We start from the raw sequence: 111,137 nt of genomic DNA on the forward strand, positions 1-111,137 counted from the left end.
CACGCGTACATGGACAGGCCGGAGCAGTCGAAGCCGTAGATGCTCGCGCCCTGCCCGGTACCGAGGCTCGGCCCGCTCGCCGTGCCCCCGCCCCAGGAGTACGGCGTGCCGAGCCACCGGAGCGCCGCCCGCGCGACGATGACACCGCGCGTCCTGGACATGGCCAGGCCGGCGGCCGGACGGCCTGAACCCTCGTAGGCCGATCGGGTCTCCGCGGCCTCCAACGCCTGCGCCCGCGCGCGCTTGAGCCGGGCCGCATGCGTCTCCGCTTCGGCCAGGCGAGACTCCAGCTTCCGCTTCACCGCGGCTATGCGTTGGACGGATGCCTGCTGCACATCCACCGCGTCCTGCGCGTGCCGTTTGGCGTCCTCCGCGCGTCCGGTCGCGTCCCCCTGCTCCTTGAACGCGTCCTCCGCCTGCTTACGGAAGACGCCCGCCACGGTCTCGGACGCCTCCACCCGGCGGAGCGCGCCCGCACGCTGCTCGGCGAGCACCTCCACCATTCCCGCCCGGTCCATGAACCCCTGGGGGCCGCCGTGACCGGAGACGGCGGACGACATCTGGTCGTAGCCCGTGTTGTGCTGGTAGGCCTGCGCCGCGAACGTCGCCAGCGCGGCCTGGTTCTCCGCCACCCGCCGCCTTGCCTGGACGAGTCGCGCCTGGGCGTCGCGGTAGGTCCGGTGGGCTTGCTCCAGTCTGACCCGCTCGCCGTTGTAGCGCTCGATGGCGCTTTCGGCCGCGACCGCGAGCCTGTCGAGTTCGCCGTCCGCCTGGGCGAGCATCGCCTTGGTCCGGCCGACCTCCGCCGCACGGTCCTCGACCGCGTGCTCGCTCCGCTCCACGTCCCGCGCGCTGGGGGCGGGCTTGGCGGAAGCGGACGGCATCAGCCACGCCGCGCCGATCGTCACCCCGGTGGAGAGGGCGGCGAAGCGCAGCATCGCACCCCAGGTGGAGGTACGGGTCCGGCCGCGGAGCCCCGCCGTGCTCGATGCCATGAACACGTCCTGCCCGCGGCCGGTTTTGCTTAGCGCAAATGATCACCTACGAAGAGTGGTGCAGTTGGGCAACGATCGGAACTTCCCTGCCCCGGACATGGTCGAACCGCCCAGGCACGACTGGACCGGTCGGGCGCGTACGAATCAGTCAGGATCGGTCGCGACACGGGCAGATCGGCCGTCTCACTTCGCGGACCGGCTCGTGGCGGGGCCAAGGCCGGGAGGGATCGGCGGCGCGGGCAGGTTGCCCGGCGACTGCGGCGGAGCCGAATTGCTCTTGGACGCCGGCGGGCCCGACGCGGGGGCCGGATCCGGCTTCTGCTGCTTCGGCGGGGAAGGCGGCGGCTTGGGCGCCGCAGGTGTGGCCGGGCCACTCGCCCCTCCCGTCGCCGATGGCGTGGTGGGGACCGCTGGGCCCGTACTCGTGGGAGTGGGCGCCGACGGAGGGCGTGGTCCCGGGGCGGGACTGCCGGGCCGCCAGGTGACATGAACGGGAATGCCGCCGGGCTGGAACGCGACGCCACCTTCGCCTTGCGAAGCCGCGGCCCGGCGTACATGCACGTTCACGGTCGCCGCCTGCCCCGGCTCAAGGCGTCCGGAAGCCGGGTCGGCCCGCACGCCGCCCCAGCTCCTGGCATGCCACGTGACCGGGCTGCCCACCGCGCGCAGCACGATCGCTCCGTCCGAACCTCCCGCCAGATCGAGGAAGTGCGGGGCGACCTCCAGCCGCCTGGCCTCACCGGAGGACGCCGTGTTCCGCCCCCAGCTCTCGGCACTGACCTCGTACACCGCGCCCGAGGACGTCGGGGACAGGGCGATCGGCGGCGCGGACGACTCGCGCGAGCCGAGCGGGAAGGTGGCCGACACGGGCACGGCGTCGATGGATCCGTCCCGGCCCGTCCCCGGCCGTGCGGTGGCGCCCTCGGCACGTGCCGCCACCCGGCCCGACCCAGCACTCGGGCGGGGGCTTGCGACGGTATCGGCCCGTTCGGGGCTCCCGCCCAGCAGGCCGAGGAACCCGTTCATTGAGGCGAGCACACCCCCGAGGAGAACCGCCGCCGCTCCCACCACGACGGTCGCTCGACGGTGGCGCGCACCCGGCCCGACCCCCTGTGACGCGATACGCGCCGGACGGAGGCGATGCGGCCAAGCGAGACCGCGCCCAGGGGAGGACGCGTCAGGCGCATGCACCGGCTCCCTCGGCTGGACCGGAAACCCGCTCGGCGTGAACTCGGTCGCGCGGGTGGCGACGAAGAGCCTGTAACCGACGAGTTCCTCGTCCCGGAAGCAGTCCAGTACCCGCTGCCGCAGGTCTGCCGGAGGCTCCACGTCCGGAAGCAGGCCGAACACCTTGGCCGCCGACACGGTACGCGTACGGAAAGCCCCGCAGACCTCGCATTCCCTAGCGTGCTGGAGAAGCCGCTCCCCCCGCTCCGTCGAAGGCTCGCCCCGGCGCACGCGCAGGAGCAGCGCTCGTTCGGCGCACCCGTAGGGGCCCTGATGAGCGAGGAGCTCGGCCGTCAGCGCCTCTCCGAGCTCCTCGTGCGCGCGATCCAGCGCGGCCTGGGCCTCCTTGGGCGGCATGTCGAAGATCGCCGCGAGGTCGGGAACCGACAACTGGTGCCGAACGCGAAGCTCCAGGACCTCACGGGCGCGCGGCGGCAGCGCCAGCACGGCCTGCCACGCCATGATCCGCCGATCGGCGTCGTCCTGGTCGGGCTGGGCGACGGGGAGGTCGGGCGGGCGGGCGCCGGCGGGCGGCGGGCGGCGGGAGCACTCCTGCCGGGCGATGGCGTACAGCCACGCCCCGAACCGATCCGGGTCGCGCAACCTGCCGATATGAGCCTCGACCACCACGAAGGCGTCGCGCAGCACGGTCTGGGCCGCGTCACTGTCATGCAACTGGAACCAGCAGTAGGCGTAGAGCCGATCGGCATACGCGTCATAGAGCTCTGCCATGGCATCCGGATCGTGCGCGCCCAACGCCTCGACCAGAAGAGGGTCGTCCATGGCAGCAAGGTAAGTGCTCTGAGATCCCCCAGCCGTCAATTCGAGGGATCTGAAGCCGGTGTCGCGCGCCATCCTCCCGCATTAGCTGACACTTTACTGAATTGCGACAAGTTAAATTTTCCCGGTAAATCAACTGTCATATCGGCTTCCATGCGGAGGGGATGCCGGGGCGACGCACTCGACGCGACAAACCCACCATTTCGAATCTTCGTGACTTCCCGCCCCTTCGGGTGATCTCGGACGAATCAAAGTTGACACTGTCATCGTGACAGTGTCACCATGGGGCCATGGACGGAACCTGGACGATCGGCGAGCTGGCGGAACGCGCCGTGGCGGCCCTCGCCGCCGGCGAATCCGCGCAGGTCAGCGGCCGGGTCCGCGACATGCCGAACGAGCGGCTGATCCGGTGGTACACGACGATCGGCCTCGTCGACCCGCCGCTGGCGCGGCGCGGGCGCACCGCGCTCTACGGCCGGCGCCATCTGCTCCAGCTCACGGCCGTGAAGCGACGGCAGGCCGCGGGGCGCTCGATCGCCGAGATTCAACTGGAGCTGGCCGCCGCCACCGACGCGAAACTCGAACAGATCGCCGCCCTTCCCGCCCCCGGCTCTCCGGCACCACCGGCCGCCACATCCGGCCCGCAGCCGACGGACGCGCCGAGCACCGATGCCGTCGCCCCGCCGCGAAAGAGCGCGGCATCAACCGGGCAGCGAAACCGAACCACCGGCCGCGTTTCCGGCTCCCCAAAAGGTGCACCCCATCCGACACCGTCGCCAGCGGACACCACAGAAAGCCGGAACGCCCAGCCGCCGGACTCCGCCACTTCCCCTCCCGCCGCCACGCCCACACCGGCCCGCCCAGGCACCACCACCGAGGCACCTGAGACGGCAGCCCCACCGCACCAGCAGGAACCAACGACCAGCGCCCCCGACTCCGCCTGGACGAGCGCGGCCGTCAACCTCCCCTCAAGCGCCGAGGAGCCGCCGGGCACCGCAGCCGGTGACGTGGCCGGCTCCGCGGGCCGTCCACGGTTCTGGAGCACCCGCCCCGACGTGACCTACGACCGGGACGTGTCCGTCGACTACGACACGCCTCCACCCGCGCTCGTCCAGGGCGTCCGCCTGGCACCCGGTCTCACGCTGCTGCTGGAGGTCTCCATGTTGGGCGGCGACGACCTCGCCGCGATCCAAACCGCCGCGGAACCGCTACTGGAGGAGTTGCGGCGACGCGGCCTCGTCCCCTCCCCGACCCTGCCCACCGCCCCTCCCCGGAGGTCACAGTGACCGTGCGCATCATGCCGCTACCCGAGACCGCGACACCTCCGGAACCCGACGGCGGGCTCGGGGCTCTGACCACCGACAGGGGCAACCTGCCGCTCGACTCCGTCGACGTCCACGCCTCGATCACCGGCCTGTCCGCCGGGATCGAGCTCGCCCAGGGCTTCCGGAACCCGTTCGACGTTCCGCTGGAGGCGACCTACATCTTCCCGCTGCCCGACCGCGCCGCCGTCACCTCGCTGCGGATGGAGGCGGACGACCGCGTCATCGAGGGGACACTGAAGGAGCGGGGGCAGGCCCGGCAGGACTACGACGCCGCCATCGCCGCCGGCCGGCGGGCCACGATCGCCGAGGAGGACCGTCCGGACGTCTTCACCATGCGGGTCGGGAACATCCTGCCCGGTGAACGCGTGACGGTCCGGCTCACGCTCGACCAGCCGCTGCCCTACGAGGCCGGCGACGCGGGCTCCGGCGCCACGTTCAGGTTCCCGCTGGTCGTGGCTCCCCGCTACATCCCGGGCGCACCGCTGGACGACGAACGCGCGGGCTCGGGCGTGGCGGACGACACCGACGCCGTGCCCGACGCCTCGCGGATCAGCCCGCCGGTCCTCCTGCCCGGCTTCCCCAATCCGGTACGGCTGTCGATCTCCGCCGACATCGACCCGTCCGGCCTGCCGCTCACCGGGGTCCGCTCCGCCCTGCACGTCGTGACCGAGAAGGAGGAGGCCGGGCGCACGACCCTGCGCGTCCAGCCGGGCGAGCGCCTCAACCGCGACTTCATCCTGCGCTTCGACTACGCCGCGCGAGAAGCCGCGTCCCTCACGCTGGTCCCGGACGCCTCCGGTGAGGAGGGCACGTTCACGCTGACCGTCCTCCCGTCCGGTGAGGCCCGACCGAGGCCGCGTGACGTGGTCCTCATCCTCGACCGTTCCGGCAGCATGCAGGGCTGGAAGATGGTCTCCGCCCGCCGCGCCGCCGCCCGCATGGTGGACACGCTCCGCGCCGAGGACCGCTTCGCCGTGCTGTCGTTCGACACCGTCGTCGAGCGGCCGCGCGACCTCGACACCGGCCTCGCCGACGGCACCGACCGCAACCGGTTCCGCGCCGTCGAGCACCTGGCGGCGCTGACCGCCCGCGGCGGGACGGAGATGCTCGCCCCGCTCGACGAGGGCTGCGCCCTGCTCGCCGACTCCGCCCGAGACCGGGTCCTCGTCCTCATCACCGACGGGCAGATCGGCAACGAAGACCAGATCCTCGCCCATCTGGAACCCCGGCTCCGGGGCGTCCACGTCCACACCGTCGGCATCGACCGGGCCGTCAACGCGGGCTTCCTGAACCGCCTCGCCGCCATCGGCCAGGGCACCTGCGAACTCGTCGAGTCCGAAGACCGCCTCGACGAGGCGATGGACCACATCCACCACCGCATCGGCACACCACTCGCGACCGGTCTCTCGCTCCGCGCCGACGGGCTGGAGATCGTGCCCGACTCGGTCTCCCCCAGCCGCTTCAGCGCACTCTTCCCCGGCGTCCCCCTGGTGATCGCGGGCCGCTTCCGCGGAGAACCCGCTGGAGCGCTGTCCGTCCACGGCACCGGCGGCGACGGCGAGCCCTGGGAGCGGCACGCCGCCGCCACGATCACCGAGAGCACGAGCGCGTCGTCCATCTGGGCCCGCGCGCATCTACGCGACCTCGAAGACCGCTACACGATCAGCGGCTCCGACGACCTCGAACACCGCATCGTGGCGACCTCCCTCAGATTCGGTGTCCTGTGCCGCTTCACCGCCTTCGTGGCCGTCGACAGCCGGGTCGTCGCCGAAGGCGGCACGCCCCACCAGGCGATCCAGCCCGTCGAGGCCCCCGATGGTTGGGCGACCCCGATGGCGGCCCCGATGGTCGCCCCGGCCGCCTTCACGGCCCAGATGGACGCGGCCGCTCCACCTTCCATGGCCTACGGCGCGCCGCCACCCGCACCGGGGGCCATGCCGCCACCTCCCGCACCGGGAGCCGTAGCCGGCCGAGGATCAGCCCGTCCACCGGAAGCCGCCTACCGGATGGCCCGTCCCCCCGCGCCCGGTCCCGCACCCGCACCCCGCAGGGCCCGCCGTCCGCTCAGCCAGGAGATCGCCACCGAACTCGAACGCCTCCGCCACGTCCCCGATGACCACGACCAGCGACTCGATCACCTGACCCGCGAGCTACCACCCATCCTCGACTCGCTCATCCGGCACATGACGTCCCACAACCTCGACACCACGTCCCTGAGGGCGCTCCGCGACGAACTCCGCCACCTGAACACGTCCTCCGCCCCAGCCCAGGTCAACGAGGTCTGGACACGCGCCCTCCAGACCTTCACCGACCTCGCCAAGGAGCCGCCCCGCCGGCCCTTCTGGAAACGCAACAACTGACCCCAGCCCACCCCACCACTCACGGGAGCACCCAAGGCCCGACCCCGTTACCGATCAACCCCCCTCGGCCGTCAACCACCATCCACGACAAGCACACCCACTCGGCGAGGGGCCGCAGGCGGGCACACCAGACGCGCGAACCCCCACCATCACCGCACCGGCGCGGAGGGTCGTGAGGTGCGGACACAGCGCCTACGCAAAGCCTCGCCCTCACCCCAGCCCCACAGCGAGGTGGGGACGGGCCTAGCTAACCCACAAGGTCTAGACCTCACCCGAGCCGCGCGGCGAGGCCGTGGAGAGCGGATTCAGCAATTGGGCCACGTTCGCTCGCCTCCCATCCACACGGCGAGCGTCGAGCGTCGAGCACTGCGGATGCGTAAGGTCTCGCCCTCACTCCAGCCCGCGCGGTGAGAGGTGGAGAGCAGGCACAGCAGATAGGCCGGGCCGCGCGGTGAGGTGCGGAGAGCGGGCTCAGCGGTTGGCCAGGCCTCGCTCGCCACCTACCCGCACGGCGAGCGTCGGGCGTCGGGCACTGCGGATGCGCAGGGCGAGACCCTGGTCTCGCCCTCACTCCAGCCGCGCAGGGGCGTGTGGAAAGCAGGCACAGCAGATAGGCCAAGGCTCGCCCACCCCCCGCCCGGCGGGGTGTTGGGGGCGGAGCACAGCAGATGGGCAAGATCTCGTCTGGGCGGGATCCGCGCTAAATCGAGGCTGCGGTGAAGGGACGAGGGGCGCAGCGCGAAGACACCCGCAGAGGGCAGCGCGAAGGCACTCGCAGGGGGCAGGGGGAAGGCACCCGCAGAGGGCAGCGCGAAGGCACCCGCAGGAGGCAGGGGGAAGGCACCCGCAGAGGGCAGGGGGAAGGCACCCGCAGAGGGCAGCGCGAAGGCACTCGCAGGGGGCAGGGGGAAGGCACCCGCAGGGGGGTGCAGCGCGAAGGGGCGCCCTCCTGGATGGAGGGCGCCCCCGCGATCACCCGGTCCCCAGGGGCGGAGGGCGCCCCCGCGGGTGCCTTCCGAAGCCAAGGGCCTTCGGCTGATCGATCAGACGTGCTTGGGGCTGTGACGACGACGGAGAAGGGGGATCAGGTTGAGGACCAGACCCACGACCGCGACGCCGCTGACGAGGTTGACCCCGGGGTGGAACTCGCCGAAGTCCCCGCCGCCACCCTGCGCGCCACCGGCGACCAGGGCGGTGACGACGGCGAGCACCAGGGCCGCGCCGACCTGGCCGGAGGTCTGCACCAGGCCGGAGGCGAGTCCCTGCTCGGAGTCGTCGATGCCATCGGTGGCCTGCGCCATGATCGAGCTGAACCCGAACGCGAAGCCGCCGCCCAGCAGCAGCATCGTCGGCAGGACGGTGAACGCGTAGTGCGGCGTGTCACCGGCGGTCGCCAGGAACCACACGTAGCCGAGGCTCATCGACAGCATCGAGGCGAAGATCAGCGGCGGCGTCCCGTAGCGGTCGATGAGGCGGCCGACGAACGGGGAGCCGAAGGCCACCAGGAGTCCGGCGGGCAGCAGCGCCATCGCCATCTTCAGCGGCGACCAGTGCAGCACGTCCTGCAGGTACAGGGTCATCATGAACTGGAAGCTCAGGTACGACCCGAAGAGCGCGACGATGCTCAGGTTGGCGCGGACGATCGAGCCGATCCGCAGGATGCCGAGGCGGATCAGGGGGTGCTTCACCTTGTTCTCGGTGATGACGAACCCGGCCAGCAGGATCGCCGCGACCGCGACCGAGCCGAGGGTCACCGGGTCGAGCCAGCCCCGGTCCGGTGCCGACACGACGGTGTAGACGGCCAGCAGCATGCCGCCGGTCAACGTGACGGCGCCGACGAGATCGTGCCCGCCGTCGGCGGACGGCTTGTCCCGCGGGATCAGGGCGATGCCCGCGACCAGCGCGATCACAGCGAGCGGAACGGGGGTCAAGAACGTCCAGCGCCAGCCGAAGCTGGTGAGCAAGCCGCCCAGGATCAGCCCGGACGAGTAACCGCTGGCGCCGAAGACCGAGAAGACCGACAACGCCCTGTTGCGCGCGGGCCCCTCATGGAAAGTGGTGGTCAGGATGGACAGGGCGGTCGGCGCGGTGAACGCGGCGGCCAGGCCCTTCACGAAACGGGTGACGATGAGCAGCGTGCCGTCGTTCACCAGCCCGCCGACCAGGGACGCGACGGCGAACACCGCCAGTGCGGCCAGGAAGACCTGGCGACGTCCCAGCAGGTCGGCGGTCCGTCCGCCCAGCAGCAGGAGGCCGCCGTAGCCGAGGACATAGCCGTTCACGATCCACTGCAGCGAGGTGGTCGACAGGCCGAGTTCGGACCCGATCGACGGCAGCGCGACGCCCACCATGGAGACGTCGAGTCCGTCGAGGAAGAGCACAGCGCAGAGGACGGCGAGGACTCCCCACAGCCGGGGGGTCCAGGTCTGTTCGGCCGGGGCGCCGGTCGCCGGCCCATGGACGGCGGAGGCAGGTGAGGTGTCGGTGATAGTCACGTCGAAGGACAGTACATGCACATGCATCAAATGTCCACGCACTAAATTCTGCGGAATTTAATGCCGATGCATCTGATGCGTGCGCATGCTAGGATGCGCGGCATGGAGTCGAACGCTGCTCTGGTCGGGCGGTGGCGATCGCTGTCGACCTGCTACAACACCGTCGCGTGTGACCTCGATCGCACGTTGCACGAGGCCCATGGCCTGACCATGAGCGAGTTCGAGACACTCGACCGGCTCGTCGAGTCCGACTGTGAGAAGCACCGCATGCAGGAGATCGCGGCCGAGATGTACCTCAGCCAGAGCGCGCTCTCCCGGACGGTCGCCCGCCTGGAGAAGCAGGGTCTCGTCCAGCGCGGCCTCTGCGAATCGGACCGGCGCGGCGTCTTCGTCGTGGTCACCGAGGCAGGCCGGCAGTGCCATGCCAAGGCGAGGAAGACCCACCTGGAGGTCCTCGCCAAGCACTTGGCCGCCGTCCCAGAACTGGTCGGCTGACCCCTCTACCTCAACGCGGCCCCACGCCGGAGCCACGTCCGGGCTCACACGCCCGGTCGCGGCAACGCCCGCGACACTCGCGCGACCTCCGGAACACGCGTCCCGGCACTGGCCGACAACGTCGGCACCCCACCGCCCAGGGCATCGTCACCGCTTACCGCCCTGGACCGCCGATGACGGGGCCGTCGGGCCAGAGGGAGACCAGGTCGGCGGGGGTCAGGGGCGTCGAGTAGGCCGCGCGGAGTACCTCGCTCTGGGTGGCGGTGTCCGCGTCCGCGAGGTGGACGAACCAGTCGATTCCGGCCGGATAAGACCACAGGTAGGTGCGCAGCTGGGGGTCGCGGCGGTCCGTCAACGCGTCGGCGATCACCGCGTCCCTCCACCACGGGACGCGGCGCCGGGCATGATCGGCGAGATCCCTGATCGGTACACCGTCGTCCAGGCCGAGGTGCAGTTCGGCCCGGACGAGCTGGATGTAGTGATCGAGCCGGATCCGGGCGATGAGAGCCTGGTCGTCCGGGGAGATGAAGAGCGGCAGCGTTTGGGCCAGCCCTTCGAGGAGCACCTGCTGCAAGGCGTGGACGGACATCAGCGGCACCCACGGCACCGAGCCCTTCACCGTCTCGGTCCAGCTGGAACTCTGCAGGCCGTGCCCGAGGACTTCGTGGAAGGCGAACCGCCGCGCGCCGACCTCGGTGAAGACCGCGTTCCGCAGGTTCAGCCGTAGCCGAACGCTGTTTCCCGCGCCATCGAGCCAGTACGCCCAGTACGCGTCCACGTCGGCGGTCTCGATGTGAAGCTCGAACGGCGCGGTGCTGCCGGTCGCCTTCCGGACGGCCGGCTCGAACCGGTCGCTGGCCTGCCGGATCTCCTCGGGCGCCGCGTCGAGGTCGAGCGGCCCCTCCGCCTCGTTCAACTCGGTGTCGGTCACCGCGCCCCAGCCGACGCCAAGGCCCGCCAAGGCCGTGCGCGCCCGCTCACCTATCGCGGTGACGTACTCCGCCGACCAACCCGCGGCCCCACACCCCTGCGTGACCTGCACGTACTCGGCAAGCGGCCGGTGCTCGCCGAGCAGGGCACCGAGATAGGCGATGTCCGCGTCGAGACGTCCGGCCAGGCAATCGACGCCCTCGGCGCGCTCCCGCAGCTCGATCAACCGCCGGTAGACGTCGAGTCGGCTGCGCGCGGGCTCGATCTCCTCCTCCATGGGACGGCAGTCAAAGTCGATCACCGGCGCGCATCCGCGGCCCACCTCGTATGCGTGCCAGGCCCGCAGGGCGGACTCCGCCTCGTCCCGCACCGTCTCCACGTCCAGAAGTTCCACGACCACCCCAAGATCAGCTTTGCCCCGACCCTAACTCCCTACATGACCTTCGTCACATGGCTACTTCAGCCAAAGTCCGGGCTCCTTCCGCACGGTTGTCACCCGGCCATGACCTGGCCGCATAGCCCCAGTCCTATGGAGTCCGCAGGGTCCTGCGATAACCGGATGCGAGGACGGGACTCCCGGCGTGCGGCACGTCGACCCGTTGCCCAGGTTCCCTCTGACGGACCCGCCGGAACGGAGCCGTTCACCTCAGGGCTCATTCCATCCACGCGACGGGCGCCGCAGTTGCGCCGCCTCGGGACAGACCACGGAAGCGGTCCCTCAGCCCGCCGAAAGGCCGCGATTCCGTTTGTCAGAGGGCACCGATAGCGTCCCAGGTGACGCCACGCCGCGAGCGGGCAACACAGCTGAGGCGAGTCGGACCGTTCTCCGGTTCACCGATGAGTTCGGGCGGCCCGGAAGGTCCATCAGGGATAGAGCACATCGACGACTCGCAGGGAGACCACCATGAAGAAGATCATCGCGGGCCTGTTCATCTCACTCGACGGCGTCGTGGAGGCGCCCGACAAGTGGCACTTCCCTTACTTCAACGATCAGATGGGTGTGGCGGTCACCAACAGCATGGTCGGGGCGGACACCATGCTGATCGGACGCAAGACCTACGACAGCTTCGCGGGCGCCTGGCCCGGCCGTGAGGCTGCGGGCGGAGAGGACGCCGAGTTCGCCAAGACGCTCGGCGACGTCCGGAAGATCGTGGTGTCCAACCAGCAGCTGGAGTTCACCTGGCGCAACTCCGAGCAGCTCAAGGGCGACCTCGTCCAGGCGGTCACCGCTCTGAAGAACGAGCCCGGGGACGGCTTCATCTCCATCCCCGGCTCGATCTCGATCATCCGCCGCCTGCTGGACGCCCAGCTGATCGACGAGCTGCGCCTGCTGGTGCACCCGATCGCCATCCGCAAGGGCATGCGGTTGTTCGACGAGGGCGACACCTCGATCCCGTTGAAGCTGATCTCCTCGGAAGCCTTCGACACGGGCGTGCTCAACCTCATCTACGCCCCCGCCGAACCTGCCAAGCAGGCCACCTACGACGACGCCAAGTCGCACCTGCCCAACGCCGAATAGCCATCGCGAGAAGCCGCAGCGCTTGTACCTCCACAGGACGCGTGCAACGCGCTGCGCTCCCGCGCACTCATCAGCCCGCCCCCTCCAGAACGAGGCGGACGTGCGCCCCAGCGCCCAACAGCCAAGGCACAATCGTTTGTCGGCCCGGTTCATGGACGTCGGAGCAACGCACTCCATGAACGCGAGGAGCGACGCCCGTCCGGCCGCAAACCACGGGACCGTTGGCGCAGGGCACCGTGACACCCCGGTGCGGCCCGCCCAGCGCGACGGGTGCTCGATACGGGCGAACGGCTGGTCGGCAACGAATCCGGTGAAAGGCTAGTAGGCGAGACCCACCGGTGATTCGCGCCGCTCGCCGTCCCGCCAGCCATTCCGACAGCCCGCCGGGCGGCGCGTCGGCGGGATCGAACTGCAGGAAGTCCGTGCCCCGCGCCCCGCCCGCGCTCCGCCCGCGCCGCGTTCGGCGCCGCCACGCCGCCCGGGCCAGGCCCCGGCATCACCTGTTCGGCAGCATGGCCAGAAACTTCAGCTCCGCCGCACCTCCGGAGATCAGATCCAGGCATTCACCTGGGCCTCCTTGACCGGTACGAGGACGCGCCGTCCGCCCGGTCATGCCGGATGACTTCCGTACAGAACCATCCGGAGACGATCAAGACGAACGCCCCCGGACCCCCGCAAGGGCGTCCGGCAGGCAAAAAGCTGAGGCCGCGCCGCACACCTGCATACGGACCTGCGGCGTCGCGGCCCGCCGCACTCGGCCAGCTCGTCCGTAGGTGCCCTACAGGACCACCATCCCCAGCAGAAGTGCGCCATCATGCCGGCCGGTGCCCAGGACACCATGATCCCAATGACGGAGAGTAGTGAGCAAGGCATGGATGGTGACTCATGCCTTACTGCACGCCCGATTCTGGATAGTTTTGACCATAATCCAGCGGTTCATCCATTCTTGGCCAGAATCGATCGATGGTGGCTCCCGGGTCGGCCCACGGCCGGTCCCCACCACAGATCATGGAGGCGAGAATGCGAACGACCCGCAGGAACCGAAGACGGTCGGCGACGGCCGCGGCCGTCGTGCTGCTGACCGGCGTACTCGGCGCGCCGGCCCACGCCGCCGGGGGCATCGTGATCAACGCGGACGCGGCCGGCACGGTCGACGGCCAGTACATCGTGGCGCTGAACGGCGCGACCTCTCTCGCGCCGACCGCCGCAGCACAAGTGTCCGCGCAGGCCAGGGACCTGGTGCGCCGTCACGGCGGCTCGGTCCAGAGCGTCTTCAGCGCCGTGCTGCGCGGCTTCGCCGCCGACATGACCGCCGAGCAGGCACGGCACCTGGCCGCGGATCCGGCCGTCCGGTACGTGCAGAAATCGGTGATGGTGCATACGGCCGGGCCCGGTACGCAGCCCAATCCTCCGTCCTGGGGGCTGGACCGCGTCGACGGCAGACAGGACCGCACCTACGCCTACCCGGGCACGGGTACCGGCGTTACCGTCTACGTCCTGGACACCGGTGTCCGCATCAGCCACCGGACGTTCGAGGGCAGGGCGTCCTACGGCTATGACTTCGTCGACAAGGACACCACCGCGCAGGACTGCCACGGCCACGGCACGCACGTCGCGGGCACCGTCGGCGGCGAGCAGCACGGCGTCGCGAAGGACGTCAGGATCGTCGCCGTCCGCGTCCTGGACTGCGACGGCTACTCCCCCGACCGCTACGCCATCCAGGGACTGGAGTGGGTCGCGAAGAACGCCCACAAACCGGCCATCGGCAACATGAGCATCGGCTCGGACCCTCCGGCCCCGGAACCGCAGGCGTTCCGCGAGGCGACGCGCGGCGCCATCCGCGCGGGCATCCAGTTCGCGATCGCCGCGGGCAACGACTCGCGGAACGGCTGCGACGCCCCAGGCGACGTGGCCGAGGCCGTCACCCTCGGCTCCACGGACGAGGGCGACCGGCGGTCCTACTTCTCCAACTACGGCCGCTGCATCGACCTGTTCGCACCGGGCGGCGACATCGTCTCGGCGGACAACGAGTCCGACACCGGCGAGGTGGTCCTGGGCGGAACGTCCATGGCCACACCGCACGCGGCCGGAGCACTCGCCCTCTACCTGGAGGGCCACCCCAACGCGACGCCTCAGGAGTCGCGGAACGCCGTGGTCAGGGCCGCCCAGCCCGGCGTCGTCTCCGACGCGGGCGGCGGCTCCCCGAACCTGCTACTGAACGTTACCGCCCTCGCCAGGCTGGCAGCGCGCCGTTAGCAGACGCAAGAACGCCGTTAGCGGGCGGTAGGACGGCGCTCCTCGCCGTCCTCGACTCCACGAACCCGCCAGGCCATGTCCCGCCCTCCAGCGGTCACGCTCCCAGCATGAGGAGGACGACGGACGTGGCGCAGGCGTAGCCCGCACCGGTACGAGGCCCATCGCGAACGCCCGCGATGGGCCTCTCGTCTGGGCACCACCAGGCGGCCGCTCAGTCACGCCTGATCACGGCGAGCCAAGCACGAACCTGGGTCACGCCCTGAATCAGGTTGAGGTCGAAGGTGTCGGCGGTGAGGGATTCGAAAGTCCATCCGTCCGTGAACGCGGCGCGCAGCTCGTCCTCGCGGAACCGGCGCGGACCCCAGTCGCCTGGCTCCTGGTCACTGAAACACATCAGGTAGCAGATACCACCAGGACGCAGCGTGGACGCGAGAGCCGTGACATACCTGGCCCTGTCCGCATCGTCGAAAACGTGGAAGACACCGCTGTCGATCACGGTGTCGGCGGTGAGAGCCCGGCGCGGCAGGTCGAGCGCGTCGGCGACCTCGAACCGCACGCTCACGCCCCGCTCGGCCGCCTTCGCGCGGGCGCACGCGATCGCGGTCGGCGAGAGATCCATGCCGGTGACCTCGGCGCCACGTCCGGCCGCGAGCAGCGCGTGCTCCCCTGTGCCGCAACCAAGGTCGAGGACGCGGCCCGCCAACCTCCCCTCGTCCGCGAGCCGCACGATGGCCGGCTGCGGCCGACCGATGTCCCACGGCGGCGGTGTGTCCCCGGTGTAGCTGGCATCCCAGGATGCCTTCATGTCACGTGCTGAGACGATGCGGGCCTCATCGCCCTCGGCGATCACCACGACCAGCAGATGGCGCCCCGCGAGAGTGAGGCCGTAGAGGATGGTCGTGCCGTCCCGTCCGGGCGCCGACCAGTAAGGACGGTCAAGAACCGCCTCCCGCACCTCCTCCGGACTGACACCGTCCACAGCAAAACGATCTTCCAATAGATCACTGTCCCGAACCACCTTGAACTGATCATGCAACATCGACGTTCTCCTCCGGCTAGCGCCTCCGAACACACAACATCACTATCAAATTCTATAGCCAGCACCTAAGCTTGCCAGCACAAGCAGAGGTGAATCTTAGGCTGGATACATGATTCTAAAGTAGATGGAGTGACGAGTCGCTGACCGGGAAGGTCGGCCGGGCGGCACTACCGCCCGGATGCCCAGGTCGTCCGCCAGGGATCAGAAACTCGCGCCGAGCGGATACCGGATCGTCACCTGCGAGCAACGCCTACGCCAAGGCTTCGACCCACCAGGCGACCAGGACGCCGTGCCGAGCGAAGTAGATCGCGCGTAACGCACTCAGTAGGTGTCAGAGGGTGGCGATCCACACACAGGCGAGCGACCGCCATGTCCGGTGGCGCACGTCAGTGCGCGCCGAGGGAACGTCGACGGCACGCCAGACCGTAGCCGTGGCCATCGCCGGTCCCCTCGCCTGTGTCATGGCCGGCGGCGTCCTGTGGGTGTCAGCACTGGACCGGGCCCTGTGCACGCGTTGCTTCTGCTGCCCCTTTTCGGTGATGGCCGCAGCCTTATTCGCGGCCTGCGCGCGTCATGGACCAACCGGCCGACCCGAGCTAGATCGAGCCGTCCGCCAAGGGCAGCGACAAGGATGGCGCTCCGAAACAAATTATTCGAATTCTGACAGCCGACCCTCCTCGCGTGAATGCATTCCCCGGCTACTCGTGCTCATGCGGAACCGGGTGCACCTTCCGGGAAGGGGTCCGATTTGGCTTGGTCCGCCTCGTCTTCGGACAGGTAGCGGACCTCGGCCAGGCGGTAGGTGAGGCCGGTGACGATCGGGTCGAAGTACTCCCAGTATTCGCAGATCTTGCCGTGGGCGTCGAACTTGAAGATGCAGACGTAGGTGTTCTGGTACTTGCGGTCGCCGCCCTTCATGACGTTGTCGGAGTCGAAGCGCGCGATGAGGGTGTCGGAGTCGCGGTCGGCCCAGATTTCGTGGATGGGGAAGCGCAGGCTGTCGAACAGGTCCGGCACCGTCTTCCAGTTGTCCTAGATGGCCTGCCTGCCGTGCAGGTGCCGCGGGAACATCTCGGTGCCGAACGGGTAGTAGTGTTCGGCGTCTTCGGCCCATAGCTCGATCCAGGAGTCGATGTCCTTTTCCTCCAGCAGGCGTAGGAAGGTCCGCACCGTCGTCTTGTGCCGGTCGGGACCACCCGGCTCGTCCGCGGTGTCCACGCTCATGGGAAACCTCTTTCGATCAGGAGTGTGCTGTGAGAATGGAGAACGAGGGGCGGCCCGGTCGGGGGTCCGGTGGTGGATAGGCCGGGAAGAAGGCGTCATGGAGGCCGTCGTCGTCAGGTAGTTGGTAGCGGCGGTAAATGTATCCACCCGGCGCGGTGGTGAAGCGGGCGTCGGCGGGCAGAAGGTGCGCCGCCAGAGTGTGGCGCCATGCGGCTCCCGTCCGCTGAGAACCGGCCGCACCGTGCCAGACGTTGCCGTCGTGGAAGACGATCGTGCCTGCCGGGACTTCGAGTTGGACCACGGCGGGATCCGCGACCCCCGCCGCGGCGGCGGACGCCCGCATCCGTGCGCGATGGTCGCCCGGATCGTGGAAGTCGGCTGGTAGCGGGGCGGTCGGCCAGAGGTGGGAGCCGGGAACGTACTCGATCGTCGCCGCGTCGGCGTGGGTGTCGTCGAACGTCATCCAGCAGGTGCTCATCGTCGCCGGTGCCAGGAAGTCGATAAAGGAGTTGTCCTGGTGCAGGCTCGACGGCCGCGCCAACGGCGGTTTGATCCAGATCGTGTCCTGGCCCAGGCGCGTCCTCGGCCATCCGTTGAGGTAGGCGATCCAATCGCCGACCCACGGCGCCTGGACGATCGATGCGATGAGCTGGTCGGACTTCCAGGCGTTGGACATGTGCCGTGTCGCGTCGGGACGGCTCAGCCCTTCACGCCAGTACCACTCGTCCGGATAGCTCCCCGTCGGGAAACGACCTGTGAAGAGCCCTGCGAGACGGTCGCGTGCCCATCGGCACTCGTCAGGCGTGAGAGCGGCCTCCATGACGACGAATCCGTCGCGGTGAAAGCATTCGCGCGCGCTATCGGGCCTGTCCCACGGGATGATCAGATGCATGCGGCGAAAGCTACAGCACCTTCGTCAAGATCTATGATGGCCCGAAACTCTCTCGGAAACTAAGGGTCGTCTATGGAACTGTCACGAGCCGACCTAGAGATTCTGGTCGCTCTCCAGGAGAACTCTCGGCTGACGAACCGCGAGTTGGCCAAGCGGCTCGGTGCCGCCGAGTCGACGACGCACGAACGCCTCCGGCGCCTGGTCCGCGGCGGCGTGATCAAGCGGTTCACCGCGGAGATCGACCTGGCCGCGCTGGGCCGGCCGATGCAAGCCATGATCGCCGTCCGGCTGCGTCCCCAGAGCGAGGACGTCGTCGAGCGCTTCCTGAGGACCGTGATGGATGATCCCTGCGTGGTCGACGCAATCGTCGTATCCGGTGAGATCGATGTTCTGTTGCGCGTCGCCGTACAGTCGGCCGAACACCTCCGCACCTTCGCCTGGCGCAAGGTCACCTCGGCGAAATCGGTGCAGTCGATCACAACACATCTGGTGTACGAGTACCGGCGCCGTCCGATCACAGCCCCGCCCTGACCGAATGCCCCGCCCACCTGGAGCGTCGTGAGGCCCCGCTGTGCAGCACGGGCAACCACACCGCCATGCGGCGAGGCGATCTACTGGCACCAGATCCACCGGAGCGGACTCCATGGACGACGTTTCCTCGACACCGCCGAGAGTGAATAGCCAGGCAGTTGGTCAGGCACTCACGTCAGAGGCCCCTTCCGAAGATCGGAAGGGGCCTCTGAAGTGGAGCCGCCTATCGGAATCGAACCGATGACCTATTCATTACGAGTGAATCGCTCTGCCGACTGAGCTAAGGCGGCCTACCGTGCGGGGCACGGCGGGTAGCAGTCTACCGGGTGCCGGGGGGTGGGTGTGCACTGGTTAATCAGCGGCAGATCGTCCCGGGCTTCGGCGGATCGGCGTTGAGCAGGTAGTCGTCGGTTGCCCTGGTGATGCAGGGGTTTCCCTGGAGGTAGGCCGTGTGGCCGTCGCCGTCGAGGGTGAGGAGGACGCCGCTGGAGAGCTGGGACGCGAGGTTCTGGGCCCACTTGTACGGGGTGGCGGGGTCGCGGAGGGTGCCGATCACGAGGATGGGCTTGGCGCCCTTGGCGGTGACGGGCGTGGGTCGCGTTTTGGTCTGGACGGGCCAGTAGACGCAGGGGAGGCCGCCCCAGACGACGAAGGGGCCGAAGTGGGGGGCGACCCTCTTGGCCTCGGCCGCGGCTTGGCCGTAGGCCTTCGCGGAGGCGGGGTTGGGCTTGTCCACGCAGTTCACGGCCATGTTGGCGTCGGTCTGGTTGCTGTAGGAGCCGTCCGGGTGGCGTTCGACCATCTGGTCGGCCAGCGTCAGGAGGAGCGTGCCGTCCGACTTCTGGAACGCCTGGGCGAGGCCCTGGCGTAGGACGGGCCAGTTCTCCTTCAGGTAGAGGGCCGAGGCGATGCCCATGACCGCCAGGGCTTCCGTGACCTGGCGCGTGTCGCGGGTGTTGCTCAGGGGCTTCTTGTCGGTCTGTGCAAGGAAGGACGCGAGTTTGGTCATGGCTGCGTCCGTGGACGTGCCCAGCGGGCAGTTCGGCTTCTTGACGCAGTCGTTCGCGAAGGCTCGGAAGGCCGTCTCGAAGCCCTTGGCCTGCTCGACGAGCAGGCCGGTGGACGAGGTGGTGGGGTCGACGGCGCCGTCCAGGGCGAGGGCACGGACGTTGCCCGGGAACTGCTGCGCGTAGAAGGCGCCCAGGTAGGTGCCGTAGGAGGCGCCGTAGTAGGTGAGCTTCTTGTCGCCGACGGCGGCGCGCAGGACGTCGATGTCGCGGGCCGCGTTGACGGTGCCCACGTAGGGGAGCTCCGAGGCTGCCTTGGCCCCGCAGTTCTGGGCGAACTCCTTGCTGTCGGCGGCGAACGCGGCGGTCTCCTTCTGGTCGTCCGGAGACGAGTCCGCGGCGAAGAACGCGTCGAGCTGGGGGCCGGTGTTGCAGTGGACGGGGTCGCTCTGGCCGACGCCCCGAGGGTCGAAACCGACGATGTCGAAGCGTTTACGCAGGTCGGAGCCGAAGGCTTCGGCGGCCTGGCGGACGAATCCGACGCCGGATCCGCCGGGGCCGCCCGGGTTGATGAACAGGGAACCGATCCGCTCGGACTTGTCCCGGGCGGGAAGCCTGATCAGCGCGATGCCGATTTTCTGACCGGACGGCTTGGAGTAGTCCAGGGGGACTTTGGCGGTCGTGCACTGGAACCCGCCGCCGCAGCCCTTCCAGGAGAGCTGCTGACCGTAGAACGATCCAAGACCGGTGGGAGCGCTCACGCCCACCTCCGAGGTGGCCTGCTTCTCGCCGGAGTTGCATCCGGCCGCCGCCAACGCCAGCACCGTGGCCGCGCCGATGAGCCTTGCTCCCCGCACCCTGATCCCCGTCTCGTCGTCACGGTCCGTACGTTGACGCATACGGTACGTCTTCCCGCCGGTGCGGGGCTACTTCTGCCCGTATTCGTTTTCGATGCCGTCCAGCAGCCACTTGAGGCCGCGTTCGAAGTCGGACTGGCCGTAGAGGCCGGACTCGAAGAGCGGCTTGAGGTGGGGCAGCTCGCCCCTTTCCACGAGGGAGCGGATGTAGGTCTGCTCAAGCATGCTGGTGTAGGCGCGCTGCAGCCCGTTCTCGCCGAGGTCGCGTACGTGCTGCTCGCGGACGGTGAAGCCCAGCATGTAGTAGTCGACGGCGGTGATGATCGCCAGCCTGGCCTCCGGGTCGTCGGTGAGGCGGGCGGCGGCGGCGAGGGACTGCTCGGCGTGTCGGAGCCCGTTCGGGCCCACGCGGCTGGCCCGGCCGGCCAGTCCGAAGACCCACGGGTGCCGCAGGCCGGCGTCGCGCTCCCGGCGGGCGATCTCGATCATGGCCTCGCGCCAGTCGTCCGGCGGCTCGCCCTCGACCAGGACCTCCTTGGCGATCTCGTCGTACATGAGGTCGAGGAGGTCTTCCTTGGCGTCGATGTGGCTGTAGAGGCTCATCGCGCGGACGCCCAGCTCGGCGGCGACACGGCGGATCGAGACCGCCTCCAGGCCCTCCGCGTCCGCGAGCTTGATCGCGGCCTCGACGATCGCCTCCCGGGTCAGCTTCGGGCGGCGACCGCTCTTCGGGCTCGTCCACAGATCGCGGGGCTGCTCGCGCTGACTCCTGGGGTTACCTGCCACGACGTTGATCGTACGCGATACGGCGTATCGATACGCTGTACGGATTCGGGGATACGGTGTAGCGTGTGGCCGATACGGCGTACGGAAGGCGGTTCGATGATCACCACAGCGGGTACCCGGCCCGGCGACACGGAGCGGATCGACCCCCATCTCCGCACGCTCGCGATCGTCGTCGTGCTCGGCGCGATCATGACCGTCCTCGACAGCACGATCGTCAACGTCGCGATCAGCGCGCTCGGCAAGGACTTCGACACCTCGTTGTCGACCATCCAGTGGGTGGTGACGGGCTACACGCTGGCGCTGTCGATGGCGATCCCGCTGACCGCGTGGTCGGTGCGAAGATTCGGCTCCAAGACGATGTGGCTGCTCTCGCTCGGTCTGTTCATCAGCGGCTCGCTGCTGTGCGGGGTGGCGTGGTCTGTGCCGTCGTTGATCGCCTTCCGCGTCCTGCAGGGGCTCGGCGGCGGGATGCTGATGCCGATCGGGCAGACCATGCTCGCCCGTGAGGCCGGCCCCGAACGGATGGGACGGGTGATGAGCATCGTCTCGGTGCCCGCGATGCTGGCGCCGGCGCTCGGCCCGCTGCTCGGCGGGGTGATCGTCGACCATCTGAGCTGGCGGTGGATGTTCTTCGTCAACGTCCCGTTCTGCGTGGTCGCGCTGCTGGCGGCATGGCGGATGCTTCCGCGCGACACCGAGCGGAGCCCGGACGCCTCGCTGGACGTCCTCGGCATGCTGCTGCTGTCCCCCGGCCTGGCCGCCCTGGTCTACGGGCTGTCCGAGGCGGGCAATGGCACCAGCCTCACGGGCGGACGCTTCGTCGGCAGCGTGGTCGGCGGCGCCGTCCTGATCGCCGCGTTCCTCGTCCACGCCGTGCGCAAGGGCGACGGCGCGCTCATCGACGTCCGGCGGCTGACCACTCGCGCGTTCACCAGCGCGACCGGCGGCTTCTTCCTCTACAGCCTGGCCGTCTTCGGGCTGATGATCCTGATCCCGCTGTTCGCGCGGATCGTGCAGGGTGAGTCCGCGCTCGACTCCGGCTGGCTCCTGGCGCCGCTGGGCGTCGGCGCGATGATCACGATGCTGGTGTCCGGACGGCTCGCCGACCGGTTCGGCGGCCGCTGGCCGGCCGCCGCGGGCCTGGTCGTCGTCCTGTGCGGCGCACTCATGCTCACCTCACTCGACCCCTCGACGGGACGAGCGGTGATCATGAGCGCGATGTTCGTCGTCGGCGTCGGGCACGGCCTGATCGGCCCGTCCCTGATGGCGATGAGCTACCAGGGACTTCCGCGCGAGGCGGTACCCGCCGCGACGACCGGCGCGAACGTCGTGATCCGCGTGGGCAGCTCCTTCGGCACCGCCGTGTCGGCGGTCATCCTGCAGATCGGCATCCGAGACAAGATCCCGGGCGCGAGCGGCAACCTCGGCGAGGCGGCCGGACAACCGGCGGCACTGTTGTCGGACGCCTTCACCGGCACCTTCTGGTGGCTCGGGGCGATCCTGCTGATCGCCCTTGTGCCGACCCTGACCATTCCGCGCAAGGTGAGGAGTTCACAGTCATGAGGATCCAGGGGGCGACGGGTATCCGGGCGGGGCCGCTCCGGTACGGGTGTCTACCGGCGCCCGCCGAACTCCCACTTGTGGACCTCGATGTCGGCGTACAGATCCGGGGCCAGGACGGCGCGTGCCGTGTCCGGGTCGGGTGCCCTCAGGAGAACCGCGGTGCCGAGCCAGGTGGCGCCGTCGTCGGACAGCAGCGGCCCGTAGGCGACCAGTTCGTCCTCGCCGGGCGGGACGGTGGGGGCGACGTCCTTCTCCGGGCCGAGGCCGAGCACGAGGAAGCGATCGCCGCCGGTCCGGCCGCCGGGAAAGTCCCACATGGTGCGTCCCAGCATGTTGCGCCACCGCCGCAACAGCACGTCCCGGTAGACGCCGGCCTGATAGCCGGGCTCGTCGAAGGCGAACGCGCGAGCGGCAGCGGGATCGGGCAGCTCAACGATATGCACGCTCCCGGTGGGCGTCTCATCATCGTCGGCGTAGGTGGGGCCACGAGCGATCAGTTCCCGCTCGTACCCGTCCATGTAGGCCCAGTGCTCTTCGCCCAACTTCCTGCGCAACGCCAAGGAGTCGGCGCGGTCACGGTGGTAGCAGAAGAACTCCATGCACCACAGTCTTCACCGCGCCCCGCGGCGAGATGGAGCGGGGGGAGGCCATGCACTCGCCGCGCGATCTTGGGCCGGTGTGGGAACGAGAGCCGGAGCCAGGCTCGAAGAACTGAGCCACTGCGGCCGGAGCGCTGAGGAGTAAGGCCGCAAGCGGCCGGAGGGGGGTCAGGAGCCGAAGACCGAGAGGGGAGGGCCGAGGCCGATGCGGCCAGAGACCGAAAGCGGAGCGGCCCCCGGCCCCCACCGCGAACCGACGACCAAGTCCTGAGCCCCCATGACCACCCCGACCGCCAACACTGCGGCACCGACGACACCGCCTCAGCGGGGCAGCGGTCAACCCCGCCGGCCTCCGTCCTGCACGCTTCGAGGCGCAGGGCGAGTGAGTAGACGGCGCTCCTGGGGGTCACTAGAAGCAAGGTCAGCGAACAGAGGCAGGGCGAGGAGGCCGGAGCGCGGGAGGCCGGAGCGCGGGAGGCCGAAGGACCGGAGGCCGGGGGGCGAGTGGTCGCACGGCGGGGCGTCACAAGGCGACACATCCAAGGCGGGAGGGCGAAGGACCGGAGGCCGGGGGGCCAGTGGCCGCAGGGCGGAAGACCGGAGGCCGGAGCCGGAGGCCGGAGCCGGAGGCCGGAGCCGGAGGCCGGAGCCGGAGGCCGGAGGGCGGGAGGTCACACGGCGGGGCGTCACAAGGCGACACGTCCCAAGGCGGGAGGACCCAGGATTGTCGACCGGAGGACCGAAGGCGGCGGAGCGCGGGGCCGACGGCCGCAGGACCGGATGGCGGAGGGGGTAGGCGTTCGCAGGAGCGCGGAGGCCGGCGGCGCAGGGCTGGAAGGTTGGAGGGTGGCAGGGGCGGGAGCTGGGGGCCGTGGATCCGGGGGGGTGGGGGCCGTGGATCCGGGGGGTGGGGGTCGTGGTTGGGGGTGTGGGTGGCGGGGGACGTGGGGGCGGGTGGCGGGGGATGTGGGGGCGGGTGAAATAGGGCTGTGGGGCGGGCTGTTGGCTCGGTCATGAGTGCACCACACAGCAGTGCTTCGCAGCGGACGGCTGTCCGGATCGAGCAGAGTGGTAAGCGCGTCAGGGCTTACCTTGGCGGCCACCTGGTCGTTGACAGCACTTCGCCGTCTCTCGTCTGGGAGAACCCCTACTACCCCAGTTACTACCTGCCGGTGACGGACGTGCGGGCAGAGCTTGTCGAGGATGGGCCGGGCCAGCATTCGCCGAGCCGTGGGGACGCCACCCTCTTCACCGTGAAGGTGGACGGTAGGCAGGCGCCCGGTGCCGCCCAGCGCTACACCGAATCGCCGATCGAGGAACTGCGCGACCTCGTCCGGCTGGACTGGGACGCCATGGACGCCTGGTTCGAGGAGGACGAGGAGGTCTTCGTCCACCCGCGCAGCCCTTATACGCGTGTCGACATCCTGCCCAGCTCCCGGCACGTTCGTGTCGAGGTGGACGGGGTGACGGTGGCGGAGTCGTCCAGCCCGCGTCTGCTTTTCGAGACGGGACTGCCGGTGCGCTACTACCTGCCGAAGACGCATGTCCGGATGGATCTGCTGGAGCACACGGACACCATTACCCGCTGTCCCTACAAGGGCGATGCCGAGTATTGGTCGGTGCGTGCGAACGACAAGGTCCACGAGGACATCGCCTGGTCGTATCCGTCGCCGCTGGACGAGAGCCGCAAGGTACTCGGTCTTGTCTGCTTCTACAGCGAGAAGGTCGACATTTACGTGGACGGCGTCCAGCAGGAGCGTCCCAAGACCAAGTTCAGCTGATCAGAGGCGCATGTGACGGTGCTGTTCCGCCTCCGCTTCGGCTTCGGTTGAGCGGAGGCCGAGCATGGCTCGGGCTCCCGGGGTGATTGCGGTGCTGTCGTCATGCTTGTGGGGCGCCAGGATCTGGCGGTGAAGCCTTTTGGCTGTTCTCTCCGTTTCCATTCATCTGGAGTTGGCGCCGATAGGGGGCTGAGAAGGTTGGCGAGGGGTCGGTCTTCCCGTGCTGGGGTTGTGTGGGTGCGCGGCGCATTTTTGGCGCGACTGGTGGGCTAGCCCAGGGCTTGGGCTACGGGGAGGTAGAGGCGGCCGAGGTCGTTTGAGATGGGGGCGCCGTACTCCATCACCGTGGTGGTGAACGCTGCCCGCAGTCCTCGTTTCTCGGCCCAGGTGATGATTTCCGGGTGCCTGGTGTCGATGTCCAGCCGCGACAGCTCGTTGACGGCCAGGTCGTCCAGCAGGGTTGTGGCGGTCTTCTCGTCCTGCGCGATTACGGGGCCCATCATGGTTTGCGGGCCGTTGCGCCAGCGGCCTCCGAATCCCACCAAGGCGCCACCGGCGTTTCGGATGACGCGGAAGTCCTCACAGAAGGACGGCATTTGACGCATGAGGGCCGCGCGTTTCGCGCCGAAGACCTCGTTATCGAGGGCAACTACATCTGAGATGTCGTCAGGTTCGGCTGGTGCGGAGCACTTGTTCGCAGGACCCAGCAGGTCGGGCATGACTCCCGTGTAGGTCACGCAGTGTCCGACTGAGCGGAACCCGAGGCGTTCGTACACCGGACGGCCGTACTCGGTCGCGGTGAGGCACAGGCTCGCGGTTCCCGCGTGTTCCATCGCGTACCGCATGAGGTTCCCGGCGATGCCCCGCCGCTCGTGGCGCGGTGCCGTGAGCACCATGCTGATGGCCGCGACATCGGGCCCGTAGGGGGTCGATACGACCGTGCCGAGCAGGCCGTCCCCGTCCGGGTCGTCGAGGCCGTACACGTTCCCGACCTCGAAGAGCAGGCGCCACTTGCGGTCTTCGGCGCCCCAGTCACGGCTGACGGCGAGCCGCTGGCAGGCGGGCAGGTCGTCCAGGTCGAGCCGCCGTACCGCCCCGTCCATCGGGTCCCCCTCCGTTTGCTACACGGACCCTAGGGCGCCTCAGTCCGGGATTCCAACGGGTTAACGAGGGGCACGGATCGTTCGCTCGGGGGACGAGGATCACCCGGCAGGGGGAAGGACGATCAGGCGCGGCTCACGAGACTCGGTCCCATGGTGATCATGTCTCGCAGGGCGGTGCTGGCGGCCGGGGTTGTTTCAGTGCTGGGGGCGACCTCGTTCGTGCAGCCCGGGACCGCGTCCGCGACGGAACCTGCGCGGAAGGTCCGGCTGTCCCTCCCGGCTCCCACCGGCAAGGCCGAGGTCGGGACGACGGACCTTCATCTCGTCGACCGTTCGCGCCGTGACCCGTGGGTGTCGTCCAAGCCGTACCGGGAGTTGATGGTGACCGTCCGGTACCCGGCGCGGGCCACCCTCGACTATCCCGTGGTACCACAGATGCCCGCCAAGGCCGCCGAGCATTTCGACACCGTGGTGTCCGAAGGGGACGATCCGCTCGTCCCGGCCGGAAGAGTCGACTGGGCTGCCACCAGCACCCATTCGTATGCGGGGGCACCCGTCGATCGGTGGGGTGGACGTCATCCGGTGGTTCTCTACTCGCCGGGCCACCGGACGCCGCGCGCGCTCGGCACGCTGCTGGCCGAGGATCTGGCGTCGCGCGGATATGTCGTGGTCTCCATGGACCACACCTACGACCCGAGTGAGGTCGAATTCCCCGGCGGCCGCGTGGAGCCCCATGCCCAGCCGCACGAGACCCCGGAGAACATCGGCGCCCTACTCGCCAAGGAGGTGGCGACCCGCAGCGACGACGCCCGGTTCGTTTTGGACGAGATCACGCGGCTGAACCGCGGCCACAATCCCGACGCGGGGCAACGGCCGCTGCCGCGCGGGCTTCGAGGCGCGATGGATCTGTCCCGCATTGGCATGTTCGGGCATTCCCTTGGCGGTGCCGCGTCGGCCCAGACCATGCATGACGATCGACGTGTGGGAGCTGGGATGAACATGGACGGCGGGATGCTGTTCAATGGAACGCCGATCGGTTCGGTTTTCAAGAACGGGCTGTCCCGGCCATTCCTGCTCATGAACTCGGACCCGTTCGATCACACAGCTCCGGAGCTTCAGCCCTTCTGGAACAACCTGCGCGGCTGGCGTCGAAACACACAGCTCAAGGGCTCGGCGCATAATTCCTATACCGACCTCGTCGCGCAGGTGCCGCAGTTGTTCAAGGCCGGGTTGATATCCAGGGAAGGCGTCATCCAGACGATCGGCACGGACGATCCGTCCCGCGCCGCCCGCGCGCTGGACGCCGAGCGCGCCGTGGCCGGGTCCTTCTTCGACCTCCAGCTCCGCCACCGCGATGACCACCTGCTGGACGGCCCGACGCCTCGCTTCCCCGACCTGAGGTTCGTCCCGTGACCAAGGCAGGGCCCGCCACGCCCCGTACCGTCCCGCTTCCTCCCAGTATGTCGAGGGAGACCCAGGCCGAAACGGCCGCGACCTAGTTTCAAGATCCTCTTCCGTGCGGGCCCCGCCGCAGGTCAGGATGATCCTTGCCGGACCTCACCACCCACGGGAGCCTCACCATGACCCACGACTCGCAGGACGACTCGATCAAGCGGAACCTGGACACGTCCATCCCGCATTCCGCGCGGGTCTGGAACTACTGGCTCGGCGGTAAGGACAACTATCCTCCCGACCGAGCGGCGGGCGACCACTTCATCGCGACGTTTCCGAGCATCGTCGAGATCGCGCGCCAGTCCCGGCTGCTGCTCGGACGGGTCGTCCGGCACCTCGCGGGGGACGAGGGGATCCGGCAGTTCCTCGACATCGGCACCGGCCTCCCGACCGTGGACAACACGCACGAACTCGCGCAGCGCGTCGCGCCGGACGCCCGGATCGTCTACGTCGACAACGACCCCCTCGTCCTCACGCACGCCCGCGCCCTGCTCACCAGCACCCCCGAGGGACGCACCGCCTACATCGACGCGGACCTGCGCAGCCCCGACCAGATCGTCCAGAAGGCCGCCGACACCCTCGACTTCGACGAGCCCATCGCGCTGATGCTGATGGGGATCCTCGGCCACATCCCGGACGAGGCGCAGCCGCACACGATCGTCCGGAACCTGGTGGACGCGCTGCCGTCCGGCAGTTTCCTGTCCATCTGGGACGGCGTGAACGTGGTCACCGGCGACGCCTTGGAAGCCGCCCAAGAGGATTACAACGAGGGCGACGCCGACCCCTACTACCTGCGCAGCCCCGAAGAGATCACGCAGTTCTTCGACGGCATGGAACTGCTCGACCCCGGCGTCGTGACGATCTCCCACTGGCGTCCCGCCCCGGACGCCGAAGAGCGCGGAAACCTGAGGGAGGTCGACGCCCTCTGCGGAGTCGCCCGCAAACCCTGAACCGCGACGCCCCTACCGAGCCGCCGCCCCGCCAACGATCTTCGCTGGCGGGTAGGTGTGGGGCGCTTCGTGTTATCCGGGTGAAGGGTCCCTGATCAGGGGCGACCCCGGGTCAGGTTGGGTCGTTGTAGTGGGCTTCGTGTTGTTGGCGGGGGGAGCAGACGGAGGCGGACGGGCAGGAGCAGCGGCGGGAGCCGACCTTCACCGTCACGCGGTCGCCGGGCACGTTGTAGCCGATGACCTGGCCTTCTCCCTCGGGCGTGCTCACCCGGGAGCCCAGGCGGGGTGCGCTCTCCTTGAATTCCATGTAGAGCGGGTGCTCGTATTTCAGGCAGCACATCAGACGTCCGCAGGCGCCCGCGATGCGCAGGGGGTTGACCGGAAGGTCCTGTTCCTTGGCCATGCGGACGGACACGGGCTCGAAATCCTTGAGGAACGTCGCGCAGCACAGGTCGCGGCCGCAGGGCCCGATCCCGCCCTGGAGACGGGCCTCGTCGCGGGGGCCGACCTGGCGGAGTTCGACGCGGGCCTTGATGCCGCGGGCCAGGTCGCGGACGAGGGCGCGGAAGTCGACGCGGTGCGGCGCGGTGAAGTAGATCTTGAAGATGTTCTCGGCGTCGAGGTAGTCGACGCCGATGACCTTCATCGGGAGGTCGTGTTTGCGGATCAGGCGTTTGGCGATCGAGCGGCCCTCGGCGCGGCGGCGGCGGTTGGCCTCGTCGCGGGCGAGGTGCTCGTCGGCGGCGGGTCCGGCGCATTCGGGGAGGCCGCCGATGTCGTCGGAGACCCATTGCGGCGCCCAGACGCACTCGGCGACCTCGGGGCCCGCGTCGGTGGGGACGAGGACCTTGTCACCCACCTTCGGCGTGTGCGGGCCTGGGTCGAGGTAGTACAGGCGGCCGTACCGGGTGAAGCTGACTGCCATCACCATGCCCACGGTTTCGCTCCGTTCGCCCGATTCCGTGAGACACACTCTATGACGTCTTGTCCGGTTGGCTCCGCTACGCGCCGTTGATTACCAGGCGGCGTCGGTGAGATCGCGCGCGTCCATCAGCGAGCGGTCGGCGAAGAGGCGGCCGTCGGTGAAGGAGATCAGCAGGTGGCGGCCGGTGTGGTCGGTGTCGAGGACGGACACGCGGCCCTTGGACGGCTGCCGCGCGATCGTCTTCGTCGGCCTGCGGGCGCCGGGCGTGAACGCCTGGAGGGTGATCTGTCCGCGGTCGGCGAGCGCGGCGATGACCTGCCGTCCGTCGCGGGTCAGGACGGCGTGGGACGCGCCCCTCGGCAGGTTCAGGACGGGCTTGCTGGCCTTGAGGTCGCCGGACGGGCCGCTGGTGTCGAGCGCGCGGACCTGGTGCCGCGCCTCGGTCACCTTCCCGTCGACGCGGCGCAGCGGGCTCCAGACGAAGGCGAGAGTGTCACCGGCCCATGAGAGGCTGCCCACGTGGGCGGGGAGCCGGGTCGTCCACGATTTGCGGGCGCCGGTGCGGGCGGAGACGACGTCCACCCGGCTCCGCGTGCCCCGGTAGGTGACGTAGGCGATGCGGTCGCCGTCCGGGCTCACGGCCTGGTCGGAGTAGGCGGTGGAGACGCCCGCGAGCGTCGCCTTGGGGAGCGGCTGGAGGGCGGACGGGCGGCCGTCCTCGTCCAGCTTGAGGCGCTGGAACACGACCTCGCGGGAGGGCGAGTAGGACGAGACGGTGAACGTTCCGGCGCGTCCCGACGAGACGCGCTGGTAGCGGCTGCCGGGCGGCGCGGCGACGGGCAGGCCGGCGGTGCCGCCGCGCAGGTCGCGGACGACGAGGGCGGTCCCGGTGTCGCGGACGCCGACCACGAAGCGGGACGAGGAGGTCTGCTCGCTCTTGGACGCGGGCTCGGCCTCGTGCTTCTTGCTCGACGCACGCTGGCGGTTGTGGACGACGTCCACGCCGCCGCCGATGACCAACGCCATCCCGGCGGCGACACCGACCGGGAGGAGCCCCTTCCACGCGGAGCCGATCCGCGATCTTCCGTCCATGGGGTTGCCCCGCACCAGCCTCTCCGCGCCCGTCCAGTCGTCCAACCTGACGTTTCTATCTCATCTACCTCTCGGCAGACAGCCGTCAACGGCTCGTTATCAGTTCGATGCCTCGCGACGGGCGACGTCGAAGCGCGGCGCAGGTCAGGTGGTGAGGGCCGCCGGTGCCGCCCGGAAACCCGGTCGAAGGCGCGCCCCGAAGAGGCCCGACGGAGAGAGCCGGGACCGTCCCCCGTGAGCACGGACGGGCTCAGGGCGCCATCCGCCGAGCAAGTCCGGGCGCTGGTGGAGCGGACGCGCCAGGCGGGGCAACCGTCAGCAAGGAGGGCGAGCCTGCCGCGACGGGCAGCCACCTGACGAGCGGACGCCTAGCAGATCCGGTGTATCGCGGACGTATCGAAAATCTCATACGCCGCTGCCACACTCTCCCGGCTTCACTGGACGGGAGGGGCCTGTGGCGCAGCGAGGATCGTGCTCTTACCTGCGGAGGCGGCGTGATCAAGGGGTGGCAGGGCTGGTTCGGCACGTTCACCGGCATGGTCCTCCTCACGATGCTCACCCTGCCCCTGGTCACGCTGGCGATAGGGGCCCTGGCGCGCCACCGCACGGCCACGGGGGTCCCGAGGCCGTGGGCGTTTCGCTCGTCGCTCGCCGAGATCGGCCTCGTCTACGGGACCGTTCCGCCCGTCTGGATGATCATGCTGCCGGGCGGCCATGCCGGGGAGGTCCCCGGACGGGTGAGCCTGGTGCCGCTGCGGGACCTGTTCTCGATGCCGACCGGCCAGATCATCGGCAACCTGCTGGTGTTCGCGGCGCTGGGCTCCCTCGCCCCGATCCGGTTCGCGGCGCTGGCCTCGGTGCCCCGGATCCTGGCGCTCGGCGCGGCCTGCTCGGCCCTGCTGGAGACCGGGCAGTACGTCCTGCGACTGGACCGGGTGTCGTCCGTGGACGACGTCCTGCTCAACGCCGGCGGCGCCGGACTGGCCGCGCCGGCGTCGCGCCGCTGGTGGCGCGATACGTCCGACACGCCGCCTGATCGTCTTCGACCCGCGCCGGGACGGGCCGCGGGGTGACCGCGCCCCGGACGGCCGGGGGCGGGTCAGGCCGGTTTCAGGGCGGCGCGGATCTCCTCCAGGAGCTTCGGCATCGCCGCCTCCACCATCTCCAGCGCCAGGTCGAAGTCGGCGCGGCCCCCGTAGTAGGGGTCGGGGACGTCGAGGTCGGGGCCCGCGTCCGGGTCGAACTCGCGGAGCAGCCGGACCCGGCCGCGGGCCTCCTCGTCCGGCGCCATCGACCGCAGCGCCCGCAGGTGGCCCCCGTCCAGCGCGATGATCAGGTCGTAGCCGTCGAACCAGCCCGGCTCGAACCGGCGGGCGATGTGCGCCGACCGGTAGCCCGCCCGGTGGAGCGCCGCGACCGTCCGCTCGTCGGCGCCGTCGCCCGCGTGCCAGCCGCCCGTGCCCGAGCTGTCCACCTCGACGTCCAGGCCCTCGTCCTCGATGTGGTGGCGCAGCACCCATTCCGCCATCGGGGAGCGGCAGATGTTGCCCGTGCATACGAAGGTGACCCGGTACGGCATACCGCAATCATGCCCGAGGCTTGTCCTCGACGATGACGGTGTCGACCCCGGGCAGGCCGATGACCGCCTGCTGCACGAGCTTGACGCCGTCGTTCGAGACCTGCACCCGGAAGGCTTCGGGGATGTCACCGGGCTTCACGGTCTCCCAGTGCTTCTTGTCGGAGAACGCCTTCTTGACCCGTTCGTACGCCTGGAGCTTCGACTCGTACGCGACCTGACGCACCTGCCTGATGTTCGCCAGCCTTTCCTTGATGTTCGCCTTCTGCGCATCGGTCGCCTCCGCATGCCCGCAGGACGCGTTGCTGGAGGTCTTCGTGCAGAGGTACACCGCCACGTGCTTGTCCTCGGGAGGCGAGGACGCGGCACCGCCCCCGTTCCCGGTCAGGGTTTTGCCGCCCACCACCAGGCCGCCCACCACCAGGCCGCCTATCAGCACCAGCACCACCGCGCACGCGGAGGCCAGCACCGCCGGACGCGCGAGACCCGAACGGCGGGACACGGGTGAACGCATCGGCGGGACGTCCTCGGAACCCATCGTGTCGCCCACGGTCTTCAGCGCCTCCCTCAGCCGATCCTCGGTGCTCTTCACTTCTCCCCCTCCAGAATGCGGCCCAGCGAGGCGAGCGCCCGGGACGTCGTGGACTTGACCGTGCCGCGACTCACGCGCATGGCGTCGGCGATCTCCTCCTCGCTGAGGTCGCAGAAGTAGCGCAGCACCAGCGCCTCGCGCTGCCGGGCGGGGAGGCGGTGCAGGGCCTCGACGACCTCGCGCCGGTCCTCACCGACCATCGCCTCCGATTCGGCCGACCAGACCGGCGGCTGGTGGACGGCCCGGAACGGCCTCCTGCGGCGTCTCAGCGCCGTCCTGGAGCCGTTGAGGACGGCCGAGCGCACGTAGGTCAGCGCGTTCTCCCGGTCGCGCAGGCGCGGCCACCGGCGGTAGAGCCCGGCGAACGCGTCCTGGACGACGTCCTCGGCCGTCCCCCGGTCGCCGATCATGACCAGGGCGAGGCGCATCAGCCCGAGCGCGTGCCCCCGGTACAGCTCGGTGACCGCCCCGGACGCGTCCATGGGCGCCTCGCGCGGCGGAGGCTCGTCGAACACGGTCTCGGTTTCCATGTCCCAGAGACGCCGTCCGGCCTCATTGGTTGCCTCCGCCACGGGAAATTCCTCACACCGCCGATGCGAGGGGCTCGGCGGAGGTCAGTGCTGGACGGCGCGCAACGCGTCCACGATCCCCTCACCGTAGAACCCGTTGCGGCGCGCGCGCCCCTCGCAGGTCTGCGTCGAGGTGTTCTTCACCCATTTGCCGTCCGTCAGCTTGTACCAGACGTACTCGACGGTGTTCGGGCTCGGGCAGGGCGTGGCGGTCGCGGTGCCGCGCAGGACGCGCTCGACGACCCACGGGTCCAGCGCGAGGCGGCTGCGGCCGTCCGGCCTGCCGTACCTGCTGATGATCAGCGCGGCGACCCCGCCGGCGTGCGGCGCGGCCATCGAGGTGCCCTGCATCGACTGGTAGTAGGCGCAGGTGCCGTTCTTGCAGCTGCGGACCACGCTCGGCACCTTCGGAGTGCCGTCCGGGTCGAGCTGGCCGCGCAGTTTCGCGATGTGCTCGGGGTAGGCGGCCCAGATGCCGCGCCGGTCGTCGGGCCTGCCGTCGGGGGCGTCCGCCTTGTCGCCGCCGGGCGCGGCCACGGCGACATGGCCGTCGCCGAAGCTGCTGTAGTAGGACTTGCGGGTGCTGGGCCCGGTCGCCGAGACCGGGATCACGTGCTCGCCCTCGGTCGGCATCGACAGGCAGTTCGCCGAGACCGTCCGCTTGTGGGGCTTCTCTCCCGGGACGGACGGGAAGTTCGGGCTCGCGTTGTCCGCGTGCGGCTTGGTGTAGTCGACGAGCTGGTTTCCCGCGGCGGCGACCAGCGTGACGCCGTGCTCGTGCGCGAAGTCGAGTGCGCGCTGCGTGGCCGCGATGATCGTGCGCTGTTCGAGCCGGTCGGCGGACGAGTCGGCGGGGTTGTCGGCGCAGCTCCAGATCCACGGATCCACGAAGTAGGACATGTTCACGACGTTGACGCCGATCTTGGCCGCGTAGGTCAGGCCGTCCACCGTCGGCTGGAGGTAGAACTGCCCGGAGTCCTGGCCGACGCGGATGTTGACCAGCGAGACGTTCGGCGCGACGCCCGAGATGCCGAGGCCGTTGCGCGGCGCGGCGATCGTGGACGCGACGTGCGTGCCGTGCTCGTTGTCGTCCCAGTCCACCGGATCGACGCACGACGTGAACTCGCAGGGCCCGTCGAGCTCCCTCCCGTCGACGTCCTTCGGGATGTCGTGGGTGAAGTTCCGGCTGAGCGCCTTGTTGAAGTTCGCCTTGATGTCGGGGTGGTCCCCGTCGATACCGGTGTCCAGGACGCCGACCAGCACGCGCCTGTCGCCCGGTTCGGTCTCGTAGGAGCCCTCGTCGGTCGCGTGGATCTGCTTCATGTCCCACTGGAGGTGGGCCAGGGGCTCGGTGTCCTTGCCGGGCCTGCCCGGCACGAGGGCGCCGGTGCCGGTGGCCGTCTCGACCTCGGTGGACGAACGCCCCTTGGGCGCCTCGCCTATCACGCGGTTGTGCGCGACGCCCTCCAGCGCGCGGTGCTCCATGGCGTCGGTGGTGAAGTCCGGGTTCCTGGAGACGACCGTGGCGACACCCACGTCGGTGTTCTCGTGCACGATCCTGCCCCCCGCCGCCTTGACGGCGGCGTGGGCCCTCCCTGGGGAGACGTCCTCGTTGTAGAGGACGACGTACTCCGACGCCGCGCCCTCGTCCCGGGACCGGGACCGGTCGGGAGCGGCGGACGCCGGGAACGCGAGGGCCATCGTCGTGGCGATGGCGCATGTGGCCGAGATGGCCGAGATGGCCGAGATGAGGGCGTGCCGCACAGCAGACCTCCTGGCGTGGGGGGAGCTTGCCCAGGTTCGCCGGGCTCGGCCCGTTCGCCGGACTCGGCCAGCCGACCGTACGTCCGACCGTGTTGAGAGAGGCGTACGGGAATGTAACGAAAGAGGACAACTCTTGTAAGTCGTCCGGCTGCACCGTTCCCACCGCGGGCCATGGTTCAGGACGTGCGCAGGGCGAGGGTGAGCGCCTCGACCGCGAGCAGCGGGTTGACGTTGGCCTCCAGCCGCTCCCGGCAGTCCATGATCGCGTCCAGCCGGCGGAGCGTGTCCTCGGGACGGCCGCCGCCCGCCGCGCTCCGCAGCTCCGGCCCGAGCTCGGTGTTGACCAGCTCGCTGCCCGCGCCGAGCTGCAACGTCAGCACGTCCCGGTAGTAGGAGGCGAGGTCGAGCAGTGCCCGGTCGAGCGCGTCGCGCTTCACCCGCGTCGCCCGCGACTTCTGCCGGTCGTCGAGCTCCTTCAGGGCACCGGCGGTGCCGCGCGGCATGCGCCCCTTCGCGCTCTCCCCGAGCGCCTGCCGCAGCGCGGAGGTCTCGGTCTCGTTCAGCTCCTCGGTCTGCGCCTTCGCCTCCGCCTCGGCGGCCTTGACCAGCGCCTCCGCCGCCGTCACCGCGGGCCCGACCCCGGTCAGCCGGCGCGGCACCGCCAGCACCTCGGCGCGCCGCGCCCGCGCCTGAGGGTCGGTCGCGAGCCGCCGCGCGCGGCTGATGTGCCCCTGCGCCGCGCGCGCGACGACGTCGGCGGTCTCCCGGTCGACCCCGTCCCGCTGGACGAGGAGGTCCGCAACCGCCTGGACCGGCGGGGTCCGCAGCGTCACCAGCCGGCAGCGCGACCGGATGGTCACCAGCAGGTCGTCGGGCGCCGGGGTGCACAGCAGCCACACCGTGCGCGGCGGCGGCTCCTCGATCGCCTTCAGCAGCGCGTTGGCGGCGGCCTCGGTGGCCCGGTCGGCGTCCTCGAACAGCACGATCTGCCAGCGCCCGCCGCTCGGCGACGACGAGGCCCGCAGCACCAGCTCGCGGGTCTCCCGCACCCCGTAGGACAGCCCCGCCGGACGGACGACCTCCAGGTCGGCGTGCGTCCCCTGGAGCACCTGGTGGCAGGACGCGCAGTGCCCGCACCCGCGCGGAGCCTCCAGGCATTGCAGCGCCGCCGCGAACGCGCGCGCCGCCGCGGAACGTCCGGCGCCCGGAGGCCCGGTGAACAGCCACGCGTGCGCCATGCCGCCCGCCTCACCGGCGGCGGATGACAGTTGCGCGACGACCGGCTCCTGGCCCACCAGGTCATCCCACACGCTCATGGGCAAAGGCTAGTCGGTGATGATGGGGAACGTGCTCGTGACATCCTCGGTACCGGCCGGTATCGGGTCGGGCAGGATCTCGCGGATGCGGTACTGGATCTCCCGGCTCAACTCGCCCTGCGGACGGCTCGCGTCCAGCACCAGGTAGCGCTCGGGCTCGGCCTCGGCGAGCGCGTGGAAACCGGCGCGGACCCGCTCGTGGAACTCGTCCGGCTCGGACTCGATGCGGTCGGCGGGCGCGGACAGCCGTCCGAGGCCCGTCCGCGGCGGCACCTCCAGCAGGACGGTCAGGTCGGGGATGAGCCCGCCGGTCGCCCAGTCGTTCACGCGCGCGATGTCCTCCACCGGCTGCTCGCGGCCGTACCCCTGGTAGGCGAGGGACGAGTCGACGTAGCGGTCGCTGACCACGATCGAGCCCCGCTCCATCGCGGGCCTGATCACGTTGGCGACGTGGTCGGCGCGGTCGGCCGCGTACAGCAGGCTCTCGGCGCGCGAGGACAGCCCGGTCGTCTCCCGGTCGAGCAGCATCGCGCGCAGCCGCATGCCGATCTTGGTGGCGCCTGGCTCCTGCGTGGCGACCACGTCGTAGCCGTGGTCGCGCAGCCAGATCGCGGCGAGCCTGGCCTGCGTGGTCTTGCCCGCGCCCTCGCCGCCCTCGAACGCGATGAACACCCCGCGCTCGCGGCGCGCGACCCGGCGGTCCTCGGGAGCGGCCTGCTCCGGCGGCGTGTAGACGCGGCCCTGCAACGCGGCCCGCAGGTCGGCGACGAGCGGGATGCCGTGCCGGTCGTCCAGCCGGCGGAACGCGACCAGCCCCGCGAGCAGGGCGAGCAGGCCCGCGATCAGCATCGCCGCGCCCGTCCCCTGGAAGTCGTAGTCGCCGTCGCCGAGGTCGTAGTGCCGCGAGCCGATCACCCCGGCCAGCGGCGGGACGGCCGCGGCCACGACCAGCGCGGTGACGAGCGCGACCGACCTCGGGAACGCGTCGGGACGGTTCTGCGCGGGGTCGTCGGAGGGCTCGTCGGAGGGCTCGTCGCCCGCGAGGACGGCGGACGCCGTGGACCACGCGGCCCCCGCCGCGACGCCGAGGAACGCCGTCACGAACGCGACGACGACCAGGTTCTGCACGAGCGAGACCACGACCAGCGCGAGCGCGGCGGCGATCACCGCGAGGCCGAGGAGGCGGCGGCGGCTGAACGGTCCGAGCACGCGCGGGCCGAGGAACAGCCCGAACCCGAGGCCCGAGGTCAGGCCGGTGAGGACGGCGCCGTAACCCGCGTCCCCGCCGCCGAGGTGCCCGGTGTGCACGCGCGCGACCGCGACGACCGCGCCCGCAGCCAGCGCCACGCCGACGACCGCGAGCCCGAGCCCCCGGACGCCCGGCACCCGCGGGCCCTGGAACAGCGTCTTCACCGGCGAGAACGTCTCGACCGGCTCGCTCCCCGGCACCTCGCCGAGCGCGGCGACCCCGGCGGTCGCGGCCAGGAACACCCCGGCCGTGACGTAGAGCGCCAGGTCGGCGCGGTCGCCCTCGCCGAACGCGCCCTTCGCGATCAGCGCGACGAACGCGAACACCACCGCCGCGACGGGCGCGGGCCAGCACATCGCGCGGGCGGCGGAGCGCCGGGCGGCCGGGCGCAGCTCGGCCGGGACGAGCCCGGCCGGAGCCGTCGCCGCCACCGCCGACCACGCCACGCTCACGCAGGCCACGAGGAACGCGGCGGCGAACGTCCACGGCAGCGCGTCCAGCAGCGGCACCGACAAAACGATCAGGAACCGGAGCGCGTCGGCGACCAGCAGCGTCAACCGCCGGTCGAGCCGGGACAGCGCCGCGCCCGCGAGCGGCGCCAGCAGGACGGCCGGGACCAGCAGCGCCACCAGCACACCGCCGACCGCCTGGGCCCGCGCGGCGGCGTCGTCGCCGCGGGTCAGCGTCGCGGCCATGGCGGTCAGCGCCGGGACGCTCAGCCAGTGGCCGAGGCCCGACACCGACAGTGCGATCCAGAGCCGCCGGAACGGCCTGATCGACGAGAGAGACGAAACGCCCGGCGGCGCGGCGGGGTGCGGCCGGGTGGCGCCCGTTCTGGTCATGTCGGTCAGGGTATCGGCGTAGTTGTCCCTAGGAACCGGACTTCGCGGAGGTTCGGCGGCGCGTTGTCGTCTTCTTCTTGCCGCCACCCGCCGCCACCTTCTCACGACGCTCCGCGAGCAGCTCGGCGGCGCGCTGGATGGTGATCGACTCGACCTCGTCGCCCTTGCGCAGGCTGGCGTTGGTCTCGCCGTCGGTGACGTAGGGGCCGAACCGCCCCTCCTTGACCACCACGGGCTTCTTGCTCGCCGGGTCGTCGCCCAGCTCGCGCAGCGGCGCCGCCGCCGCGGCCCGGCCCCGCCCGCGCTGCTTCGGCTGCGCGAACAGCTCCTTGGCCTTCTCCAGCGTGACCGTGAAGAGCTCCTCCTCCGAGCCGAGCGAACGGCTGTCGGTGCCCCGCTTGATGTAGGGGCCGAACCGCCCGTTCTGCGCGGTGACGGGCTCGCCGTCCAGTTCGCCGAGCGTGCGCGGGAGCGACAGCAGCTTCAGCGCGTCGTCCAGCGTGACCGTGTCGAGCGACATCGACTTGAACAGCGAACCGGTGCGCGGCTTGGGCGCGTCGGCCTTCTTCGTCCGCTTCTTCTTCTCGCCCTCGGCGGGCGGCGCGGCCTCCGGCAGGATCTCGGTGACGTAGGGGCCGAACCGCCCCGACTTCGCCACGATCGTGTGGCCGGTCTCCGGGTCCTTTCCCAGCTCGCGGTCGCCGGACGGCTGCGCGAACAGCTCCTCGGCCTTGTCGGCGGTCAGCTCGTCCGGCGCGATGTCCTCGGGGATGTTGACCCGCGCGCCCTCGCGGTCGAGGTAGGGCCCGTACCGGCCGACGCGGACCATGATGTCGCTGCCCTTGAGCGGGAACGAGCTGATCCCCTTGGCGTCGATGTCCCCGATGTCCTCGGTGAGGTCCTTCAGGCCCTCCTCGCCGTTGTCGCCGAAGTAGAACCGGGTCAGCCAGCGGACGCGCTCGGCCTCGCCCCGGGCGATCTCGTCGAGGCCGTCCTCCATGTGGGCGGTGAAGTCGTAGTCGACCAGGTTCCCGAAGTGCTGCTCCAGCAGGTTCACCACGGCGAACGCCAGGAACGAGGGGACCAGCGCCGTCCCCTTCTTGAACACGTAGCCGCGGTCGAGGATCGTGCCGATGATCGAGGCGTAGGTGGAGGGCCGCCCGATCTCGCGCTCCTCCAGCTCCTTGACCAGGCTCGCCTCGGTGTAGCGCGCGGGCGGACGGGTCGAGTGGCCCTCGGCGTCCACCGCGAGCGCGCTCAGCGGGTCGTTCTCGGTCAGGTTCGGCAGCCGCCGCTCCTGGTCGTCCCGGTCGGTGGACGGGTCGTCCGCGCTCTCCACGTACGCCTTGAGGAACCCGTGGAAGGTGATCGTCTTACCGGTCGCGCCGAACTCGGCCGTCTCGTTCCGCGTCGAGACCCCCGTCACCCGGATCGAGACCGACTGGCCCGCCGCGTCCTTCATCTGGGACGCGATCGTCCGCTTCCAGATCAGCTCGTACAGCCGGAACTGGTCGCCGGACAGGCCCGTCTCCGCCGGGGTGCGGAAACTCTCACCCGCCGGGCGGATCGCCTCGTGCGCCTCCTGCGCGTTCTTCACCTTGGAGGCGTACACGCGCGGCTTGTCGGGCACGTACTCGCCGCCGAACAGCGAGGCCGCCTGCCGCCGCGCCGCCGTGATCGCCGTCTCCGACAGCGTGATCGAGTCGGTGCGCATGTAGGTGATGAAGCCGTTCTCGTACAGCTTCTGCGCGACCGACATCGTGTACTTGGCGGAGAAGCTCAGCTTGCGGCTGGCCTCCTGTTGCAGGGTCGTCGTGCGGAACGGCGGGTAGGGCTTGCGGGTGTAGGGCTTGCGCTCGACCGACTTCACCGCGTACGGCCGCTCCCGCAGCCGCTCGGCCAGCGCGCGCGCCGCCGCCTCGTCCAGGTGCAGCGCGTCCTTGGTCTTCAGCCTGCCGTCGGAGGCGAAGTCGCGGCCCTGCGCGACGCGCTTGCCGTCCACGGAGATGAGCCCGGCCTTGAACGCCGTCGGCTCCTCGTCCTTGCCGGTGTCGAACTGCGCGGCGATGTCCCAGTAGTGGGCCGGGACGAACGCGATCCGCTCCCGCTCGCGCTCCACCACCAGCCGCGTCGCCACCGACTGCACCCGGCCCGCCGACAGCTTCGGCATGACCTTCTTCCACAGGACGGGGCTGACCTCGTACCCGTACAGGCGGTCCAGGATGCGGCGCGTCTCCTGCGCGTCCACCAGCCGCATGTTGAGCTGCCGCGGGTTCGCGGCGGCGCGCTGGATCGCGTCCTTGGTGATCTCGTTGAAGACCATCCGGTGCACCGGCACCTTCGGCTTCAGGACGTCCTGGAGGTGCCAGGCGATCGCCTCGCCCTCCCGGTCCTCGTCCGTCGCGAGGAAGAGCTCGTCGGCCTCGGCCAGCAGCTTCTTCAGCTTGGCGACCTGCGCCCGCTTGTCGGTGTTGACCACGTAGAGCGGCTCGAAGTCGTGCTCGACGTTCACGCCGAGCTTGGCCCACGGCTCGCCCTTGTACTTGGCCGGCACCTCCGAGGCGCTCCCGGGGAGGTCCCGGATATGGCCGATACTGGACTCCACGATGTAGCCACGCCCAAGGTACCCGGCGATCGTCTTCGCCTTCGCGGGCGACTCGACGATCACCAGGCGCGTACCGGCGCCATTGTTCCGGCCACTGCTCGCGGTGCCGTTCTTGGCTGGCACAGTCGCTCCAACCTCGCTGTCTGGTCTTCTCGCTCAGATCTTCTGGCTCAGGGTCTTCTTGCTTCGCTTCTAGCTCGGGGTCTTCTCCCGCACGTCCGTCTTACTCGCCTCGCTCAGAGCCGCCCCACCGTCTTCCTACACGGGCTCCCTACAACGTCGCATGACGGCGCCTTCATGCCCGCGGGTCCCGTGGGTCCGTCCAGCGATCACCGCTCCGCCCGGTGGAGCGGACGCGCCTCCCGGCGCCCCTTCGCGCCTCCGACAGGATGACATGCCGCCGGGCCGAGCGCGGACCGGGCAGCCACCGTACGGTGTCGCGACCCCGGCGGACCACGTAATAATGGTCGCAATGGTGGAGTACACCTACCTCGTTCTGTCCCTGCCGCGCGGCACGACGCGTGATACCGCCCGGCAGATCTTGACCGAGCACGCGGAACGCGGCGGCTGGGAGATCGATCGGTTGCGGCTCTACCCCGACGGTAGCCGCCGTATTCAACTGCGCCGCAAGGTCATCCGCCAGGTTCGCACGTTCTGAGCACCGCTCCGACGGGGCGCCCGACGCCTGTTCCGGCGCGTCGGCGCAGGTCGGCGGCCGGTGGCCGGCGGTCTGAATGGCCGGACGTTTCGCCCGCGCGGGGCGCGGTCCGTTCGATACTCGGCACGGTTTCGCGGGCACGGGCACGCATCGTCTGAACCCCCGGCCTCGGATCTGGACCGGTGTCGAAATTTGTACCGGTTCACCTCGATTCACTCCGGTTCGCCTTTCCCGCATCCGTAACCGGACGACCGTGGTGTGACGTTCACTCCGCGGACCACATGCGTCATGTCCGTCACGTCGGACACGTCCGAAGAGTCGCGCTACGTACCAATCCTATGACGTGGCGTAATCATAATCGCTGGAGACAGGGCTTTGCCCGCCCCGGACCGCGCCTCCGGGACGGGCAAAGCGTTCTCGACCCCCTGTCGGGCCGCTGCGCCGCTACGCGGCGGAGTGCTGCGGATGGGAGGAACGGCCAGGTCAGCGGCCGTCCGTCCGGGTCAGTGGCGACCGCCCAGCTTGATCCGGCGGGTCAGCGCCAGCGCACCGGAAACGGCCGCGAGCAGGGTCGCCGCGCCGAGCACCCACATCGAGCCGGCCTCGGCGTCCGCGATGATCGGCTTCTCGGCCGCGACGGTCCGCACCGGGCCGATCTCGTGGTCCACCTCGGGGGCGTGCACGTCGGCGGTGACCGGCGGCTTGGACAGGCCGGGGACCTCCCCTCCCACGCCCGTCAGGTCGAGGCCGGACCCGTCGATGCCGGGGCCGCCGGGGCCGCCGTGGCCGCGCGCGGACGACGGCGCGGGCACGACAGGCTTACCGGGCAGCGTCATCCCGCTGGCCACCCCGGGCACGCGCGCCGCGCCGGTCACCACGCGCAGGTCGAGCGGCTGCGAGGGGGCGGGGTCCCCGACGCGCTTCACCCCGAGGCCCTCCACAAGGTCCTCCAGGCCGGGGACGCCGCCGAGGGGGCCGCCGGCGGGCGTCGTCGCGGCGACCTCGCCGCGGCGCAGCGCCTCACCGTCCAGCACGGACGCGGCCCCGGACAGGAGTTCCTCGCCCGGCCCGCCCTCCTCCGGGCCCCCTTCCTCGTCCATGTGCCGCATACCGGGCATTCCCCCGGCCTCCGGGAACCCCTTGGGCAGCCCCTTGCCCTTCGGAAGCCCCTTCCCCTTGGGCAGTCCACCGGCCTTCGGCAGTCCGCCCCCGGTCGGCGCGATCGACATGGGAGCGGGGGTCCAGGGGCCGGGCTCGCCGCCCTTCCGCAGCACGTCCGTCCTGGCCAGGGTCTTCGCGCCCGGCAGCGTGTAGATCACGGCCGCGTTGTTCGTCCGCAGCAGCTCGGTCGCCGGCTGCGGCAGGCCGACCTCCCCCGGCGAGGGAATCCGGGACGGGACGGCGGGCGGCTTGGCCGCGGTGACGGGCCGGGGCGCGCCCGCGGCGGACCCGCCCGTCCCCGACATCCGGTAGTAGGGGTGGTAACCGCCGTGGCCGCCCGTGCACTGCGGGTCGGAGTCGCCGACGACGGCGGCCGCGTCGCCGCACACGTCGACCGGGTTGGTGGACGGCACGTTCTCCTGGTTGCCGCCGCCCACGCTCGACCCGCCCGACGACTGGCCGCCGGAGCCGTGCGAGCCCGTGACCAGCGTCTGCCCGGTGCAGGTCGCGGCGGCGGCGCCGACGGCGGCCGCCGCGTCGCCGCAGACCTCGACCGGCGTGCCGACCGGCGTGTTCCCCTGGTTGCCCGCGACGATCCCGGCCACGCCCGAGGTCTGCTGGTCACCGCCCGAGCTGCTGCGCACATGCGCGCCGCCCTCGCAGAACGCGCCCGCCTCGCCGAGCACCGCCCCCGCGTCCCCGCAGGCCGTGACCGGAAGGCTGATGGGGGCGTCGGCCTGGTTGCCCCCGACGACGCTGAGGTCGCCGTTGGTCAGCTGGCTGCCGGACAGGTGCCCGCCGTTGCGGACGGACGCGCCGCCCTCGCACCCCGCGAGGGCGTTGCCGACCGCGTTGCCGCAGACGTCCACGGGAACGCTGATGGGGACGTTCAGCTGGTTCCCGCCGACGGCGCTGGAGACGCCGGAGGAGGTCTGCCCGGCGCCGGTGGCGCCGCCGTTCTTGACCAGGGCGCCGCCCTCGCAGCCCGCGACCGCGGTCCCCGCGACCGCCACGGCGTTGCCGCAGGCGTCCACCGGCGCCGAGACCGGCGCGTTGACCTGGTTGCCCGCGACCACACCGCCCGCGCCGCTGGTGACCTGGCCGCCGTCGCCGTCGCCGCTGACCCTGGCCCCGTTGACGCAGCTCGCGTGCGCGTCACCGAGGACCCCGACCCCGTTGCCGCAGGCGTTCACCGGCGCGGAGACCGGTGCGTTCACCTGGTTGCCGGAGGCGACGCCGCCCGCGCCGGACGTCCGCTGCCCGCCGCTGCCGCCGCTGCCGGTCACCGACGAGCCGCCCCTGGAGGTGCCGGTCGCCGTGCCGGCCGCGGCCACGGCGTTGCCGCTGGCGTCGACCGGCGCCGAGATCGGCAGGTTGACCTGGTTTCCGGAGAGAACGCCGCCGTCGCCGTTCGTGACGTCGGCGAAGGCATTGGCGGGAAAGGCCGTCGCACCGAGAGCGACGAAACTCGCGGTGAGCGCTACTGCACGCGAGGTGCCTTTTGCCCACGTTCGCATGATGCTCCGTTCGGGGAGTTGTTGATGGGAATGACGAGACACGCGTGCCACAACGGGCACACCGGTCTCAGAAAGGGGAAGGACAGACCGCGCCGAAGGCACGACCGGCGCCCGGACCGCATGGCCGGGCACGGGCCGGTGGCTAGTCGGGCGCGAAGGAGGGCTCGTCCGCCGCTGTGCGGACGGGCGGGGGCACCGGACCGAAGACGAGCGCGATCGCCGCCGGTGGACGCGCCGGAACCCACGAGGAGACGGCCGGAACCACGGCCGATCCCCCGATCACGGAAAGCCCGCCCGCCCTCGTGTCGCTTCGGACGGGCATCGGGACGGGCGCCGGACGCACGTCCGGGGCCTGAACGTGAGAATGCCGCTGCTGCTGTTGGTGCCGCACGACGCCGACCCGGCGCACCAAGGCACGCTCGACCCGGACGGCACGCGAGGGCGCACTCGGCCGCCGCACCTGCACGGCACTCTGAGCCGCGGGCGCCGCGGGCTGCACCACACGCCGCGGGACCTCAACGGGCGCCAAGACCTCCGGCACCTTTTCCACAGGCACCACGTCGGGCACGGCCGGACGCGGCGCCACCACCTCGGGCAGCTCGGGCCTCTGGTCCAGAACGCGCTTCAACTCGGGATGCGCGTTCTGGACCACCTCGACCGGCGGCGGCAACTCCTCGGCGTGCGCGGACTGCGCACAGCCGCCGAGGAGCCAACCCGCGAACAGCAGACCGCCCAAGACGAGCAACGCCCGGAGGACGCGGCGCAGCCATGCCTCGTCGTCCGCCACCGGTCGCCCTCTCTACGGCCAAACCATCCCCTACAGACGGTAACCATAGCACCACACAACGGCAATGCGCGAGAAATTCAGGACCGATCGATAAACCGGTCGAGAACCCGCGCGCCGAACCGGAGTCCGTCCACCGGAACGCGCTCGTCGACCCCATGGAACATTCCGGAAAAGTCCAACTCTGGGGGAAGTCGGAGCGGCGCGAAACCGAAGCACCGCATGCCCAGCCGGGCGAAGGACTTCGCGTCCGTCCCGCCGCTCAGGCAGTACGGGACCGGCAGCGCCCCCGGGTCCTCCGAGGTCAGCGCCGCCTCCATCGCCGCCACGAGCGCCCCCTCGTAGTCGGTCTCGACGGCCCGGTCGTGATGGACGAAATCGCGCTGGACATCCGGACCGAGAAGTTCGTCCACAGTCGCGAAGAATTCCGCCTCATATCCGGGCAGGAACCGCCCGTCCACCTGGGCCGTGGCGCTCTGCGGAATGACGTTGGTCTTGTACCCCGCGTCCAGCCGCGTCGGATTCAGCGTCTGCCGCAGCGTCGCCCCGATCATCCGCGCCATCGGCCCGAGCTTCTCCAGGCACTCCTCCGGCCGCTCCGGGTCGAACTCCAGCCCGTACGCCATGCACGCCCGCTCCAGGAACGCCCGAACGGTCTTGGTCAGCTGCACCGGGAACTCATGCTCCCCCAGCCGCGCCACAGCCGCCGCGACGGCCGTCACGGCGTTGTCGGGATGCACCATCGACCCGTGCCCAGCCGTCCCCTTGGCGGTCAGGTTCATCCAGGCGAGGCCCTTCTCCGCCGTCTCGATGAGGTACATCCGTCGGTCCCCCGGCACGGTCACGCTGAACCCGCCGACCTCCCCCACGGCCTCCGTGCACCCCTCGAACAGCTCAGGATGCCGCTCCACCAACCACTGCGCGCCCCACTTCCCCCCGGCCTCCTCGTCCGCCAGGAAGGCCACCACCACGTCCCGCGGCGGCCGGCGCCCCTCCCTGAGCCGCTGCCGCACCACCGCGAGGATCATCGCGTCCATGTCCTTCATGTCGACGGCCCCGCGCCCCCAGACGCACCCGTCCGCGATCTCACCCCCGAACGGATCCCGCGTCCAGTCCTCCTTGCGCGCGGGAACCACGTCCAGGTGCCCGTGCAGCAGCAGCGCGTCTCGCCCCGGATCCTCCCCCTCGATCCGCGCCACCAGGCTGGCCCGCCCCGGATGCGACTCGAAGATCTGCGACTCCAGCCCCACCTCCGCGAGCCTCTCGGCGACGTACTCCGCCGCCACCCTCTCCCCGGGCCCCGAATGATCTCCCGGATTACTGGTGTCGATCCGGATCAGCTCCTGGCAGAGCCGGACGACCTCGTCCTCAGCGGTCGGCTGGTGGGCCACAGTCATCACCTTCGCGCCTAGCGTCCTCCCGGTACGCCCACCATGGTGCCCCGTCGATCCACTTCGCCGCGACTCGGGACCTTTGGTATGGTGAAGCCCGCCGCGGCCCCAGGCCACGGCCTGCGACCGGTCCGGGTGGCGGAATAGGCAGACGCGCTAGCTTGAGGTGCTAGTGCCCTTTACGGGGCATGGGGGTTCAAGTCCCCCCTCGGACACAAACCATTTGCACATGTGGAAGCCGGGACGACCCTGGCTTCCACGAGCTGTTTCTGCGGGTAGTACGTCATCCTGAGCCCGAGCTTGGCGTAGAGCTCCGCCTTGTCGTCCGGGTGAGCGCGCACGACCGCGCGGACGAGTTCCCCGGTCTGGTGCAACACCTCCGCCACCCCGTCGCTTGCGACCGCCTGTCCGCTCAGCCGGGTGGTCGGTAGGTGGCAGCAAGGTGGTCGTGTAGTTCGGCATGGCGGAACTGGTAAATGGGACCGACTGCGCGGAGCAGCCCGAGGCGGTGGCAGTCGTCCAAGAACGGCATCAGGCGGTACGGCAGGCAGCGGGACAGGGCCAACCGGTGGGTCGCGACCAGATAGGCGAGCCATGCCCGGTGGTCGCCCAATGCGAACCCTCCTGCGATCCCGCCCGCGATCCCGAACGCAAGCCCGGCCCCTGCCCCGAACGCAAGCCCGAACCTCGGTCCTTCCGCCAACCCGCCCAATAGCCCGCCTGCGAGCCCAGCGCCGAGCCCGGCCGCAAGCCCGTTGTTAATAGCGCGGAACAAGTTCAACGTTCGGTCGGCGCGCCAGTTTCCCATCGGGGTCTGGGCGCGACGTCCATGGGCGGGAGTCTCTGCCCACCAGGTGAGTCCGGCGCCGAGGCCGAAGGCCAGTCCGGACGTGAGTCCAACGCCGAGCCCGCCCGCAAGCCCGGTACCAAGCCCGACCTCGACCCCCAGCGCGAGCCCGGCGCCGAGCCCGATCCCAAGCCCGATTCCGAGTCCGATCCCGAGCGCGGCCGCGAGTTCGCGTAGAAGTTCGGTGGCGCGTTGACGGACGCGCAGGTCGGCATACCCTGGCCGGTCCTGCGCCCAACTTCCGGCGACGCATGAGAGCAGGAGCCCGGCCCCGAGCCCGCCCGCGAACCCGGCCCCGAGCCCGCCCGCGAACCCGGCCCCGAGCCCGACCGCGGGTCCGACGGCGAGTCCGACTGCGAGCCCGGCCGTAAGACCGAACGCGGTGGTGAGAAGGGCAATGGCGAGTCGGGTGGCAGGGGTGACGGCCTGGGTGGTGACGGCCAAACGCCACCAGGCCAGGTCGCGGGTGCCAGTTCCGGCCCCGGTGGGGGCGGGTTGGTGGGTGAGGTGGTGTGCCAGGTATTCCAGCCATTGGCGCACCTTGACCGGGTCGCGCCTACGACGAGGGCGAGGGGGTTCGGCAGGGTTGCTGCTGGGCGGGCGGGTAGCGATCAGAGCTGGAACGAGCTGGTCGAACAGGTGTGCCTGTAGGTCGGCCGCGGTTGGAAAGCAGGCAGGGTCGGTGAGTGGGCCGGGGTCTGCGCCGGGGGTGAGGTATACGGTGCGCAGCAGCCACAGCCCCAGCGGGGTCGCCGTGACATCGGCCAACGCCGTCGCCGGATGGCCTGGCGGGCGCTGGCCGGGTGGCGGAGAGCAGCGCAGGGTGGCCAAAGCGTGCTGCCAATGTGGGCCGGGCTCGGGTGGAAGACAGGTTGCCAGATAGTCCGCCGCGGTTCCGGCATCAAGGGGGCGAGGTTCCAGCACAGCCGCTGAGGTGATCACATCCCCGGCCCGGGTAACCGCATCAGTGAACTCGGCCGTGCGACTTGTGAGGATGAGCTGGTCGGCTCCCCCCAGCGATCGGTTCAGCGCGCCGATGACAACCGTGTGCGCGGACACGGGGAGCTCGTCAAGGCCGTCCAGGACCGGTAGTAAGTGCCCGCGCGCAGCCAGTGCCCTGACGACCTGTTCGCCGAATCCGGCACCGCGCAGCGCGGGGTACCCACCGAGAAGCTGGTCCGTCATCCAGTCATGCAGCCGAGGGAATCTTTCGGTGTCCCAACCGGCGATCGGGAGCAGGACCGGGACTGGTTCATCATGGTGCTGAGGACGGGTGGCAAGGAGGTGCAGCAGCAACTGCAGCGCCAGGGTGGTTTTGCCGGTCCCCGGGCCGCCCAAGATCACCAAGCGGCGCCGCCGGGTCCGGCGGAACCGGGTGATGATTGCGGCGATATCGGCGCTGGAGGCCGTCCACCACAACCCATGCCCGATCGCGCCGGCGACAGGGTCGATGAGGCCGGGATGATCCATGATGGCGGGCGTGTGCTCGCCGGGCGCGGGCGTGCGCCAGCGCACCGGGATGGGATCGGGGTCATCCAGTGAACGCAGTCGCGCTTCGTCCTTCCATTGCTCGGCCACCAGCTCGGCCAGCATGTCCTTGGCACGCGACAGCGTTTCGGGAGAGGGAACGGTCTGAGTGGCCAGTTCGCGGGAGTGGTGCCGGGCCCAGCGCAGAGCCAGGATCAGCGGCACGGCGGCGGCCAGTAGAAAGCCTCCGGTGAGCTGGGCGCGGTTCGCCGCGATCTGTAATCCGCCCTCGCCGGTCAGCGGGGCGAAGGTCACGACCCCGAGGACCAGCACCACGGCCACTGCCACAAGAACCGTTACCCACGGCCACCAGGCCCTGCCGTTGCGCATGCTCGCCATCCTGAGACCGCCGCAGCATTCTCGGCGAACGAAGTCCACAAACGGCCCGCACCCTGGCCGCGGCACTGTTCGACACCGAGGAGAACATGGTCCGCATCGACATGAGCGAGTACCAGGAGCGCCATACCGTCAGTCGGCTGGTCGGCGCCCCGCCCGGCTACGTCGGTTTCGAGGAGGGCGGCCAGCTCACCGAGGCCGTGCGCCGCAAGCCCTACTCGGTGGTGGCTGTTCGACGAGATCGAGAAGGCCCACGGCGACGTGTTCAACACCCTGCTCCAGGTCCTCGACGACGGGCGGCTGACCGATGCCCAGGGACGCACCGTCGATTTCCGCAACACCGTCATCATCATGACCTCCAACATCGGATCGCAGCACCTGCTGGAGGGGTCACCGACCAAGGCGAGATCAAGGAAGCGGCGCGCGACCAGGTGACCGTGGAACTGCGCCGCCATTTCAGGATACGCCTGGAGGTCGATCAGGACGCCCGGATGCGGTCGCTGCCACCCGCCCCTGGGCTGGATCGCCGAGGCCGACGACACCATCTTTACCGAGGTCGTCGAAGGTGCCCCACCGCCGGTGGTGGCCGACTTCTGGGCCCCATGGTGCGCCCCGTGCCTGCGCATCAGCCTCGCCCTCGAACGCATCGCCGCGGATCTGGCGAGCAGAATCGTCAACATCAACGTCGATGACGCTGCGGGACTGTCCGGAAAGTTCGATGTCCGGCACGTTCCCACCCTGATGGTCTTCCACCGCGGCGAACCGGTGGCCCGGCTGCCCGCCGGGGCACCGGCCGACCAGATCCGCGCCTGGGTGACGGAGAAGGTCACCGAGAACAAACGGCGCGGGGCACGCCCCGATCATGAGGTGCGGTGCTTCCTCTGCTGTTCCAGGCGGCTGCGTTGACGGACCCCGTACGCGGTGTCGCGCACGGCCGACTCGTCCTCCAACCCCGACCCGAGCGCACCACCGGCCATGCCCATGGACGTGGTGAGCCAGGCGATCGACAGGTAGAAGCCCCATTCGGCCCCGTGGTCGAGGCTGGACGCAAGCGCCTCGCCGGTCAGCACCACCGGCACCAGCACGATCGTCAGCGCGAAGACGGCCCCGTAAAGACACAGCACGCCGATCAGCAACGTGGCCAGGGTGACGGCGTTGTACAGCCTGGCACGCTGGCGACTGATGACGTCGTCCGGGCGTTCCCACAGTTCGTGGTCGATGATGAGCCACGCCAGCAGGGCCGCGACCGCCAGCACCGCCAGCACCGCCTGCCGGATCGGGCCGAGCGTGTCGGTGATCTTCCAGATGGTGACGTTGACGACCGCGAAGGCCGCGGTCGCCAGCACCCCGGCCAGCGCCTTCGACAAGCCGGTGAACAGCCGCCAGGGGCGGTTCGCCCGGATCATGCCGGACAGCAGCCGGAGCCGGCCCAGCAGCCCCGGTGTCACGAACCGCTGCTCAGACCGCTCTTCGGGATCGGCCCGGTGGACGGTGTACTCCCGCGCGAACCTCGGCGGCGTCCCGTCATGGACCAGTGCGACCAGATCCACCACACCGCGGCGGGCCCGGCTCGGCCGATGGGACCAGCCGAGAGCGGGCAGCGACAACAGGGCGACCTTCGCGGGCCTGCTCACCTCCGCCAGAATCGGCTGGGTCCTGTAACGACGCGGCAGATCGGTCACGAACACCGCGACGTCGTAGTCTCCACCCGGGAACTGGTCGGCCAGGACGTCCGCCAGGTGCTCCGCCTCCACCTGCTCGTCGGCCGACAAGGTGCCGGGACCGGCGTCGACCTCCCATTGCACCGGCGCCGCCGAACGCTTCCGCATCTCGTCGGGCAGTGTCTCGGCGATCTGACGGACGGTTTCCAACGGCAGCCCGGGATCAGCGCGAAGCACCACGCGCACCACGTTTTGGTCGGCCAACCCGCTGCTCCTCCCAATGCGACAGTCGGGGGCCCTACCCGGAAGAGGTACCTGAAACCCCGCCGTGGCCACCGTGCTCCGGCCTCCTCCGACCGGGCCCTCGTCACCCCTGGCCGATCCCGGTGACCAGACTGATGGCGACCGCCAATATCCCGGTGCCGAAGGCATACGCCAGCAGGGCGTGCCCCAAGACGGTTCGGCGGATCCGGGTGTCGGCGGGCTGGCTCTCGGAAACCGCGGACGCCATTCCGACGGTGAAGGCCATATAGGCGAAGTCGCTGTAGGAGGGAGGCGCGGTCTGCATGAAATCGATGCCTCCGTCGGCGTCCTCGTAGTAGAGGCGGGCGTACCGGAACGCGAACACGGTGTTCACGAGCGCCCAGGACAGCACGACGGCAAGGACGACGAGAATGACCGCCGTGACCGAGAGCGCGTCCTGACGCCCCGCGAAGCGAATCTGGGCGTGGGCCTCGATGGCCAGACTGGCCACCGAGGCCAGGAGCACCGCCGCGTCGGTCGAGCGGGCGTCGCCCTCCGCCTCGGCCAGCAGCTTGGTGTCGTCCGGCCCCTGCGGCCAACTGAGCCACCACACCCATGTCAGGAGCGTGCCGGTGGCCAGGACCCACCCGACCAGCAGGCTCACCTCGGCGGCCCCGAGCACGGCGGCCGCGGCACCGCCGACGACACCCGCTCCCAGCGACAGCCCCAGCCTGCGGACCGACAGGAAGCGCCTCGGAGGTCCGGTCCCGTTCTCCTCGACGGCCGGGTCGAGTGCGTCGCCCAACTCGCCTCCCCAATGGTCAAAGGCTCCGAGGTCTCGGGTGCCGGCTTGGTGACCTCAGCCGGTTCGGGCGAGGTGCCTGTGCGCCATCTGAACCGCCATGGCGCCTTCCCCGACGGCCGAGGCGACCCTCTTCACCGACCCGCTCCGGACATCACCGGCCGCGAACACCCCCCTCCAACTCGTCTCCAGCGGTGTGCCCGGCCCCGTCCGCACGAATCCGCGCTCGTCCAACTCCAGGTGCCTGGCGAGCCATCCGGTATGCGGCACCGCACCGATGAACACGAACAACGCCCGCGCGGGAACCGTCTCACGTTCTCCGGTGCGGTTGTCCTCGGTGACCACCGCGCGCAGCGTTCCGTCTCCGTGCGCTTCCCGGACAATGGTGTGCCGCCGTACTTCGATCGTCTCGGCGCGTTCTATCTGCTCCACCAGGTACAGCGACATTTTGGCGCTCAACTCGCCACCCCGAAGCAGCAACGTGACCCTCGACCCGTGTCGGGCGAGGAACAGCGCGGCCTGTCCGGCCGAATTGCCGCCCCCCACCACCACGACCGGTCCGGGACGGCATGCCTGCGCCTCGATCACGGTGGCGGCGTAGAAGACGCTCGTTCCCTCGAACCGTTGCAGGCACGGCACGTCCAGCCGCCGATAGCGCGCACCGGTGGCGATGATGAGGCAGCGGGCGCGCACCGGCTCCCCGTCCGCCAACCTCACCACCAACAGCCCATCTCGCCGCTCCAGACTCATCGCCTCCGCGGGAACTCTGACACGTGCTCCGAACCGATCGGCCTGAAGGGTCGCGCGGTCGGTCAGATCGGCGCCCGCGATCCCGGCGGGGAAGCCGAGATAGTTCTCGATCCGCGGCGATGTGCCCGCCTGCCCGCCCGTGGCCACCGCGTCCACCACCACGGTCGTCAACCCGTCCGAGGCGCCGTAGACCGCGGCCGCGAGACCGGCCGGCCCCGCACCCACCACCAGTAGATCGGTGTCCGGCGGCGAGGCCGGCGTGGTCAGCCCGATGACCTGGGCCAGTTCGGCGTTGCTGGGATTACGCAACACCCGTTCCGATCCCCACACCACCACCGGTGCGTCCTGCGGAGCGATCCCGAAATGGCGCAGCAGCGTTTCGGCGGACGGGTCGTCCTCCAGATCGATCCATCGGTGCGGCAACCGGTTGCGAGCCGCGAACTCCAGCAGCCGCCGGCTGTCAGCGGAGAATCGGGATCCCACGATGCGCAACCCGGTGCCGCTGCCGAGCAGCATGGACCGCCGGATCACATACGCGCGCAAGATGAGATCACCGAGAGGCGGGTCGCAGGCGATCAGCTCGCGCAGCCCGTCGACCGGCACCGCGAGCAACTCTCCCGCCTCATCGACCACGGCGTTCACGAACGAACGCTGCCCGGTCAGCAACCCCAGCTCGCCGAGAAAACGCCGCGGGCCATGGACCGTGACCATGCCCGGCCGCCCGCCGTCCCGATCGCCAGGTTGCTCACCGGCCCCGTCAGCGGGCCGGTCGACGACGGCGATCTTGCCGGTCAAGATCACCAAGAAGCCCGGCCAGGACTCTCCCGTCCGGCACAGCACATCGCCGACGCGGGTGCGCTGATGGACACCGCCGTACTCCGAAAGCCGGTCGATCTGTGCGTCGCTGAGCCTGGGGAACGCCCCGTTCACATCCGGTGTCTCCTCCACAGCGCCCTCCTCCGCAGGCATCCGACTCAGCCGACCGGACGACCCGGCGACCCCTTGTCCCCTGCCCGCCCTCGGGCAACTTGCCCCTCGGCACAGCCGAAGACCTTCAACCGGCACCGGCCCGTCCGAACGGCGACCCACCCCGCCCGGCAGCCGGGTGAAGATCTGATTCGGCCCGGCAGCCGGTGACGGCACCGGCGAGCGAGGCCCATCCCCGCCACCCTTCGGGGCCGCCCTAACCGTCTTGAGCGCGGACCTGAACGAGGGACCGGCCGTACGGTAGGGCGCGCCTCCTTCTGCCGTTCCACGCTCCGGTCACCGTGGCACGCCCACATCCCTCAATCGAGCAGGTCTTGACAACCCCGTGAACTGCGCAGCGCGGCGCCCGAGCGACCCTGTCCCGAACTGCTGGACGCACTCCCCGTCGGAGCGATCGACCTCGGGCGCGTTCCTGAAGCGGTGCCGCGGCGGCTGCTGGATGTGTTCCGACTACGCATGCGGTGCGACCGGACGGTCGATCTCGTGGAGTGTGAAGTCACCATCACGTCCGAAATCGCGGGCACCCAGCATGACGCGGCCTGCGGCGATCGGTACCGGCGCACGGTGAGACCTGTGACGTAGTGTTGCAATCTGTTCGCATCCAGGCACGACGGTCCTCGATAACTTCGGGCCCAGATGCGGGTTGCTTCGCATGCGGGCCCGGACTGTCTCGACGAGTGCGGTACGACCGGCTAGTGCCCCACCGTGATGCGGTGGACGTCGCTGATCGGGACGGCGGGCGCCATGTGCAAATGGTTGTGATCGCCCCTCGGACACAAACCATTTTCCCAAGCGGTGCGGATGTCGAAGTGGGCTTCGGCCCGCACTGTTTGTTGTTCGGGGTGGTAGGTGAGGTGGACGGCCGGTCCAGCGATCCAGAGCGGGCAGCAAAGCGTCCTCGCACAGGTAGACGTTGCACCGAGGCTGAGCACCCGTGGCCCACTGGCACAACAATGAGTAGCTTCACACGTCAATCGAAGGCATGCCACCCGCCGAATACGAAGACGTTTACGGTGTGATCAATCCACCAACCGCCGCGCAAACCACCTAACCCGGCCCTTACAAAACCTCCGGGTCAGCTCAGTTGCCCGGCGCCAGTGCATGGGTTGAACCAAGCTTGGCGTAGGCCATGTTTCTGTATCAGAACTACGGGGATGCTGCACACCGCACCCGAAGTCGCATCGCCGAAAAGTGACATCATGGCGCCGGAGGCGATGGCGGTGCCATTGTAGCCAGAGGTGCGGCGACGACGTGGAAAACGTCCTGCATCTCTACATCGCGGTCCCTGCGCAAACGAGGTGAGATAGATGGACTGGACTGCAATTTCTGAACTTTCAATGAAGTTCGAAACCGGAGAACAGGAGTATACATTCACGGGGCCGAGGCATAGCATCGGCCTGATAATCAGTCTCCAACCAGCCCGAGACGACGGAGAATCGGCCGTTGTTCCCGTCGATACTCTGATCAAGAACAGTACGCTCATCGACTACATCGATAGGTCCCCGCTCCCGGAGTCGTCACAGGACTACAAGTGGTCCTACACGAAGAAAAATTTGAGGTCCTATGGAACCGATGGCGGTACCCCCCAATTCAAGTTCCGGCTGTACCCGCCCATTGATGGGCGCACCCCGACCGCCAAGACGCTCGGCATCCGAGTCAGAACCGAATCAGGAAAGGACATCTTCAGCTCGCAGGATGGTGCATTCTTTAAGTGGGTGCGTGGGACAATCCGCTGGGATTGATGACGAGCACAACGGCGCGGCGCGACAGAAATCCATGAAGGTGCAGTGATCACGCCAGCGGCCTAGTTCGGGTGCCCGACGGTCCGTCGGGCACGGCCGTATCCGGCCCCCTTGCTCTCGTCGCCGCGGTGGGCGGGAACTCCGAGCGCGTTGTGCGCTGACGCCACGGGACGCTGAGGGTGGTCGGGCGGCCCTCGGTACTGGTGCGCATCGGTGAGAAGTGAGGCAGGCCGACTTGCTCCCCATGCCAATTACCGCAGGTTTCCACCGCTCTGCCATCGTCGGCGACCTGTCGGCGCGCAGTCGGCCATGTCTGTCAGGTCCTTCGAAGCCATTGCCCGCGAAGAATTCGACCTGCCCCGGCCCGGCGCGCTCGAATTTGAGCGGACTGCCTGTGACCGGCTACGGCGACGGCAGGGGCTCGCTCGTGGGCCTGGATCTGCCCTGGTGACCAGCTCGGGCGGGATGTTGGCTGACCCGCCGACGGCGGGCGATAAGGCGCGGCCTTCATTCACGAGAGGTAGCCATAGTCTTTGCTGAATCTTGACGCCGGGAATGCGATAACCGGTAGCCCGCGGGAAGGTTCTCCTGACGTCTAGTGTGGTTATCGAAAGAGGTGTGCTTCGTTGGATGAGTTCTTCACGCAGGTGGGGAATTTCGGGAGCGCGGTGTCTGGGGGCGTTGATCCCCGTACGGGGTTGTACAACGTCCGGATCGAGTTGGACTCCCTGGTCGCGAACCGTGGGCTTGGACCGTCGCTGCCGCTGACGCTGACCTACTCGCCGTTGAGTTCGGTTGATTGGGGCCTGGGGAAGGGTGTCTCGCTAGGGCTGTCGACCTGTGACCGGACCGGCAGGCTGCTGTCGCTGTCCACCGGCGAGCAGTACAAGGTTACCGAGTCTGCGGGGCACGGCACGCCGGTCGCGTTGAATCAGAACCGCCTAGGTGTGGTCAAGGTCACTAAGGAGGAGGATAAAGGACCACTGTGGTACAGGATCGTTCATAAGTCCGGCGACGTGGAGATCCTGGAGAAGAAGCCTCAGGCAGATGGCCGATGGATGGTCCCGGTTTACGTGCTGACACCAGCCAGCCACGGCCTGTACATGACGTACAGGAACCTTGATTCCGATGACCGGCCGCGGCTCAGCCGCATCCAGCAGGACAATACGGAAGATCTACTTTCCGTGACCTACTACGCCGACTCGGAATCCGGGCGGCTGGTGGCCAACTTCAAGGTGCTGCCGAAGGGGAATAAATATCAGCCCGAGGGCTATGATATCCGGCTGGTACTCGGAAAGAACGGCCTACTCTCCGAGATGAGACATTACGGGCGCGGGCCAAAAGTGCCTCCGCTGGTGTGGAAGTTCACCTCCGCGGAGGTAGATGGGGACTGGGGGGCGTGGATCACCGGCATGACGATGCCGGGAGGGATGACCGAGAAGGTCACCTACAGCACGGGGCGCGGTCACAGGTTCCCGCTCGGCGCGGACCTGAAGGATCTTCCCTACGCGGAGCGGATCGTCCGGTCGCCAGGCGCCGAACAGCCGGAGATCACGACATCATATACATACAGCAACAGCAATTTCCTCGGCTACGTCCCTCCCGGAGGCGGCTCTGAGAGGAATTCCGGAGGTAAATGGGAGAAAGACAAAGACAACCTGTACGATGTGGTGGGCGACTACGAGTACCACAGCACCGAACGTCACACCGACGGCCGCGAGATAAAGCGCCGTTACAACAAGCACCATCTTCAGACGCGTGAGGAGACCGTTCTCGGCCAATGTTCGCGGGCCGTCACCATCACCTACTACGCCGACCCAGGTAAGCCGTTCGACCAGCAGCCTGCGCAGTTCCAGCTCCCCAAGAAGCAGACGGTCACCTGGAAAGGTCCGGGGACGGCAGTCTCGCGTGAGGAGGTTACCTATTCCACCTTCGATAAGTGGGGCAACCCTGAAACCCTGACCGAGCCAGATGGCAGCTGGACCAAGTGGGAGTACTACCCGGTTGTCGGGGAGAAGGACAAGTGCCCGCCTGACCCGAACGGCTACTGCCGCCTGCCCAAGCGCATCACCCGTACGCCACCGAAGAACGACCCCTTCAAGGCGCCCGTCTACAAGGCGGAGTATCGATACAAGCTCTATGAGGCCACGGGCTTGATAGTGCCGAGGGTCGTGCTGAAGGAACAGGAATGGCAGTACGCTGACGACAAGCTCCTCAGCCGCGTCGAGTTCGCCTACAGCGGGGCCACCACGGACCCTGAGAAGCTGGAGTTCGGCCGCGTCACGACGATGACCGAGACCGAGTACGGCCCGGACGGCACGGCGTACGAGGCCGTCCACGGCTTCGCCTTCACGGCGGAGAAGGACAAGGACGAACTGTCCGAGACTCATACGCTGAAGACCCATGACGGACGCACCGCGAAGCGCGCACAGGTGCGGTCGCGCTTCACCGGGCGGCTGCGGTCCGCCACGGATGCGCAGGGCAACACCGAGGTGATGACCTACGACGGGCTGGGGCGCCTGCTGACGCGCACCGCCAACCCGGGCACCGACTACCAAGCGGAGCAGGTCCTCGACTACCTGGTGGGGGACGGCAAGGCAGGCAGTGATCCCTTCACCGTGACGCTCACCGATGCGCGAGGAAACCGGTCACGCGAGATCATGGACGGCGCCGGCCGACCCATCCTGCGGCAGCGACTGGACCGTGACGGCGACGGTTCCTGGCGCACGGTCCAGACCCTCCGCTATGACGGGCAGGGGCGGCTCGCGGAGGTGTCCACGCTGGACTACGAGCGGGCCGGTCAAAAGTCCAAGGAGACCCAACTCCTGGAGACCGAGTCCTTCGCCTACGACGACTGGGACCAGCTGGCGACCGTGACCTCCCGCGCCGGCTCGACTCGGTTCACCCAGGTCGACCCGGTCCGGCGGACCGCGAAAACCTGGATGAAGGGACCTGGTCTGGTGTCCGGGAGCGAGGTCGCCGAATACAACACCCGGGGTGAGCCGATCAAAATCACCCGGCACCTCAGCGACGGAACAGCCGCGGGTGAAAGGCGACTGGAGCGGGACGGCTGGGGGCGGGTGCGCAGCGAGACCGACGCGTGCGGCAACGCCACCAAGTTCGACTACGATCCGCGCGGCCGACTCACCGTGACCACACTGCCGGACGACACGAGGATCCGCCGCTCCTACGCACCGTTCTCACCGGACACGCTGATCACGGAGGTCGCCGTCGGCGCCGTGCCTTACGGCACGCAGAGCTTCGACGGCCTGGGCAGGCTCACCTCCACCGCCTCGGGCGGGCGGACGTGGTCCTACGCCTACGCCGATGATGCCAGCCCCCGCCCGTCGACGATCACCGCACCCGACGGCCGGGAGGACTACACCTACGTCCGCGAGCTCGGCAACGCCATCATCAAGGTCAAGGCCGTCGGTAAGGTCCCGCCCTACACCCTCACCAGGACCCTTAACCTCGACCGAGTCTCCGGCCTTCTGACCACTTCCAGCGACGAAATGGGCTCAGCGGTCACCGGAGTCGCCCGCGACTATCACCCCTCGGGTCTACTCCAGGCCGAGCACATCACGGCTCCCTACCAGCCGAAGTACAACACGCGCGCCTCCTACACGGTGGGAGGCCTCGACCAGGACTTCACCGGCACGGACGACACCGTCCAGAAGATCAGCCGGGATACCTACGGCCGGATCAAGGAGGTCATGGATCCGGGCATGAAGGTATCGGCGACCTACGATTCCCTCGGCCGCATGAACGCGTGGACGGCCACGGACCTGGTGTCGGGCTCCACCCTGACAACAGTGCTTACTCTGGACGACTTCGGCCGCGAGAAAAATCGCACGATCACCAGCAGCCGCAACGCCATCTGGGAACTCACCCAGACCTGGCAGGACAACGATCTGCTCAGCACGCGGACCCTCACCCGCGGCACCACGAAGCTGCGCTCAGAGACCTTTACCTACAACGCGCGCGGCCAGGTCACCAGGTACCAGTGCACAGGCGCGGAAGCCCCGCGGGACCAGTACGGCCAAACGATCCTGGAACAGGTTTTCACCTACGACAAATACGGCAACATCACCGCATGCACCACCCAGTTCGGTCCTGGCAATCGCGATGACGCCACCTACGAGTTCAAGGGCTCCGATCGTTGCCAGCTCACCGCCATCACCCATACCCACGCCTCGTACCCGTCCAAGACCGAACTGGCGTATGACAAGGCCGGGCGGCTCACCAGCGTGCGGTGCCTCGACAAGGCCGGCATGGAACTCCCCGGCAGGCGCACGCTCGCCTACGACCCCCTTGGCCGCCTGCACGAGGTGGAGGAGGTGGGCACCGCTGGCGCGGTCAGCACGCTGAGCCAGTACCAGTACGACCCGCTGGACCGGCTGCTGACCCAGAAGACAACCACCACGACCTGGGCATTCGCCTATCGGGACCTCTTGCTGGCGTCCGAGGCCGAGACTGTGACCGGCGCGGGGAACGGCGACGGGAGGAGTCAGGGTACGCGGCTGCTGCGGCTGGGCCAGACATGTGTGGCCCAGCAGCGCGGGGGCAGCGGGGGACAAGACCAGCCCGAGGTCCGGCTGCTCGGCGCCGACGGCAAGGGGAGCGTGCTGGTGGCGGCCGGAGGCGCGCAAGACGGCGAGCACGAGGGCAAGGAGGAGTACGCCTACACCGCCTACGGCTATACCCCCCAGCCGTCCGGCGGGCCGGGCGCCAGCTTGCTGGGCTATGACGGGCAGCGGACCGACCCGGTCCTGGGCTGGCTGCATCTGGGCAACGGCTACCGACCCTACGACCCTTCACTGATGCGGTTCACCGTTCCGGACAGTCTCAGCCCCTTTGGCCCGGGTGGAATCAACCCCTACGCGTACTGCCTGGGCGACCCTGTCAACCGGGTCGACCCCTCAGGACACCTGAGCTGGGGGGCATGGGCGATGATCGGCCTGGGCGTCGCCGGCCTAATACTGACCGCCGGCGTCGCCGGGGCGGCGATCGTCGCGGCCGGCGGCGTGGCGGCGGCGTGGAGCGCCGCATCGGCCACGGCGCTGACCGTCGGCGCCCTCTCCGTCGTCGGTGACGTGGCTGCGATCGCCAGCGGCGCCCTGGAGGAGGTCGCGCCGCGGACTTCGGAGGTGCTGGGATGGGTGGCCCTCGCCGCCGGGCTCCCCGCCGCCGTTCGCGGTGTTTCCGCGCTCGCCCGTGCCGGCTACCGCCTAGTCAGGCCAGGGAGCGGCCATATCGTCCCTATCCCGGTCCGGTCGCAGTACAACACAACGGTGGACCGCCTCGGTCCCAGGTTCACGCCGCACACCACCCAGGCCGGAAACAAGGTGTGGACCACCGTGGCAGAAGTCCGTCCGCATCATGTCGCGGAAGCCGCCGAAGAGGCCGCGAAACACGGGAACAGAGTCCGCATCCTGAGTGGAGCGCACATCAAAGACTTGAAAACCGGCCAGCTGGAAGGGAAACTGGAATTCTTCCTGCGCGACATGAGCCTTGCCAAGAAAAACGTATCTGTCTGGGACGTCATGGCGCTGACCGACGATGCGGGCAATTTGAGGTCGACGTCCGCCGAGCTGCGGAGCATCCTGCAAGAGCCCGGCACCGATGTCATCATGGCGTTCTGCTACAGCAGGGACCTGAAGGCCGTCCGGGAGATACTGGACCTGAAGCGCACGAAAATCTACGTGGGGCCCTGACCCGCGAAGAACGCCCACCTGGATCGATGGCGGAGCAGCGGCGCCCGGCGCGTCGCGGAGACTGGTTTCCGTGGCGGCCGCATGCCATCGAAGCGGCCTGTGCCGCCCTGGCCAGCCGCGGGCCAGGGCGGCACAGGCACCGGGTCACTTGATGTAAGGCCCGTAGTTGATCTGTAGATTGCTCTCCCCGTCGGCTGGGTCTGCCCAGTATGTCCAGCCCTTGTAGCCATTCGGATGGCTTGAATCTCCCTTCGTTGTACTGTTCAGACGGTCCGCGTAGCCGAATTTGTTAATATTAACCGGATCCCCGTCCCGGATGTACTTCTTTGCCTCTCCCTCGGACTCAGAAGTCTTTCCGGACATGATCCTCCCTTCCTTGTCGACTCTCGCCCACGAGCTTTTGCCCTCGAAGAAGAGGGAGCCGTACGGATCCTCCATGATTTTCCAGCTGCCAACCCTGATCTCTGCGGAATCTCCTGGCATTCCTCTGCCTCCTCCGATTATCGCTAGCTCCGATGCTGACACGAAGGCCGCCTCTTCCTGGTGCGAGCCGACCCTCCTTGCTTTCCCCCTACCCGGGAATCTCACGCCGTACCCTCGGCGTACGCCCAGAATTGCAACCCCTGAACGGGGACGAGTCAGGCTATAAATGGATTACGGTCCACGCAAAGACATCGCCCATCCGTCCCGGCATTTCGGGCAGGGGAGCGGTGCCGTGTTTACCTTACGTATCCGTGGTCATACCGAGGGTGCTGGTTCGGGAGGATGGGATGGACAGCTTCTTCACCCAGGCGGGAAATTTCACCAGCGCGGTGTCGGGGGGCGTGGACCCGCGTACGGGGTTGTTCACTGTGCGGATCAGGCTGGGCGTGGTGACGGGGAACCGCGGCCTGGGCCCGTCGCTGCCGCTGACGCTGCTCTACTCGCCGCTGGTTACGGCGGATGTCGGCCTGGGACGGGGGGTCTCGCTCGGGTTGAGCACGTATGACACGCGCGAGGGACTGCTGGCCTTGTCGACCGGGGAGCAGTACAAGGCGTTGGACATCGGCACGAAGGTGGTGTTGCAGCAGAGCAAGCTCGATGCGGTCCACGTCAGCAGGGACGAGGCCGGGGAGTGGTATCGGATCGTCCACAAGTCCGGCGACGTGGAGATCCTGAGCGGGCCGAAGAACGCCTACAGGCTCAAGGTGCCGACTGTCCTGCTGACACCCGCCGGTCACCGCCTGACCCTGGAATGGGGACACGAGGGCGAGCAGGCGCGCCTGCAAACGATCAAGGATGACTGCGGCACTCCGCTGCTGAAAGCGGCCTACACCGGGAAGTCCAGGGTCACCTTGCATGTGCTGCCCGACCAGGCCGAGGGGTATGAGGTGGAGTTGCGCCTGACGGACGGGCTGCTCACCAGGGTGCACCACTCCGGGCCTGGGCCGCAGGCAAGCCCGCTGGAGTGGTCTTTCGCCTCCAGCCCGATCGGCGAGGACGGGACGTGGGGGACCTGGATCACCGGCGTGACCATGCCGGGCGGCATGACGGAGAAGGTCACCTACAGCACGGGCACCGAGGGCCACAGATTCCCGGACGGCTCCGGCCTCCCGGTGCTGCCGTATGTGAAGCGGTTCGTCAAGGCGCCGGGAGGCGAACAGCCACAGATCACCGCGTCCTACACCTATTCCGGCACCAACTTCCTCGGTTACGAGTCCGGAATGAGCTGGGATGCCGATCAGGACCACCTGTACGGGGTCTTGGGGAATTATGCTTATCACAGCGTCGAGGCGCGGGAATGCGCGGGCAAGACCACGAGAATCACCCGCGCGTTCGACCGCTACCACCTGCAGACCGAGGAAACCACCCGGGAAGGCGACTGCTCCCGGTCCGTCCGGACCGAGTACTACGCGGCAAGGGGCAAGACCTTCGCCGAGCAGCCGCCGCAGTTCCAGCTCCCGGCCAGGCAGAGCGTCACCTGGGACGGCCCCGGCGGCTCGCGTGAGGAGGTCACCAAGACCACCTTTGATGAATGGGGCAACCCCACGGCCCGGACCGGTCCCGATGGGACGGTCACCACCTGGGCCTACTACCCGGCCGCCGGCGAAGAAGGCGCGTGCCCGCCCGAACCCAACGGCTACTGCCGCCTGCCCAAGTCCGTCACCCGCACTGCGCCCGGTACAAGTTTCGGTGATGAGCCCGTTTACAAGACGTCCTACCGGTACGCGGACTACGACACCCCCGATCCGCGGGTGCCCCGCGCCGTACTGAAGACCGCGGAGCTGCGATGCGCCGACGGCGAACTCCTCAGCGGCCAGGAGCTCACCCACAGCACCAGGACCGGCACCACCGAGGAGAAATTGGAGTTCGGTCGTGTCACCGGCCTGACCGAGACCGAGTACGGACCGGACGGTAAGCCCTACACCGCCGCCCACGCCTTCACGGTCAGCACCGACGAAGGGGACGGCCTGGTCCAGGTCCACACGCTCAAGTCCCACGATGGACGCACGGTGACGCGCACGCAAGTACGGTCCCGGTTCACCGGGCGGCTTCAGCGCACCGAGGACCCGCAGGGCAACGTCGAGACCATGACCTATGACCGGCTGGGACGCCCTACCGGCCGCGTCGCGAACCCGGGTACCGCCTACCAGGCGGTTCACGCCGTCGACTACGTGATCAGCGACGGCCCCGGGCCGTTCACCGCGACGTCCACGGACCCGCTGGGCAACCAGGTCCGCGAGACTCTCGACGGGGCGGCCCGGCCCATCCGCCGCGAACGCAAGGACCGCGACGGCGACGGCGCCTGGCATGACGTCCAGACGCTGGCCTATGACGCGCAGGGGCGCGTGTCCCGGACCCGCACGCTGGACTACGAGCGCCGCGAGGGACAGGACCCCAGGCAGATCGAGCTGATCCGGGACTTCGTCTACGACGGCTGGGGCCAGGTCGAGACCACGACCTGCGGTGACGGCTCCGCCCGGCTCACCCGCACCGACCCGGTCGCGCGGACCGCGACCACCCAGTTGTACGGCGGTGGCGACGCCGTCACCGGAAAGGAGGTGACGCACTACAACGCCCGGCGCGAACCGGTCCGCGTGACCCGATACGACCTGGAAGGAAAGGCCGCGAGTGAACGGACACTGGACCGCGACGGCTGGGGCAGGATCCGCCGCCAGACCGACGAGGCCGGGAACATCACGTACTACGACTACGACCCGCGCGGCCGGCCCGCCCGGATCACGCTGTCGGACGGCACCGAGATCAACCGCGCCTACGAGCCGTCCTCCCCGGGGACGCTGATCACGGAACTGAGGGTCGGCGAGGTGCGCTACGGCACCCAGGAGTTCGACGGCCTGGGCAGGCTCACCTCGTCCCGGTCAGGGGGGCGGACATGGTCCTACGGCTACGCCTCCGACAGCGATCCCTACCCGGCATCGGTCACCGCACCCGACGGCCAGGTCCGTGACTACCAGCGTGTCCGCCAACTCGCCGGTGCCCTCAGTCAGGTCACGGCAGGCCCGCTCACCAAGGACTTCACCCGTCACCCCGTCTCGGGGTCCCTGAAGGCCGCCAGCGAGAAACAGGATGGCGAGACCCGCGTCACGACCGACCGCGGCTACCACCCCTCGGGCCTGCTCCACACCGACACCACCATGCCCACCGGCCGACCCGGCCACACCACCAGCGCCACCTATACGGTGGGCGGCCTCGACCAGAGCTTCACCGGCGCCGACGGCGCCGCACAGCAGATCACCAGGGACATCCACGGCCGCATCTCCCAGATCACCGACCCGGCCATGCGGGCATCCTTGACCTACGATCCCGCCGGCCGCGTCAGCGGGTGGACGGCCACGGACCGGTCAACGGGTTACGCCCTGACCACCACCCTGGGCCTGGACCAGCACGGCCGCGAGACACAGCGCACGATCAAGGACAACCAGGGCACCGCCTGGACCCTCGCCCAGACCTGGCAGCCTGACGGCCGCCTGGAAAGCCGCGTCCTCAAGCGCGGCACGACACAGCTACGCCACGAGACCTTCACCTACACCAAACGCGGCCAGCTCGCCCGATACACCTGCGGCGGCACGCAACCTCCCCAGGACGAACACGGCAACACCATCACCACGCAGGCATTCACCCACGACGACCACGGCAACATCACCGAATGCAAGACCGAGTTCGCCACCACCGAGAACGACACCGCGCGCTACCTGTTCACCAACGGCGCCGACCCCTGCCAGCTCACGGCCATCACCCACACCCACCACACCTACCCGGCCCGGACCACGCTGTCCTACGACGCCGCCGGCCGACTCACCACCATCGCATGTGACGACAAGAACGGAAACGCGCTCACCGCCGCAGGCCGCACCCTCGACTACGACACCCTCGGCCGCCTGCAAACAGCCAGCTCACCAGGCATAACAAGCCAGTATGGATTCGACCCCCTGGACAGACTCCTCATCCAGCAAAGCGGTGACCAGACCAGCGTCCTGTGCTACCAAGGTCGGGCGCTCGCATCAGTCACCGAGAGCGCGGCCAGCGTACGCGGCCCGGCGCCAGAGACCCATAACACCCGCCTGCTGCGGAACGGGCCGGCACGTCTGGCCCAGCACCGCGACAACGGTCCTGCCTCGACCCTGCTGCCGGGCAGCGACGCCAAGAACAGCGTGCTGATCGCGGCCGCCGACCGACAGTACGAGGAATACGGTTACACCCCCTACGGCTACAGCCCGCGCGGCTCGGCCGACAGCATCCTCGGCTACGACGGCCAGCGGCCCGACCCGGTATTCGGCTGGCTGCACCTCGGCAACGGCTACCGCGCCTACAGCCCCTCCCTGATGCGGTTCACCACCCCCGACAGCCTGAGCCCCTTCGACCGAGGCGGCATCAACCCCTATCTCTACTGCACCGGCGATCCCGTCAACCACACCGACCCCACAGGCCACCTCAGCTTCTGGGCCTGGCTTGGCATCGGTCTCGGCGCCGCCGCGCTGATAGCGACCGCCGGCACCGCCGCATGGGCCATCGCCGCGGCCGGCACCGTCACCGCAGCCATCAGCGCCGCCTCGGCCACCACGCTGACCATGGGCACCCTCGGAGTCATCTCCAGCAGCACCCTCATCGCGAGCGGCGCACTGGAGGAGACCTCGCCCCGGGCATCCTCCATCCTGGGATGGATCTCCATCGGCACCGCACTCCCCGAACTCGTCACCGGACTCGGCGCCATCGCACGGGGAGCCGCCAGAGCCGCGGCCAGAGGCGGCGCCTGGTCCCGTCCGGCCCTTCAACTCGCCGGCGACGCGGGCTGGGATATCACCCGCGTCGAGAACGACCTGACGAAGACGGGCCTGAGTCGGTACGAGCAGTTCGACGCATACGCGTTTCAGGCTACCGAGTACGACAGGGCCGGCAGCAGGGTGTGGACCAGCCGAGCGAACGTCAGTATCTCCGACGCAGCACGAACCGCCGAACGTGCGTACGACAGCGGCGCGCAGAACGTCGACGTCCTGTACGGTCTGCACGGGACGAACGGCTCGGACTGGGGCCCCTGGCTGACCAACGAGGAGTTCGCGCGCGAAACGGCGGACTTCTGGAGGGAACTTCCGGCCCGCTACCATCCCTCCACGCGGATAGTAGATCTCCGGACGCTACGCGACGAAAAGGCTCTGGGTGAGCTCCTCTTTCAGGGCAACACCGATATCATTGTGTCATTCTGCTACAGCAGAAACAATTACGATGTAATGCAGTTCCTCGGACTGAAGCCCGTAGGTGGCTGGTCATTCGACATAGCGGAGACCCGGTTGTGACCTGGTCGGGGCATCACCGGCGCAGCGCCCAGAACCTAGCCCAAAGTCAAACAGACTCCGCAGGGATCAAAAAAAGCCAATGACTCTGGCGCGGCGCAAGTCTGGAACCAACTGGCCTCGCGGCCCGGGTACCGGGCTACCGGGCCCACACCGACCCGGGAAGCGGTTGGCTATGACGTTTCGCAAGTGGCCCGGGGCAGGACATCTTGGGTTCCAGAAGTGATCGCAACACCTGACCCCGTGGATGTTGTCATTACCAAGGCGCGTCGCGCAGGGCGGATTCCAGAGTAACTGCCTTATGTCAAAGGCTTAGCCCAAGGAGAGATGGGCCGCTTGCGGTCGCGGTCGGACGTCCGGCGCCGGGCAATCACAACGACTGCACCGCCTTCCGCGATTCAGGTGCCGATACCGCGTGCCGGGGCACGCACGTGATGGCCGAGGCGGCTACCAGGGAAACCGGCAGGTCATCATGCCCTACCGGCGTCCCCGCGACGGCAGCGAACTGCGCGCCTGGCAGCACGAACTCAACACCGTCCACAAACGGGTGCGCGCCTGCGTCGAGCACGTCTTCGCGCGCATGAAGTGGTGGAACATCCTGCGCAACTGCCGCCGCAAACGCGACGGCGTCCACCACGCCACCCACGGAATCGCCCTCATGCACAACCTGGTGATAGCCGGCTGACCGGCCCGGAGGACGCCAGCTCACCCGCAGCACGCCTGGCCGCGCCTCTCGACCATTACGGGACAGCCTTTGGCGGCCCTGTTCTCGGTGTCGGTGAGCTGTGCGGTCATCGCTTCGATGCGGGTCGGTGGGAAGGCTGTCACGAGTCAGGTGTCGAAGCTCCGTTGGAGGTCTGTCCCATCGTGATCTAGTCGCCGCGTTCCAGGTGGCAGCGGTCGCACGCGGATCTGGAGCCATCCGGGCAGTGCCCGCAGTAGGGGCAGATGTAGCTCCGGGCGTCCTGCCAGCACGGAACGGAGAGCAGCTCCTGGGAGAACTTCTCGTCCAGCAGGTCGCCGTGCCCTCCCGGCTGCTCGCTCAGCGCGCGGACGGTCAGGACCGGATAGCGCCGTTCGCACGTAGCGCGGAGGCACCGCCGCAGCTCCCAGCCGGTGTGGCAGTTCGGGCACTGGCAGCGGTACGTGTCATGGTCGCGCGGGGCGAACACGGCCGCCGCGTTCGGGGGGCGGCGGAGGCAGTAGGGGCAGATGGCCAGCTTCGCCACCCGATCCGCGGCGTCGAGCAGGTCCGTGTGCAGGCGGTCCAGAGCGTCCCGGTTGTCGCCCTGCCGCCGGGCCGCGTCGGCGCGCGTACGAAGGCCGGCCAGCGCCGACTTCAGCCCGCTGAGCTCGTGCGCCGGGGGCGGCCGGGTCACGAGCAGCCGACCGTCCCTCCAGGCGAGCCAGCCGAAGCGCCGCGCCAGAGAGTCGGCCCCGGCGACCCGGCTCGGCACCGGCGCCGGGTAGGCGAGCATGATCCGCCCGTCGAGCGCGCCGCGCAGCGTCCGGGCGACGCGTCCCATGCTGCCGAGGTCGGCGGGGCTGACCGGCACCATCGCGGGCAGTCCCCCCGGGTCTCCGGACGAGCCGTGCACCGCGAGGCGCCGGGCCGGCGGCAGCGCGTCCCGCTCCTTCCTCTCTCCCGGGTACAGCACCGCGGTCGGCCCGTCGGCGGCGTTCCGGAGACCGTCGAGCTGCTGGTCGAGCTCGCCGGGATCCGTGTGCCAGGTCAGCGCGTGGGCCACGGGCACTATGCGCAGGACGGGTTCGTCGCCGAGCAGGAGAGAGAAGGTGTCGTCGCGGTTCCAGTCGAGTCGGACGGCGTGTCCCCTGTAGGAGTACGCGGGGCCGGGTCTCCCGATCTCCGGCCCTTCCGTGGTGGACGGTGCCAGGCCGAGCTGCTCCGCCGCGCGCAGCACCAGCACCAGCGCGTAGTGCGCGAAGTCGCGGCACCACGCGTCCATCGCCCCGGCGGGTTCGGCGGCGCCGTCCGCGCCCGGCCGCGATGCCACCTCGACGTCCCACAGGCGGCGGCAGTGCCGGTAGCCGACCTGGTTGTCGAAGAGGTTGGTCGGGCGGAGCCGCGGCGGCCCGGTGTACGGGCCGCGGACGCCCGCGCGCAGTTCGGACGACAGCAGCGGGGCCAGCGCTCCCCGCAGCGCGACGAGTTCCCTGCGCCGCTCCTCGATGCGTCCGGACAGGTCGTCCTGCTCGATCAGCTCGGCGATGAACGCGTACAGGCGCTGCTTCGCCCGGAAGTCCGGACGGGACTCGGCCTGCCCGAGCAGCTCGGGGCCCTGCCTGACCATATGGTCGATCCCCTCGATCTCGGCGATCCTGGCCAGCACGTGCATCCAGAGCCGATCGACGAGGGTCGCCACCACCCGGTTCTCGTAGAGGTCGTGGTCGGCGACCTGGACGGGCACCAGCAGCCGGGCCGGCTCGACGCCGTGCAGCCTGCGGGCCGCCCAGGTCTCGCTGTGCGCGGCCAGATGGACGACGGTGCGCCAGGTGATCCGCCGGGCCTTGCTGACCGGCACCAGGACGTCCTCGGTGCGCAGCCGCGCGTGCGGGTCGCGGCACACGGCCCGCAGATGGCCGAGCCGGAAGCGCAGGTGCTCTTCCAGCCGGTGCGGGCGCAGCCGTTCCGCCACCCCGTTGACCATGGGCGGAACGTCCGTCCAGTCGCTCAGCGGCGCGCTCGCGCGGTGCAGCTCGCGGACCTTGCCGGCGATGACCGCGACGCTCTCCATGACGAGCGCGGCCGGGGCGGGCGCGGCGCCGAAGCCGCCCGGCCAGCGTTCGGCGCCGTGCCGCAGCGTCCACTGCCCGGCGCCGGCGGCCAGGTAGGCGCCGGGCGCCAGAGGCTCCGAGCCGACGGTGAGGCCCCGCGCTCCGGCGGGGATCTGATACCGGCCCAGCGGGACGATCCCCGGAGGGACGGGCCTCGGCGCGGCGGCGACCCGGTCCCACAGCTCCGGGCGGCCCCTCATCCGAGCCCCAGCGACCGGATCTCGCCGTCCAGCACCCGCAGGGACTTGGCGGCGGTGGTGCCGGGGAAGGCGGGGCCCCACAGAGCCTCGATGTCCTTGTGGAGCCGCTGAAGGTCGCCGGGAGCGATCTCGACCCGGCCGATCAGCTTGCGCAGCACCTTCGTGGCGAGCAGGTGGTCGGCGGCCTCACCGGTCCGGCCCCCGGCGGCGACCGTCACGGGCACGAAGCGTTTGGCCTGCCGTTCCAGCCGGTTGCCCCAGGAGACCCCGAATCCGTCCCGCAGCCGCTCGCCCAGGCTGCCGTCGAGGAAGCTCAGCACCTTGTCCGTCTCGCCGCCGTGCCGGGCCTCGGCGGCATCGAAGGCGTCCGTCAGCGCCTTGCGGGAGACCGGCGCGAGCGGACGGGTCTCCCCAGGATCGAAGACCCGGGGCCTCGGTGGCAGTTCCAGCACGTGCGCCCTGTCGTAGGTCTTGTCGGCGAACCTGACCGTGGTCTCGTCGTTGTTGGCCGTTCCGATGAACCAGACGTTGCCGGGCAGCTCCAGCGCGCGGCCCTCGCGCAGCAGCCGGGGCGCCGGGGAGACCGGCGCCGTCATGAGCGGAAGCAGCGCCGGTGCGCCGGGATCGCCCTCCTTGCGCTCCATCGCCGACAGCAGATCGCTGAAGTACTGCTCGGGGTGCGACAGGTTCATCTCGTCCAGCACCACGATGAACGGCTTCTCGCGGAAGAGCGGGAGCTGCGCCTTGTAGAGGCTCTGGGTGAACTCCGACTCGTAGAACTTGCGCTCGAAGGCGTTGTAGTAGCCCAGCAGGTCCTGCGGGCTGCGCCATTCGGCGGCGACCGCGACCGTCTCCCGCCCGGCGCCGATGACCTGGGCGAACGCCTCGGGCAGCCGGGTCTTGCCGATGCCGCTGATACCTTGCAGCAGGTGCAGGCGGCTGGAGGCCAGCCCGGCCACGAAGCACCGCAGGTCGGCGCCGGAGTAGTACAGCCGCAGGTCCAGCGCCATCCGCCCGCGCACGCGCTCGACGAAGTCGCGCAGCCGGACGGGCTCGTCGTCGAGCTCGGGCCGGAACCCGTAGCGCTCCTCGTCGTCCATGGCGGTGCAGGCGGGAAACGGCGGGCTGTCCTTCACCATGGCCTGCATCTGCTTGAGCCGCGCCGACTGCTGGTCGATCTCCGAGGTCAGCGTGTCGTTCTGCCGCTGCAGCGCCTGGTTGATCATGCGGGCGTTCTCGCGCTCGGTGGCGGAGATCATCGACGCGGTGACGTGCCGGCGCAGCTCGGCGTTCTGGCGCAGCAGCTCCTCCCGCTCGACCATCAGGTCGTGGTGGGCGGCCTTCAGCTCCTCGACCCGCGCCCGGTCCTGGACGGGGTTCGCCGCCGCGGCCATCCGCAGCTCACGGTTCTCCTCGTGCAGCCGCCGCAGCTCCTCGGCCAGCTCCGGCGCCCGGCGCCCGCCGAGCTCGGCCGCGGCCGTCTCGTACCGCGCCAGCTCGGCGGCCCGCTGCTCGGCGAGGCCCCGCATGGCGTCGAGCTGCCGCCGATGACCGAGGGAGTTCTGCCGCTCCAGCTCCAGGTCGGTCTCCAGCCGGGCGAGCCGCTCCCGGACGCGGTCGTCGGCCTCCTGGTCCAGATGCTCCGCCCGGACGCCCAGGCGCCGTTCGAGGCGCCGCTGCTCCAGCTCCTTGCGGTCCAGGTCCGCCGCGCGCTCGTCCAGCTCGGCGCCGCGCGCGATCAGCGCGGCCTCGCGCTCGGCGTACCGGGCGGCGTGCCGGTCCTCCAGCTCCCGCTGCTCCTCGTCGAACGCCGTCCGCCGCTCCTCCAGCTCGCGGCGCAGCGCGGCGAGCCGTTCCTGCCGGTGGCCGGCGAAGCCTCGCCTGGCCTCCTCCTCCAGGCCCGCGAGCTCCTCCTGCCGCTCGGCCAGGCGCCTCTCCTCGGCGTCGATCTCGTCCTTGCGGCGCTGGAGCCCGGCGGTCTGCCGCTGGTGCTCGGCCCGCGCCTCGGCCAGCCTGGCGCTGTCGGCGTCGAGCTTCTCCTGCTTCTTGCCGAGCGCGCTCTGGCGCGCCTCCGCGCGTTTGCGGGCCGCCTCGGCCTGGGCGATGGCGCGCCGCAACCGGTCGGCGGTCGCGGGGCCGGTGACCTCCGCCCCGGTGGCCGGCTCTTCGACCGGCCCTTCGACCGGCTCCGCGCCGTCCGCCGGCTCGGGCGCGGGTTCGGTGGCCTGGAGCCGTTCGGCGGCCTCGATCAGCGCGTCCTCGCCGTCGCCGGCCTTGGACGCCTGCTTGCCGCCCGGGGCCTGGCCCGCGCGCTGATTGCCGCCTCGCTTGCTGCTACGGCTACCCATCGGGTCGTCAGTTCCTTTCCAGGGGGGTCGGGGGCATCGAGACGATGAGCCGCGCGGCGTCCAGCGCGAGCCGCCGGCACCAGTCGATGTCGTCCTCGACGGTGGCGTCGCGCGTGGCGTGCGAGCCCCGGTTGCGCAACTCGCGGAGCTGCTCCAGGTCGGCGAGGACGCCGGGGCGGTCGCGGGCCAGCTCGCGCAGCGGGTGGTCCCGCCGGTGCGGGCTCTTCGGATCGGCCGCCGCGATCAGCGCGTAGGGCAGCAGATCCCTGACGTAGGCCCGCTCGACGTCGATCGCCCGGCCGTGCATCCTGACCTGCTTGGGGTACTCGGTGAGGGCCTTGCCCACGTTCATGCCGTCCAGGTAGGAGCCGCGCGGTCTGTCCAGGCCGAGGGCCTTCGCCGCCGTCGCCAGCGCCGATCTCACGGTCGGGACGGAGGCCGCCCGCGCTCCCGCCGCCCAGCTCGGCCGCTCGGGGGGCGGGTACTCGGCCACCAGCCGCCGGAACAGGTGCTCGTGCAGCCGGTACGCCTCGCGGGCCACCGACTCGACGCCGGACTCCCCGCCCCGCGCCGCCGCCTCCTCCAGCCCGAGCAGCAGGGTCAGCGCCTCCGGACGGCGCCGCAGCTCGCCGCCCAGCCGCTGGACGAGCCGGCTCTCGGCGGCACGCCTGACCGCGTCCCCGGCGGCCCGGTACTCCGCGCCGACCCTGGCGGAGGCGGTGTCGGCCGCGCCCGACACCGCGTCCGCCAGCCCGGGATCCTCGCGGATCCATTCGGTCAGCGTTCGCCGCAGCATCGAGTTCGGCTCCAGCCCGAACGGGTCGCGGACGCGCGGCCCGCCGTCCTGCCCGTCCCCCTCGCTCAGCCAGACCAGCAGGTACTCGGCCATCGGGCGTCCGGTGTCGAGCACCCGGTGCACGGCGGTCTCGTGGGGCATCGTCAGTTCGGTGGCCAGGGCCTGCAGATCGCGCTCGGCGGTGTGCGCGGCCGGGCTGCGTCCGTTCCGGAAGTCGGTGAACCGCTCCGCCCGCCGGGCCAGTTCGGCCTGCCGCTGCGCGGCGACGGCGTCGATGACCTGCTGGGCGCCGGGCGGGCGCGGCCGGACGAGGTCCACGCCCTCCCCGACGATGCGGGCCGTGATCGGACGCGGCGAGCCGGCGCTGTCGAGGCGCAGCTCCGCCTGTCCGTCCCGGACCCCGTGGACGCGCTGGAACACGAGGTCCCGTGCGGCCCGGGGCCAGAGCCGCCCGGTCAGCGGGTCCTGGAGGACGTGGGTGACGATGAGCTCGGCCTCCGCGCCGACGCGGCCGGTGTCCAGCGTCTCCCGACCGAGCGCGGTCGGCACCCCGTACCGGTCGACCCGTCCGCCCTCGCGCAGCTGCCGCAGCACGTGCTCGCACAGCTCGGCACTCTGGTGGATCTTCTCCGCGATGTCCTCCGGCCGCCGCACCCCCGCCCGGCAGAGGGCGAGGACGACCCTTTCGATGATGTTGAGGTGGCGCACGGCCAGGACGGGGGCGGTCACCCGGTAGGCCAGCACCGGCCAGCACAGGAACAGCAGTTCACCGGAGTCCGGCGGCCGGTGGAACCGCAGGACCCCGCGACGGATCTGGAACATGTCCTCCTCGGCCACCGCTCAACCCCTCCGCCCCGGCTCAAGCAGCACCCCGGACGCGGACGGCGGCGCGCACAACCGGTGGAACTCGCTCAGCGGTCGGACGCGCTCCGGGGCCAGTGCCGAGGTGAACATCGCAGCGTCGCCGACCACGACGAGCAGCCGTTCCTGCCGGCTCATCGCCACGCACATCCGGTTGGCCAGCATGAGGTGGCCGTAGGCGCGCCGCGTCCACTCCTCGTACTGGGCGTGACCGGGATGGGCGGGGTCCCTCAGGGCGGGGTCGAACGGCGGCGGCGGGCTCGACCGGGTGACCGACAGCAGCGCCACGTCGAACTGCTTGCCCTGGAACGCGTCGACGGTGCCGACCTGCAACCGGTCGCGCTCCACGCCGTCGCCGTCCCGTCGCAGTTCCTCCACGGGCCGGTAGGACGGACCCTCCCGCTCGGCCAGCCCCTCCCTGAAGAGCTGCTCCCAGATCAGCCGGACCTGCGCGCCGTAGAAGCTGATCACGCCGAACGTCAGGTCGGGCCTGGCCCTGATGTGGCGGCGCAGCTCCCGGGCGATGGCCACGGCCTCGGCCGTCCGCGACTTGCTCTGCCCGCCGTGCTCGCCCCCGGCGGCGTGCGGCACCGGCAGCCAGGCGGCCGGACGGCCGCCGTACCCGTCCAGCCTGTGCGCGAACTGCTCGGCGGGGCGGGGCGAGTCCAGGCCGCCGCCCGGGTAGAAGTTGTCGCCGACGAACGTGCCGAGTACCGGATGCATCCGGTACTGCTCCCTCAGCCGCACCGCGCGGCGCGGCCCCGGGGTGTCGTCGCCGTTGTGCAGCAGGGTGAACATCCGCCCGAACAGGCTCTCCCGCAGGGTGGCCAGCTCGCTGACCGCGTCGGACCGCAGTTCCCGCTCCACGTCCGGCTCCAGCATGTGCGGGAGCTGGTTCTGGTCGCCCACCAGGATCACCCGCCGGGCCGCGAGCGTCAGCGGGATCAGCAGGTCCAGCGGGTTGGCGCGGGCGGCCTCGTCGACGATCACCGTGTCGAACAGCCGCTCGCCGTCCTTGACGTCCTGGACCGCCCGCGAGTCGGCCTGCTGGCAGGTCGCGGCCAGCGACGTCGTGTAGAGGCGGAGCGTGGCGAGCACGGCCTCCGGGTCCCCGTCGAGCGCTTCGAGGTACTCCAGGAGGGCCACGTGGACGCCCTCGGCGGTCTCCCGGCGCCGCGCGTCCAGCTCGTCCACGATCTCGTTGAGCAGGTCGGCCACGTCCGCCCGCGCGGCCGGGCGGAACAGCCGGTCCGCCCGGTCGGTGAGCCGGTCCAGCAGCTCGTCGCGGACCGCCGTCAGCTCGTCCAGGAACGGCGGCGTCCCGTCGCCGTCCCAGTCGGCGGCGCGGTCGAGCAGCTCCCGGTGCGCCTCGTCGGCGGCGGGCAGCCGGTCCAGGTGGTCCAGCGCGGCCGCCGCCATCAGCGGCCCGTCGTCGCCGAAGGAGATCGGCTCGCAGCGGATGCCGCGCACCGCGCGCAGCGTGCTCTCCCGCCGGTGGTCGGCCTGGAGCCCGGAGGCCCGGGTCGCGGCGCGCAGCCCGGTGGCGATCTGTTCCAGCCGGCCGAGCAGCTCGTCCGGCACCAGCCCGCGGACCTGCCCGGCGATCCCGTCGAGCCACCGCACCAGCTCCTCGGCGGGGACGGGGGCCGTCCCGTACTCGGCGGCCCGCCGCGCCACGTCGCGCATCGCGAGCGTACGGCGGCCGTCCGGGGTGCCGCCCATCTCCTCCCGGAGGGCGCGCACGGTGGCCGTCCGCCAGTTGTCGATGTGCGCGGTGGATCCCCGGTTCCGCGAGTCGATCTTCATGGACGGCAGGTCCCAGACCGTCGAGCGCTCGACCAGGTTGTCGACGGCGGCGTGCTGGTAGCTGGTGAGCAGCATGCTGCGGCTGACGACGGCGTGCCCGCGTCCCTCCTCCGCCAGCCGCACCTGGAGGGCCGCGATGAGCTGGGTCTTGCCGGTGCCGGGCGGCCCCTGGACGACCGCGATGTCGGGGGTGTTCAGCGCGGTGCGGAGCGCGAGTTCCTGCTCCTTGTTCGGACGGCCCTGGGCGAAGCACTTCTCCGCGGCCGGAGACATCGCCGGGACGGGGCGCCGCTCCTTGCCCCTGGCGGGGACGCCCTGGAGCAGGGGCAGGAGCTGCGGCAGCGGGATCCGTCCCTGGAGCAGCCGTTCCAGCGCCCGGTTCCGGCGATCGAGGCGGCGGCGGTCACCGCGGACGGCGGCGTGCAGGAACCCCTGGGCGGGCGGCATGACCGGGCCGTCGGCGTCCCCGCCGCGCCGCACCAGCCGCATGTCCACGGTCCGCGACTCGACGTCGGCGTGCACGACCTCGCCGGTCTCGTTGCCCTTGGCCAGTTCGAGTTCCAGGAGCCCGGCGTCCCGCTCGACCCGCCCGGAGCCGCCCAGGATCTCGGGGAGCTGGACGGTGCACTCCAGCTCCGTCTCGTGACCGGCGCCGACCTCCTCCCGCAGCCGCCTCAGCAGCCCGTCCCGGCCGCCGGCGATCTCGAACCGGACGACGTCCTCGGTGTCGTCCAGATAGGACCACCGCGTGTACTCCAGGAAGCCGAGGTCGCGCATCCGGCGCAGCGCGTACCGGTTCTCCAGCTCGTGGTAGCGGCGCCAGACCGCCATGAACGTCTGCTCGCCCTCGCCGCTGCCGAGCCGGGACAGCTCCTCGCGCATCTGCCGCTTGAGCCCGGCCTTGACCGTCGCGTCGAAGAGCTCGATCCGGACGTCGATCAGCGCGGTGCGCTCGTGCTCGCGGGCCGAGCGGGTCTCCCGGTGCACCTGCCGCAGCCGCCACTCGCCGTTCTGCTTCCGCAGCGTGGCGACGATGTCGCCGCCGACGAGCCGGCACGGGACCGGCTCGGCCATGTCCTGTCCCGGCGCGACGAGCGCGACCAGCCGCCGGGGCCTCGGCCCGCCGCGGCGGGCCGCGTCGCCGGGCGTCGCGGTCGGCGGGCTCGGCCCGCCCGGCGGCTCGGGGAACAGCAGTTGCCGCTCCAGCCAGCCCAGCGCGTCCTTCCAGCCGCGCACCTGCCTGTCCCCGGCGATGCTGCGGGCGGAGCCGAGCGCCGCCTCGTCCGCCCCGACGCGCAGCTCCCCCCAGTCGAAGCGCCCGGCGAGCTCGTGGACGCGCAGCCGCAGCCAGCGGCGGCGCGGCTCCCCCTCGTCGAGGTCGTCGGCGAACGCGATGACGTGGTCGTTCTCGGTGACCACGGTGCGCAGCGCGTCGTCGTCCCCGCCGGTGCGGCCCCGCACGGGATGCTCGTGGACGGAGCCGTCCGGGCCGGTGTGGGATGCCGTCAGCGTCGGGCCGAACCGCGCCAGCACGACCTCCCTGCCGACGATCCCGTCGGCGGGGACGGCGCCGGGCAGCTCCACCCACGCGAACGTCGGCGCGCCCGGCAGCGCGTCGGCCAGCGGCACCGGCCTGTCGTGCGCCCGCCGCGCGGCCATCACACGCCCCTCTTCGGCGTGAGGAACCTCATGAAGCGGTGGGCCTCGTCGCGGACCCCGAAATGCAGCGTCCAGCGGCCCGCGTCGTCGAGGTCGAGCGGCCACGTCTCACCGGCACCCAGCCGGACGCGGCGCCGCGCCGACCGGTCGACCATCCACGCGTCGTGCCGTCCCACCCGCTGGACCGTGAGCCGGGGTGCGCCGGACCAGGCGAGCTCCACCAGGGGCTCGCCGGGATCGACCGGGATCTCCGACGGGCCCCGGTCGAGGCACAGCAGCCCGGTGCGGGCCCGCACCACCTGAGCCTGCCGCATGGGAAGGATCATCGACCTGAGCCGGTCGGTCTCGGTCTCGTCCGGCGTCCCGGGCACCGCCCCGGCGGGCAGGAAGCCGTGGACGTCGCAGCGCAGGACCGACGGGCGCGCGCACCCCCGGCACCACGGGCACTGGGACAGCTGCGCGTGGTAGGTGCCGCCGCACGCGGGGCAGGCGACCATCAGCAGCGCCGCCTGGTCGAGCTTGTCGTGCCACTCGCGCAGGGACGGCCGCCGCTCGGGACGCCGCAGCCCGTCCTCGAAGGTGAGGGCCGCCAGCCTCCGCAGCCCCCCGGTCAGCACCAGGTCCCGCCCGAGACCCTGGGAGCTGCTGTTGCGGTGGTCCTCCGGATGATCGATCCACGGCCATTCGCCCCGGAAGGCGGCCGGCTCCAGCCCGGGGTCGCGGTCGACCGCGTCCCCCTGGAAGGGATGCACCAGGGCCAGGACGTGGAAGGCCAGCACCGCGAACGCGAAGGCGTCGGTCAGGCTGTCCTGCCCGGCCCTCCCGGTGATCAGCTCGGGCGCGGCGTAGCCGGGGGTGACGTGCGCCGCGTCGGACGGCCGGGCCCGCACGGACACGTTGTCGGGGTCGATGAGCCACACCTGGTCGTGCTCGCTGCGCGTCGACACGAGGATGTTGCCGGGCGACACGTCGCCGTACGCCAGCCCCCGCGCGTGCAACCGGTCGAGCGCCTCGGCCGCCAGGGCCAGCAGCCGCAGGCGCCTGCGCAGCCCGCCGGTGCCCTGGAACCATGCGGCCGTCCCCTCGTACGGGACGGCGGCCAGCGAGCCGATCGCGGTCATCCCGGCCAGCAGCTCCATGGTGTAGCCGACCTCGTCGCCGACCAGCAGCGTCAGGGGCCGCGCGATGGGGATCCCGGTCAGCTCGAAGCGCCGGACGGCCGCCAGCCTGGTGCGCAGCTCGCCGGCGCCGATCCCGGCCTCCGGCTTGAGGATCTTCGCGGCCACCTGCCCCCCGGCCAGCGACCAGACCGTGCCCTGGCCGCCGCCTCCGATCTCCTCGCGCAGTTCCAGGGCCTCGCCCCGGTCGTCATGGACGGTGTCGCCCGTCCGGTACCGGCGGCGCCGGGCCCGGCGGCCACCCGCGGGTGCGGTCACGTCGCCCTTCCCTCCCACTCCACAGATCAACGGGCGGGCCGCCCGGCGGCCCGCGGAGGCGGCTCGGCCGGCTCAGTCGCTCAGGTCGGAGAGATCGTCGGGGTCGAACACCGAGACATCGTCGGGCCGGGCACTGTTGACGCGGACGCTCATGCTCCGCGTGAGATATCGGAAGATCTCCGTCACCCGGTCGGCCTCCTCGGCCCGGACGACCGGGTAGAGCGGGTCGGCCACGAACGCCTCCAGCACCTGGTAGGCGGCCGACCCCGCCTCGGGCCCGATCGCCACCGCGAGCCGCAGGGACCTCCCGCCGCGCGGCGAACCCAGCAGGCGGTCGAGCTGCGGCCGCCACTCAGAGGTGGGCCTGCCGTCGGAGATCAGGACGAGCGTCGGGTCGTACGCCGACGCCGGGACCAGGTCCTCATCGTCCAGGACGCGCCGGGCCAGCTCGAAGACCGCGCCCATCGGGGTGCCGCTCGGACCGCCCACCGCGTCCATGTTCGTCCAGGTCACCGAGGCGGCGGGCACCGGCCGCAGATGCAGCGCCGCGCCCTGGCCGCCGAACGTGAGCACGCCGATCGTGATCTCGCCCCGCGGCGACCGCTCCCGCGCGAAGGCGCCGATCATGCTCGCCATCGCCTGGTTCAGCGCCTCGATCTTGCCGTGCTCGGCCATGCTCCCGCTGACGTCCGCGAGCACCAGCACCGGCAGCGGCCGGGGCCGCCGCACGGACGCGAACGGCGTCTCGCCCTGGTCGTTCGGCATGGAATCCGTGCCCCCTCCCGTCCCGCCCAGCGCGGAACATTGCAGAATTCCGCCATCCGGTCCGCCAGTCAAGGAGTAAATGTATTACTTAACGGTAACTGCCAACTTTGAGAAGTAGCGCCCTATATGCGAGGTTCCGCCGCCGCATTCGTCGGGCCGGCATGAGACCGTCGACATCGTTGTCCCCCGGTTCGACGCGGAGGCGCGCTCGTATCCGCCACAGGCCGCGTAGGCCCCCGCGCCTGGGCCGGTCTGGTCTCTGCGGGCCGCCGGTGCCACCGGCCGGATGCTCGACCTCTCCCGCTGTGGCTACATATGCGGTTTTAGCTTGTTTCGTAGAGGAATTCGAAGTTCCTACGACGGGGGCGCGCATACTCGGTAGGTTGCCGCCGGAAGTGGTGGCGAACGGGAGGTCCGGGTGCGGGACCAGTTGGTCGAGGCGATCCTCGCGCGTGTCGAGGAGGCGCACCGGACGGGTGACCATGCCCCGGTCCTGGCCGAGGACGCGCTGGACGAGGCGAACCTGCTCCTGCTGCGTGTCTTCGGGCCCGCGTCGACGCCCGACATGCCCGTCGACGCGGTCGCGCTGACGGTGCTCGGGCGGTTCCACCTGCTCCGGCACCGCGCGCGGCGGGGAACGGAGGACCTGAGAAACGCCCTGCTGTACCTGGGCCAGGTGTACCGGGTCGCACCCGACCTGCTGCCGGACCATGTGCGCCGGTCGTTCGACGACACGCCGGAGATCGCCGGGCCGGACGACCATGTGTTCGGGTACGACGACGACCCTGATGCCTATGTCGAGCAGGGCGACGCGCTGTGCTCGTGGTACGAGGAGCGCGGCGAGGTGGAGGCGCTGGAGGCGGCCGTCCGGGTCTACCGCGCGGCCGTCGCCGCCGACCGGTCGAGGAACGCCCGGTACCTGTGGAGCCTGCACTCGGCCCTTGTCGAACTCGCCCGCGCGACCGACGACCCGGAGGCGGCCCGCGAGGCCACCGAGGTGGCGCGGATCCTCACCGGGTCGGGCACCGACGTGTCGTCTCCCGCCGAGGGCGAGGCGATCCGCCTCGTGAACCTCAGCGACACGCTCCGGGGCGAGTTCGCCCGCACCGGGGACGAGGCGGTGATCAATGAGTCGATCACGACCGCGCGGGCCGCCGTCGAGGCCGCCGAGGACGACGAGGAGCGCGGGCTCGCGCTGACGAACCTGTCCGCGTCCCTGGAGACCCGGTACGAGTACCTGAACGACGACGAGGCGTTGCGCGAGTCGGTCGATGTCGGCCGGGCCGCGATCGCGGCCGACCCCGATCTGCTCCTGACCGTCGCCAACCAGGCCGTCTTCCTGAGGGAGCTGTTCCTGCGCACCAAGGACACCGCCCTGCTGGAGGAGTCGCTGGCCGCGCACGCGCGGGTCCTGCGCGCGACGTCGGACACCCACGCCTCCCTGGACTCCCGGCTCATGAACGCCGCGAACACGCTGCGCGTGCTCTACCGGTGGACCGAGGACCCCTCTCCCGTGCTCGACGCCGTCGAGGTGGCGGCCGCCGAGGAGGAGGACGAGGAGGAGGAGGAGGCCGGGCTCGGCGAGGCCGCGATCCTCGCCGACGCGCTCGTGGACCTGGCCGACCGGACCGGGGACGAGGACATCCTGCGCGAAGGGATCGCGGCCTGCCGGATGGTCCTCGCCGAACTGGACGACGAGCCGTTGCGCGGTGACGTCCTGTATTCGCTCTCCGCCGCGCTCTACCTGCTGACGTGGCACAACCAGGACCCGCACGTGGTGCGTGAGTCCGTCGACACCGCCCGGGAGGCGGTCGGGACCGACGCCGAGGACGACGTCGAGTCGGCCCGGCGACTGACCCACCTCGGATTCGTGCTGCGCAACGCGTTCGAGGTGACCGGGGAGCACGCCCTGCTGGCCGAGGCCCGCACCGCCTTGACCCGGGCGTTGGCGCTGACCACGCCGGAGGTGGTCCAGGAGGTCCTCGGCGCCCGCGAGGAAGCGGTCGACGCGGTGGTCGAGGACGACCGCGTGATGGAACTGTGGATCCTGGAGCGGAGCGTGAGCTGGGCCGCGCCGAGGGTGCGCGCCATGCACCGCGCCGAACTCGTGCGACTCGCGGGCGGCCTCGGTGAGAGCGCGCACGCTGTGGCGCTCGAACTCGCACAGGAGTTCGCGGCGGCCCTCGACCGTCTGATGGCGTCCGATCTCTCCCCGACCGAGCGATCAAGCCTGATCACCGCCCTGCGCGAGCGTGTGACCGCCTTCCAGGGCACCCGCGATGCCGACGAGGTGCTCGTCCCCGAAGCGCTCGACGAGCTGGTCGAGCTTCTGTGCGTGGTGCCGGACCCGCTCGACGACGTGCAGGTCACGCAGACGGCCGGGTGGCTGCTGTGGTCGCGGTTCGCCGCGCGCGGCACGTCCGAGGGCGGTGCGGAGCTGCTGGTCGCGCTCGACCTGCTCGCGCCCCTGTACCGGATGGGCGGTCGGGCGCACGTGCCGACGTTGATCGCCGAGAGGTTCGACGAGAAGCCCCCCGCCGACCCGGACAGCGCCGCGACGCTCGGGAGACTCGGCCGCGTCCAGTACGGCGACGTCGACACCGATCCGGGCGCCCTGGACCGGGCCGTCCTGCTGTTCCGCCGGGCGATCGACCTCGCCGGGGACGGGCACGCCGAACTGCCGCTTCTGCGCACGAACCTCGGTACCGCGCTGATGTCGAGGTTCGACCGCGACGGGGACCTGGACGATCTGGACGAGGCGGTCGGTGAGTGCCGGGCCGCCGTCCGGGAGACCCCGCCGGACGCTCCGACGCAAGCGACATACCTGTCCAACCTGGGCATCACCCTGTTGACCCGGGCCGAACGGCTGGGCAGTCAGCAGGACCTGGAGGACGCCGTCGCGGCATGCCAGGCGGCGGTCGACGGATGGCCCGGCCACCCCGAATTCGAGGGGATGACCACCAACCTCGACACCGCGCGGCGCACGCTGGCGAACTTCCTCGACCACGAGGCCGGCCTGAGTGAACGGATCGACGCGACGTCCGATCCGGCGGAACTGGCCGGCCTGCTGTGGAACCGGTTCGTCCGCACCGGTGACCCGGCGGACCTCGACCGGGCTGTGCGGGTGCGGCAGGACGCGCTCGACGCGGGCGAGTCACCGGCCGAGCACCTGCAAGGCCTGTGCAGCCTCCTTCAGCGCCGGTTCGACCACTTCGGACGGTCCGAGGACCTGACCGCGTCCATCGCGGCGGGGCGGGCGGCGATCGAGGCGACGCCGCCCGGCGACCCGGAGCTCGCCGGGCGCGGGTCCACGCTGGCGAACGCTCTGTCCAGCCGGTACGAGAACGGGGGCGCGCTTGAGGACCTGGAGGAAGCCCTCCGGTACACCCGGGAAGCGGTGGTGTCGGACGCCGAGCCCTCGCCTTCCGAGTTGTCGAAGCTCTCCCTGTTCCTCCGCCTGCTGTTCGAGCGCACCGACCGCGTCGAGCACGTCGACGAGGCGGTCGAGGCCGGACGGGCCGCCGTCGGGGCCGCGTCCAAAGGCGACCCGCTCCTCGGCGTCTACCTGGGCAACCTCGGCGGCACGCTGCTGGCCCGGTTCCGCCGCACCGACGGTCAGGCAGACCTGGACGAGGCGGTCGACACGCTGCGCCGGTCCGTGTCGGCCATCCCCCCGGCGAGCCCCGAGCGCGGCATGATGCTGACCAACCTCTCGTCCGCGTTCTACAGCCGGTTCGACTCCCGGCGGGACCGGGCCGACCTGGACGCGGCGATCGACACCGGCCGGCAGGCGGTCGAGGCGACCTCGCCCGACCACACCAGCCGCCCGCTGCGCCTGTCGAACCTCGCGGCCATGCTCCGAATCCGGTTCGGCGCCAACGGTGCCCCCGCCGACCTGGACGAGGCGCTGGAGGCGTCCCGGGCGGCCCTGAAGTCCATGGCTCCCGGCGATCTGCGACGCGCGAGCGCGCTGCTGAACCTCACGCAGACGCTGCTCGACCTGCACGGCCGGACCGGACGGAGGGAAACCCTCGACACCGCGATAGACCTCGCCCGCGAGTCCTTGGCGGAACTCCCGGTCGACCACCCCGACCGGCCCCTCCACCTGCTCTCCCTCAGCCGGGCGTTGCAAGGACGCGACGCCGTGACCGGTACGGACCTGGAGGCCGCGGTCGCGGCGGTCCGGGAGGCGGCGTCGACCGACCTGGGCGGACCGCGCGTCCGCGCCACGGCCGCCGCGGAGTGGGCCGCGCTGGCGGCGTCCGACGGGCGGTGGGCGGAGGCCGCCCAGGCGTACGGGACGGCGGTCGACCTGGTGGGCCTGACCGTCTCCCGGGCCCTGACCCGGCGCGACCGCGAGGCGTTGATCGACGGTATGGCGGGGCTCGGCGCGGACGCCGCCGCGTGCTGTGTGCGCGCCGGATCACCGGCGCGGGCGGTCGAGCTGTTCGAGCAGGGGCGCGGGCTGCTGCTCGGGCACACGCTGGACAGCCGCACGGACCTCACCGCGCTCGCCGAGCGCCGACCGGCTTTCGCGACGATGTTCACCGAGCTGTGCGCGGCGTTGGAGGACCCCGACACCGATGCCGCGACGCGGCGCGGGCTGGCCGCGCGCTACGACCGGCTGCTCGCGGACATCCGGACGCTGCCCGGTTTCAGCGCCTTCCTGCGCCCGCCGACCGCGCGCGACCTCGCGCCCGCCGAGGGCCACGCCGTGGTCGTCGTGGTGTCCGACTTCGGGTCGTACGGGCTGATCCTGTCCGCCGCGGGCGAGGTGACGCCCGTTCCGCTGCCCGCGCTCACGCCGCAGGTCGTCCTGGAGGAGGCGCTGGACTTCCTCGATGCGGTCGACGACACCGAGTCCGAGGGGGCCCGGACCAGGGCCGCCGGGCACGACCGTGTGGTGCGTACGCTGGAGTGGCTCTGGGACGCGGTGGCCGGCCCGGTGCTCGACCACCTGGGTGCCGCCGAACGGTTGTGGTGGTGCCCGTCCGGCATGCTCTCGCTGCTGCCGCTGCACGCGGCGGGCCACCACGGAACGGGGTCGCTCACCGTGGTGGACCGGGTGGTGTGCTCGACCACGCCCACCCTCCGGGCGCTGGCGCACTCACGGCGCGGTGCCGGCCCCGCCCGACCGCGCGCCGACCGCGCACTGGTCGTGGCGATGCCGGACACGCCGGGCCACGACGTGCCGCTGGCCGGCGCGGAGCGGGAGGCGGCGGTGGTGCGCACCCACCTGCCCGCGGCGGTCGACGTGCTCAGCGGGACCGCGGCGACCCGCGACGCCGTGATCGCGGCCCTGCCGAAGGCGCGGATAGCGCACTTCGCGTGCCACGGCCACAGCGACCTGACCGACCCCTCGGAGAGCCTGCTCCTGCTGGCCGACCACCACAACCACCCGCTCACCGTGCTGGACCTCGCACACCTGAGCCTGGACGCCGACCTGGCGTTCCTGTCCGCGTGCTCGACGGCCCGCCCCGGCGGGCGGCTGGCGGACGAGGTGATCCACCTGGCATCGGCGTTCCAGTTGGCGGGGTACCGGCACGTGATCGGCACCCTCTGGCCGATCGGCGACCAGCACGCCGTGGACTTCGCGGAACTGGTCTACCCGGCGATCGCCGCGGGCGGAGACATCGCGACGGCCGTGCACGCCGCTACCCGCATCCTGCGCGACCGCCATCCCGACGACCCGCTGGTGTGGGCGTCCCACGTCCACATCGGCGCGTGAGTCAGACCCCGGGCCGCCCCAACAGGAACTCCGCGACGCACTCCGGGTGGTCCTCGTCGTCGGCGGCCAGCACCATCCCCCGGACACCCGCTCCACCGTGGTAGCAGGCCACGAGGGCGGGCCGTGCGGCCCTGCCCATGTCCCGGGTGGTGAAGACGAACCGCCCCTCGGTGACGGTGACGAGCGCGATCCCGTGGGTCCTGGCGAATTCGACGGCCCCCGCCTGGAACGCCGAGGTCGCCACCAGCACCCCTTTGTGCGCCCCCACGCTCTGGACCTTCTGCCGCAGTACCTGCACCAACTCCCGCTTGATCGGGTTCCGGTGCAACTTCGCCTCGACCACCACCCGGAACTCCAGCCCGGCGAACCGGTACCGCGCGGTCGCGTCGAACTCGTAGACCCCGTCCACCCCGGCGACCTTCTCATGCGTGCTCACGACCAGCCCGTCGACCTGCGGGCTCGCGGCACCCAGCAGTTCCCCGGCGACGAACTCCTCGAATTCACGCGGCGTGATCCCCGGATACGGATACCGGCCCACCACCCGATCGTCCTGTACCACCACGGCACATTACCGCGCTCGGTCATGGCGCCGGGCCCCGGCGACGGGGACCGCACCTTGCCCGTACTGGTGTCGGGCCTCCATGCGGGGGATCTTGGACTTCCGCAACGAGGAGGTCGGGATGAGGAAAGTCGTGTCCATTGCCGGGATCGTCGCCGTGACCATGTGCGGGCTGAACGGGGTGGCGCATGCTTCGGCCGACAAGTACCAGAACTATGCCGAGCTCGCGCAGCACGAGAAGGAGGGCCAGGACTACCGGCGTACCCTCCGCGCGCCCGGTGAGCCGAAGGTCGCGCACATCGCGATCCACGGAGGTGGGATCGAGCCGGGCACCACCCAGCTCGCGGACCGTGCCGCCGCGGCCCGCAGCGGCTACGCCTACTACTCGTTCGAGGGCGTCAAGCCGTCCGGGAACAAGGATCTGCACATCACCTCGACGCGTTTCGACGAGCCGCGGGGACTCGCGCTGGCGCAGCGGGTCGACCGCACGGTCTCCTGGCACGGCGCGGACGGCAGCACGCCCGTGACCTACGTCGGCGGGCTGGACGACCAACTGCGCGAGCAGGTCGCCTGCCGACTGGGCAAGGCCGGGTTCGCGGTCGCGCCGACGGTCCCCGGCGACATCGACGGTAGCGACCCGCACAACATCGCCAACCGGAACCGCCGGCACAAGGGCGTACAACTGGAACTGAGCACCGCCCAACGCAAGGCGTTCTTCACCGACGGCCGACTCGACCGCGCCTGGATCGAAGACCCGACCCACCGCACCGGAGCCTTCGAGAAATACATCAAGGCGGTCGACCAGGCCCTCTCCAGTGGAGATTGCTAAGGAATCCATCGGGCCGATGGGCACGGACCGCCGAGTCGGACGCCGTGATGCCCCGTTACCGGTCATGTCCGGTAACGGGGCGCTGTAGGCAGGTGCTACTTCAGCACCTTTACGGCGACCTGGGACTGGTTGCCCTGTGCGTCGACCGCGATGACCTCCGCGCGGTATTTCACGCCGTCGCGCTTGGCCGGGACCGGGATGTCCATGGAGTCGGCGGCGGGGACCACGTCGAAGCGGTTGGCGACCTTCGTGGTGAGCACCTCGGTGCCGTTGTCGGCGCGGGTGACGCGGACCTTGTAGTGGTACACCAACTCATCGTCCTTGGCCTGCTCGATGCGCAGTGCCAGTCGGCCGTCCTCGCCGGTCTGGGCCGACAGCGGGTGCGATGACGTCCAGCGCGGAGCCCTGCGGTTGCGGTTGGCGTCGGTGTAGGTGAAGTTCCGCACGACCTTGGCGTCGCCGCCGGCGGTCTTGATCTCCCAGGGCTCTCCGGCCAGTGTTCCGTCGCTCTGGTACGGCGGCTTCCAGTTCGCCGACCATTTCCCGCCGGTGTAGATGTCGTGGAGGTCGGCGTTGAGGTTGATCCGGTTGATGACGGTGCGGCCCCGGTAGATTTCCACTGCCAGGCCCTGGGCGGTGGGAGTCTCGAAGCGTCCGGCCAGTTTCCCTTCCGCGTCGAGCATCTGGTACCCGTGGTCGAATTCGATGTACGACGAACTGGAGTCGTTCACCGCGGTGAAGTTCTTCTGGTGGATCGCACGCGGGTCGTTCAGGTTCAGGTGCGAGTGGCCTGAGAAGTAGACGGCGCGGGGGAACTTCGCCATGTCCTGGGCCAGCGCCGGGTTCGCGGTCTGCTGGCCGTCCAGCACGGTTCCCGGAACCGGCTTGTGGCCGCCGACGATGATCGGCAGGTCCCGGTAGGCGGGGTTCGCGGAGATCTGGGCTAGTTGCGTACGCAGCCAGGCCCCCTGGGCGGCGGAGTAGTTCTCGGTGTTGACCGTGACCACCGGGATCCCCTTGACCTCGGTGCGATAGTAGCCGTCACCGGAATCCGGGAACCACTCCTTGGGGTAGCCCGCGCGGACGTCCGCCAGGCTCGCGTCATGGTTTCCGTACGCCATGAGCACCTTGGTGGCGTTCATGCCCTTGCGTTGGAGGTTCTCCTTGAAGATGCGGGCGACCATCTGGTGGTCCTTGCCGCGCCCGTCCCCGTTGTCGTTGATCATGTCGCCGTTGGAGAGGATGGCGTCCGGCTTGCCCAGGACCCCGCCGATGGTGTCGAAGTAGGAGGTCCAGCGGTCGCGGTCGGCCCCGTAGTCGCCGACGTGGACGTCCGAGAGGATCATCATGCGGGCGATCGGCTGCTCGCCCTTGCGGATGAGGTAGCCCGCGGATTTGAAGGCGCCGACCTTGTTGCCCTTGAAGGCGCGTGCCGTCAGGTTCGTATCTTTGGAGATACGGATCGGCCTGCCGCCGTAGGCGCGGCTGCTCTTCTGGGGAATGCTGCCGTCGGTGGTATAGCGGATCGTCTCACCCCGCTCGGCCTTGAGTTCGACGGCCACCGTGTGCTCGTAGCGGCCGCCGGCGACGCTGAACTTCGGGGCCTGCGGCGTCTCGTCGGCCGTGGCGCCGTGTGCCAGTGGGAAAAGACCCAGACCGACGCCGACCGAGGCCGCCGCAAGGCGGCGCCACGAAGCTGATTTTCGGCGGTGGGTGGCTACCTGGTGCATGTGGAGGCTCCGATCTTGGCGTGCGGTAGGCACTGTGAGATTTGTTTCGTGCGCGAATGAATTGAATCTTGGGTACCAAGCAGCGCATTTCGCCCTTGAAAACGCCTACCTGAAGTGGACGGTCAAGGGGCGAGTCTGCGTCGGACGAAGGAGCTGAGCAGGTCCACGATGACGACCAGCACCAGGACCATCAGGATGTAGGTGAGCATCTGGTCGAACCGGAACTCCTGGATCGACTGGTTGATGAGGAAGCCGATGCCGCCGGCGCCCACGAGCCCGAGGACCAGTGACGACCGCACGTTCACGTCCAGCCGGTACAGCACCAGGCCGACGAGCTGCGGTAGGCATGCCGGGAGCACCGCGTGCGCGATGAGCTGCGTGCGGCCGGCGCCCGCGATGCGCAGCGCCTGCGCCGGGCCGTCGTCGACCTCCTCCATCGCCTCCGACCACAGCTTGCCCATGACGCCTGTGTTGTTGCAGATCAGCGCGAGCACCCCGGCGAACGGGCCGAGGCCGACGGCGGTCACGAAGACGAGGGCGAACACGACGTCCGGTACGGCGCGCAGGAACGACATGATTCCGCGGGCGACCTGGTAGACGGCCGCGTTGCCGTTGGTGGCGCGCGTCCCGAGCACGCACAGCACGATCGTGAACGGGATCGACAGCGTGGTGCCGAGGAGCCCGATCCACAGCGTCACCAGGCAGGCGTCCAGGCCGTCCTTGACGACCGGGTCCCAGGTGAGGTCCGGCGGGATCGCCTCGGAGACGAAGCGGACCATGCCGTGCCAGCCCTCGGCGAGCATTCCGAGGTCCATCTCGGCGCCGCGCCAGGCGGCGACGTGCAGTGCCACGAGAACGGCGGTGATGCCGGCGGCCATCCCGATGGCGCGGGGGCCGCGCCGCTTGCGCGGCACCGGCATCCGTTCGGGGGTCCGCTCGTCGACGAGGGCGCTCATGCGCGCCGCCTGCGGAGGGACCCCCAGGTTCGCTTCGCTCACGTGTGCCTCCTGCGGGGGGACGGCCTCCCGCACCCCCCGGTTCGCTTCGCTCATGAGTGGACCCCCTCGTTCACGACGTACAGGGAGGACATCTGCTCCTGGGTGACCTCGTCGGCGGCGCCGGCGAAGGCGATGCGGCCGCCGCGCAGCCCGACCAGCCGGTCGGCGTGGCGGCGGGCGAGCTCCGGCTGGTGCAGCACCGCCGCGACCGCGATCGACTCCGTGCGGGCGAGATCGGCCATGACGCTCATGACCCGTTCGGCGGCCGAGGGGTCCAGCGCGGAGACCGGCTCGTCGGCGAGCAGCACCTCGGCCCGCTGGCAGAGCGCGCGGGCCAGCGCGACCCGCTGCTGCTGGCCGCCGGACAGCGCGGCGACCCGTTCGTGCGCCCGGTCGGCGAGGCCGACCCGGTCCAGGCAGGCCATCGCCTCCTCGCGCAGTTCGCGCGGGAAGGCGAGGGGCGTCCAGGACCGGTGGAGCGGGAGCCGTCCGAGCGCACCGGCGCAGACGTTGTCCAGGGCGGAGCGCCGCCGCACCAGGTGGATCTGCTGGAAGACCATGGCGACGCGGGTGCGGGCGCGGTCCGCCGTCCGGGAGCCGTCGAGCAGGTCGGTGCCGAAGACGCCGACCCGCCCCCGGTCGGGGCGGACGAGGCCGACGGTGCATTTCAGGGCCGTCGACTTGCCCGATCCGTTGGCGCCCAGCAGGGCCACCACCTCTCCCGGGGCCACGTCCAGGTCGAAGCCGGAGAGCACCGCGCGGCCGCCGAAGGACTTGCACAGGCCGCGCACGGTGAGCGCGTCGGTCGCGGTCGCCGTCGTCACCGTCCTAGACGTCCTTCTCGGTCAGGCCGAGGGTCTTGGCCAGGTCGAACAGGGGCTGGTAGGTCTGCTTGGCGACCGGGACGAGCGGGCCGGGCTCGACGTCGAGGTAGGAGCCCACCTTCGCGACGTCCTGCGGGGTGAGCGAGGTGAGCGCGGAGACCAGCTTGGCGCGGAACGCCGGGTCGAGGTCCTTGCGGACGGCGATCGGGTCGTTGGGGATCGGGTCGGAGGCCCAGATCTGCCGGTACTTGGACGCGTCGAACTGCTTCTCCTCGGTCGAGGTGGCCTGCTGCTGGGTGTTGATCTCGGCGGCGTCGACCTTGCCGTAGGTCAGCGCGAGCAGCGCCTGCGGGTGGCCGCCCGCGTACTGGCGCTTCACGTCGGACTCCGCCAGTCCCGCCTTCTTGATGGCGAAGCGGGGCAGCGCGTCGCCCGACGTCGAGCCGGCGTCCGACAGGGCCAGCGTGCGTCCCTTGAGGTCGGCGACGGTCTTGATCGGGCTGTCCTTCTTGACCCAGATCCCGGCCTTGTAGCTCGACACCGTGCGGTCGGGGTTGCCGAAGGACGCCACGGCCTGCGCGCCGGTGCGCTGGGAGGCGAACACGAAGCCGAGCGGGCCGAACTGGGCGATCTCCAGCTTGCCGTTCTGCAGCGCGAGGACCTCGGCGGAGTAGCCCTGCACGATCTGCACCTCGACCGGGCAGCCGAGCTTGGTCTCCAGCGCCTTGCCGAGGGTCTTGTAGGCGGGGGTGAGCTTGGCGGCGTCCTCGAACGGCTCGACGCCGAACCGCACCTTGCCGCCGGGGCAGGAGCCCGTCGAGGACCCCTTGGCGTCCGAACCGGACGCGTCGTCGCCGCAGCCGGTCAGGGCGAGGGCGGCCGCGGGCACGAGGGCGGCCATTGCTATGGAGAGCCGGAATCGGCGCATGGGAAGACCTTTCATGTTCTGTTCGGGGAGGGGTGCGGTCAGGCGAAGGAGTCGAGGACGGCCTGGGCCAGACCGTGGGCGATGGTCATGCCGATGCCGGAGGTGACCGAGACGGCGCGGACGCCGTCCGCCACCTCCGTGTCGAGCACGTCGGCCCGCGCCGACGAGGCGTACTCGCCCCGCCAGCGGCGCAGGACGCGCAGCGACGGGACTCCGAACAGGTCAGCGCCTTCGCGCAGCAGCAGCCGGGCCAGTTCCTCGTCCTCGAACGGAGCGTGGGTCTGGGCGTAGTGGTGGGTGTCGCCGAGGACGATCGCGCCGCCGGGACGCTGGACGAGCATCAGGTTCACCCCGGCGTCCAGCAGCTCCGGCGCCCGGGCCGCGACCGCCTCCCGCAACGCGGCGGCCGACGGCTGCGCGGTGAAGCCGCCGTAGCGCAGCATCGACAGGCCGGTCAGCACACCGGGATCGATCCGGACACCGCCCGGCGCCTCGACCTCCAGCATCTGGAGCTTGCAGCGGGTGATCCCGGCGGCGTCGGCGACGTCCGGGTAGAGCCGGTCGACGTCGTGGCCGACCGCGAGCACCGTGCGCGCGGCCCGCACCTCGCCGCGGGAGGTGCGGACCAGGCCGGGCTCGGCCGACAGCACGCTGGTGCGCCAGGCGATCGGGACGCCCTGCGCGGCCAGCCACTCCGCCACGGCGGGGATCACCGTGGGCGAGTTCAGCCGCAGGTCCAGCGGGAGGTGGGCGCCGCCCAGCGGCGCGGCCCCCTCCACCGGCAGGTGCCGGCGGACGCCCGCCCCGTCCAGCAGCCGGACCTGCTCGGGGCCGCGCTCCCCCGCGAGGTCCTCCAGGACGGCCATCTCCTCCGGCCGCCGGGCGACCACGAGGGTGCCGGCCTGGTTGACGGCGAATCCGGCCTTGCCCGCGAGCCAGAGCCAGCGCTCCCGTGCGGCCAGCGCGTATTCGAGCGCCCGCCCGTTCTGGGCCGTCACGCAGACGTGGCCGAAGTTGCGGACGGACGCCCCGGCCGCGAAGGCGTCGCGGTCGACCACCGCGACCGAGAGCCCGCGCAGGTGCGCTTCGACGGCGTGCGCGAGCCCGACGACGCCCGCGCCGACCACGAGCAGGTCAACGGGTTCGCTGGGCAGCGCCGACGGTGCGCGATGGTTGCTCATGGCTCCCGAGATTGAGGGTCCGACCGGTATGCCGTCAATGCTCGTCCGATACCTGTACAAACAAGTTAAGCGGCCGTTCACCTGGCACTTTGCGGAAAGAACCCGGCATTGACAGCGCGGTGATCAGCTCTTGTATGGTCAAGCCATGTCGTCGGAGTCACTGCATGCCAAGCTGGCCGACGCGCTGCGGGAGCGGATCGTCAGCGGCGCCCTCACCGTCGGTGAGACGCTGCCGTCGGAGGCCCGGCTCGTCGAGGAGTTCGGGCTCTCCCGGGGCACCGTCCGGCAGGCGCTGTCCGCGTTGCGCAACGAGGGCCTCATCGAGGGCGGCCAGGGGCGCCCGCCGGTCGTCCGGCACCGTCCGATGGGCCAGCCGTTCGAGACGTTCCTGTCCTACAGCGCGTGGGTCGAGCAGTCCGGGCACCGGCCCGGCCAGCGGACGATCGAGCTGGCCCGGCGCGGAGCGGACGCGGTCGCCGCCGCGGAACTCGGTCTGAAACCGGGCGAGCCGGTCGTCGACGTCCTGCGGCTGCGGCTGCTCGACGGCGAGCCGGTGATGCTGGAGCGCAGCACGTTCGTGCTGGACGTCGGGCGGCTGCTGTTCGACTTCGACCCGGACGCGGGCTCGATCTACGCGGGCCTGCTCGCCCAGGGCGTGGAGATGGCCGCCGCCACCCACACCATCGACGCCGTCGCCGCCACCGACGAGGACGCCGCCCTGCTGGAGGTCCCCGACGGCAGCCCGCTGCTGCGCGAGCGGCGCACCGCGGGCACCGCCGACGGCCGTCCGGTCGAGTACGCCGACGACCGCTACCGTCCCGACCGCGCGACGTTCACCATCGCCAACGCACGCGCCCACCGCCTCGCCTTCGCGCGCACCATGCCCACCTCAGGAGCGACCCCGTGACCGCAGATCCGCCGTTCGAACTCGCCGCGCTGGACATGGCCGGCACCACCGTCCAGGAGGGCGGCGCCGTCTACGCGGCGCTCGACGAGGCCGTCGCCGCCCACGTCGGCCGCCCGGTCCCGGCGGAGACGCTGCACCGCTGGACCGGGACGAGCAAGCGGGAGGCCGCCGCCGGGCTGCTCACCGAGCTGACCGGAACCGCGCCGGAGGCCGACGTCGACGCCGTGTACGGCGACTTCGCCGCCCGGCTGGCCGACGCCTACGCCGCCACCCCGCCGACCCCGATCCCCGGGGTCACCGAGGCCGTCGCCGCGCTGCGCGCCGCCGGGGTGAAGGTCGTCCTCCAGACCGGCTACGCGCGCGGGATCGCCCAATCGATCCTGGACGCGATGGGCTGGACCGTCGGCGGCACCGTCGACGGCCTGGTCACCAGCGACGAGGTCGCCGCGAGCCGTCCCGCCCCCTACCTGGTCTTCCACGCGATGGAGGCGGCGGGCGTCACCGCCGTGGACCGGGTCCTGGTCGCTGGCGACACCCCCAACGACCTGGCCGCCGGACACAACGCCGGCGCCCGCTACGTGGTCGGTGTGCTGACCGGCGCGACCCCGGCCACCGAACTAGGCCGCCACCGGCACACCCACCTCCTGGACTCGGCCGCCGACCTCCCCACCCTCCTCTAACCCGGAATCGCTCCCCGCTAGGAATGAAGGCTGCCGTTGGGGGTGGGGCGTTGGGTGGCTTGTTCGATGGCGGTCTGGACGGCCGCGACGCGGTCGGTGAGCAGGGTGAGGGCGCCGACGGCGCGGCCCACCGGGTCGTCGGTCGTGCCGCCGAGGGCCTGGGATCGCCGGTAGGCGGCCTTGACCTCGTTCCAGCGCGCCGCCTGCTCGGGGGTCGCGCGACCGCGGAGTTCGGCGAGCTTCAGGAGGTTCGCCTCGGCGTCGCCGGTGAGGGTCTGGGCTTCGGCGGCGTAGTGGTCGTCGACGAGGGTGTCGAGTTCGTCGTCGTTCATCGCCGGGACGATCCGCTCGGCGAGCTTGTTCATGTTCCGGTACGACCCCTGGAGCCGGAACGGGGGTTCGGTGCGGGAGGCGTCGTTCTGGGCGGACGAGGCGATGTAGGCGCGGTTGACCGCGAGGACGACGTCGCGGGCGCGCAGGAGTCCGCGCAGCACGGACAGGATCTGGTCCAGCTCGGCCCGGGAGTAGGGGTGGACGAGCCGGTCGGGCCGCGCGGACGGGTCGCCGTCCGCGAGCCGCACCAGGAGCCGCGGGTCGCCGGGGTCGCGGGCGGACAGCGGCGCGAGGACGGGGTTGGAGGTGAGGGCGTTCTCGACGTAGCTGAGCGCGAACAGGTCGTCGCGGCCGGACAGGACGTCGCCGAGGTTCCAGACGTCGGCGCGGTTGGCCAGCATGTCGGGTATCTGGAAGCGGGTGCCCGACTCGGTGTAGGGGTTGCCGGCCATGCAGACCGCGAAGCGTTTGCCGCGCAGGTCGTAGGTGCGGGTGCGGCCGTTCCAGGTGCCCTCGACGCGGCGCTGCGCGTCGCAGAGGGGGATGAACTTCTGGAGCAGCTCGGACGAGGTGTGCTGGATGTCGTCGAGGTAGAGCAGCACATTGGTGCCGAGCTCGAACGCGAGGTTGATCTTCTCGATCTCGCGGCGCGCGGTGGCGTCCGGTGCCCCGGCGGGGTCGAGCGAGGTGACCGAGCGGCCGAGGGCGGGGCCGCTGACCTTGATCATCAGCAGGCCGAGACGCTCGGCGACGTACTCGATGAGGGTGGTCTTGCCGTAGCCGGGCGGTGAGAGGAGCAGCAGCATCCCCATCTGGTCGGTGCGCTTGCCGGTTCCGGCCGCGCCGAGCTGCTTGGCGAGGTTGTCGCCGATGAGGGGCAGGTAGACCTCGTCGATGAGCCGGTTGCGGACGAAGGCGCTCAGCACGGCCGGTCTGTGCTCGGCGAGGCGGAGCCTGCGCTGCTCGGCGGAGATCAGTTCGGTGCGGTGGCGCTGGTAGGCGCGGTAGGCCGGGACGTGGTCGCCGCGGAAGCGGCGGACGCGCGCGAGGGTCTCGTCCAGCCGGAGGCCCAGGTCGCGGCCGGTGACCCTCGGGTGGGCGCCGAGCAGGCCGGTCACGGTGGCGGTCAGCTCGGCGTCGGAGTCGTAGCGGGTGGCGGAGGTGCCGCACAGGAGCATGGCGATCACCTCGGGATGGTCGAGCCGGTCGGTGTCCGGGGTCGCGGCGTCCAGCCACGCCTCGGCGAGGTGGTGGCGGGCGGGGAGGGAGGCGGGGTCGTCGCCGAGGGAGCGCAGGTCGTGGTCGAGTGCGTCCGACAGGGCTCCGAGTGCGGCGCGGAAGTCGCGGAGAAGGCCGCGGGCGCGGGGGCCGGTGACGAATCCCGCCGGCGACGTCGCGAGTTCCTCGAACAGGTACTCCCCCGCCAGCGCGTCGGACGGCAGGTCCAGGGCCGCGCAGAACGCGGTGATGGCGGCGTTCAGTTCGGCGCACAGGTCGTCCACGGCACGGGTCCGGCCGAAGGCGGCGCGGGCCTGGGCCAGCGAGGCGGCCCGGACCGTCCAGGCCGCGCGGGCGGGCTCGTCGGTGCCGTGGTTCCAGAAGAGCAGGGCCGCGGCCCTCGCCGCGGCGGGGTAGCGGAGCAGGGCGGCACCGGCGTGCAGGCGTAGGAGTTCGGTCAGGACGAGGGTGGCGTCGTGGTCGTGGACGCCCCGCTCGTAGCCCTCGTCGTACCGGGTCGCCGCGATGTTCCGCACCAGGTCGGACAGGCCGGACTCGGTGGCGGCGGCACGGTGGAGTTCGGCCACGGACGACTCGCCGGTCCCGGCCTCGGCGTCCAGGAGGATCGAGGCGGCCAGGTACTCGGCCCGGTACACCCGCGGGGTCTCCGACACCAGCGCCTGGTCCCAGAACGGGCGGGTCTTCTGGAACGGCTCGTCCCGTACGTCCGCGCGGTAGTCGGTACCCGTCACAGCGAAGGCCATGGTCCCGGCGTGGGGGACGAGGGTGAGTTCGGCCGGACGGGTGTTGACGGCGAAGCGGTGGCGTCCGAGGCGGAGCGTGTCGCCGCCGTCGGCGTAGAGGTCGAGCCGGTCGCGGAGCGCGCGGCCCGCCTCCTGGCGCGCGGCCTTGACGCGGCCGTCCAGCTCTTCGGCGCGGACGTGGTCGCCGAGCGTGCGGAGTTCGGCGGCGACGCCGTGCAGGCGGGCCACCGAGGGGTCGGTGGTGAAGTAGGTGTTGACCTCGTCCGGGGAGGTGAACGCGGCGGCCCTGCGCTGGACGCCGGCGAGGATCCGCTCGGCCGACTCGGTCAGCCGTCCGGCGTGGCGGGCGCGTTCGTCCAGCAGGGCCTGCTTACGGGCGGTGAACGCCTCGTACAGGTCGGTTCGCTTGGCCTCCAGTTGCCGGAGGAAGTCGTCGAACTCGGCGAACCGGGTCTCCAGGTTCTCCACCCGCAGGAGCAGGCGTCCGAGTTGCTCGTCGCAGCGGTCGGGGGTGTCGGCCGCGGTGAGCGCGCCCGCGACGGCCTGGTCGAGCAGCGCGTGCTCGGCGGCGAACGCGGCGCGGCCCTCGGTGTCGAGCAGCGCGCGGCGGCGGGAGTCCAGCAGGGCGCGGGCGCGGTTGACGCCGGCCAGCACCGCGCCGACGCGCTCCAGGATCGCGGTGCGGACGGTCGCGTCGGCGATGTCGAGGTCGCCGACGACCTCGGTGACGATCTCCAGGCCCTCGGCCTGCGCGGCCAGCCGCTCGTGCACGGGCGCGGCCGCGGCGACGGTGCCGATGCCCTCGGCCTGGGCGGTGAGCCGGTCGATCTCGGCGTGGTAGCCGGTGAAGGCGCCGTCGCCGCGCAGGAACGCGACCGCGCCCCGGCCGGTGTCGTCCTGGGCACCGGCGAGGGCGGACGCCAGCTCGTCGACGCGGTCGTGGTCGGCGTGGCGCAGCTCGCGCAGGGTCTCCAGACGGCCCCGGGCGCGACGCAGCTCGGCGAGCCTCGCGACCCAGGCGTCGGCGGTGCCCGGGTCCTGGTCCCGCACCAGCCGGATCAGTGCCGCGACCGTGCCGGCGGCCTCCTCGACCGCCTCGTGCGCCTGCGCGGTGAGCGCCTGGACGTTGCCGTACTCGGCCAGCACCTGGTCGGCGGTCGCACGGACCTGGGTGAGCGGGGCCAGCAGGTCCCCGAGCGCCCCGTCGCCCAGCCAGTGGTAGAGGTCGGCCGCGCGGACGCACGCGGCGATGAGCGCCTGGAACATCGCGGTGGACGGCGGCGTCTCCTCGGCCATCCGGGTCACCGCGAGGCAGTCGGAGATGCCCCGGACCAGGTCGGCGTTGCCGACGCGCTCCAGCGGTCCGGTGCCGACCGGCCGCGCGGCGGCGTGCGCGTCCGAGACGTACGGGGTCCGCCACACCTGCACGGGGTGGACGCGGGACGGCTCGTCGGACTGGGCGCGCAGCACGACGAGCGTGCCGTCGTCGAACAGCGAGTGGCCGTGGCAGGTGATCGGGGCGGCCACCTGCTCGCGGATCACGTTGTAGTGCAGCAGCAGCGACCGGCCGTCCTCGCGGGAATGGAACACATACAGGACGTCCTCGCCGTTGGGCGAGCGGACGGACCGCTCGTACTCCAGCCCGGTGACCTCGGTGTCGAAGGTCTTGGCGGTCCCGGTGTCGAGGTAGTAGCCGCCGGGGAAGACGACGCCGCGGTCGTCCGGGAGCCGCCGGCACGCCTGCTCGATGCCGTCGAGCCGGACCACCTCCTTGGTGCGGGTGTTGAACACCAGGTGCCGCCAGGCGCTCTCGTTGTAGGGACGGATCCGCAGCAGGATCAGCGCGCCGACACGGGCATGGTGCACGTCGGCGTCGGCGAGGCTCTGCAACGGCTCGTCGACCGGCTCGGCGTGGATGCCGGCGTCCGTCCCGGTGTCGTCCTCGATCTTGACGGTGAGGGTGCCGCCGGTGGTCCCGACGAACACCTCGCCCCCGATGGAGATGTGCGGGTGGCGGCCCTGGACGTGGTCCTCGCGGGTCGTCTCCGTCCAGGCGAAGTCGTGGGACGGCGGGAAGACGTGGTCGCGCTCCCCCCGGTTGTCCAGGTAGCGGACGGTGCCGTCGGCGTCCACCGACCAGCGGAGCACGCGGACGTCCTCCAGCCGCGGGCCGGTCTGGAAGACCGCCAGGAGCCGGCCGTCCAGCCGCCGAAGCTGGAGCAGCCGGGCCTGCCGGTAGTACCGGTACATCTCGGCGAAGTCCCGCTCGAACCGCGGATCGCGCAGCAGCCGTGGCGACGCGTCGGGCCCGGCCGCCGTGAAGGCGAAGCCGTCCCCGTCCCCGTCCCCGTCGCGGGCGAAGCGGTGCAGCGCGAAGACGTCGCCGACGCCCGCCTCGGCCCTGAGCCCGGTGAGCGTGTTGTAGCCGAACAGCAGGAGCCCGCCGACCGGCACGAGGTCGCGGGGCACGCAGCCGTTCCCGGTGCGGATCCGCTCCGTCCCGAGCAGGCGCAGCTCGGTGCCGCCGAAGACCTCCACGCGCCAGGCGTTGAGCGCCTCGGCGCGCTCGGCCAGCTCGGCCGCGTGGCCCGCCAGGCGGGCGCGCAGCACCTCGTAGGTGCCGTGGTCGAGCCCGGTCCCGGCGTCATCGGACGCCTTCGCTTCGGTCACATCCGCTTCCCCGGCGGCGAGCCCGCTCACAGATCCTCCTCCAGTCGTTCCACCGGCGCCCCCGCCGGCCGTTCCGCATGCCCGGCGGGGGCCGCCGGGCTCAGCCGGTCATGGTTCAGTGCGTGGCCGCGTTGGCGGCCGGCCTGGGCATCCCGGTGAGGGGCGTATCCCCGAGCGACACCTCGGCGAGCGGCATCTCGGCGACGCCCAGGTGCCGGGCCGCCTCCAGCAGTTCGCGCATCTTGCCGGTGTCCGGGCCGCCGGACCCGATCAGCCGCATCAGCAGCGCCGACAGCGTCAGGTCCCGCACGCCCGCGGTGTCGAGCGAACCCAGCAGCCGCGCCATGTCGCCCGTGAAGCTCGCGGATCCGTCCAGCCACGGGCCGGCGAGCGTCTGAGCCACCTCGCTGTTCCGCACGAACCCGTCCACGCCCTTGCCGAGCGCGATCGAGCCCATGAGGCGGTCGAGGAACACGCTCTCGCCGCCGACGATGCTGATGTCGGCCTGCTCCAGCCCGGTGGACAGCACGGCGGCCTGGGCCTCGGCGACCTGCCGCTGCGTGTCGATGCCGGCCAGCCGGACCTCCTTCTCCGCCTGGAGCCGCAGCCGGTACTCCTCGTGCCCGCGGCCGGCGTCGTCCAGGGCCGCCATCGCGGCCGCCTTCTCGGTGAGCCCCGCCGCCTCGGCCTTCGACCTCTCCCGGACGGCCGTGGCCTCGGCCAGCGCCTTCTCCTGGGTGACGGCGGCCTCGGCGCGGCCCACCTTCTCGATCGCCGCCGCGTCGCGCTCGCGCACCTGGACCGCGGCGAGCCCGGCCGCGGCGGCCTCCGCCCGCGCCCCCTCGGCCAGCCGGATCCGGGCGTCGGCGTCCAGCTCCGCGGCCTGCCGGCGGGCCTCGGCGAGCGTCAGCTCCTCGCGCGCCCGGTGGGCGGCCGCGGCCTCGGCCGCCTCGGCGGCCTTGATGTCCTTGACCAGGTTCTCCTGCGCCTCGGCCTCGGCACGGATGACCACGGCCTGGCGGGCGCGCTCGGCCTCCTCGACCGCGCGCAGCCGCTTGATGTCCTCCTCCTGCTCGGCGACGGTCCGCTCGACCGCGATCCGCTCCCGGATCACCTCGGCGATGTCCCGCTTCTGCCCCTCGACCTCCTTGTCCGCCGCGATCCGGGTCAGCTCGGTCTCCCGCTCGCGGGCGATGACCTCCAGCAACCGGTCCTTCTCGATCCGCTCGCTCTCGATCGCGATGACCCGCTCCCGGTTCTTCTCCGCGACCGCGATCTCGCGGGACTTGTTCTCCTGCTGGACGCCGAGCTGCTCGTCGGTGCGCAGGTGCGCCGCCTGGGCGCGCAGCCGCTCCTCGGCCTGCACGCGCTGGGTCTCGGCTTCCTCGCGGGCCCGCACCGTCTCGATCTCCCGCCGCTGCTTGAGCTCGGCGTCCGCCTGGCGGCGCTCCAGCTCCAGGATCGCCTCCCGCGCCTCCACGTCCTGGCGGGCGATCTCCTTCTCCTCGTTGCGCGCGTGCTCGTTGGTGCGCACGTGCTGGATCGCGGTCAGCTCGGTGATCTTGCGGATGCCCTGGGCGTCCAGGATGTTGCTCTTGTCCAGCGACAGCAGCGACGTCTGCTCCAGGTGGTCGATCGCGGCGTCCTCCAGGCTGTAGCCGTTCAGGTCGGTGCCGATCACCTCGATGATGTGGTCGCGGAACTCGTTGCGGCGGGTGTAGAGGTCCTCGAAGTCCAGGTGCTTGCCGACGGTCTTGAGCGCCTCGGAGAACTTGGCGGCGAACAGCTCCTGCATCGTCGTCTGGTCGCTGGCGCGGGCCGTGCCGATCGCCTGGGCCACCTTCTTGACGTCCTCGACGGTCTTGTTGACCCGCACGAAGAACGTGATGCGGATATCGGCCCGGATGTTGTCCTTGCAGATCAGGCCGTCCCTGCCGGTCCGCTCGATCTCGATGGTCTTCACCGAGATGTCCATCATCTCGGCCTTGTGCAGCACCGGCAGCACGACCGCGCCGGTGAAGGTGACGTCCACCTTCTTGAGCTTGGAGACGATCATCGCCCGGCCCTGTTCGACCTTGCGGAACAGCCGGGACACCATCAGCACCAGGCCGAGGGCGATGAGCAGGGCCACGGCGAGGAGCACGCCGAGCCCGATCGTGATGACATCCATCGAGATCCCTGTCTAGGAGGAGGAGAGACGCGGGGAGGGGCGTGCGGATCAAGAGCGCGGATGGTCCGGGGCCATCGCCGCGTCGTACGGCATGACCCAGAAGAACCCGCCCGCCGCGTCGAAATCGAAGATCAGCGCGGTGCTGCCGAAGGTGAGGGCGGTGCCGTCCGCCGCGCCCGCCACGGGAACGTCCGCCGCGGGCCGCCTGACCTGGACGGTCGCGGTGGACCCGTCGGCCGCGGCGACCTCGGCTTGGCCGAAGTCCGGCCCCACCCGTCCCGTGCGGACGACGCACGTCCGGCCCACGAAGTCGCGCAGCGAGGTCTCCGCCCCGCCGCGGAAGACCCGGCGCAAGGGCAGGACGGCCAGCCGTGTCCCCAGCCAGGCACTCGCCGACGCCACCACCAGCACCGCGAGCGAGAGCACGACGCGCGCGGCGGTTCCGCCGATGCCGCCGAGCAGCGCCGAGCCCGCCAGGCTGACGAACCACGCCAGCGAGACCAGCGACGACACCGCCACCGTCGCCGGGACGCCGTCGAGCCCTCCCGCCACCAGCAGCCCGCCGAAGCCGCCGTCCGCACCGCCGGCACCGGCCCCCGTGTCGGTGCCGGCGTCGAGGAGGTCGACCCCGAGGCCGCCGAGCAGCACCAGCGCCCAGTACCCGGCGACCACCGCCAGAGAAAAGCTGAAAAGTACCGTCGGAAAACCGAGCGCGGCGTCAATGAACTCGCCCATGTGAATGCACGCCTTCGCGTCGAGGCCATGACCGATCAGACCGCCGCACCCTGTGCGTGGCCGACAAAGAAGAGAAAGGGAAAGCGCGGCTCAGCCGAGCGCGACGGCGCGCCGAGGCTCAGCTATCGGGGAACGCCGCCGCCCAGAAGATGACACGAAGGCCGACGCGCATGGCCGTGACCTCGGCCGTCGACTTGGGGGAACGTAGCGCGGTGAAATGGTTGCGGGGCGTCATCCGACCTCCTGATGGGAGACGTATCCTGTCTCGCCGACCAGGCTTCCCGGCACACCAAGGGTTACTTTAGCGCATTCTTTACGTCCAGGAAAAGCCCTTTCCCGGCTTTCCCGCCGCCGGCGAAAGCGCACGCTGCGGGCCGCGCACCAGCGGGTGCCGCCCGCCGTCGCCGGATCACCACCGGGCGATGAGCGGTGAGCCCGGTTCGCTCCGCCGCCAGACCTCGGTGAGGCGGACGAGGCGGGCGGGGGCGGCGATCCCGTGCACGGACGCGATCCTGCCGTCGGCGATGTCGAACGCCACGGCGCCGACGACCCCGTCGCCGAGCACGAAGAGGACGGCGGGGCCGCCGTTGACGAGCGCGTAGTGGATGGCGGGGGCGCCGCCGACGAAACGCCGTTTCGCGTCCGTGGGTTTGAAGCCGGCCCGTGCGAGGGCGGCGATCCGCAGCGGGGAGTCGTACCGGTGCGGCCGCCCGGTCAGCCCGGCGCCGTCGGAGATCGCGGTCGCGTCGTCGGTCAGCAGCGCCACCAGCCGTTCGGTGCGGCCCGAGGAAGCGGCCGCGAGGAACTCCTCGACGATCCGGCGGGCGGACGCCGGGTCCACCCCGCCGCCGTGCCGGCGCGCGGCGGTGATCCGGCGCCGGGCCCGGTGGAGGTGCTGCTGGCTCGCGGACTCGGTGATCTCCAGGATCTCGGCGATCTCGGCGTGGCCGTAGGAGAACGCCTCGCGGAGGAGGTAGACGGCCCGCTCCAGAGGCGACAGGCGCTCCATGAGGGTCAGCACGGCCAGGGAGACCGATTCGCGTTGCTCGAACGTGTCGGCCGGGCCGAGCATCGGGTCGCCGTCGAGGAGCGGTTCGGGCATCCAGGCGCCGGCGGCGCGTTCGCGGCGGGCCCGCGCCGAGCGGAGCCGGTCGAGGCACAGGTTGGTGACGACCTTGGTCAGCCACGCCTCCGGCACCTCGATCCGCCCCCGGTCGGCGGCCTGCCAGTGCAGGAACGCGTCCTGGACGGCGTCCTCGGCGTCGGCGGCGGAGCCCAGCAGCCGGTACGCCAGCGAGGCCAGCCGGTTCCGGCTGGCCTCGAACCGGGTGGTGTCGAAGCGATCGGTGGCGGTGCCGTCCACACGGACCACCCTAGGCGGCTGATTCGGGACGCCCGCCGATTCCCCCGAGACTCCGCGTGGACCCGGCGAGACCGGACGAGGCCCCGCGGGCGGCGCCGCTCCGTGCCCGTTCACGTGCGGATGACCACCCGCTCCTCCGCCTCGTCCGGCGCGGCCGCGGGGGCGGCGTCCTCCGGGCCGCGGAGGACGATGCAGACGAGCAGCACGCCCATGACGGCGACGCCGATCCACATGGCCTGCTGCCATCCGTCGACGTAGGACCGCCTCGCGGCGTCGATCAGGTCCCGCGCGTACGGACCCGCGCCGCCCGACGCCTGGACGGCGTTGGCGATGCCCTCCCGGGCGGCGTCCGCGGGCCCTTGGGGGACGCCCCGCAACCGGTCGTCGATGGCGTCGCGGTACCCGGCCGAAAGGAGCGCGCCGAGCATGGCGACGCCGAGCGCGGTCCCGAACTCGCGGGTGACGTCGTTGAGGGCGGAGGCGACGCCCTGCTTGTGGCGCGGCAGCGAGCGGGTGATGGCCTCGGTGGAGGGCACCATGGAAAGGCCCATGCCGAGACCCATGACGAGGATGCCGGGCAGAATCGACCGGTAGCCGTCCTCGACGGAGACGAACAGGGCCATGAGCGCCAGGCCGACGCCGGTCAGCCCGATCCCCGCGGTCATGGTCGCGCGGGGGCCGACGCGCCCGGCGAGCCTGGGCCAGGCCGGAGGCCGTCATCATCGCGGCCGCCATGGGCATCAGCGCCGCCGCGGACAGCAGCGCCGACCAGCCGACCACGGCCTGGAGGAACGGGAACAGGACAACGAAGACGCCCGCCTGGACCCCGAAGACCATCACGAGCGTGATCGAGCCGACGGCCAGACCGCGCTCACCGAACAGCCGCACGTCCAGCAGCGCGGCGTCCCGGCGGCGCCGTTCCCAGACCACGAAGGCGGCCGCGGCGACGAGGCCGACGGCGAGGCCGACCAGCGTCGCGGGCGCGGTCCAGCCGCGCCGCGGGCCCTCCTGCAAGGCGAAGATGAGGGCGGCCACGGCGACGACGGACACCAGCGCGCCGACGGTGTCGAAGGCGTGGCCGGAGCGCTCGTGGGAGTTGGGAACCGACGTCAGCGTCAGGGCCAGGGCCACGACGACCAGCGCTACGGGCAGGACGAACTGCCAGCGCCAGTCGGCGACGTCGACGAGAAGGGCGGACAGGAACATGCCGAGGATGCCGCCGCCTCCGGCGACGCCCGTCCATACGCCGATCGCCTTGCCGCGCTGCTCCTCGGGGAAGGTGGAGGTGATGACGGCCAGGGTGATGGGCATGATCGTCGCCGCGCCGACCCCGCCGGCCACGCGCGCGGCGAGCATGACCTCCGCGGACGGGGCCAGTCCCGCCGCGACGCTCGCGACGCCGAAGACGGCCAGCCCGGTGACCAGCGTCGGCTTGCGGCCCAGGCGGTCACCGATCGCGCCGAGCGGCAGCAGCAGCGCCGACAGCGTGAGCGTGTAGACGTTGATGATCCACAGGACCGTGTCCTGCGAGGTGTCGAAGTCGACCGCCATGTGCGTCTGGGCGACGTTCAGCCCGGACACCGACGCGATGACGGCCATGAGCGCCATCGAGACGGCGATCAGGATCGCGCGCAACTGACGCGCGTCCGGTGCGGCCCCGTCGGCGGGTGCCGTCCGCGGAGGGTTCGTGACCATGGATTCCTCTCCAGAAGGGCATGCGGCATCAGCGCCGGAGCAGGTCCGGTCGCCGGGTGAAAGGGGTTGCGGGCCCTCGCCCGCCACGTCGGATGGTGGTGAGGCCCTGCGTCACGGCGAGGGCCGCGTCGGTGTCGGTGCCGTCCAGCTCCTGTCGGTTCGCTTGCTCTCGTGAGTTGAGCGGAACAGCGCCCCGATTCCTGACAGAACCGACATGTGGCATGGACCACAGCGCAGCGGGAGCACCTCCCAGCAAACCCCATGAGGCCGCAGGGCCAGGGGCAGGAGTTCATCCCCCGGACGCACCGGCACGTCACAGGTGCTGGGGACGGCAAGGATGTCCACCGAAAGCTTCGCGCCGACGGTCTTGGTGAGCCTCGCGCGGAAATCAGGCGCAGGAGGGTTTGAGTTTCGCCTGCATGACGTAGCCGGATAGGTGCCGGGACGGGATGGTGCCGTAGTAGCGGTAGCGGCGGGGGGCATGCTCTTCCGGGATTTCCCGGAAGAAGGTGTCGCCGGGGATCGACCGTCCGACCAGGTCGCCGTCCTCGTCGAGGACATCGGCCGCCTGCTCGACCTCGTATCGGTTCGGCCGGCAACCGGCGGTCGGGGCGGTTTCCGGTGTCGAGCGTGCGGCGTGCCGGCTCCCGAAGATCCCGCCGAGGGCCGAGGCGGCGATGATCGTGGCTACCCCCGCGAGGACGGTCCAGCGCGCCCCGACCCGCGTTCTCTGGACCCGCCGCGTCACATCGGACGTCACATCGGACGTCTCATGTCGCCGGTTCACACCTGGCACGGTCTGGTCCCGGCCGTGCTCCGCGAGTTCCCCGGGGCCGTCGAGGTCCGGGTCATCGGGCAGGGAGACGGCGCCTCGAACGTGTTGATCAGCGTCCGCGGGTCCGCTCTGGTCCACGGGGGCGCCCAGGAACGCGGCCAGGAACTCCTCTCGCTCGCCCGGCCTCCACAGATCTCGCGCGTCCGCGGCAGCGACCATTAGGTGCAGGTTCGTCGCAGATACCGGCTTCCCATGCAAATAACGCCCCAACGCGGACTTCGACACACCGAGCACGTTCGCCTGCGCCACCAGGGTACTTTTCCCTGTCCGCTGTACCAGTTGCCGCATCAACTTTCTGCGCCGCTCAGCATCCATCGGCCCCGATGAGTGGGTCCCGGTCATTTCTCATCATCCCGTCTGCGTCGATCCCGGTGGGAACCAGCAGGTCAGAGCAGTGGGCCCTGGGATGGGAATTCCCACTTCGCGCGGGGCCCGTTCCGCCGCCGCGCTGCTGCCAATCTTTACTGACCGGGCGCCGGCGTGGCGCCGAAACACCAGGCAAAGGATCGCAATTATGATCATTGGCCCTGCCCACCTCGACCGATTCGCGGTCAAGGCCGGAACCGGACTCATGCTCGCGCTCACGCTCGCGACGGGCAATGCCGCCACGGCCTCCGCGTCACCGGCGACGCCCGCGCGAAGCGCGGCCGCCACCGCGCCGGCCGCGCCCAAGGTCCACTACACCAACAGCACCTTGGTCAACAGGAACTGCAAGGTCTTCTTCAACCACCCCGCCAAGCACCGCGACGACGCCAGTTGGCCCGCCGGCCCCTCGACGGCCTCCAAGAAGGTCGGAGTCCGCTACACCGCGGCCGGCTACGCCATGGTCCGCGACCCGCAGCGGGAGAAGGCGGGCCAGGCGCCCTGGTGGGGGTGGATCAACACCAAGTGCCTGGTCGACCCGGTCGCGCGCAGATTCCCCCGCGTCTCGAAGCCGCGCGATCTGACCAGCCGTCCCGACCCGGAGGGCTACGCCCCGGCCCTGCCCGACCGCCATGCCACCCGCGGCGACAACACCATCACCATCGTGGACATCACCCCCGCGGCCAGGCCCCTGCACGGGCGCGTGACGGTCACGTCCCCCGGCACCCTCCGCAACGGCGCCAAGAAGTACGCGATCGGCGCGGTCGACACGGGCTGGACCTTCCGCATCACCCGCAAGCACTGCCGCCGCCAGGACGGCCGCCCCTACGGCCGCAAGCAGTGGGTCTACGGCTACTCACCCAACGCGCGTCGCTACGGATGGGTGCAGGCCCACCACATGTCGGCCTGCATCGGCTGACCCGGCCACCGATCCCGCCCGCCCCACGAACACCCTGATGCGACGGTGCCGCCACATGAGCCGGGCGGCACCGTCGCGGCCGACCGCCCGGGGCCGGCCATGCAGGGGCGGCGGGTGGCTGTCAACGTTTTGTTGACAACAATATGTTGATGGCCCAGGGTGGGTCGCATGGAGAACGCAGACGCCGACCACGAGTCGGCCGCCCGCGAGGCGGATGCGCGCCGGCGGTTGCTGGACGCGGGCGCCTCGTCCCTTCCCCGGGCACCCTGGCTGCACGGGAGCCAGCCGCCCTCGGCGGTCGACCTGATCCGCTTCGCCCTGTGGCAGGACGGCTCCGGCGGTGGCGACGAGCGTGCCGTGGAGGCGGCCCTGACCCTGCTGGCGGCCGCGCGGGCCGAGGTGGACCAGGTGGAGGCCGCGCTGATGTTCACCGCACGCTCGCACGGCCTGTCGTGGCCGCGGATCTCCCGCGCGATGGGCCTGGCCTCCCCCCAGGCCGCGCAGCAGCGGTTCGGCCGGGTGACGGGCCGCGTCGAGGACCGTCGAGGGGGTGCTTGAGATGACGTATCCGTCCGTCCCGGAGGACCTGGCCCTCCACGGCGTCCGGGTGCTGGGCTTTCCGACGGCGTCCCGCGTCGCCGCCCGCTACGGGCTGGACGCCGACGCCGTCCAGGAGGCACTGCTGGACTTCGAGGCCCGGGGCTGGGTTCGCAGGTCGAGCTTCGCCGGCAGCTCCGGCTGGTCGCTGAGCGACGCCGGCCGCGCGGAGAACGAGAGGCGGCTGGCCCGCGAACTCGACCGGGCGGGTGCCCGGGAGGCCGTGACCAGCGCGCACACCGCGTTCGTGCCTCTGAACCGACGCTTCGGCAAAGCCTGCACCGACTGGCAGATACGGCCGAGCCGGACCGATCGCATGGCCTCCAACGACCACACCGACTGGCCCTGGGACGAACGGGTCCTGCGGACGCTGGCGAGCGTGGGCACGTCGTTCGCCGAACTATGCGGTCGACTCAGCGAGTGCCTGGCCCGCTTCGACGGCTACGCCGACCGCTACTCTTCGGCGCTCCAGAAGGTCGATCTGGGGCAGCGCGTCTGGATCGACGGCCACGACCGGGACTCGTGCCACATGCTGTGGGTCCAGTTCCACGAGGACCTTCTCGCCACCCTCGGGATCCCGCGAGGGTCCGACATCTGACGGCCTCCGCCCCGGCCGGCTCCCATCTGCTTGCTAGTCGGTGTTGCTAAGTACCGGTAGTCGGTGTTACTTTGTAGCAGTAGTCAGCGCTACCGAGTAGCTGGAAGGGGGGTCATGGACAAGCAGGTCACGGAGATGCTCAAGGGCACGCTGGAGGGCTGCGTACTTGAGATCATCGGCGCCGAGGAGACCTACGGGTACGCCATCACGCGGCGGCTGAACGAGCTCGGCTTCGCCGATGTCGTCGAGGGGACGGTCTACACCATCCTGCAGCGGCTGGAGAAGAACGGCCTCGTCCAGGCGACCAAGCGGCCGTCGGAGTTGGGGCCGCCGCGCAAGTTCTACGCGCTCAACGACGCGGGACGCGAAGAACTCGAATCGTTCTGGGCGAAGTGGGAGTACATCACCTCGCGGATCGAGAAGCTCAAGGAGGGCGGAAGATGAAGTTCTGGGAGACCGTGACGGGCGGCGACCTCACGAGGGAATGGAAGGCGTTCGAGGTCCGGGCCGAGGCACTGCCCTCCGGCCATCGGGCGGCATGGGAAGAGATCAAGGGCCATATTCTTCCCTATTCGAACTTCACCGGCCGGAACCTGATGCCGATTCTCGACGGTGCCCTGGGGCTGCTCGAAGAGTCCGCCGCCGACGGGCAGAGCGTCGAGGAGGTGCTGGGCGACGACATCGCAGGCTTCTGCGCGGCGCTGGCCGGCGGCGACGGGGCCCGGGGCTACCGCGACCGGTGGCGCGAGCAGTTGAACAGGAACGTCGCAAGGAAACTGGACCGGCTGGAAGGCTGACATGGGCATCCGAGACATCATCGAAGGCAAGAAGCAGTGGCGGACGCACATGGCCCGGGTCAAGGCGCTGCCGCCGGACTACCAGATCGTCTACAAGGAGATCCAGAAGTACCTCTTCAAGGTCGGACCGGTCGACCTGGTCGAGGGGAACCTGCTCTCTGAAATGCTCGAATTCTTCGAGGAGGGCGTCGCGTCCGGGAAAGGGGCACGGGAACTCCTCGGCGAGGACATCGCCGCCTTCTGCGATGAACTGATCAAGGACTCGCGCACCTACGCGGACATCTATCAGGAGTCCGTCAGGGAAAAGCGCCGCACGACCGGAAAGTAGCACCCGCGACCGGTGCCCGCGCCGGTCCCCGCACTTCCACAGCCCGCCTGCCGCGTCGCGCGGCCACTACGCCGGCTGTCCGCCGCGGTCGCCCGCGCCCCCCGCCCGGTGAGATCCCGGTCGCGTTCATCATCGGACGCGACCGCCTGGGCCCCGTCCGCCCATCCCGCGCCCCCGAGGCGACCGCTCCCCCCGAGTGCCGACTCCTCCATCACCCATGCCCGAGCCCGGCGTCCTCCCACGGCGGCCGCGCCTTACCCGCTGCTTCGAAGGAGCACCATCATGACCAGCGCGATCGCGGTCACCGGACTGCGCAAATCCTATGGCGACAACCTCGTGCTCGACGGCATCGACCTGACCGTCGCCGAGGGGACGATCTTCTCCCTGCTCGGGCCCAACGGGGCCGGCAAGACCACCACCGTCCAGATCCTGTCCACCCTGATCGGCGCCGACGGCGGCGACGTCCGGGTGGCGGGCCACGACCTGGCCACCTCTCCTCAGGCGGTCCGCGCGTCCATCGGCGTCACCGGCCAGTACTCGGCCGTGGACAAGCTCCTCACCGGCGAGGAGAACCTCATGCTGATGGCCGACCTGCACCACCTGCGGCGGCGCGAGGGCCGCCGGCTCGCGGCGCGGTTGCTGGAGCAATTCGACCTCGCCGAGGCCGCCGGGAAGCCCGCGTCCACCTATTCGGGCGGCATGGCCCGCCGGCTGGACCTGGCGATGACGCTGGTCGGCGACCCGCGCGTCATCTTCCTGGACGAGCCCACCACGGGCCTGGACCCGCGCAGCCGCCGCACCATGTGGCAGATCGTCCGCGACCTGGCCGGAAGCGGGGTGACGATCTTCCTCACCACGCAGTACCTGGAGGAGGCCGACCAGCTCGCCGACCAGATCGCGCTGCTCGACCACGGGACGCTGATCGCCGAAGGGTCACCCGCGGAGCTCAAGCGGCTCGTTCCCGGCGGGCACGTGTCCCTGCGGTTCACCGACGACGGCGCGCTCACCGGCGCGCTCACCGCGCTCGGCACCGGTTTCCTCGACACCTCCGACGACGACCGCCTCACGCTGCAGGTCCCCTCCGACGGCGGGGTCGCCTCGCTGCGCACCCTGCTCGCCCGGCTGGAGGCCGCTGGCATCGAACCGGCCGACCTGGCCGTGCACACCCCCGACCTCGACGACGTCTTCCTCACCCTCACCGGCAACCCCAAGGACAAGGACGCAGTCCGATGACCACCGCCACCGCCACCGCCACCGCCGTCCGCACCCGCACCCTGGCCGACTCGGCGACGATGATCCGCCGGCGCCTGAAGCACATGCTGCGCTACCCCGCCATGACGGTGCAGCTCATCGGCATGCCGGTGGTCCTGCTGCTGCTGTTCGTGTACGTCTTCGGCGGCACGCTCGGAAACGGGCTCGGCGGCGGGGGCCGCGGCCAGTACCTCGACTACGTCACCCCCGGCATCATCCTGATGACCACGGTCGGCGCCGCCACCAGCACCGCCATCTCGGTGGCCATGGACATGGCCGCGGGGATCGTCGCCCGGTTCCGGACGATGGCCATCTCCCGGGCGTCGATCCTCATCGGACACGTCATCGGCAGCATGATCTCCATCGCGGTCAGCATCGTGGTCGTCATCGGCGTCGCCCTGGCGATCGGCTTCCGGCCCAACGCCGACCCCGTCGAGTGGCTGGCCACCGCGGGCTTCCTGGCCGTGTTCGTCTTCGCGCTCACCTGGCTGGCGGTCGCGCTCGGCCTGGCGGCCAAGAACCCCGAGGGCGCCAGCAACGCGCCCCTGCTGCTGATGCTCCTGCCGTTCTTCGGCAGCGGCTTCGTGCCCACCGACTCGATGCCGACCGCCCTGCGCTGGTTCGCCGAGTACCAGCCGTTCACCCCGGCCATCGAGACGCTGCGCGGCCTGCTGACGGGCGAGGCCATCGGCGACAGCGCCTACCAGTCCCTCGCCTGGTCCGCGGGCATCGCCCTGGCCGGCTTCCTCTGGTCGATGAGGCTGTTCGGCCGCGACCCCGGCCGCTGACCGCACCGAACCGGCCGCGGGCGGCAGAACCACCGGGGTGGCGGCCGCCGGCGCCCCGGACGGGGGGGGGGGGGGGT

The 111,137-nt window shown here is 70.6% G+C and carries 76 protein-coding genes, 2 tRNA genes and 2 pseudogenes (1 of these 80 running past the window's edge); 31 read left to right on the top strand and 49 right to left on the bottom strand.

Going from position 1 to position 111,137, the window contains the following annotated elements:
• Positions 1 to 995: the 5' portion of a C40 family peptidase gene (locus GNZ18_RS03325; RefSeq protein WP_246249337.1), read on the bottom strand. Its footprint begins 256 nt before the window's first position; 995 of the gene's 1,251 nt are visible here — the first part of the coding sequence; its start codon is at positions 993 to 995; its stop codon lies off the left edge, out of view.
• A gap of 183 nt (positions 996 to 1,178) precedes the next feature.
• Positions 1,179 to 3,005: a sigma-70 family RNA polymerase sigma factor gene (locus GNZ18_RS03330; protein ID WP_173390624.1), complete on the bottom strand. Its 1,827-nt coding sequence runs from the start codon at positions 3,003 to 3,005 to the stop codon at positions 1,179 to 1,181.
• A gap of 287 nt (positions 3,006 to 3,292) precedes the next feature.
• Here GNZ18_RS03330 and GNZ18_RS41730 point away from each other — a divergent pair, with 287 nt between their 5' ends.
• Positions 3,293 to 4,288: a helix-turn-helix domain-containing protein gene (locus tag GNZ18_RS41730; RefSeq protein WP_246249338.1), complete on the top strand. Its 996-nt coding sequence runs from the start codon at positions 3,293 to 3,295 to the stop codon at positions 4,286 to 4,288.
• Positions 4,289 to 4,299: 11 nt separating this feature from the next.
• Positions 4,300 to 6,687: a VIT domain-containing protein gene (locus GNZ18_RS03345; RefSeq protein WP_156214541.1), complete on the top strand. Its 2,388-nt coding sequence runs from the start codon at positions 4,300 to 4,302 to the stop codon at positions 6,685 to 6,687.
• Positions 6,688 to 7,730: 1,043 nt separating this feature from the next.
• Here the strand turns inward: GNZ18_RS03345 and GNZ18_RS03355 are convergent.
• Positions 7,731 to 9,182 (bottom strand): MFS transporter, encoded by a 1,452-nt coding sequence (locus GNZ18_RS03355; RefSeq protein ID WP_308165861.1) that lies wholly within the window; start codon positions 9,180 to 9,182, stop codon positions 7,731 to 7,733.
• A 102-nt stretch (positions 9,183 to 9,284) separates the two neighbouring features.
• Here GNZ18_RS03355 and GNZ18_RS03360 point away from each other — a divergent pair, with 102 nt between their 5' ends.
• Entirely contained in the window at positions 9,285 to 9,677 is a 393-nt protein-coding gene (locus GNZ18_RS03360; protein ID WP_156214543.1) for a MarR family winged helix-turn-helix transcriptional regulator, read from the top strand.
• Positions 9,678 to 9,831: 154 nt separating this feature from the next.
• Here the strand turns inward: GNZ18_RS03360 and GNZ18_RS03365 are convergent, their stop codons facing one another.
• Complete coding sequence (locus GNZ18_RS03365; RefSeq protein ID WP_312874276.1) at positions 9,832 to 11,001, bottom strand: hypothetical protein; 1,170 nt, start codon at positions 10,999 to 11,001, stop codon at positions 9,832 to 9,834.
• 510 nt (positions 11,002 to 11,511) lie between these two features.
• On the opposite strand from GNZ18_RS03365, the gene GNZ18_RS03370 reads away from it, so the two are divergent.
• Both GNZ18_RS03370 and GNZ18_RS03375 read left to right on the top strand, forming a co-directional pair.
• Entirely contained in the window at positions 11,512 to 12,126 is a 615-nt protein-coding gene (locus GNZ18_RS03370; protein WP_156214544.1) for a dihydrofolate reductase family protein, read from the top strand.
• Between the two features lie 1,020 nt (positions 12,127 to 13,146).
• Entirely contained in the window at positions 13,147 to 14,382 is a 1,236-nt protein-coding gene (locus GNZ18_RS03375) for a S8 family peptidase (protein WP_156214545.1), read from the top strand.
• A gap of 211 nt (positions 14,383 to 14,593) precedes the next feature.
• On the opposite strand, the gene GNZ18_RS03380 is transcribed toward GNZ18_RS03375, so the two are convergent.
• The 4 genes from GNZ18_RS03380 to GNZ18_RS03395 form a co-directional block, all read right to left on the bottom strand.
• Positions 14,594 to 15,421 carry a methyltransferase domain-containing protein gene (locus GNZ18_RS03380; protein WP_156214546.1) on the bottom strand — a complete coding sequence of 276 codons (828 nt, stop codon included), beginning with the start codon at positions 15,419 to 15,421 and terminating at the stop codon, positions 14,594 to 14,596.
• A 708-nt stretch (positions 15,422 to 16,129) separates the two neighbouring features.
• Positions 16,130 to 16,438, bottom strand: coding sequence for a nuclear transport factor 2 family protein (locus GNZ18_RS03385; protein ID WP_156214547.1), 309 nt, complete (start codon positions 16,436 to 16,438; stop codon positions 16,130 to 16,132).
• A 15-nt stretch (positions 16,439 to 16,453) separates the two neighbouring features.
• Complete coding sequence (locus GNZ18_RS03390; RefSeq protein WP_156214548.1) at positions 16,454 to 16,645, bottom strand: nuclear transport factor 2 family protein; 192 nt, start codon at positions 16,643 to 16,645, stop codon at positions 16,454 to 16,456.
• A 16-nt stretch (positions 16,646 to 16,661) separates the two neighbouring features.
• Positions 16,662 to 17,537 carry a phytanoyl-CoA dioxygenase family protein gene (locus tag GNZ18_RS03395; RefSeq protein ID WP_156214549.1) on the bottom strand — a complete coding sequence of 292 codons (876 nt, stop codon included), beginning with the start codon at positions 17,535 to 17,537 and terminating at the stop codon, positions 16,662 to 16,664.
• Positions 17,538 to 17,609: 72 nt separating this feature from the next.
• On the opposite strand from GNZ18_RS03395, the gene GNZ18_RS03400 reads away from it, so the two are divergent.
• Positions 17,610 to 18,068 (top strand): Lrp/AsnC family transcriptional regulator, encoded by a 459-nt coding sequence (locus GNZ18_RS03400; RefSeq protein WP_156214550.1) that lies wholly within the window; start codon positions 17,610 to 17,612, stop codon positions 18,066 to 18,068.
• A 214-nt stretch (positions 18,069 to 18,282) separates the two neighbouring features.
• Here the strand turns inward: GNZ18_RS03400 and GNZ18_RS03405 are convergent.
• The 3 genes from GNZ18_RS03405 to GNZ18_RS03415 all read right to left on the bottom strand — a co-directional run bounded on the left by GNZ18_RS03405 (position 18,283) and on the right by GNZ18_RS03415 (position 20,718).
• Positions 18,283 to 18,358, bottom strand: a tRNA-Thr gene (locus tag GNZ18_RS03405).
• Positions 18,359 to 18,423: 65 nt separating this feature from the next.
• Positions 18,424 to 19,974 (bottom strand): alpha/beta hydrolase, encoded by a 1,551-nt coding sequence (locus tag GNZ18_RS03410; protein ID WP_156214551.1) that lies wholly within the window; start codon positions 19,972 to 19,974, stop codon positions 18,424 to 18,426.
• Positions 19,975 to 20,001: 27 nt separating this feature from the next.
• Complete coding sequence (locus tag GNZ18_RS03415; protein ID WP_308165858.1) at positions 20,002 to 20,718, bottom strand: TetR/AcrR family transcriptional regulator; 717 nt, start codon at positions 20,716 to 20,718, stop codon at positions 20,002 to 20,004.
• Positions 20,719 to 20,814: 96 nt separating this feature from the next.
• Here GNZ18_RS03415 and GNZ18_RS03420 point away from each other — a divergent pair, with 96 nt between their 5' ends.
• Positions 20,815 to 22,281 carry a DHA2 family efflux MFS transporter permease subunit gene (locus GNZ18_RS03420; RefSeq protein ID WP_156214553.1) on the top strand — a complete coding sequence of 489 codons (1,467 nt, stop codon included), beginning with the start codon at positions 20,815 to 20,817 and terminating at the stop codon, positions 22,279 to 22,281.
• 50 nt (positions 22,282 to 22,331) lie between these two features.
• On the opposite strand, the gene GNZ18_RS03425 is transcribed toward GNZ18_RS03420, so the two are convergent.
• Positions 22,332 to 22,880 (bottom strand): YciI family protein, encoded by a 549-nt coding sequence (locus GNZ18_RS03425; RefSeq protein ID WP_156214554.1) that lies wholly within the window; start codon positions 22,878 to 22,880, stop codon positions 22,332 to 22,334.
• A gap of 1,013 nt (positions 22,881 to 23,893) precedes the next feature.
• Between GNZ18_RS03425 and GNZ18_RS03430 the strand changes: the two genes are divergently transcribed.
• A complete protein-coding gene (locus tag GNZ18_RS03430; protein WP_156214555.1) occupies positions 23,894 to 24,661 on the top strand; it encodes a DUF427 domain-containing protein in 768 nt (255 codons plus the stop codon).
• 269 nt (positions 24,662 to 24,930) lie between these two features.
• Here the strand turns inward: GNZ18_RS03430 and GNZ18_RS03435 are convergent, their stop codons facing one another.
• On the bottom strand, positions 24,931 to 25,764 hold the full coding sequence (locus GNZ18_RS03435; protein WP_156214556.1) for a GNAT family N-acetyltransferase: 834 nt from the start codon (positions 25,762 to 25,764) through the stop codon (positions 24,931 to 24,933).
• 150 nt (positions 25,765 to 25,914) lie between these two features.
• Between GNZ18_RS03435 and GNZ18_RS03440 the strand changes: the two genes are divergently transcribed.
• Together GNZ18_RS03440 and GNZ18_RS03445 are read left to right on the top strand one after the other, a co-directional pair.
• Positions 25,915 to 27,177: an alpha/beta hydrolase family protein gene (locus GNZ18_RS03440; protein ID WP_156214557.1), complete on the top strand. Its 1,263-nt coding sequence runs from the start codon at positions 25,915 to 25,917 to the stop codon at positions 27,175 to 27,177.
• A 167-nt stretch (positions 27,178 to 27,344) separates the two neighbouring features.
• On the top strand, positions 27,345 to 28,166 hold the full coding sequence (locus GNZ18_RS03445; RefSeq protein ID WP_156214558.1) for an SAM-dependent methyltransferase: 822 nt from the start codon (positions 27,345 to 27,347) through the stop codon (positions 28,164 to 28,166).
• Between the two features lie 112 nt (positions 28,167 to 28,278).
• On the opposite strand, the gene GNZ18_RS03450 is transcribed toward GNZ18_RS03445, so the two are convergent.
• Both GNZ18_RS03450 and GNZ18_RS03455 read right to left on the bottom strand, forming a co-directional pair.
• Entirely contained in the window at positions 28,279 to 29,091 is an 813-nt protein-coding gene (locus GNZ18_RS03450) for a PSP1 domain-containing protein (protein WP_374225417.1), read from the bottom strand.
• Between the two features lie 90 nt (positions 29,092 to 29,181).
• A complete protein-coding gene (locus tag GNZ18_RS03455; protein ID WP_246249339.1) occupies positions 29,182 to 30,228 on the bottom strand; it encodes a TolB-like translocation protein in 1,047 nt (348 codons plus the stop codon).
• Between the two features lie 449 nt (positions 30,229 to 30,677).
• Here GNZ18_RS03455 and GNZ18_RS43525 point away from each other — a divergent pair, with 449 nt between their 5' ends.
• The gene (locus GNZ18_RS43525; RefSeq protein WP_216651140.1) at positions 30,678 to 31,256 is read left to right on the top strand and encodes a VanZ family protein; all 579 of its coding nucleotides are present in this window, start codon (positions 30,678 to 30,680) and stop codon (positions 31,254 to 31,256) included.
• Between the two features lie 26 nt (positions 31,257 to 31,282).
• Here GNZ18_RS43525 and GNZ18_RS03465 read toward each other — a convergent pair whose 3' ends face one another.
• The 7 genes from GNZ18_RS03465 to topA form a co-directional block, all read right to left on the bottom strand.
• Positions 31,283 to 31,762 carry a low molecular weight protein-tyrosine-phosphatase gene (locus GNZ18_RS03465; protein WP_156214560.1) on the bottom strand — a complete coding sequence of 160 codons (480 nt, stop codon included), beginning with the start codon at positions 31,760 to 31,762 and terminating at the stop codon, positions 31,283 to 31,285.
• 7 nt (positions 31,763 to 31,769) lie between these two features.
• Entirely contained in the window at positions 31,770 to 32,351 is a 582-nt protein-coding gene (locus tag GNZ18_RS03470) for a permease-like cell division protein FtsX (RefSeq protein ID WP_156214561.1), read from the bottom strand.
• Positions 32,348 to 32,881: a SigE family RNA polymerase sigma factor gene (locus tag GNZ18_RS03475; protein ID WP_216651141.1), complete on the bottom strand. Its 534-nt coding sequence runs from the start codon at positions 32,879 to 32,881 to the stop codon at positions 32,348 to 32,350. Before GNZ18_RS03475 ends, GNZ18_RS03470 begins: the two co-directional genes overlap by 4 nt.
• 84 nt (positions 32,882 to 32,965) lie before the next feature.
• Complete coding sequence (locus tag GNZ18_RS03480; protein ID WP_312874277.1) at positions 32,966 to 34,684, bottom strand: S8 family peptidase; 1,719 nt, start codon at positions 34,682 to 34,684, stop codon at positions 32,966 to 32,968.
• A 176-nt stretch (positions 34,685 to 34,860) separates the two neighbouring features.
• The gene (locus tag GNZ18_RS03485; RefSeq protein ID WP_156214562.1) at positions 34,861 to 36,000 is read right to left on the bottom strand and encodes a DNA polymerase III subunit delta'; all 1,140 of its coding nucleotides are present in this window, start codon (positions 35,998 to 36,000) and stop codon (positions 34,861 to 34,863) included.
• A gap of 9 nt (positions 36,001 to 36,009) precedes the next feature.
• A complete protein-coding gene (gene tmk, locus GNZ18_RS03490; RefSeq protein ID WP_156214563.1) occupies positions 36,010 to 38,091 on the bottom strand; it encodes a dTMP kinase in 2,082 nt (693 codons plus the stop codon).
• A gap of 28 nt (positions 38,092 to 38,119) precedes the next feature.
• Complete coding sequence (gene topA, locus GNZ18_RS03495; RefSeq protein ID WP_242882254.1) at positions 38,120 to 40,819, bottom strand: type I DNA topoisomerase; 2,700 nt, start codon at positions 40,817 to 40,819, stop codon at positions 38,120 to 38,122.
• 349 nt (positions 40,820 to 41,168) lie between these two features.
• Here topA and GNZ18_RS03500 point away from each other — a divergent pair, with 349 nt between their 5' ends.
• Complete coding sequence (locus GNZ18_RS03500; protein ID WP_156214564.1) at positions 41,169 to 41,354, top strand: DUF5703 family protein; 186 nt, start codon at positions 41,169 to 41,171, stop codon at positions 41,352 to 41,354.
• Between the two features lie 503 nt (positions 41,355 to 41,857).
• On the opposite strand, the gene GNZ18_RS03505 is transcribed toward GNZ18_RS03500, so the two are convergent.
• The 3 genes from GNZ18_RS03505 to GNZ18_RS03515 all read right to left on the bottom strand — a co-directional run bounded on the left by GNZ18_RS03505 (position 41,858) and on the right by GNZ18_RS03515 (position 46,207).
• Entirely contained in the window at positions 41,858 to 44,032 is a 2,175-nt protein-coding gene (locus tag GNZ18_RS03505; protein ID WP_156214565.1) for a chaplin, read from the bottom strand.
• Positions 44,033 to 44,174: 142 nt separating this feature from the next.
• Positions 44,175 to 44,819, bottom strand: a complete 645-nt coding sequence (locus GNZ18_RS03510; RefSeq protein ID WP_156214566.1) for a hypothetical protein — start codon at positions 44,817 to 44,819, stop codon at positions 44,175 to 44,177.
• 77 nt (positions 44,820 to 44,896) lie between these two features.
• Positions 44,897 to 46,207 (bottom strand): M20/M25/M40 family metallo-hydrolase, encoded by a 1,311-nt coding sequence (locus GNZ18_RS03515; protein ID WP_308165856.1) that lies wholly within the window; start codon positions 46,205 to 46,207, stop codon positions 44,897 to 44,899.
• 129 nt (positions 46,208 to 46,336) lie between these two features.
• On the opposite strand from GNZ18_RS03515, the gene GNZ18_RS03520 reads away from it, so the two are divergent.
• Positions 46,337 to 46,422 (top strand) — tRNA-Leu (locus GNZ18_RS03520).
• Positions 46,423 to 46,619: 197 nt separating this feature from the next.
• On the opposite strand, the gene GNZ18_RS03525 is transcribed toward GNZ18_RS03520, so the two are convergent.
• Positions 46,620 to 48,911, bottom strand: a complete 2,292-nt coding sequence (locus GNZ18_RS03525; protein WP_173390625.1) for an NACHT domain-containing protein — start codon at positions 48,909 to 48,911, stop codon at positions 46,620 to 46,622.
• 47 nt (positions 48,912 to 48,958) lie between these two features.
• Between GNZ18_RS03525 and GNZ18_RS03530 the strand changes: the two are divergent.
• Positions 48,959 to 49,298 (top strand): annotated as a pseudogene (locus tag GNZ18_RS03530) (AAA family ATPase); the annotation flags it as partial.
• Between the two features lie 162 nt (positions 49,299 to 49,460).
• Positions 49,461 to 49,823, top strand: coding sequence for a thioredoxin family protein (locus GNZ18_RS03535; RefSeq protein ID WP_312874297.1), 363 nt, complete (start codon positions 49,461 to 49,463; stop codon positions 49,821 to 49,823).
• Here GNZ18_RS03535 and GNZ18_RS03540 read toward each other — a convergent pair.
• The 3 genes from GNZ18_RS03540 to GNZ18_RS03550 all read right to left on the bottom strand — a co-directional run bounded on the left by GNZ18_RS03540 (position 49,778) and on the right by GNZ18_RS03550 (position 53,321).
• The gene (locus GNZ18_RS03540; protein ID WP_156214569.1) at positions 49,778 to 50,842 is read right to left on the bottom strand and encodes a hypothetical protein; all 1,065 of its coding nucleotides are present in this window, start codon (positions 50,840 to 50,842) and stop codon (positions 49,778 to 49,780) included. The two genes, GNZ18_RS03535 and GNZ18_RS03540, sit on opposite strands and share 46 nt — an antisense overlap.
• Before the next feature lie 103 nt (positions 50,843 to 50,945).
• The gene (locus GNZ18_RS03545; RefSeq protein ID WP_216651142.1) at positions 50,946 to 51,626 is read right to left on the bottom strand and encodes a DUF1345 domain-containing protein; all 681 of its coding nucleotides are present in this window, start codon (positions 51,624 to 51,626) and stop codon (positions 50,946 to 50,948) included.
• A 54-nt stretch (positions 51,627 to 51,680) separates the two neighbouring features.
• Positions 51,681 to 53,321 (bottom strand): FAD-dependent oxidoreductase, encoded by a 1,641-nt coding sequence (locus tag GNZ18_RS03550; RefSeq protein ID WP_312874278.1) that lies wholly within the window; start codon positions 53,319 to 53,321, stop codon positions 51,681 to 51,683.
• Between the two features lie 1,346 nt (positions 53,322 to 54,667).
• Here GNZ18_RS03550 and GNZ18_RS03555 point away from each other — a divergent pair.
• Together GNZ18_RS03555 and GNZ18_RS03560 are read left to right on the top strand one after the other, a co-directional pair.
• Entirely contained in the window at positions 54,668 to 55,102 is a 435-nt protein-coding gene (locus GNZ18_RS03555) for a hypothetical protein (RefSeq protein ID WP_156214571.1), read from the top strand.
• 626 nt (positions 55,103 to 55,728) lie between these two features.
• Entirely contained in the window at positions 55,729 to 60,816 is a 5,088-nt protein-coding gene (locus tag GNZ18_RS03560) for an RHS repeat-associated core domain-containing protein (protein ID WP_156214572.1), read from the top strand.
• Positions 60,817 to 60,960: 144 nt separating this feature from the next.
• On the opposite strand, the gene GNZ18_RS03565 is transcribed toward GNZ18_RS03560, so the two are convergent.
• Entirely contained in the window at positions 60,961 to 61,404 is a 444-nt protein-coding gene (locus GNZ18_RS03565; RefSeq protein ID WP_173390626.1) for a hypothetical protein, read from the bottom strand.
• A 182-nt stretch (positions 61,405 to 61,586) separates the two neighbouring features.
• Between GNZ18_RS03565 and GNZ18_RS03570 the strand changes: the two genes are divergently transcribed.
• The gene (locus GNZ18_RS03570; RefSeq protein ID WP_173390627.1) at positions 61,587 to 66,608 is read left to right on the top strand and encodes an RHS repeat-associated core domain-containing protein; all 5,022 of its coding nucleotides are present in this window, start codon (positions 61,587 to 61,589) and stop codon (positions 66,606 to 66,608) included.
• A gap of 412 nt (positions 66,609 to 67,020) precedes the next feature.
• On the top strand, positions 67,021 to 67,290 hold the full coding sequence (locus GNZ18_RS03575) for a transposase family protein (RefSeq protein WP_312874279.1): 270 nt from the start codon (positions 67,021 to 67,023) through the stop codon (positions 67,288 to 67,290).
• 187 nt (positions 67,291 to 67,477) lie between these two features.
• Here GNZ18_RS03575 and GNZ18_RS03580 read toward each other — a convergent pair whose 3' ends face one another.
• The 6 genes from GNZ18_RS03580 to GNZ18_RS03605 form a co-directional block, all read right to left on the bottom strand.
• Positions 67,478 to 69,601, bottom strand: a complete 2,124-nt coding sequence (locus GNZ18_RS03580) for a hypothetical protein (protein WP_156214576.1) — start codon at positions 69,599 to 69,601, stop codon at positions 67,478 to 67,480.
• Positions 69,598 to 71,949: an AAA family ATPase gene (locus tag GNZ18_RS03585; protein WP_156214577.1), complete on the bottom strand. Its 2,352-nt coding sequence runs from the start codon at positions 71,947 to 71,949 to the stop codon at positions 69,598 to 69,600. The genes GNZ18_RS03580 and GNZ18_RS03585 overlap by 4 nt, the downstream gene beginning before the upstream one ends.
• Positions 71,950 to 71,956: 7 nt before the next feature.
• Positions 71,957 to 73,582, bottom strand: a complete 1,626-nt coding sequence (locus GNZ18_RS03590; protein WP_173390628.1) for a hypothetical protein — start codon at positions 73,580 to 73,582, stop codon at positions 71,957 to 71,959.
• 3 nt (positions 73,583 to 73,585) lie between these two features.
• Complete coding sequence (locus GNZ18_RS03595; protein ID WP_156214579.1) at positions 73,586 to 77,071, bottom strand: AAA domain-containing protein; 3,486 nt, start codon at positions 77,069 to 77,071, stop codon at positions 73,586 to 73,588.
• Positions 77,071 to 78,507 (bottom strand): protein kinase domain-containing protein, encoded by a 1,437-nt coding sequence (locus GNZ18_RS03600; RefSeq protein ID WP_156214580.1) that lies wholly within the window; start codon positions 78,505 to 78,507, stop codon positions 77,071 to 77,073. Before GNZ18_RS03600 ends, GNZ18_RS03595 begins: the two co-directional genes overlap by 1 nt.
• Before the next feature lie 72 nt (positions 78,508 to 78,579).
• Entirely contained in the window at positions 78,580 to 79,272 is a 693-nt protein-coding gene (locus GNZ18_RS03605; RefSeq protein ID WP_156214581.1) for a vWA domain-containing protein, read from the bottom strand.
• Between the two features lie 418 nt (positions 79,273 to 79,690).
• Here GNZ18_RS03605 and GNZ18_RS43530 point away from each other — a divergent pair, with 418 nt between their 5' ends.
• A complete protein-coding gene (locus GNZ18_RS43530) occupies positions 79,691 to 85,000 on the top strand; it encodes a CHAT domain-containing protein (protein WP_156214582.1) in 5,310 nt (1,769 codons plus the stop codon).
• A gap of 1 nt (position 85,001) precedes the next feature.
• Here the strand turns inward: GNZ18_RS43530 and GNZ18_RS03615 are convergent, their stop codons facing one another.
• Complete coding sequence (locus tag GNZ18_RS03615; RefSeq protein ID WP_156214583.1) at positions 85,002 to 85,559, bottom strand: restriction endonuclease; 558 nt, start codon at positions 85,557 to 85,559, stop codon at positions 85,002 to 85,004.
• Between the two features lie 121 nt (positions 85,560 to 85,680).
• On the opposite strand from GNZ18_RS03615, the gene GNZ18_RS03620 reads away from it, so the two are divergent.
• The gene (locus tag GNZ18_RS03620; protein WP_173390629.1) at positions 85,681 to 86,388 is read left to right on the top strand and encodes a poly-gamma-glutamate hydrolase family protein; all 708 of its coding nucleotides are present in this window, start codon (positions 85,681 to 85,683) and stop codon (positions 86,386 to 86,388) included.
• 95 nt (positions 86,389 to 86,483) lie between these two features.
• Here the strand turns inward: GNZ18_RS03620 and GNZ18_RS03625 are convergent, their stop codons facing one another.
• From GNZ18_RS03625 to GNZ18_RS03645, 5 genes are all read right to left on the bottom strand, one after another.
• Positions 86,484 to 88,118, bottom strand: coding sequence for a chitobiase/beta-hexosaminidase C-terminal domain-containing protein (locus GNZ18_RS03625; RefSeq protein ID WP_156214585.1), 1,635 nt, complete (start codon positions 88,116 to 88,118; stop codon positions 86,484 to 86,486).
• A gap of 122 nt (positions 88,119 to 88,240) precedes the next feature.
• Positions 88,241 to 89,116 (bottom strand): phosphonate ABC transporter, permease protein PhnE, encoded by an 876-nt coding sequence (gene phnE / locus GNZ18_RS03630; protein WP_216651143.1) that lies wholly within the window; start codon positions 89,114 to 89,116, stop codon positions 88,241 to 88,243.
• Between the two features lie 50 nt (positions 89,117 to 89,166).
• Positions 89,167 to 89,940, bottom strand: coding sequence for a phosphonate ABC transporter ATP-binding protein (locus GNZ18_RS03635; protein WP_216651144.1), 774 nt, complete (start codon positions 89,938 to 89,940; stop codon positions 89,167 to 89,169).
• A gap of 4 nt (positions 89,941 to 89,944) precedes the next feature.
• Entirely contained in the window at positions 89,945 to 90,868 is a 924-nt protein-coding gene (locus GNZ18_RS03640; RefSeq protein ID WP_156214586.1) for a phosphate/phosphite/phosphonate ABC transporter substrate-binding protein, read from the bottom strand.
• A gap of 38 nt (positions 90,869 to 90,906) precedes the next feature.
• The gene (locus GNZ18_RS03645) at positions 90,907 to 92,049 is read right to left on the bottom strand and encodes a TIGR03364 family FAD-dependent oxidoreductase (RefSeq protein WP_156214587.1); all 1,143 of its coding nucleotides are present in this window, start codon (positions 92,047 to 92,049) and stop codon (positions 90,907 to 90,909) included.
• A 145-nt stretch (positions 92,050 to 92,194) separates the two neighbouring features.
• On the opposite strand from GNZ18_RS03645, the gene GNZ18_RS03650 reads away from it, so the two are divergent.
• Together GNZ18_RS03650 and GNZ18_RS03655 are read left to right on the top strand one after the other, a co-directional pair.
• Entirely contained in the window at positions 92,195 to 92,956 is a 762-nt protein-coding gene (locus GNZ18_RS03650; protein ID WP_156214588.1) for a GntR family transcriptional regulator, read from the top strand.
• A complete protein-coding gene (locus GNZ18_RS03655; protein ID WP_216651145.1) occupies positions 92,953 to 93,636 on the top strand; it encodes a phosphonatase-like hydrolase in 684 nt (227 codons plus the stop codon). The genes GNZ18_RS03650 and GNZ18_RS03655 overlap by 4 nt, the downstream gene beginning before the upstream one ends.
• A 17-nt stretch (positions 93,637 to 93,653) precedes the next feature.
• Here the strand turns inward: GNZ18_RS03655 and GNZ18_RS03660 are convergent, their stop codons facing one another.
• The 7 genes and pseudogenes from GNZ18_RS03660 to GNZ18_RS03685 all read right to left on the bottom strand — a co-directional run bounded on the left by GNZ18_RS03660 (position 93,654) and on the right by GNZ18_RS03685 (position 105,668).
• Entirely contained in the window at positions 93,654 to 98,621 is a 4,968-nt protein-coding gene (locus GNZ18_RS03660) for a DNA repair ATPase (RefSeq protein WP_312874280.1), read from the bottom strand.
• A gap of 115 nt (positions 98,622 to 98,736) precedes the next feature.
• A complete protein-coding gene (locus GNZ18_RS03665; protein ID WP_156214589.1) occupies positions 98,737 to 100,791 on the bottom strand; it encodes a flotillin family protein in 2,055 nt (684 codons plus the stop codon).
• Positions 100,792 to 100,839: 48 nt separating this feature from the next.
• On the bottom strand, positions 100,840 to 101,526 hold the full coding sequence (locus tag GNZ18_RS03670) for a hypothetical protein (protein WP_156214590.1): 687 nt from the start codon (positions 101,524 to 101,526) through the stop codon (positions 100,840 to 100,842).
• A 409-nt stretch (positions 101,527 to 101,935) separates the two neighbouring features.
• Entirely contained in the window at positions 101,936 to 102,889 is a 954-nt protein-coding gene (locus GNZ18_RS41745; RefSeq protein ID WP_308165852.1) for a sigma-70 family RNA polymerase sigma factor, read from the bottom strand.
• Positions 102,890 to 102,999: 110 nt separating this feature from the next.
• Positions 103,000 to 103,554 (bottom strand): MFS transporter, encoded by a 555-nt coding sequence (locus tag GNZ18_RS41750; protein WP_246249341.1) that lies wholly within the window; start codon positions 103,552 to 103,554, stop codon positions 103,000 to 103,002.
• A gap of 70 nt (positions 103,555 to 103,624) precedes the next feature.
• A pseudogene (locus GNZ18_RS43990) lies at positions 103,625 to 104,584 on the bottom strand (MFS transporter); the annotation flags it as partial.
• A gap of 388 nt (positions 104,585 to 104,972) precedes the next feature.
• Complete coding sequence (locus GNZ18_RS03685; protein ID WP_156214591.1) at positions 104,973 to 105,668, bottom strand: hypothetical protein; 696 nt, start codon at positions 105,666 to 105,668, stop codon at positions 104,973 to 104,975.
• A gap of 265 nt (positions 105,669 to 105,933) precedes the next feature.
• Here GNZ18_RS03685 and GNZ18_RS03690 point away from each other — a divergent pair, with 265 nt between their 5' ends.
• The 8 genes from GNZ18_RS03690 (at position 105,934) to GNZ18_RS03725 (ending at position 111,060) form a co-directional block, all read left to right on the top strand.
• Positions 105,934 to 106,701, top strand: a complete 768-nt coding sequence (locus tag GNZ18_RS03690) for a hypothetical protein (RefSeq protein WP_156214592.1) — start codon at positions 105,934 to 105,936, stop codon at positions 106,699 to 106,701.
• Positions 106,702 to 106,869: 168 nt separating this feature from the next.
• A complete protein-coding gene (locus GNZ18_RS03695) occupies positions 106,870 to 107,259 on the top strand; it encodes a DNA-binding protein (RefSeq protein WP_156214593.1) in 390 nt (129 codons plus the stop codon).
• A gap of 1 nt (position 107,260) precedes the next feature.
• Positions 107,261 to 107,896, top strand: coding sequence for a transcriptional regulator (locus GNZ18_RS03700; protein ID WP_156214594.1), 636 nt, complete (start codon positions 107,261 to 107,263; stop codon positions 107,894 to 107,896).
• A gap of 114 nt (positions 107,897 to 108,010) precedes the next feature.
• Complete coding sequence (locus GNZ18_RS03705) at positions 108,011 to 108,340, top strand: PadR family transcriptional regulator (protein ID WP_156214595.1); 330 nt, start codon at positions 108,011 to 108,013, stop codon at positions 108,338 to 108,340.
• A complete protein-coding gene (locus tag GNZ18_RS03710; protein ID WP_156214596.1) occupies positions 108,337 to 108,693 on the top strand; it encodes a DUF1048 domain-containing protein in 357 nt (118 codons plus the stop codon). Before GNZ18_RS03705 ends, GNZ18_RS03710 begins: the two co-directional genes overlap by 4 nt.
• Before the next feature lies 1 nt (position 108,694).
• Positions 108,695 to 109,021 carry a DUF1048 domain-containing protein gene (locus GNZ18_RS03715; protein ID WP_156214597.1) on the top strand — a complete coding sequence of 109 codons (327 nt, stop codon included), beginning with the start codon at positions 108,695 to 108,697 and terminating at the stop codon, positions 109,019 to 109,021.
• Between the two features lie 282 nt (positions 109,022 to 109,303).
• Complete coding sequence (locus tag GNZ18_RS03720) at positions 109,304 to 110,254, top strand: ATP-binding cassette domain-containing protein (RefSeq protein ID WP_156214598.1); 951 nt, start codon at positions 109,304 to 109,306, stop codon at positions 110,252 to 110,254.
• Complete coding sequence (locus GNZ18_RS03725) at positions 110,251 to 111,060, top strand: ABC transporter permease (protein WP_156214599.1); 810 nt, start codon at positions 110,251 to 110,253, stop codon at positions 111,058 to 111,060. The genes GNZ18_RS03720 and GNZ18_RS03725 overlap by 4 nt, the downstream gene beginning before the upstream one ends.
• Positions 111,061 to 111,137: the final 77 nt, after the last annotated feature.

The sequence above is a fragment of the Actinomadura litoris genome, from assembly GCF_009733595.1.
Lineage (GTDB): Bacteria > Actinomycetota > Actinomycetes > Streptosporangiales > Streptosporangiaceae > Spirillospora > Spirillospora litoris.

Excerpts from the sequence above, each read along its gene's own strand:
- GNZ18_RS03330 (WP_173390624.1), bottom strand. The coding sequence starts at position 3,005 with ATGGACGACCCTCTTCTGGTCGAGGCGTTGGGCGCGCACGATCCGGAT.
- GNZ18_RS41730 (WP_246249338.1), top strand. The coding sequence starts at position 3,293 with ATGGACGGAACCTGGACGATCGGCGAGCTGGCGGAACGCGCCGTGGCG.
- GNZ18_RS03345 (WP_156214541.1), top strand. The coding sequence starts at position 4,300 with ATGCCGCTACCCGAGACCGCGACACCTCCGGAACCCGACGGCGGGCTC.
- GNZ18_RS03360 (WP_156214543.1), top strand. The coding sequence starts at position 9,285 with ATGGAGTCGAACGCTGCTCTGGTCGGGCGGTGGCGATCGCTGTCGACC.
- GNZ18_RS03370 (WP_156214544.1), top strand. The coding sequence starts at position 11,512 with ATGAAGAAGATCATCGCGGGCCTGTTCATCTCACTCGACGGCGTCGTG.
- GNZ18_RS03375 (WP_156214545.1), top strand. The coding sequence starts at position 13,147 with ATGCGAACGACCCGCAGGAACCGAAGACGGTCGGCGACGGCCGCGGCC.
- GNZ18_RS03380 (WP_156214546.1), bottom strand. The coding sequence starts at position 15,421 with ATGTTGCATGATCAGTTCAAGGTGGTTCGGGACAGTGATCTATTGGAA.
- GNZ18_RS03390 (WP_156214548.1), bottom strand. The coding sequence starts at position 16,645 with ATGAGCGTGGACACCGCGGACGAGCCGGGTGGTCCCGACCGGCACAAG.
- GNZ18_RS03395 (WP_156214549.1), bottom strand. The coding sequence starts at position 17,537 with ATGCATCTGATCATCCCGTGGGACAGGCCCGATAGCGCGCGCGAATGC.
- GNZ18_RS03400 (WP_156214550.1), top strand. The coding sequence starts at position 17,610 with ATGGAACTGTCACGAGCCGACCTAGAGATTCTGGTCGCTCTCCAGGAG.
- GNZ18_RS03410 (WP_156214551.1), bottom strand. The coding sequence starts at position 19,974 with ATGCGTCAACGTACGGACCGTGACGACGAGACGGGGATCAGGGTGCGG.
- GNZ18_RS03420 (WP_156214553.1), top strand. The coding sequence starts at position 20,815 with ATGATCACCACAGCGGGTACCCGGCCCGGCGACACGGAGCGGATCGAC.
- GNZ18_RS03425 (WP_156214554.1), bottom strand. The coding sequence starts at position 22,880 with ATGGAGTTCTTCTGCTACCACCGTGACCGCGCCGACTCCTTGGCGTTG.
- GNZ18_RS03430 (WP_156214555.1), top strand. The coding sequence starts at position 23,894 with ATGAGTGCACCACACAGCAGTGCTTCGCAGCGGACGGCTGTCCGGATC.
- GNZ18_RS03435 (WP_156214556.1), bottom strand. The coding sequence starts at position 25,764 with ATGGACGGGGCGGTACGGCGGCTCGACCTGGACGACCTGCCCGCCTGC.
- GNZ18_RS03440 (WP_156214557.1), top strand. The coding sequence starts at position 25,915 with ATGGTGATCATGTCTCGCAGGGCGGTGCTGGCGGCCGGGGTTGTTTCA.
- GNZ18_RS03445 (WP_156214558.1), top strand. The coding sequence starts at position 27,345 with ATGACCCACGACTCGCAGGACGACTCGATCAAGCGGAACCTGGACACG.
- GNZ18_RS03450 (WP_374225417.1), bottom strand. The coding sequence starts at position 29,091 with ATGGCAGTCAGCTTCACCCGGTACGGCCGCCTGTACTACCTCGACCCA.
- GNZ18_RS03465 (WP_156214560.1), bottom strand. The coding sequence starts at position 31,762 with ATGCCGTACCGGGTCACCTTCGTATGCACGGGCAACATCTGCCGCTCC.
- GNZ18_RS03475 (WP_216651141.1), bottom strand. The coding sequence starts at position 32,881 with ATGGAAACCGAGACCGTGTTCGACGAGCCTCCGCCGCGCGAGGCGCCC.
- GNZ18_RS03485 (WP_156214562.1), bottom strand. The coding sequence starts at position 36,000 with ATGAGCGTGTGGGATGACCTGGTGGGCCAGGAGCCGGTCGTCGCGCAA.
- tmk (WP_156214563.1), bottom strand. The coding sequence starts at position 38,091 with ATGACCAGAACGGGCGCCACCCGGCCGCACCCCGCCGCGCCGCCGGGC.
- GNZ18_RS03500 (WP_156214564.1), top strand. The coding sequence starts at position 41,169 with ATGGTGGAGTACACCTACCTCGTTCTGTCCCTGCCGCGCGGCACGACG.
- GNZ18_RS03505 (WP_156214565.1), bottom strand. The coding sequence starts at position 44,032 with ATGCGAACGTGGGCAAAAGGCACCTCGCGTGCAGTAGCGCTCACCGCG.
- GNZ18_RS03525 (WP_173390625.1), bottom strand. The coding sequence starts at position 48,911 with ATGCGCAACGGCAGGGCCTGGTGGCCGTGGGTAACGGTTCTTGTGGCA.
- GNZ18_RS03555 (WP_156214571.1), top strand. The coding sequence starts at position 54,668 with ATGGACTGGACTGCAATTTCTGAACTTTCAATGAAGTTCGAAACCGGA.
- GNZ18_RS03570 (WP_173390627.1), top strand. The coding sequence starts at position 61,587 with ATGGACAGCTTCTTCACCCAGGCGGGAAATTTCACCAGCGCGGTGTCG.
- GNZ18_RS03580 (WP_156214576.1), bottom strand. The coding sequence starts at position 69,601 with ATGAGGGGCCGCCCGGAGCTGTGGGACCGGGTCGCCGCCGCGCCGAGG.
- GNZ18_RS03585 (WP_156214577.1), bottom strand. The coding sequence starts at position 71,949 with ATGGGTAGCCGTAGCAGCAAGCGAGGCGGCAATCAGCGCGCGGGCCAG.
- GNZ18_RS03595 (WP_156214579.1), bottom strand. The coding sequence starts at position 77,071 with ATGGCCGCGCGGCGGGCGCACGACAGGCCGGTGCCGCTGGCCGACGCG.
- GNZ18_RS03605 (WP_156214581.1), bottom strand. The coding sequence starts at position 79,272 with ATGCCGAACGACCAGGGCGAGACGCCGTTCGCGTCCGTGCGGCGGCCC.
- GNZ18_RS03620 (WP_173390629.1), top strand. The coding sequence starts at position 85,681 with ATGAGGAAAGTCGTGTCCATTGCCGGGATCGTCGCCGTGACCATGTGC.
- GNZ18_RS03625 (WP_156214585.1), bottom strand. The coding sequence starts at position 88,118 with ATGCACCAGGTAGCCACCCACCGCCGAAAATCAGCTTCGTGGCGCCGC.
- GNZ18_RS03640 (WP_156214586.1), bottom strand. The coding sequence starts at position 90,868 with ATGCGCCGATTCCGGCTCTCCATAGCAATGGCCGCCCTCGTGCCCGCG.
- GNZ18_RS03645 (WP_156214587.1), bottom strand. The coding sequence starts at position 92,049 with ATGAGCAACCATCGCGCACCGTCGGCGCTGCCCAGCGAACCCGTTGAC.
- GNZ18_RS03650 (WP_156214588.1), top strand. The coding sequence starts at position 92,195 with ATGTCGTCGGAGTCACTGCATGCCAAGCTGGCCGACGCGCTGCGGGAG.
- GNZ18_RS03665 (WP_156214589.1), bottom strand. The coding sequence starts at position 100,791 with ATGGATGTCATCACGATCGGGCTCGGCGTGCTCCTCGCCGTGGCCCTG.
- GNZ18_RS03670 (WP_156214590.1), bottom strand. The coding sequence starts at position 101,526 with ATGGGCGAGTTCATTGACGCCGCGCTCGGTTTTCCGACGGTACTTTTC.
- GNZ18_RS41750 (WP_246249341.1), bottom strand. The coding sequence starts at position 103,554 with ATGACCGCGGGGATCGGGCTGACCGGCGTCGGCCTGGCGCTCATGGCC.
- GNZ18_RS03690 (WP_156214592.1), top strand. The coding sequence starts at position 105,934 with ATGATCATTGGCCCTGCCCACCTCGACCGATTCGCGGTCAAGGCCGGA.
- GNZ18_RS03695 (WP_156214593.1), top strand. The coding sequence starts at position 106,870 with ATGGAGAACGCAGACGCCGACCACGAGTCGGCCGCCCGCGAGGCGGAT.
- GNZ18_RS03700 (WP_156214594.1), top strand. The coding sequence starts at position 107,261 with ATGACGTATCCGTCCGTCCCGGAGGACCTGGCCCTCCACGGCGTCCGG.
- GNZ18_RS03705 (WP_156214595.1), top strand. The coding sequence starts at position 108,011 with ATGGACAAGCAGGTCACGGAGATGCTCAAGGGCACGCTGGAGGGCTGC.
- GNZ18_RS03710 (WP_156214596.1), top strand. The coding sequence starts at position 108,337 with ATGAAGTTCTGGGAGACCGTGACGGGCGGCGACCTCACGAGGGAATGG.
- GNZ18_RS03715 (WP_156214597.1), top strand. The coding sequence starts at position 108,695 with ATGGGCATCCGAGACATCATCGAAGGCAAGAAGCAGTGGCGGACGCAC.
- GNZ18_RS03720 (WP_156214598.1), top strand. The coding sequence starts at position 109,304 with ATGACCAGCGCGATCGCGGTCACCGGACTGCGCAAATCCTATGGCGAC.
- GNZ18_RS03725 (WP_156214599.1), top strand. The coding sequence starts at position 110,251 with ATGACCACCGCCACCGCCACCGCCACCGCCGTCCGCACCCGCACCCTG.